The 114,683-nt window shown below is 42.4% G+C and carries 127 protein-coding genes, 1 tRNA gene, 2 pseudogenes, 2 riboswitches and 1 other annotated feature (2 of these 133 only partly in view); of the genes and pseudogenes, 95 read left to right on the forward strand and 35 right to left on the reverse strand.

Annotated features, from left to right (window positions below; genetic code table 11):
* The 7 genes from argJ to NYE38_RS05655 form a co-directional block, all read left to right on the forward strand.
* On the forward strand, positions 1-1,214 hold the 3' portion of the coding sequence (argJ, locus tag NYE38_RS05625; RefSeq protein WP_017417439.1) for a bifunctional ornithine acetyltransferase/N-acetylglutamate synthase. The gene continues 4 nt to the left of window position 1, outside the view; 1,214 of the gene's 1,218 nt are visible here — the last part of the coding sequence; its start codon lies off the left edge, out of view; it ends in the stop codon at positions 1,212-1,214.
* Between the two features lie 14 nt (positions 1,215-1,228).
* Positions 1,229-2,005, forward strand: coding sequence for an acetylglutamate kinase (gene argB, locus NYE38_RS05630; RefSeq protein WP_109566851.1), 777 nt, complete (start codon positions 1,229-1,231; stop codon positions 2,003-2,005).
* Positions 2,002-3,159 carry an acetylornithine transaminase gene (locus NYE38_RS05635; protein ID WP_285001906.1) on the forward strand — a complete coding sequence of 386 codons (1,158 nt, stop codon included), beginning with the start codon at positions 2,002-2,004 and terminating at the stop codon, positions 3,157-3,159. The genes argB and NYE38_RS05635 overlap by 4 nt, the downstream gene beginning before the upstream one ends.
* 70 nt (positions 3,160-3,229) lie before the next feature.
* Positions 3,230-4,288, forward strand: coding sequence for a carbamoyl phosphate synthase small subunit (locus NYE38_RS05640; RefSeq protein WP_285001907.1), 1,059 nt, complete (start codon positions 3,230-3,232; stop codon positions 4,286-4,288).
* On the forward strand, positions 4,281-7,376 hold the full coding sequence (locus NYE38_RS05645; RefSeq protein WP_285001908.1) for a carbamoyl phosphate synthase large subunit: 3,096 nt from the start codon (positions 4,281-4,283) through the stop codon (positions 7,374-7,376). The genes NYE38_RS05640 and NYE38_RS05645 overlap by 8 nt, the downstream gene beginning before the upstream one ends.
* Complete coding sequence (gene argF, locus NYE38_RS05650) at positions 7,364-8,335, forward strand: ornithine carbamoyltransferase (protein ID WP_340803054.1); 972 nt, start codon at positions 7,364-7,366, stop codon at positions 8,333-8,335. Before NYE38_RS05645 ends, argF begins: the two co-directional genes overlap by 13 nt.
* 74 nt (positions 8,336-8,409) lie before the next feature.
* Positions 8,410-8,589 (forward strand): YjzC family protein, encoded by a 180-nt coding sequence (locus tag NYE38_RS05655; RefSeq protein WP_003155070.1) that lies wholly within the window; start codon positions 8,410-8,412, stop codon positions 8,587-8,589.
* Between the two features lie 36 nt (positions 8,590-8,625).
* On the opposite strand, the gene NYE38_RS05660 is transcribed toward NYE38_RS05655, so the two are convergent.
* A complete protein-coding gene (locus NYE38_RS05660; protein ID WP_007409129.1) occupies positions 8,626-8,811 on the reverse strand; it encodes a YjzD family protein in 186 nt (61 codons plus the stop codon).
* A 260-nt stretch (positions 8,812-9,071) separates the two neighbouring features.
* Between NYE38_RS05660 and NYE38_RS05665 the strand changes: the two genes are divergently transcribed.
* The 4 genes from NYE38_RS05665 (at position 9,072) to NYE38_RS05680 (ending at position 11,703) form a co-directional block, all read left to right on the forward strand.
* Positions 9,072-9,806: a hypothetical protein gene (locus NYE38_RS05665; RefSeq protein ID WP_014417405.1), complete on the forward strand. Its 735-nt coding sequence runs from the start codon at positions 9,072-9,074 to the stop codon at positions 9,804-9,806.
* Between the two features lie 82 nt (positions 9,807-9,888).
* A complete protein-coding gene (locus NYE38_RS05670) occupies positions 9,889-10,455 on the forward strand; it encodes a hypothetical protein (RefSeq protein ID WP_340803053.1) in 567 nt (188 codons plus the stop codon).
* Positions 10,456-10,545: 90 nt separating this feature from the next.
* The gene (locus NYE38_RS05675; RefSeq protein ID WP_017417445.1) at positions 10,546-11,499 is read left to right on the forward strand and encodes a BMP family ABC transporter substrate-binding protein; all 954 of its coding nucleotides are present in this window, start codon (positions 10,546-10,548) and stop codon (positions 11,497-11,499) included.
* Between the two features lie 12 nt (positions 11,500-11,511).
* The gene (locus NYE38_RS05680) at positions 11,512-11,703 is read left to right on the forward strand and encodes a ComZ family protein (RefSeq protein ID WP_017417446.1); all 192 of its coding nucleotides are present in this window, start codon (positions 11,512-11,514) and stop codon (positions 11,701-11,703) included.
* Positions 11,704-11,731: 28 nt separating this feature from the next.
* On the opposite strand, the gene NYE38_RS05685 is transcribed toward NYE38_RS05680, so the two are convergent.
* Positions 11,732-11,950: a hypothetical protein gene (locus NYE38_RS05685; RefSeq protein ID WP_007409123.1), complete on the reverse strand. Its 219-nt coding sequence runs from the start codon at positions 11,948-11,950 to the stop codon at positions 11,732-11,734.
* 167 nt (positions 11,951-12,117) lie between these two features.
* Here NYE38_RS05685 and NYE38_RS05690 point away from each other — a divergent pair, with 167 nt between their 5' ends.
* The 9 genes from NYE38_RS05690 (at position 12,118) to NYE38_RS05730 (ending at position 21,892) form a co-directional block, all read left to right on the forward strand.
* Positions 12,118-13,056 carry a beta-ketoacyl-ACP synthase III gene (locus NYE38_RS05690; RefSeq protein ID WP_007409122.1) on the forward strand — a complete coding sequence of 313 codons (939 nt, stop codon included), beginning with the start codon at positions 12,118-12,120 and terminating at the stop codon, positions 13,054-13,056.
* A 22-nt stretch (positions 13,057-13,078) separates the two neighbouring features.
* Positions 13,079-14,317, forward strand: a complete 1,239-nt coding sequence (gene fabF / locus NYE38_RS05695; RefSeq protein ID WP_012117277.1) for a beta-ketoacyl-ACP synthase II — start codon at positions 13,079-13,081, stop codon at positions 14,315-14,317.
* A gap of 83 nt (positions 14,318-14,400) precedes the next feature.
* Entirely contained in the window at positions 14,401-15,186 is a 786-nt protein-coding gene (locus NYE38_RS05700; RefSeq protein WP_017417447.1) for a DUF2268 domain-containing protein, read from the forward strand.
* 173 nt (positions 15,187-15,359) lie between these two features.
* A complete protein-coding gene (locus NYE38_RS05705) occupies positions 15,360-16,346 on the forward strand; it encodes an ABC transporter ATP-binding protein (RefSeq protein ID WP_017417448.1) in 987 nt (328 codons plus the stop codon).
* Positions 16,343-17,332: a dipeptide ABC transporter ATP-binding protein gene (locus tag NYE38_RS05710; protein WP_014417412.1), complete on the forward strand. Its 990-nt coding sequence runs from the start codon at positions 16,343-16,345 to the stop codon at positions 17,330-17,332. The genes NYE38_RS05705 and NYE38_RS05710 overlap by 4 nt, the downstream gene beginning before the upstream one ends.
* 77 nt (positions 17,333-17,409) lie before the next feature.
* Positions 17,410-19,038: a peptide-binding protein gene (locus tag NYE38_RS05715; protein WP_015417208.1), complete on the forward strand. Its 1,629-nt coding sequence runs from the start codon at positions 17,410-17,412 to the stop codon at positions 19,036-19,038.
* A 66-nt stretch (positions 19,039-19,104) separates the two neighbouring features.
* Entirely contained in the window at positions 19,105-20,055 is a 951-nt protein-coding gene (locus NYE38_RS05720) for an ABC transporter permease (RefSeq protein WP_003155051.1), read from the forward strand.
* Between the two features lie 21 nt (positions 20,056-20,076).
* Positions 20,077-20,991, forward strand: coding sequence for an oligopeptide ABC transporter permease (gene opp4C, locus NYE38_RS05725; protein ID WP_017417449.1), 915 nt, complete (start codon positions 20,077-20,079; stop codon positions 20,989-20,991).
* Between the two features lie 148 nt (positions 20,992-21,139).
* On the forward strand, positions 21,140-21,892 hold the full coding sequence (locus NYE38_RS05730; RefSeq protein WP_007409116.1) for a YjbA family protein: 753 nt from the start codon (positions 21,140-21,142) through the stop codon (positions 21,890-21,892).
* Between the two features lie 32 nt (positions 21,893-21,924).
* Here the strand turns inward: NYE38_RS05730 and trpS are convergent, their stop codons facing one another.
* Positions 21,925-22,917, reverse strand: a complete 993-nt coding sequence (gene trpS, locus NYE38_RS05735; protein ID WP_129093694.1) for a tryptophan--tRNA ligase — start codon at positions 22,915-22,917, stop codon at positions 21,925-21,927.
* A 55-nt stretch (positions 22,918-22,972) separates the two neighbouring features.
* Positions 22,973-23,184 (reverse strand) — a binding site (T-box leader).
* Between the two features lie 476 nt (positions 23,185-23,660).
* Here trpS and NYE38_RS05740 point away from each other — a divergent pair.
* From NYE38_RS05740 to spx, 8 genes are all read left to right on the forward strand, one after another.
* Positions 23,661-25,295 (forward strand): peptide ABC transporter substrate-binding protein, encoded by a 1,635-nt coding sequence (locus NYE38_RS05740; protein WP_326116790.1) that lies wholly within the window; start codon positions 23,661-23,663, stop codon positions 25,293-25,295.
* Positions 25,296-25,401: 106 nt separating this feature from the next.
* Complete coding sequence (locus tag NYE38_RS05745) at positions 25,402-26,337, forward strand: ABC transporter permease (RefSeq protein ID WP_014417417.1); 936 nt, start codon at positions 25,402-25,404, stop codon at positions 26,335-26,337.
* A gap of 3 nt (positions 26,338-26,340) precedes the next feature.
* Positions 26,341-27,258, forward strand: coding sequence for an oligopeptide ABC transporter permease OppC (gene oppC, locus NYE38_RS05750; RefSeq protein WP_007409113.1), 918 nt, complete (start codon positions 26,341-26,343; stop codon positions 27,256-27,258).
* Positions 27,259-27,270: 12 nt separating this feature from the next.
* Positions 27,271-28,347 carry an ABC transporter ATP-binding protein gene (locus NYE38_RS05755; protein WP_003155039.1) on the forward strand — a complete coding sequence of 359 codons (1,077 nt, stop codon included), beginning with the start codon at positions 27,271-27,273 and terminating at the stop codon, positions 28,345-28,347.
* Complete coding sequence (gene oppF / locus NYE38_RS05760; protein ID WP_017417453.1) at positions 28,340-29,257, forward strand: oligopeptide ABC transporter ATP-binding protein OppF; 918 nt, start codon at positions 28,340-28,342, stop codon at positions 29,255-29,257. Before NYE38_RS05755 ends, oppF begins: the two co-directional genes overlap by 8 nt.
* Before the next feature lie 106 nt (positions 29,258-29,363).
* Complete coding sequence (locus NYE38_RS05765; RefSeq protein ID WP_128974056.1) at positions 29,364-30,551, forward strand: putative glycoside hydrolase; 1,188 nt, start codon at positions 29,364-29,366, stop codon at positions 30,549-30,551.
* Positions 30,552-30,668: 117 nt separating this feature from the next.
* On the forward strand, positions 30,669-31,247 hold the full coding sequence (locus tag NYE38_RS05770) for a GNAT family N-acetyltransferase (RefSeq protein WP_007409110.1): 579 nt from the start codon (positions 30,669-30,671) through the stop codon (positions 31,245-31,247).
* Between the two features lie 178 nt (positions 31,248-31,425).
* Positions 31,426-31,821, forward strand: a complete 396-nt coding sequence (gene spx, locus NYE38_RS05775; RefSeq protein ID WP_003155034.1) for a transcriptional regulator Spx — start codon at positions 31,426-31,428, stop codon at positions 31,819-31,821.
* A gap of 57 nt (positions 31,822-31,878) precedes the next feature.
* On the opposite strand, the gene NYE38_RS05780 is transcribed toward spx, so the two are convergent.
* Positions 31,879-32,535, reverse strand: a complete 657-nt coding sequence (locus NYE38_RS05780) for a TerC family protein (protein ID WP_014417421.1) — start codon at positions 32,533-32,535, stop codon at positions 31,879-31,881.
* Between the two features lie 275 nt (positions 32,536-32,810).
* Between NYE38_RS05780 and mecA the strand changes: the two genes are divergently transcribed.
* The 3 genes from mecA (at position 32,811) to pepF (ending at position 36,835) form a co-directional block, all read left to right on the forward strand.
* Positions 32,811-33,467 carry an adaptor protein MecA gene (gene mecA / locus NYE38_RS05785; protein WP_003155032.1) on the forward strand — a complete coding sequence of 219 codons (657 nt, stop codon included), beginning with the start codon at positions 32,811-32,813 and terminating at the stop codon, positions 33,465-33,467.
* Positions 33,468-33,617: 150 nt separating this feature from the next.
* Entirely contained in the window at positions 33,618-34,778 is a 1,161-nt protein-coding gene (locus NYE38_RS05790; protein WP_285001911.1) for a competence protein CoiA family protein, read from the forward strand.
* A gap of 227 nt (positions 34,779-35,005) precedes the next feature.
* A complete protein-coding gene (gene pepF / locus NYE38_RS05795; RefSeq protein ID WP_340803047.1) occupies positions 35,006-36,835 on the forward strand; it encodes an oligoendopeptidase F in 1,830 nt (609 codons plus the stop codon).
* Between the two features lie 37 nt (positions 36,836-36,872).
* Here the strand turns inward: pepF and NYE38_RS05800 are convergent, their stop codons facing one another.
* The 5 genes from NYE38_RS05800 to NYE38_RS05820 form a co-directional block, all read right to left on the reverse strand.
* Entirely contained in the window at positions 36,873-37,040 is a 168-nt protein-coding gene (locus NYE38_RS05800) for a hypothetical protein (protein WP_003155026.1), read from the reverse strand.
* Positions 37,041-37,325: 285 nt separating this feature from the next.
* Positions 37,326-38,228, reverse strand: coding sequence for a protease adaptor protein SpxH (gene spxH, locus NYE38_RS05805; protein WP_003155024.1), 903 nt, complete (start codon positions 38,226-38,228; stop codon positions 37,326-37,328).
* Positions 38,225-38,623, reverse strand: coding sequence for a thiol management oxidoreductase (locus NYE38_RS05810; protein ID WP_003155023.1), 399 nt, complete (start codon positions 38,621-38,623; stop codon positions 38,225-38,227). The genes spxH and NYE38_RS05810 overlap by 4 nt, the downstream gene beginning before the upstream one ends.
* A 228-nt stretch (positions 38,624-38,851) precedes the next feature.
* Complete coding sequence (locus tag NYE38_RS05815) at positions 38,852-39,538, reverse strand: lytic transglycosylase domain-containing protein (RefSeq protein WP_159354009.1); 687 nt, start codon at positions 39,536-39,538, stop codon at positions 38,852-38,854.
* 4 nt (positions 39,539-39,542) lie between these two features.
* The gene (locus tag NYE38_RS05820; protein ID WP_014417426.1) at positions 39,543-40,115 is read right to left on the reverse strand and encodes a CYTH domain-containing protein; all 573 of its coding nucleotides are present in this window, start codon (positions 40,113-40,115) and stop codon (positions 39,543-39,545) included.
* A 124-nt stretch (positions 40,116-40,239) separates the two neighbouring features.
* On the opposite strand from NYE38_RS05820, the gene NYE38_RS05825 reads away from it, so the two are divergent.
* Genes NYE38_RS05825 through NYE38_RS05840 form a run of 4 tightly spaced genes read left to right on the forward strand, consistent with a single transcriptional unit; the run spans position 40,240 to position 42,994 of the window.
* Positions 40,240-40,605 (forward strand): hypothetical protein, encoded by a 366-nt coding sequence (locus NYE38_RS05825; RefSeq protein WP_003155020.1) that lies wholly within the window; start codon positions 40,240-40,242, stop codon positions 40,603-40,605.
* 27 nt (positions 40,606-40,632) lie between these two features.
* Positions 40,633-41,268 carry a GTP diphosphokinase gene (gene yjbM / locus NYE38_RS05830; RefSeq protein WP_007610625.1) on the forward strand — a complete coding sequence of 212 codons (636 nt, stop codon included), beginning with the start codon at positions 40,633-40,635 and terminating at the stop codon, positions 41,266-41,268.
* A 17-nt stretch (positions 41,269-41,285) separates the two neighbouring features.
* Complete coding sequence (locus NYE38_RS05835; protein WP_003155018.1) at positions 41,286-42,086, forward strand: NAD kinase; 801 nt, start codon at positions 41,286-41,288, stop codon at positions 42,084-42,086.
* Between the two features lie 14 nt (positions 42,087-42,100).
* Complete coding sequence (locus NYE38_RS05840; protein WP_014417427.1) at positions 42,101-42,994, forward strand: RluA family pseudouridine synthase; 894 nt, start codon at positions 42,101-42,103, stop codon at positions 42,992-42,994.
* A 32-nt stretch (positions 42,995-43,026) separates the two neighbouring features.
* Here the strand turns inward: NYE38_RS05840 and prpE are convergent, their stop codons facing one another.
* On the reverse strand, positions 43,027-43,776 hold the full coding sequence (gene prpE / locus NYE38_RS05845) for a bis(5'-nucleosyl)-tetraphosphatase PrpE (protein ID WP_007409101.1): 750 nt from the start codon (positions 43,774-43,776) through the stop codon (positions 43,027-43,029).
* A 227-nt stretch (positions 43,777-44,003) separates the two neighbouring features.
* Between prpE and NYE38_RS05850 the strand changes: the two genes are divergently transcribed.
* The 10 genes from NYE38_RS05850 (at position 44,004) to NYE38_RS05895 (ending at position 52,915) form a co-directional block, all read left to right on the forward strand.
* Complete coding sequence (locus NYE38_RS05850; RefSeq protein ID WP_029973137.1) at positions 44,004-45,848, forward strand: monovalent cation:proton antiporter family protein; 1,845 nt, start codon at positions 44,004-44,006, stop codon at positions 45,846-45,848.
* 53 nt (positions 45,849-45,901) lie between these two features.
* Positions 45,902-46,010: riboswitch (TPP riboswitch) on the forward strand.
* 87 nt (positions 46,011-46,097) lie between these two features.
* The gene (gene tenA, locus NYE38_RS05855) at positions 46,098-46,805 is read left to right on the forward strand and encodes a thiaminase II (protein ID WP_015417218.1); all 708 of its coding nucleotides are present in this window, start codon (positions 46,098-46,100) and stop codon (positions 46,803-46,805) included.
* Positions 46,783-47,400, forward strand: coding sequence for a thiazole tautomerase TenI (gene tenI / locus NYE38_RS05860; RefSeq protein WP_014721002.1), 618 nt, complete (start codon positions 46,783-46,785; stop codon positions 47,398-47,400). The genes tenA and tenI overlap by 23 nt, the downstream gene beginning before the upstream one ends.
* Complete coding sequence (thiO, locus tag NYE38_RS05865; RefSeq protein WP_115940898.1) at positions 47,384-48,493, forward strand: glycine oxidase ThiO; 1,110 nt, start codon at positions 47,384-47,386, stop codon at positions 48,491-48,493. The genes tenI and thiO overlap by 17 nt, the downstream gene beginning before the upstream one ends.
* The gene (gene thiS, locus NYE38_RS05870; RefSeq protein WP_007409096.1) at positions 48,490-48,693 is read left to right on the forward strand and encodes a sulfur carrier protein ThiS; all 204 of its coding nucleotides are present in this window, start codon (positions 48,490-48,492) and stop codon (positions 48,691-48,693) included. Before thiO ends, thiS begins: the two co-directional genes overlap by 4 nt.
* Positions 48,690-49,460 (forward strand): thiazole synthase, encoded by a 771-nt coding sequence (thiG, locus tag NYE38_RS05875; RefSeq protein WP_007610655.1) that lies wholly within the window; start codon positions 48,690-48,692, stop codon positions 49,458-49,460. The genes thiS and thiG overlap by 4 nt, the downstream gene beginning before the upstream one ends.
* A complete protein-coding gene (gene thiF, locus NYE38_RS05880) occupies positions 49,457-50,467 on the forward strand; it encodes a thiazole biosynthesis adenylyltransferase ThiF (protein WP_095272975.1) in 1,011 nt (336 codons plus the stop codon). The genes thiG and thiF overlap by 4 nt, the downstream gene beginning before the upstream one ends.
* Before the next feature lie 22 nt (positions 50,468-50,489).
* Entirely contained in the window at positions 50,490-51,302 is an 813-nt protein-coding gene (gene thiD, locus NYE38_RS05885; RefSeq protein WP_285001912.1) for a bifunctional hydroxymethylpyrimidine kinase/phosphomethylpyrimidine kinase, read from the forward strand.
* 130 nt (positions 51,303-51,432) lie between these two features.
* A complete protein-coding gene (fabI, locus tag NYE38_RS05890) occupies positions 51,433-52,209 on the forward strand; it encodes an enoyl-ACP reductase FabI (RefSeq protein WP_003155001.1) in 777 nt (258 codons plus the stop codon).
* 97 nt (positions 52,210-52,306) lie between these two features.
* Positions 52,307-52,915, forward strand: a complete 609-nt coding sequence (locus NYE38_RS05895; RefSeq protein ID WP_276786778.1) for a CotO family spore coat protein — start codon at positions 52,307-52,309, stop codon at positions 52,913-52,915.
* Positions 52,916-52,973: 58 nt separating this feature from the next.
* Here the strand turns inward: NYE38_RS05895 and cotZ are convergent, their stop codons facing one another.
* The 5 genes from cotZ to NYE38_RS05920 form a co-directional block, all read right to left on the reverse strand.
* Positions 52,974-53,417 (reverse strand): spore coat protein CotZ, encoded by a 444-nt coding sequence (gene cotZ, locus NYE38_RS05900; RefSeq protein ID WP_003154997.1) that lies wholly within the window; start codon positions 53,415-53,417, stop codon positions 52,974-52,976.
* A gap of 145 nt (positions 53,418-53,562) precedes the next feature.
* Positions 53,563-54,045, reverse strand: coding sequence for a CotY/CotZ family spore coat protein (locus tag NYE38_RS05905; RefSeq protein WP_003154995.1), 483 nt, complete (start codon positions 54,043-54,045; stop codon positions 53,563-53,565).
* A gap of 150 nt (positions 54,046-54,195) precedes the next feature.
* The gene (locus NYE38_RS05910) at positions 54,196-54,696 is read right to left on the reverse strand and encodes a spore coat protein (RefSeq protein ID WP_015239583.1); all 501 of its coding nucleotides are present in this window, start codon (positions 54,694-54,696) and stop codon (positions 54,196-54,198) included.
* A 92-nt stretch (positions 54,697-54,788) separates the two neighbouring features.
* The gene (locus tag NYE38_RS05915) at positions 54,789-55,103 is read right to left on the reverse strand and encodes a spore coat protein (RefSeq protein ID WP_160182568.1); all 315 of its coding nucleotides are present in this window, start codon (positions 55,101-55,103) and stop codon (positions 54,789-54,791) included.
* Between the two features lie 37 nt (positions 55,104-55,140).
* The gene (locus NYE38_RS05920) at positions 55,141-55,527 is read right to left on the reverse strand and encodes a spore coat protein (RefSeq protein WP_003154992.1); all 387 of its coding nucleotides are present in this window, start codon (positions 55,525-55,527) and stop codon (positions 55,141-55,143) included.
* Positions 55,528-55,697: 170 nt separating this feature from the next.
* Between NYE38_RS05920 and NYE38_RS05925 the strand changes: the two genes are divergently transcribed.
* From NYE38_RS05925 to NYE38_RS05940, 4 genes are all read left to right on the forward strand, one after another.
* On the forward strand, positions 55,698-56,054 hold the full coding sequence (locus tag NYE38_RS05925) for a DUF1360 domain-containing protein (protein ID WP_015239585.1): 357 nt from the start codon (positions 55,698-55,700) through the stop codon (positions 56,052-56,054).
* Positions 56,055-56,341: 287 nt separating this feature from the next.
* On the forward strand, positions 56,342-56,539 hold the full coding sequence (locus NYE38_RS05930; protein WP_070081639.1) for a hypothetical protein: 198 nt from the start codon (positions 56,342-56,344) through the stop codon (positions 56,537-56,539).
* A 91-nt stretch (positions 56,540-56,630) separates the two neighbouring features.
* Positions 56,631-56,792, forward strand: a complete 162-nt coding sequence (locus tag NYE38_RS05935) for a YjcZ family sporulation protein (RefSeq protein ID WP_007610678.1) — start codon at positions 56,631-56,633, stop codon at positions 56,790-56,792.
* 166 nt (positions 56,793-56,958) lie between these two features.
* The gene (locus tag NYE38_RS05940; protein WP_003154986.1) at positions 56,959-57,213 is read left to right on the forward strand and encodes a stage VI sporulation protein F; all 255 of its coding nucleotides are present in this window, start codon (positions 56,959-56,961) and stop codon (positions 57,211-57,213) included.
* Positions 57,214-57,281: 68 nt separating this feature from the next.
* Here NYE38_RS05940 and NYE38_RS05945 read toward each other — a convergent pair whose 3' ends face one another.
* Complete coding sequence (locus NYE38_RS05945; RefSeq protein ID WP_063636843.1) at positions 57,282-59,567, reverse strand: ATP-dependent helicase; 2,286 nt, start codon at positions 59,565-59,567, stop codon at positions 57,282-57,284.
* Between the two features lie 120 nt (positions 59,568-59,687).
* Here NYE38_RS05945 and NYE38_RS05950 point away from each other — a divergent pair, with 120 nt between their 5' ends.
* Both NYE38_RS05950 and bla (NYE38_RS05955) read left to right on the forward strand, forming a co-directional pair.
* Positions 59,688-59,942, forward strand: coding sequence for a hypothetical protein (locus NYE38_RS05950; protein WP_063636842.1), 255 nt, complete (start codon positions 59,688-59,690; stop codon positions 59,940-59,942).
* A gap of 68 nt (positions 59,943-60,010) precedes the next feature.
* On the forward strand, positions 60,011-60,760 hold the full coding sequence (gene bla, locus NYE38_RS05955) for a subclass B1 metallo-beta-lactamase (protein ID WP_063636841.1): 750 nt from the start codon (positions 60,011-60,013) through the stop codon (positions 60,758-60,760).
* Between the two features lie 41 nt (positions 60,761-60,801).
* Here bla (NYE38_RS05955) and NYE38_RS05960 read toward each other — a convergent pair whose 3' ends face one another.
* The 6 genes from NYE38_RS05960 to NYE38_RS05985 all read right to left on the reverse strand — a co-directional run bounded on the left by NYE38_RS05960 (position 60,802) and on the right by NYE38_RS05985 (position 64,346).
* Positions 60,802-61,524 (reverse strand): ABC transporter permease, encoded by a 723-nt coding sequence (locus NYE38_RS05960; RefSeq protein WP_022553543.1) that lies wholly within the window; start codon positions 61,522-61,524, stop codon positions 60,802-60,804.
* On the reverse strand, positions 61,517-62,254 hold the full coding sequence (locus NYE38_RS05965) for an ABC transporter ATP-binding protein (RefSeq protein ID WP_340803038.1): 738 nt from the start codon (positions 62,252-62,254) through the stop codon (positions 61,517-61,519). Before NYE38_RS05965 ends, NYE38_RS05960 begins: the two co-directional genes overlap by 8 nt.
* Positions 62,255-62,488, reverse strand: coding sequence for an AbrB/MazE/SpoVT family DNA-binding domain-containing protein (locus NYE38_RS05970; RefSeq protein WP_007409078.1), 234 nt, complete (start codon positions 62,486-62,488; stop codon positions 62,255-62,257). It abuts the gene before it with no gap.
* Between the two features lie 158 nt (positions 62,489-62,646).
* A complete protein-coding gene (locus NYE38_RS05975) occupies positions 62,647-63,078 on the reverse strand; it encodes a GNAT family N-acetyltransferase (RefSeq protein WP_340803036.1) in 432 nt (143 codons plus the stop codon).
* A 4-nt stretch (positions 63,079-63,082) separates the two neighbouring features.
* On the reverse strand, positions 63,083-63,598 hold the full coding sequence (locus NYE38_RS05980; RefSeq protein ID WP_063636840.1) for a YjcG family protein: 516 nt from the start codon (positions 63,596-63,598) through the stop codon (positions 63,083-63,085).
* Between the two features lie 25 nt (positions 63,599-63,623).
* Positions 63,624-64,346, reverse strand: coding sequence for an esterase family protein (locus tag NYE38_RS05985; protein ID WP_007409075.1), 723 nt, complete (start codon positions 64,344-64,346; stop codon positions 63,624-63,626).
* Positions 64,347-64,520: 174 nt separating this feature from the next.
* Positions 64,521-64,646: riboswitch (SAM riboswitch) on the forward strand.
* 69 nt (positions 64,647-64,715) lie between these two features.
* On the opposite strand from NYE38_RS05985, the gene NYE38_RS05990 reads away from it, so the two are divergent.
* The 3 genes from NYE38_RS05990 (at position 64,716) to NYE38_RS06000 (ending at position 67,217) form a co-directional block, all read left to right on the forward strand.
* Complete coding sequence (locus tag NYE38_RS05990) at positions 64,716-65,837, forward strand: methionine biosynthesis PLP-dependent protein (protein WP_021495000.1); 1,122 nt, start codon at positions 64,716-64,718, stop codon at positions 65,835-65,837.
* The gene (gene metC / locus NYE38_RS05995; protein ID WP_021495001.1) at positions 65,830-67,005 is read left to right on the forward strand and encodes a cystathionine beta-lyase; all 1,176 of its coding nucleotides are present in this window, start codon (positions 65,830-65,832) and stop codon (positions 67,003-67,005) included. Before NYE38_RS05990 ends, metC begins: the two co-directional genes overlap by 8 nt.
* 139 nt (positions 67,006-67,144) lie before the next feature.
* Positions 67,145-67,217: transfer RNA gene (locus NYE38_RS06000), tRNA-Val, on the forward strand.
* 68 nt (positions 67,218-67,285) lie between these two features.
* On the opposite strand, the gene NYE38_RS06005 is transcribed toward NYE38_RS06000, so the two are convergent.
* Together NYE38_RS06005 and NYE38_RS06010 are read right to left on the reverse strand one after the other, a co-directional pair.
* Complete coding sequence (locus NYE38_RS06005; protein WP_017417527.1) at positions 67,286-68,416, reverse strand: site-specific integrase; 1,131 nt, start codon at positions 68,414-68,416, stop codon at positions 67,286-67,288.
* A 21-nt stretch (positions 68,417-68,437) separates the two neighbouring features.
* A complete protein-coding gene (locus NYE38_RS06010) occupies positions 68,438-69,100 on the reverse strand; it encodes a helix-turn-helix domain-containing protein (protein ID WP_017417528.1) in 663 nt (220 codons plus the stop codon).
* Between the two features lie 203 nt (positions 69,101-69,303).
* Here NYE38_RS06010 and NYE38_RS06015 point away from each other — a divergent pair, with 203 nt between their 5' ends.
* The 20 genes from NYE38_RS06015 (at position 69,304) to NYE38_RS06110 (ending at position 83,148) form a co-directional block, all read left to right on the forward strand.
* A complete protein-coding gene (locus NYE38_RS06015; RefSeq protein ID WP_017417529.1) occupies positions 69,304-69,528 on the forward strand; it encodes a helix-turn-helix domain-containing protein in 225 nt (74 codons plus the stop codon).
* A gap of 189 nt (positions 69,529-69,717) precedes the next feature.
* Positions 69,718-70,680 (forward strand): AimR family lysis-lysogeny pheromone receptor, encoded by a 963-nt coding sequence (locus tag NYE38_RS06020; protein ID WP_017417530.1) that lies wholly within the window; start codon positions 69,718-69,720, stop codon positions 70,678-70,680.
* A 36-nt stretch (positions 70,681-70,716) separates the two neighbouring features.
* Complete coding sequence (locus NYE38_RS06025) at positions 70,717-70,851, forward strand: lysogeny pheromone AimP family peptide (RefSeq protein ID WP_017417531.1); 135 nt, start codon at positions 70,717-70,719, stop codon at positions 70,849-70,851.
* 100 nt (positions 70,852-70,951) lie between these two features.
* A complete protein-coding gene (locus NYE38_RS06030) occupies positions 70,952-71,869 on the forward strand; it encodes a hypothetical protein (RefSeq protein ID WP_017417532.1) in 918 nt (305 codons plus the stop codon).
* Position 71,870: 1 nt separating this feature from the next.
* Positions 71,871-72,053, forward strand: coding sequence for a hypothetical protein (locus NYE38_RS06035; RefSeq protein WP_017417533.1), 183 nt, complete (start codon positions 71,871-71,873; stop codon positions 72,051-72,053).
* Between the two features lie 8 nt (positions 72,054-72,061).
* On the forward strand, positions 72,062-72,595 hold the full coding sequence (locus tag NYE38_RS06040) for a hypothetical protein (protein WP_223255053.1): 534 nt from the start codon (positions 72,062-72,064) through the stop codon (positions 72,593-72,595).
* Positions 72,592-73,104 carry a hypothetical protein gene (locus NYE38_RS06045; protein ID WP_017417535.1) on the forward strand — a complete coding sequence of 171 codons (513 nt, stop codon included), beginning with the start codon at positions 72,592-72,594 and terminating at the stop codon, positions 73,102-73,104. The genes NYE38_RS06040 and NYE38_RS06045 overlap by 4 nt, the downstream gene beginning before the upstream one ends.
* A gap of 9 nt (positions 73,105-73,113) precedes the next feature.
* Positions 73,114-74,169: a hypothetical protein gene (locus NYE38_RS06050; RefSeq protein WP_017417536.1), complete on the forward strand. Its 1,056-nt coding sequence runs from the start codon at positions 73,114-73,116 to the stop codon at positions 74,167-74,169.
* Between the two features lie 316 nt (positions 74,170-74,485).
* Positions 74,486-77,389, forward strand: a complete 2,904-nt coding sequence (locus tag NYE38_RS06055) for a hypothetical protein (protein WP_025649596.1) — start codon at positions 74,486-74,488, stop codon at positions 77,387-77,389.
* Between the two features lie 327 nt (positions 77,390-77,716).
* Positions 77,717-77,935: a helix-turn-helix transcriptional regulator gene (locus NYE38_RS06060; protein ID WP_014417453.1), complete on the forward strand. Its 219-nt coding sequence runs from the start codon at positions 77,717-77,719 to the stop codon at positions 77,933-77,935.
* A gap of 413 nt (positions 77,936-78,348) precedes the next feature.
* On the forward strand, positions 78,349-78,495 hold the full coding sequence (locus NYE38_RS06065; RefSeq protein ID WP_014417454.1) for a hypothetical protein: 147 nt from the start codon (positions 78,349-78,351) through the stop codon (positions 78,493-78,495).
* Between the two features lie 27 nt (positions 78,496-78,522).
* Positions 78,523-78,999, forward strand: coding sequence for a hypothetical protein (locus tag NYE38_RS06070; protein WP_017417539.1), 477 nt, complete (start codon positions 78,523-78,525; stop codon positions 78,997-78,999).
* Entirely contained in the window at positions 78,999-79,712 is a 714-nt protein-coding gene (locus tag NYE38_RS06075; protein WP_017417540.1) for a hypothetical protein, read from the forward strand. The genes NYE38_RS06070 and NYE38_RS06075 overlap by 1 nt, the downstream gene beginning before the upstream one ends.
* A 23-nt stretch (positions 79,713-79,735) precedes the next feature.
* Entirely contained in the window at positions 79,736-80,521 is a 786-nt protein-coding gene (locus NYE38_RS06080; protein WP_017417541.1) for a hypothetical protein, read from the forward strand.
* Between the two features lie 14 nt (positions 80,522-80,535).
* Entirely contained in the window at positions 80,536-81,117 is a 582-nt protein-coding gene (locus NYE38_RS06085) for a hypothetical protein (RefSeq protein ID WP_025649597.1), read from the forward strand.
* Entirely contained in the window at positions 81,117-81,344 is a 228-nt protein-coding gene (locus NYE38_RS06090; protein WP_014417458.1) for a hypothetical protein, read from the forward strand. The genes NYE38_RS06085 and NYE38_RS06090 overlap by 1 nt, the downstream gene beginning before the upstream one ends.
* A gap of 34 nt (positions 81,345-81,378) precedes the next feature.
* On the forward strand, positions 81,379-81,852 hold the full coding sequence (locus NYE38_RS06095) for a hypothetical protein (RefSeq protein WP_014417459.1): 474 nt from the start codon (positions 81,379-81,381) through the stop codon (positions 81,850-81,852).
* A gap of 203 nt (positions 81,853-82,055) precedes the next feature.
* On the forward strand, positions 82,056-82,205 hold the full coding sequence (locus NYE38_RS06100) for a hypothetical protein (protein WP_017417543.1): 150 nt from the start codon (positions 82,056-82,058) through the stop codon (positions 82,203-82,205).
* A 239-nt stretch (positions 82,206-82,444) separates the two neighbouring features.
* Positions 82,445-82,657, forward strand: a complete 213-nt coding sequence (locus tag NYE38_RS06105) for a helix-turn-helix domain-containing protein (RefSeq protein WP_014721012.1) — start codon at positions 82,445-82,447, stop codon at positions 82,655-82,657.
* An 83-nt stretch (positions 82,658-82,740) separates the two neighbouring features.
* A complete protein-coding gene (locus NYE38_RS06110) occupies positions 82,741-83,148 on the forward strand; it encodes a phBC6A51 family helix-turn-helix protein (protein ID WP_014417460.1) in 408 nt (135 codons plus the stop codon).
* A 16-nt stretch (positions 83,149-83,164) separates the two neighbouring features.
* Here NYE38_RS06110 and NYE38_RS06115 read toward each other — a convergent pair whose 3' ends face one another.
* On the reverse strand, positions 83,165-83,728 hold the full coding sequence (locus NYE38_RS06115) for a recombinase family protein (protein WP_014417461.1): 564 nt from the start codon (positions 83,726-83,728) through the stop codon (positions 83,165-83,167).
* Positions 83,729-84,215: 487 nt separating this feature from the next.
* On the opposite strand from NYE38_RS06115, the gene NYE38_RS06120 reads away from it, so the two are divergent.
* The 11 genes and pseudogenes from NYE38_RS06120 to NYE38_RS06170 all read left to right on the forward strand — a co-directional run bounded on the left by NYE38_RS06120 (position 84,216) and on the right by NYE38_RS06170 (position 98,656).
* Positions 84,216-85,838, forward strand: a complete 1,623-nt coding sequence (locus NYE38_RS06120) for a hypothetical protein (protein ID WP_223257570.1) — start codon at positions 84,216-84,218, stop codon at positions 85,836-85,838.
* A gap of 14 nt (positions 85,839-85,852) precedes the next feature.
* Positions 85,853-87,187: a phage portal protein gene (locus NYE38_RS06125; protein ID WP_014417463.1), complete on the forward strand. Its 1,335-nt coding sequence runs from the start codon at positions 85,853-85,855 to the stop codon at positions 87,185-87,187.
* Positions 87,188-87,294: 107 nt separating this feature from the next.
* Positions 87,295-87,894: a DUF4355 domain-containing protein gene (locus NYE38_RS06130; protein ID WP_014417464.1), complete on the forward strand. Its 600-nt coding sequence runs from the start codon at positions 87,295-87,297 to the stop codon at positions 87,892-87,894.
* Positions 87,895-87,922: 28 nt separating this feature from the next.
* Entirely contained in the window at positions 87,923-88,741 is an 819-nt protein-coding gene (locus NYE38_RS06135; RefSeq protein WP_014417465.1) for a hypothetical protein, read from the forward strand.
* A 61-nt stretch (positions 88,742-88,802) separates the two neighbouring features.
* Complete coding sequence (locus NYE38_RS06140) at positions 88,803-88,949, forward strand: hypothetical protein (RefSeq protein WP_014417466.1); 147 nt, start codon at positions 88,803-88,805, stop codon at positions 88,947-88,949.
* The gene (locus NYE38_RS06145; protein WP_025649600.1) at positions 88,949-89,266 is read left to right on the forward strand and encodes a head-tail connector protein; all 318 of its coding nucleotides are present in this window, start codon (positions 88,949-88,951) and stop codon (positions 89,264-89,266) included. The genes NYE38_RS06140 and NYE38_RS06145 overlap by 1 nt, the downstream gene beginning before the upstream one ends.
* Positions 89,267-89,276: 10 nt before the next feature.
* On the forward strand, positions 89,277-89,615 hold the full coding sequence (locus NYE38_RS06150) for a hypothetical protein (RefSeq protein ID WP_025649601.1): 339 nt from the start codon (positions 89,277-89,279) through the stop codon (positions 89,613-89,615).
* A gap of 77 nt (positions 89,616-89,692) precedes the next feature.
* Positions 89,693-96,557 (forward strand): annotated as a pseudogene (locus NYE38_RS06155) (phage tail tape measure protein).
* Positions 96,558-97,020: 463 nt separating this feature from the next.
* Positions 97,021-97,167 (forward strand): hypothetical protein, encoded by a 147-nt coding sequence (locus NYE38_RS06160; protein WP_154019386.1) that lies wholly within the window; start codon positions 97,021-97,023, stop codon positions 97,165-97,167.
* The gene (locus NYE38_RS06165) at positions 97,157-97,609 is read left to right on the forward strand and encodes a putative toxin-antitoxin system toxin component, PIN family (protein WP_340803015.1); all 453 of its coding nucleotides are present in this window, start codon (positions 97,157-97,159) and stop codon (positions 97,607-97,609) included. The genes NYE38_RS06160 and NYE38_RS06165 overlap by 11 nt, the downstream gene beginning before the upstream one ends.
* 315 nt (positions 97,610-97,924) lie before the next feature.
* Complete coding sequence (locus NYE38_RS06170) at positions 97,925-98,656, forward strand: hypothetical protein (RefSeq protein WP_014417468.1); 732 nt, start codon at positions 97,925-97,927, stop codon at positions 98,654-98,656.
* Between the two features lie 112 nt (positions 98,657-98,768).
* Here the strand turns inward: NYE38_RS06170 and NYE38_RS06175 are convergent, their stop codons facing one another.
* A complete protein-coding gene (locus tag NYE38_RS06175) occupies positions 98,769-99,134 on the reverse strand; it encodes a DUF1433 domain-containing protein (protein ID WP_014417469.1) in 366 nt (121 codons plus the stop codon).
* A 50-nt stretch (positions 99,135-99,184) separates the two neighbouring features.
* Between NYE38_RS06175 and NYE38_RS06180 the strand changes: the two genes are divergently transcribed.
* Positions 99,185-100,600, forward strand: coding sequence for a hypothetical protein (locus NYE38_RS06180; protein WP_014417470.1), 1,416 nt, complete (start codon positions 99,185-99,187; stop codon positions 100,598-100,600).
* A gap of 13 nt (positions 100,601-100,613) precedes the next feature.
* Positions 100,614-100,919 carry a hypothetical protein gene (locus NYE38_RS06185; protein WP_340803012.1) on the forward strand — a complete coding sequence of 102 codons (306 nt, stop codon included), beginning with the start codon at positions 100,614-100,616 and terminating at the stop codon, positions 100,917-100,919.
* A 55-nt stretch (positions 100,920-100,974) separates the two neighbouring features.
* On the opposite strand, the gene NYE38_RS06190 is transcribed toward NYE38_RS06185, so the two are convergent.
* Together NYE38_RS06190 and NYE38_RS06195 are read right to left on the reverse strand one after the other, a co-directional pair.
* Entirely contained in the window at positions 100,975-101,277 is a 303-nt protein-coding gene (locus NYE38_RS06190) for a hypothetical protein (protein WP_014417471.1), read from the reverse strand.
* A gap of 125 nt (positions 101,278-101,402) precedes the next feature.
* Positions 101,403-101,627, reverse strand: coding sequence for a helix-turn-helix domain-containing protein (locus NYE38_RS06195; RefSeq protein ID WP_017417546.1), 225 nt, complete (start codon positions 101,625-101,627; stop codon positions 101,403-101,405).
* A 184-nt stretch (positions 101,628-101,811) separates the two neighbouring features.
* Here NYE38_RS06195 and NYE38_RS06200 point away from each other — a divergent pair, with 184 nt between their 5' ends.
* Both NYE38_RS06200 and NYE38_RS06205 read left to right on the forward strand, forming a co-directional pair.
* On the forward strand, positions 101,812-102,123 hold the full coding sequence (locus tag NYE38_RS06200; protein WP_017417547.1) for a hypothetical protein: 312 nt from the start codon (positions 101,812-101,814) through the stop codon (positions 102,121-102,123).
* Between the two features lie 14 nt (positions 102,124-102,137).
* A complete protein-coding gene (locus NYE38_RS06205; protein WP_017417548.1) occupies positions 102,138-102,533 on the forward strand; it encodes a hypothetical protein in 396 nt (131 codons plus the stop codon).
* A 1,354-nt stretch (positions 102,534-103,887) separates the two neighbouring features.
* On the opposite strand, the gene NYE38_RS06210 is transcribed toward NYE38_RS06205, so the two are convergent.
* The 7 genes from NYE38_RS06210 to NYE38_RS06240 form a co-directional block, all read right to left on the reverse strand.
* Complete coding sequence (locus NYE38_RS06210) at positions 103,888-104,436, reverse strand: hypothetical protein (protein WP_017417550.1); 549 nt, start codon at positions 104,434-104,436, stop codon at positions 103,888-103,890.
* A gap of 60 nt (positions 104,437-104,496) precedes the next feature.
* Complete coding sequence (locus NYE38_RS06215; RefSeq protein ID WP_017417551.1) at positions 104,497-104,802, reverse strand: YjdJ family protein; 306 nt, start codon at positions 104,800-104,802, stop codon at positions 104,497-104,499.
* A 1,177-nt stretch (positions 104,803-105,979) separates the two neighbouring features.
* Positions 105,980-106,273, reverse strand: a complete 294-nt coding sequence (locus NYE38_RS06220; RefSeq protein ID WP_017417552.1) for a hypothetical protein — start codon at positions 106,271-106,273, stop codon at positions 105,980-105,982.
* Positions 106,274-106,754: 481 nt separating this feature from the next.
* On the reverse strand, positions 106,755-107,069 hold the full coding sequence (locus NYE38_RS06225; RefSeq protein ID WP_017417554.1) for a contact-dependent growth inhibition system immunity protein: 315 nt from the start codon (positions 107,067-107,069) through the stop codon (positions 106,755-106,757).
* A gap of 52 nt (positions 107,070-107,121) precedes the next feature.
* Positions 107,122-107,430: a hypothetical protein gene (locus NYE38_RS06230; protein ID WP_017417555.1), complete on the reverse strand. Its 309-nt coding sequence runs from the start codon at positions 107,428-107,430 to the stop codon at positions 107,122-107,124.
* A 33-nt stretch (positions 107,431-107,463) separates the two neighbouring features.
* Positions 107,464-107,856 carry a hypothetical protein gene (locus NYE38_RS06235; protein ID WP_014417478.1) on the reverse strand — a complete coding sequence of 131 codons (393 nt, stop codon included), beginning with the start codon at positions 107,854-107,856 and terminating at the stop codon, positions 107,464-107,466.
* A gap of 11 nt (positions 107,857-107,867) precedes the next feature.
* Positions 107,868-109,646: a T7SS effector LXG polymorphic toxin gene (locus NYE38_RS06240; RefSeq protein WP_025649605.1), complete on the reverse strand. Its 1,779-nt coding sequence runs from the start codon at positions 109,644-109,646 to the stop codon at positions 107,868-107,870.
* Between the two features lie 950 nt (positions 109,647-110,596).
* Between NYE38_RS06240 and NYE38_RS06245 the strand changes: the two genes are divergently transcribed.
* The 6 genes and pseudogenes from NYE38_RS06245 to bla (NYE38_RS06270) all read left to right on the forward strand — a co-directional run.
* Positions 110,597-111,340, forward strand: coding sequence for an alpha/beta hydrolase (locus NYE38_RS06245; protein WP_017417557.1), 744 nt, complete (start codon positions 110,597-110,599; stop codon positions 111,338-111,340).
* Between the two features lie 332 nt (positions 111,341-111,672).
* The gene (locus NYE38_RS06250; RefSeq protein WP_014417482.1) at positions 111,673-112,005 is read left to right on the forward strand and encodes an HIT domain-containing protein; all 333 of its coding nucleotides are present in this window, start codon (positions 111,673-111,675) and stop codon (positions 112,003-112,005) included.
* 77 nt (positions 112,006-112,082) lie between these two features.
* Positions 112,083-112,553, forward strand: a complete 471-nt coding sequence (locus NYE38_RS06255; RefSeq protein ID WP_017417559.1) for a hypothetical protein — start codon at positions 112,083-112,085, stop codon at positions 112,551-112,553.
* Positions 112,554-113,166: 613 nt separating this feature from the next.
* Complete coding sequence (locus tag NYE38_RS06260; protein ID WP_017417560.1) at positions 113,167-113,529, forward strand: hypothetical protein; 363 nt, start codon at positions 113,167-113,169, stop codon at positions 113,527-113,529.
* A gap of 232 nt (positions 113,530-113,761) precedes the next feature.
* Positions 113,762-113,830: pseudogene (locus NYE38_RS06265) on the forward strand (hypothetical protein); the annotation flags it as partial.
* A 132-nt stretch (positions 113,831-113,962) separates the two neighbouring features.
* Positions 113,963-114,683, forward strand: the 5' portion of a protein-coding gene (gene bla, locus NYE38_RS06270) for a class A beta-lactamase (protein WP_139068257.1). The gene runs 200 nt beyond the window's last position; the window shows 721 of its 921 coding nt (coding positions 1-721); it begins with the start codon at positions 113,963-113,965; its stop codon lies beyond the right edge, outside the window.

Consider the following 114,683-nt stretch of genomic DNA (forward strand, 5'->3'; position numbering starts at 1 on the left):
TTCAGCTGAGTGAGGAAATCACGAAAATAAAAGGCGGCGTATCCTCGCCGAAAGGGTTTGAGGCAAAGGGCGTGCACTGCGGTCTGCGCTATTCAAAAAAAGATCTCGGAGCGATTATCAGTGAAGCGCCTGCAGTCAGTGCAGCGGTATATACGCAGAGCCATTTTCAGGCAGCGCCGCTGAAAGTGACACAAGCCAGCTTGAAAAAAGAGGGTGTGCTTCAGGCGGTTATCGTCAACAGCGCGATTGCCAACGCCTGTACGGGAGACCAAGGATTAAAGGACGCCTATGAAATGCGGGACGGATTCGCGAGCCAGCTCGGCATTGAGCCGGAGCTTGTTGCGGTTTCGTCAACCGGGGTGATCGGCGAGCTTTTAGATATGAAAAAAATTCAAGCGGGCATTGAACAGCTCGGTCAAGCGCCGTCCGTGTCCGGAGCATTTGAAGAAGCCATTTTGACGACGGATACAGTGACGAAACAGACGTGTTATGAACTGGTGATCGGCGGAGACATCATCACGATCGGCGGAGCGGCGAAAGGCTCCGGCATGATCCACCCCAACATGGCGACAATGCTCGGCTTTGTCACAACGGACGCGGCCGTGGAAGAACAGGCGCTCAAAAACGCGCTCAGAGAGATTACGGATGTTTCATTTAACCAAATCACCGTTGACGGAGAAACATCGACGAATGACATGGTGCTTGTGATGGCGAACGGCTGCGCGGGGAATGATTGCCTGACGGAGCAGCATCCTGACTGGCCGGCTTTTAAAAAGGGATTAAAGCTTGTATGCGAAGACCTTGCCAAAGATATTGCCAGAGACGGTGAAGGAGCGACGAAATTAATTGAAGCCAGAGTCGAAGGCGCGAAAAATAACCTTGAGGCGAATATTATCGCCAAAAAAATCGTCGGCTCAAGCCTTGTGAAGACCGCCGTTTACGGCACAGACGCCAATTGGGGGCGCATCATCGGCGCAATCGGGCACAGTGCGGCAAGCGTAACGGCCGAACAAGTGGAAGTTTTTCTCGGCGGCCAGTGTCTGTTTAAAAACAACGAACCTCAGCCGTTTTCGGAAACTGATGCCAAGGAGTACTTATCAGGTGATGAGATTACGATTGCAGTCCGCCTGCAGGAAGGCTCCGGCAGCGGCCGGGCATGGGGCTGTGACTTAACCTATGATTATATCAAAATCAATGCGAGCTATCGCACATAACAAAGGGGAGCGGCATGAAGAAAACCATCGTTTTTAAGTGCGGCGGAAGCGTGATCCGCGAGTTATCCGCCGATTTTTTTCAAAATGTAAAAGAGCTTATGCAATCGGGCTGGACCATTGCCGTCGTGCATGGAGGCGGCCCGGACATTTCAAGAATGCTGAAAACATTGCAGATTGAAACGGAATTTGTCGATGGACAGCGGAAAACGACCAAACCGGTGCTGGAAACAGCGGAAATGGTCTTGTCAGGGACGATCAATAAATTTTTCGTAACCGAACTCGCGAAAAACGGGCTGAAAGCCGCGGGAATATCAGGAAAGGACGGCGGTCTCCTTCAAGCATCTTACCTTAATCAAGACAAATACGGAGAAGTCGGCGAAATACAAAATACAGATCCATTAATCATCCAAGCGTTAATGAAAGAAGGCATCATTCCCGTTATCGCTCCGCTTTCCATGACAAGTAATTTCGAAACGCTGAACGTCAACGCAGACGCCGCGGCATCGGCCGTCGCTTCAGCCTTACACGCCGACAAACTTTTATTTGTCACGGATGTCGAAGGAATTATGGACGGAGAGAACAGGCTGGATACTTTGACGCCGCAAGAGATTCAGGCCCTCATTGATGGCGGCGTGATTTCAGGAGGGATGATTCCGAAGGTAAACTCGGCATTATCGGCACTGAGTGAAGATGTCGAGGAAGTGATGATCGTAAACGGAAAAGGAGCGTTTTTCACCGATCAAGCCTTCCAAGGAACAAAAATCGTCAAAGAAAAGGAGAGCGTGTCATGAGCAGTCTATTTCAAACCTACAGCCGCTGGCCCATCGATATCAAAAAAGCGAAAGGGACAATCGCAGAGGATGAAAACGGAAAAACGTATCTTGATTTTATTCAGGGCATCGCCGTTTCCAATCTCGGCCATTGTCATGATGCGGTGACAGAAGCGGTGAAAGAACAGCTTGACAGCGTATGGCACGTTTCCAATCTGTTTGAAAATGATCTTCAGGAAAAAGCCGCGGCAAAGCTTGCCGAACATAGCGCGGGGGATCTCGTTTTCTTCTGCAACAGCGGGGCCGAAGCGAATGAAGGCGCCATTAAGCTTGCCCGTAAAGCAACGGGAAAGACAAAAATCGTAACATTTCATCAATCCTTTCACGGACGGACCTATGCGGGGATGGCCGCCACCGGACAAGACAAAATCAAGATCGGTTTCGGACCGATGCTTCAAGGCTTTCACTATCTTCCGTTTAATGATCCGTCGGCATTCAGCACGCTTTCAAAAGAGGATGATATCGCCGCCGTCATGCTTGAGACGGTGCAGGGAGAAGGGGGAGTCAATCCCGCCGATCCGGAATTCATCGAAGCCTTACAGACATTTTGCAAAGACAAACAGGCGCTGCTTATCGCAGACGAGATTCAAACCGGAATCGGCCGGACGGGCAAGGCATTCGGCTATGAGCACTTCGGCATCTCTCCGGACATCATCACTGCTGCGAAAGGGCTTGGAAACGGTTTTCCCGTCGGAGCCGTGATCGGCAAAAAGAAGCTTGGCGACGCCTTTACGCCGGGTACGCATGGTACGACTTTCGGCGGCAATAAGCTCGCCATGGCAGCTGTGAAAGCAACTTTGGACATTGTGTTTCAGCCGGACTTTCTTCAGGCGGCGGCAGACAAAGGCTCTTTTTTAAAAGCGCAGCTGAACCGTGAACTGACAGGGCCTTTTGTAAAAGAAATCCGCGGAAAAGGGTTATTAATCGGCATTGAATGCGCAGGTCCCGTGTCCGGCATCATCGGAGATCTGCAGGAACGCGGGCTTCTCGTGCTTCCGGCCGGACCGAATGTCATCAGGCTGCTGCCGCCGCTTACAGTTTCTGAAGAAGAAATGCTGTCGGCCGTCAGTATGCTGAAAGCAGCGATCGAAGCGCATTCGGCAGTGAAACGGTAATTTTTTTTTCGATATAAGAGTATAAAAATTCATATTTTTAATTAATTATTCATCAAGAGGTGGGCTTTAGATGAAAGGCTATTTAGTATTGGAAGACGGAACATCATTCGGCGGTGAACTTGAAAAAGAAGCCCGCTGTGTTGGCGAAGCTGTTTTTTTCACCGGCATGACGGGCTATCAGGAAGTGCTTACAGACCCGTCATATAAGGGTCAGATCGTCGTCTTTACGTATCCGCTGATCGGAAACTACGGAATTAATGAAAAAGACCTTGAAAGTAAGATTCCTCAAGTCAAAGCTGTTGCCGTCTATGAAGCGTGTGAACATTTTTCTCACCATGAAGCAGTCTCAAGCTTGAGAGAGTATTTAAATAAATGGAACATCCCGCTCTTAACCGAAGTGGACACACGGGCCGTCGTCAAAACCATCCGCTCCGGCGGCACGATGAACGCTGCCGTGTCAACAACAGGAGAAATTCCCGCAGCATCCGGAACACAAAACCCGGCGGAGCTGGCGCAGTCTGAAGACATCACTTCAATGGGGAACGGAGACCGGCATATTGCGCTGATTGATTTCGGTTATAAAAAATCAATCGCCTCGTCACTTGTAAAGCGCGGCTGTAAAGTAACGGTCATTCCGTATCAGCAGATGAACGCCGTTTATGACATTCAGCCTGACGGAATCGTGCTCTCAAACGGCCCGGGCGACCCGAAAGCGATTGCACCGTACATGAACCGGATTACATCTTTACTCAGTGATTTCCCCGCACTCGGCATTTGCCTCGGGCATCAGCTGATTGCCCTGGCTTTCGGAGGAAATACGTATAAGCTGCCGTTCGGCCACAGGGGTGCCAACCATCCCGTCATTGACCGGAAAACGAAACGGGTGTTTATGACAAGCCAGAACCACAGCTATGTCGTCGATGAAGCGTCAATTGACGAAAACGAACTATCGATCAGATTTCATCATGTCAATGATACATCAGTGGAAGGGCTCATTCATAAGCGCCTTCCCGTATTAAGCGTCCAGTTCCACCCTGAAGCTCACCCCGGACCGGCTGAGAGCGAGTGGATATTTGATGAATTTCTAGAGAAAGTGATACCAGCAAGGAGAGAAATCGCTCATGCCTAAAGATACAACCATTTCCAGCATATTAGTCATCGGCTCCGGCCCCATCATCATCGGCCAGGCGGCAGAATTTGATTATTCAGGAACGCAGGGCTGCATGGCTCTGAAAGAAGAAGGATACCGCGTTATTCTAGTCAATAACAACCCGGCAACGATTATGACGGATGAGGCGTTTGCCGATGAAATATATTTTGAACCGCTCACAACCGACAGCATCGAGGCCATTATCGAAAAAGAAAAACCCGACGGTCTGCTTGCCAATTTGGGCGGCCAGACGGCATTGAATTTAGCCGTTAAGCTTGAAGAAGCAGGCGTGCTGAAGAAGCATCACGTCAAGCTCTTAGGAACATCGGTGGAAACCATTCAAAAAGGCGAAGACCGGGAGCAGTTCCGCGCTCTGATGAAAGAGCTCGACCAGCCCGTTCCGGAAAGCGAAATCGTCGACAACGAAGAAGACGCCCTCCGCTTCGCTGAGTCTATCGGATTTCCGGTTATTCTGAGACCGGCGTACACGTTAGGCGGAAAGGGAGGCGGAATCGCGAAAACGAAAGAAGCGTTTCAGACGCTTATTAAACAGGCGCTGTTAGCAAGCCCGATCAGCCAATGCCTCGTCGAAAAAAGCATCGCCGGATTTAAAGAAATCGAATATGAGGTCATGCGCGACAGCAATCATACATGCATCACCGTCTGCAATATGGAAAACATCGATCCCGTCGGCGTGCATACAGGAGACTCTATCGTCGTCGCACCGTCCCAGACGTTAACGGATGAAGAATATCAGATGCTGCGTTCCGCAAGCCTGGCGATAATTTCGGCGCTGGATGTGGTCGGCGGCTGCAACATTCAATTTGCGCTGGATCCGTTCAGCAAACAGTACTATGTCATTGAAGTGAACCCGCGTGTCAGCCGTTCATCGGCCCTCGCGTCAAAAGCAACCGGCTACCCGATTGCCAAAATGGCGGCGAAACTTGCCGTCGGCTATACGCTCGACGAACTGAAAAATCCGCTGACGGGCTCTACTTATGCAAGCTTTGAACCGGCGCTTGATTATGTCATCGTCAAATTCCCGCGCTGGCCGTTTGATAAATTTAAACATGCCGACCGCACGCTCGGAACGAAGATGAAAGCGACGGGAGAGGTCATGGCGATCGAAAGAAATATGGAAGCGGCCATTCAAAAAGCGGCGGCCTCCCTTGAACTGAAAACGATCGGCACCCGCCTGCCTGAACTCGGCGGCTGTACGATCAATCAGCTGTGGGAATTAGCGGTAACGCCGGATGACCGGAGATTTTTCGTCGTCATGGAACTGTTAAGCCGCGGTGAAACGATAGAAGATATCCATGCCAAAACGAAAATTGACCCGTTTTTTCTCCATGTATTCCGAAATATCATCACATTGGAAAACAAGCTGATGGAAGAAGGGGATCATCTGTCTGTTCCGCTTTTAAAGCAGGCGAAGGTAAAAGGCTTCACGGATGTCATGATCGCATCTCTCACGGGAAAAACGGAAGAAGACATCCGTGCTCTCAGAAAGAAATCAGGCATCGTCCCGTCGTTTAAAATCGTAGATACATGCGCCGCTGAATTTGATGCCAAGACGAATTATTTCTACTCCACCTACCTTGGGGAAAGCGACGGAGATGTCAGCCGAAAAGAGAAAAAACGCGCTCTCATCATCGGCTCAGGCCCGATCCGCATCGGTCAGGGAGTGGAATTTGATTACAGCGCCGTCCACGGCGTCCTGACCCTGCAAAAGCTGGGGTATGAAACGATTATGATCAATAACAATCCGGAAACAGTAAGCACGGATTATGAAATCGCCGACCGGCTTTACTTTGAACCGCTGACGACAGAACATATTTTAAATGTGGCGGAACATGAAAACATTGATTTTGCCATCGTCCAGTTTGGGGGACAGACCGCGATCAATGCCGCTGAACCGCTGGAAAAAGCGGGCATTCCGCTGCTCGGAACATCCTTTGAAACCCTTGATGCGCTGGAGGATCGGGATCTGTTTTATCAGCTGCTTGATGATCTTGGCCTCAAACATGCCAAAGGCGAAACGGCTTATTCAAAAGAAGAAGCAACGGAAAAAGCAAGCCGGATCGGCTACCCCGTGCTGATCCGTCCGTCTTATGTCATCGGGGGCATGGGCATGATCATCGTTCATTCAGAAGCGCAAATGTCAGAGCTCCTGGAAAAAGAAGCGGGCATGCCGTACCCGATTTTGATCGATCAGTACATTACAGGAAAAGAATTGGAGATCGATCTGATTTCCGACGGACATGAAGTATTCGTGCCGACTTACACAGAGCACATTGAACGGGCCGGCGTCCATTCGGGCGACAGTTTTGCGATTCTTCCGGGGCCGTCTGTCACACCTGATATGCAGCGGAATATAAAAGAGGCCGCCGAAAAAATCGCGGTAAAACTGGCTTTTAAAGGCATTATGAACATTCAGTTTGTCATTGATGACAAAAGGGATATTCTCGTTCTTGAAGTGAATCCGCGGGCAAGCCGCACGGTTCCTGTCGTGTCTAAGGTGATGGGGGTGCCGATGATCCCGCTTGCCGCCAGATTGCTGGCCGGCGCTTCCCTTAAAGATATCAAGCCCGAGGTTCAAAATCAGCACGGAACTGCAGTGAAATTCCCGGTTTTTTCTTCTCACGCCATTCAGGATGTGGACGTAAAGCCCGGGCCGGAAATGAAGTCGACCGGAGAAGGCATGTGTGTCGCGTTTGACGCAGAAAGCGCACTGAAAAAAATCTACGCGCACGTCTGGGAGAAAAAAGGCAGCATCTATCTGGAAGGCTGTGATGCGGAATTGGAACGTCAGGCTCAAGAGGCGGGATTTACCGTATGCAAAGATGCGTTCCCGGCATGGGCAGAGCGAAAGGATAAAGCGGTCCATATTAATTTCAATCACTCTGAAGAAGCGCGTAAACAACGGATCGAAGTAATGACGCACGGTGTGACGGTCTTTACTGAACCGGAAACCGTAAAGGCATTTTTAGCAAGCGGCTCCGGCAAACCTCAGCCTGTATCGCTCAAAGATCTTTATCAAAAGGAAGTGGCATCATGCACACAATAAAAGCGGAACACACATTAACCCATTTGTACGGCAAAGATTTTCTTTCATTAAAAGATGACAGCCCGTCAGACATCAATGCGCTTCTGACAGAAGCTTCATTATTAAAACAACATCCGATACAGCCGATTTTCCAAGGGAAAACATTGGCGATGATTTTTGAAAAATCTTCAACCCGCACACGTGTGTCTTTTGAAGCGGGAATGGCCCAGCTCGGAGGAACGGGACTATTTCTTTCAAGCAGCGACCTGCAGCTTGGGCGGGGGGAGACGGTCGCGGATACGGCGAAGGTGCTGTCCGGCTTCGTTGATGCCATTATGATCCGCACCTTTGAGCATGAAAAAGTCGAAGAGCTTGCCGAGCATGCAGACATTCCCGTCATAAACGGGCTGACCGACCGGTATCACCCGTGTCAGGCACTCGCGGATCTGTTAACGATACAAGAAATAAAAGGAAAATTAAAAGGAGTAAAAGTCGCCTATATCGGTGACGGAAATAATGTAGCGCATTCACTTATGATCGGCTGCGCAAAAATGGGCTGTGACATTGCGGTTGCTTCGCCGAAAGGCTATGAAGTTGAGGAAGAGGCGGTAAATGCCGCAAAAGAAGCGGCGGCTGTTTCCGGAGCGAAAGTCACCCTTACCGAAAATCCGCAGGAAGCGGTGCAGGATGCAGACGTGATTTACTCCGACGTCTTCACGAGTATGGGGCAGGAGGAAGAGACGCAGCAGCGGCTGAACGTGTTTGCTCCGTATCAAGTCAACGCCTCACTCGTCAGTCTCGCCAAACCTGACTATACATTTTTGCATTGCCTGCCCGCGCATCGGGAGGAAGAGGTCACGTCCGAGATTATCGACGGCCCGAACTCTGCGGTATTCCAGCAGGCGGAAAACCGGCTTCACGCGCAAAAAGCGCTCCTGAAAGCTCTTCTTTACAAACAGGATGAACAAAAAAACCGCTGAATCTCATCAGCGGTTTTTGATATTTCTCCGCATACAAGCGCATACTACATAAAAAAGAAAAAGGAGGAAATGACGTGGGACAGCAGCATCAATTCCGCCCGGGACAAAAAGCGCCGAATAACGGTGTGTACGTTGAAATCGGCGAAACGGGAAGCATGGTCAAAAATCCGCAGAAAATCAAGCTCACAGTGGGAGAAATGTTCCCTGAAACTTCAAACCACAACAGATTGTGGACGTATCAACGAAAACCGTGAACACAAAAAAACCTGCTGAATAGCAGGTTTTTTTATTTAATGCTGGCTTGCATCCTGTTTGACAGGCATGATCTCCGCAAGAACAAAGACTAGCACCGCAATAACCACGGCAATAACGGATGATTGCTTGAAATTGTACGCCGCGCTGTTCATGGAGGCGACCAAATAACAGGCCATATGTGTTAAAAGGAACGTCCAAATAAAACCGATAATAAACCGCACGTTTCCACCTCGTCCTTCATTTTATTCTACGTTGTATCATACCATACATAAAGCGCGGGCGGAAGGTCATTTTCTCATCAAAAAGCGCGCCTGAACCTGACATTTGCCCGCCTGTCAGGCCGTCTGAAGGAAAATTCGGTTCCCGTGCTCGGGATAATAGCCAAAACATAGCAGCAAATAGGAGTTTATCCGATCCGTTTTCATTCTTCTTACATATGATAGCCAATAGAGAGATTAGGAGTAAAAGGAGGCGGGCAGGCATGGGGATAACGGAAAGATTCTTCCAATTCGGATCTGAGCTGAACGTCATCCATCTGCCGTATCGGCCGAACGGCTTCTGTATCTTTATTCTGGGGGACAGAACCCACTTTGTCAGCCGGGACTCAAGCTTTTGGCTCGAACATGAAGGGAGAAACCAGCTGTTAAATACGATGCTTGACAGAGGGTACACCATTTTCAACAGCAATTTATACGGACGGCATTGGGGTTCGGAAAAAGCCGTCCTTTACGCCAGACAGCTGATTCATTATGTGCTGAAACAAGAAACCCTCAATCCGAAAATACACTTGCTCGCAGAAGGCATGGGCGCCCTCATCGCCGATCAATTGCTGCAGTCTTCACCGGAGCATATCCGTTCAGCCGCAATGTTAGATCCTTGTCTTGATCTTCAAGCCCATTTTGAATCAGAGAAAGAAAATAAGTTTTTTTATAAGCAGTTTCTGAGGGAAACGGCACAAAGCTTCGGTGTTTCTGAAAAAGAGGCAAGCTCACTGAGCTATCAGACCATTACCGGCTGCCGCACCCGCGCGCCGGTACATATATGGCAAAGAACGACCGGAGCGCCGTACCCGTACACCCTGCATGCGAACGCGTATAAAGAAGCCCGGGAAAAGACCGGAAGCAAGACTGATATCACGTATCACCTGCTTGAGAACCCTGCGCGTATGTACAGAGCCATCTGCCGGTTTTTCCGCAGTCATGAAAAAGACCTGTAATGAATAGAATACAACAGCCATCTCTTTTCAGAGGGCTGTTTGGCTTGTGTGTGAATGAAAAACCGGAAAGGCGGCAGATGTGATGAAAACAGCGCTGATCATTGGAGCAGATGAATTTCTCGGCCTTTCATTGTGCGAACGGTTGATGGATGAGGGTGTGCATGTTGATGTCATTTTGGCAGAACCGGAGGACAAAACGAGGCAGCTGTATTTAGAAGAACGTTTAATGTGGCTCGCGAGAAACGGGCTTTTTCAAATAATAGATGAAATCGGTGAAAAGGAATACGATCGTATCTGCGTTCAATACGGGAGCGGGTGTCTGCCTGAAGAAAGGGCTGAGCCTTTATATTGGATTGTTTACAGTGAGGATCACGGAGAATGGGAAAAAAACGGTCAGCGGGATACGGCAAAAGCGATTATCCTTCCTCCCCTCTACGGTCCGTGGACGGAAGCAAAAGAAGATGGCGAAAGCAGGATCTATTTAGAAGACGCAGTCTGCGGGCTGATGAATCAGCTTGAGGCTGACGGTACAGAAGACGAAAACCAGATTATTACCCTGGAAATAAAAGAAAAAACACAAAAAACGGAAGCGGAAGAAAAAATTAAAGAGTGGAAAAGACAATTTTCATCAATATTCGACATTTTTTAAGAAATACCTTCCATGTTATGTGCATTACCGCTACAATAAACGTATATCAATTTATACATGTTATGAGTTTGAAAAGGGGTTGAACATGGCTTGATCACCAGGCTTGTCATGACCTTTTCTGTCCTCCTTTTATTGAGCGGATGCGCACAAACTCCGTTTAAAGGAAAAATTGAGAAGGTCGGAATGCTTTTTCCCGATACCATCAGTGACTTGGTATGGGGCACAAAAGGTTACAAAGGTTTATTAGCGATACAATCTGAATTTAACGTTGACGTTTATTATAAAGAAAATATCAGATCCGATGAAGATATTTTAAAAGCGATAGATGATTTTCATAAAAAAGGAGTCAATCTTTTATACGGGCACGGAAATGAATACGAGGAAATTTTCAATATGATCAGCAAGGATTATCCCGACATGGAATTCGTCGTCGCAAACGGAACGGCGAAAAGCGATAATGTCACAAGCGTTCATCTTATGGGAGAAGCAATGGGCTTTTTCGGGGGAATGACGGCCGCCCATATGTCAAAAAACAATGAGGTCGGCGTCATCGCCTCTTTTTTGTGGCAGCCTGAAGTAGACGGCTTTATCAAAGGAGCGAAATATGAAAAGCCTGATATCACCGTCAATACTGAATTTACGGACCACTGGGATAACGGCAATGAAGCGCTGCATCTTTACGAGAAGTTAAAAGCGGAAGGCACGGATGTTGTATATCTGGCCGGAGACGGGTATAATGTTCCTGTCATTCAGCAAATCAAAAAAGACGGGCTTTACGCCATCGGCTATGTCGCCGAGCAATCGAATCTCGGCAAAAACACGGTGCTGACAAGCACGGTGCAAAACGTAGATAAAGCCTATACATTAATTGCCGAGCAATATAATAAAGGTACGCTCAAGAGCGGAGATCACAACTTTGATTTCAGGGAAGGAGTCGTTGAAATGGGGACGTTCAGCCCTCTGGTGGACAAAGCATTTCAAGACAAAATCTCAGACCTTGTCAAAACGTATAACAGAACAAATGAACTGCCGTCAAATGAATAGAGGTGGATACACATGCAGCATGAAAAGTCTCTTGAATTTATGCAGATCGCGATGAAATACCTGCTGGAAGCAAAGGCGGAGCTTGAGAAATCCGGCATAGATCTGTCTATGGAAATGATTCAGCCGTTTATGGACCTGTTTACATCGGTCATGGCGGAAGCGTATGAGCTTGGCAGATCTGATGCCGGGGAGCTGAATAAATAAAGAGAGCCACTTTTCATGAAGTGGCTTTTCACATGATTTTTTTCTTTATAGCGGACACCATCGGCGCGAAGTCTTTAAATACGGGCTTTAATTGATCCAGAGAGTTCATGATGGACCCCAGCTGATTCATCACGTGGTTGTAATCGATCTCTTCTTCGTTTTCAGCCTGAGGCTGCTCCGGGTTTTCTTCCGGTTCTTTATCCCGGTCTCTGGAATCGCCGAACATCATTTTGGAGAAAATATCCATAGTGAAGCCTCCTTTCGTCTTCCTTTTATTCTATGAGGAGCAGCGTCCGATAGTTTAGACGAATATATTGCCAACAGAAAAAAAATAGGGTAGAATTAGTACCTGATACTAATAATTGATCATAACTAATTAGTTTTAAATTCATTATAAAAAAGGAGTCTTTTCCAATGAAAGCTGGAATTCTTGGCGTCGGCCGTTACATCCCGGAAAAAGTGCTGACAAATCATGATCTTGAACAAATGGTAGATACATCGGACGAGTGGATTCGTACGAGAACAGGTATAGAAGAAAGAAGAATCGCCGCGGAAGATATGTATTCATCCGGCATGGCCGCTGAGGCTGCGCAAAAAGCGCTTGATCAGGCCGGCATTTCCGCTGAGGAGCTTGATATGATCCTCGTGGCGACGGTTACTCCTGACCAGTCTTTCCCTACCGTTTCCTGTATGATACAAGAGAAGCTCGGGGCCAAAAAAGCGTGCGCGATGGATATCAGCGCCGCATGTGCGGGTTTTATGTACGGTATCGTAACCGCCAAACAATTCATTGAATCGCAAACATACAAACATGTCCTCGTGGTCGGCGTGGAAAAGCTCTCAAGCATTACCGACTGGGACGACCGCAATACGGCTGTGCTGTTCGGAGACGGAGCCGGAGCGGCGGTCATCGGACCGGTCAGCGACGACAGAGGCATACTGTCATTTGAGCTCGGAGCAGACGGTACAGGCGGTCAGCACTTGTACTTAGATGAAAAAGGGCATACAATCATGCATGGAAGAGAAGTATTCAAATTCGCCGTCCGGCAAATGGGTGAATCGAGTGTAAATGTCATTGAAAAAGCCGGCCTCTCCAAAGAGGACGTAGACTTTTTGATTCCGCATCAGGCAAACATCCGCATCATGGAAGCGGCACGGGAACGTTTGGAGCTTCCGGTTGAAAAGATGTCTAAAACAGTCCATAAATATGGAAACACATCCGCAGCATCCATTCCGATTTCATTAGTAGAGGAACTGGAAGCAGGCAAAATTAAAGACGGCGACGTCATCGTCATGGTCGGTTTCGGCGGAGGATTGACATGGGGCGCCATAGCAATACGCTGGGGACGATAAAAAAAGGTGAGGTGCACACAAGATGAGTAAAAAAAGAGTAGTCGTTACAGGGCTTGGAGCCCTGTCTCCGCTTGGAAACGACGCCGAAACAAGCTGGAAAAATGCAATCGGCGGCGTATCCGGAATCGGACCGATCACACGTGTGGAATCGGACGAGTATCCGGCGAAAGTAGCTGCTGAACTGAAAGATTTCAATATTGAAAATCACATGGATAAAAAAGAAGCGCGAAAAATGGACCGCTTCACGCAATACGCTGTCGTAGCCGCGAAAATGGCCGTTCAAGATGCCGGTCTGAACATCACAGACGAGATCGCGCCGAGAGTCGGCGTTTGGGTCGGGTCCGGAATCGGCGGTCTTGAAACGCTTGAATCCCAATTCGAAATCTTCCTGACAAAAGGGCCGAGACGGGTCAGCCCTTTCTTTGTTCCGATGATGATTCCTGATATGGCGACAGGCCAAATCTCAATCGCTCTCGGAGCAAAAGGAGTCAACTCCTGTACGGTGACGGCATGTGCGACGGGAACAAACTCTATCGGTGACGCGTTTAAAGTCATTCAGCGCGGCGATGCCGATGCGATGATTACGGGCGGAACGGAAGCGCCGCTGACAAGAATGTCATTTGCGGGCTTCAGCGCAAACAAAGCCCTTTCTACAAATCCTGATCCAAAAACGGCAAGCCGCCCGTTTGATAAAAACCGTGACGGCTTTGTCATGGGAGAAGGCGCGGGGATCGTCGTGCTTGAAGAGCTTGAGCATGCCCTTGCCCGCGGTGCGAAAATCTACGGGGAAATTGTCGGCTACGGCTCAACGGGTGATGCCTACCACATTACCGCGCCTGCCCAAGACGGGGAAGGCGGTGCGAGAGCGATGCAGGAAGCAATCAAAGATGCGGGCATCAAGCCTGAAGAAATTGATTACATCAACGCTCACGGCACAAGCACGTACTACAATGATAAATACGAGACAAAAGCCATTAAGACCGTTTTCGGTGATCATGCGTACAAGCTTGCCGTCAGTTCGACAAAATCAATGACGGGTCATTTGTTAGGCGCTGCCGGAGGAATTGAAGCAATCTTCTCCGTCATGGCCATTAAAGACGGCATTATCCCGCCGACGATTAACATCGAAACACCTGATGAAGAGTGTGATTTAGATTATGTACCGGACAAAGCGCGCGAGCAGGATGTCAACGTCGTTCTCAGCAACTCGCTCGGCTTCGGCGGACATAATGCCACTTTGATCTTTAAAAAATATCAATAATACAGTTTCTGACCGGCTGCCTGAAAAAGGTGGCCGGTTTTTTTGTGCGTGCATATGATAACAACAAGAGGAGGCGAACCGGTATGAGCGTCAAGCAGACATATCAATGGATGGAAAAGGCGGCATCCGTAAATGATCTGGCCCCGCATCTTTTGCCGCTTTTTTCAGGGGCCGATAAGAAAGAGTGGAAGCCGATACTCGGCATGCTGCAAAACCACGGCATGTTCCGCCATTTGAAGGATGGCGTTAGGACCAGTAAACGGCTGAAAGAAAAAGGATGCTACAGCCATATTCAAAAGGAGGAAGCCTATTTAAAGGAGAAGTGGAACGGGCCGGACGTGCCGATCGTAGTTTTGCCCGTCGATGAACGAAACCGGAAAATCCGTCAGGAATTCGGATCAAAATCCGGTCTGGCCTTTCGGGACAAAATGTTCCTCTTTCTATCGTCGGATAGTTCCAATTCAGCTGTATCCGCCCTTATGACACATGAATATAATCACGTCTGCCGGTTAGAACATGTGACAAAGGACGAAAAAGATGAGACATTTCTTGATACAATCATGATGGAGGGGCTGGCAGAATATGCTGTATATGAGCGGTTCGGCTCAAGTCTTACGGCGGAATGGACGTCCTACTATACGCCTGAGCAGCTTGATTTTCTGTTTGAAAAAAGAGTCAAGCCGAACCTCCGCTTAACGAGAGACAGCAGAATGTTTTCCCAGCTGTTATACGGAAAAGGATACTTCCCCTCAATGCTCGGCTATGCCGTCGGATTCAATATAGTAAAAAAATATTTAACCGACCACCAACAAACAGTAAAAGAAGCATTGGCCATTCCTTCAAAAACCTTTCTGGAGGCAACGCTTTAATAGATTAAAAGAATGGAAATTATTTAAGGATATTACATTTATCCTAAAAAATTCTTGCTTTTGTAATAATGATGTAATAATATACAACTATAAAATTTTTCGACTATTCTATATTTTGTGATAGCGAAACGTATGTTTCCCTCTGCTTCAGCGGAATGAGAAAGGGGCGTATCATGAGTACACTATTAGAAGTGAATAATTTAAAGACCTATTTTTTCAGAAAGAAACAGCCGATCCCCGCAGTCGACGGGGTTGATTTTCACATTAATAAAGGCGAAACCGTCGCTCTTGTAGGAGAATCCGGCTCGGGCAAAAGCATCACCTCGCTTTCTATTATGGGACTTGTCCAAGGCTCGGGCGGAAAAATTATGGACGGCTCGATTAAGCTTGAAGGCAGGGACCTGGCCTCCTTCACCGAAAACGAATATTGCAAAATCCGCGGAAATGACGTCTCTATGATCTTTCAGGAGCCCATGACTTCCCTGAATCCGGTGCTGACTATCGGCGAACAAATTACCGAAGTGCTTGAATACCATAAAAAAATGAATAAAAAAGAAGCGTCCAAAAAAGCCGTTGAGCTTCTGGAACTCGTCGGATTCTCCAGAGCGGAACAAGTGATGAAAGAATATCCGCACCGTCTTTCCGGAGGGATGAGACAGAGGGTGATGATCGCCATCGCGCTCAGCTGCAATCCGAAGCTTCTGATCGCTGATGAGCCGACGACGGCGCTTGATGTGACGATACAAGCCCAAGTATTGGAGCTGATGAAAGACCTCTGCAAAAAATTCGATACTTCCATTCTGCTGATCACTCACGATTTAGGTGTGGTTTCCGAAGCCGCCGACAGGGTGATCGTGATGTACTGCGGACAAGTCGTAGAGAGCGCGAGTGTGGAGGACTTATTTTTAAACCCTCTTCATCCGTATACCGAAGGGCTGTTAAACTCCATACCGGTGATAGATGGAGGGATTGATACATTAAAAGCGATCAAAGGCAGTGTCCCGACACCGGATAATCTTCCGGAAGGCTGCCGATTCGCCCCGAGGTGTTCAAAAGCGATGGACAAATGCAAAACAGGGCAGCCGGAGCTGATAACGCATGAAAGCGGCCGTTCTGTAAGATGTTTTTTATATGAGGAAGAGGGTGCCCAATCAAAATGACAGCTGCAGGCCAAGAAACGATTTTAGAGCTGAAAGACGTAAAAAAATATTTCCCGATCCGCTCCGGTTTTTTTCAAAGGAAAGTCGGTGATATAAAGGCTGTTGACGGTGTTTCTTTTTCACTGAAGCGCGGGGAGACGCTCGGCATCGTCGGTGAATCAGGATGCGGCAAATCAACGGCGGGAAGGACGATGATCCGTTTATACAAGCCGACAGACGGCCGGATTCTTTTTAAGGGGCAGGATATTTCCGGCTTATCTGAAGAAAAGCTGAGAAAAAGCGTCCGCAAAAACATCCAGATGGTCTTCCAAGATCCCTTCGCATCCCTTAACCCGAGGAAAACGCTGCGTTCCATTATTAAAGAACCGTTCCAGACTCACCATATGTACAGCATGAGCGAGCGGAACGAGCGAGTGGAGGAGCTGCTGGCGAAAGTCGGCCTTCATCCGAGCTTTGCAAACCGTTATCCGCACGAATTTTCCGGAGGGCAGCGCCAGCGGATCGGGATTGCGCGGGCTCTGACGTTGAATCCCGAGCTGATTATTGCGGATGAACCCGTTTCCGCGCTCGATGTCTCCATTCAGGCCCAGGTCATCAATCTGATGGAAGAACTGCAGGAAGAATTCAACCTGACCTATTTGTTTATTTCTCATGATTTGAGTGTTGTCCGCCATATCAGCGACAGAGTCGGCGTCATGTATCTGGGAAAAATGATGGAGCTGACTGAAAAACACGAGCTGTACGGCAATCCGCTTCACCCTTATACGCAGGCGCTTTTGTCTTCAGTGCCCGTCACGAGAAAAAAAGACGCCGTCAAGCGGGAACGAATCATCCTGAAAGGAGAACTGCCAAGCCCGGCAAACCCGCCGAAAGGCTGCGTGTTCCACACGCGGTGCCCGATGGCCAAACCGATCTGCAAGGAACAAATCCCGGCATTTGAAGAAGCCGCTCCCGGCCATTACGTCGCCTGCCATTTATATGCCTGAAATGACAAGCATCGAGAGGGGGTATGCCGGATTACATAACCAGTTTGCTGCATATATATCACAAAGGGGGAATTGATATGAAATTACGTAAAAGCGCACTGATGATGCTAAGTGTTTTTATGGCGCTCGCCATCTTCCTGTCAGCCTGCTCCGGTTCAAAATCCACAAGCACCGAATCCAAACCGGCAGGAAAACCGCAAAAAGGCGGAGATTTGGTTGTCGGGTCAACCGGGGAACCCACACTTTTTAATCCACTTTATTCTACCGATGTTGCAAGTTCTGATATTGAAGGAATGCTTTACAGCACATTATTGGAAACTGATGAGAAATTAAACGTCAAGCCGTCGCTGGCTGAAAAAGTAACAGAAGCTGACGGGGGATTAACGTATGATGTAAAACTGAAAAAAGGCGTTAAATTCCATGATGGAAAAGAGCTGACCGCCGATGATGTTGTTTTCACCTACAGCATCCCTCTTAACAAAGATTACAACGGTGAGCGTGGCTCGGGTTTTGAGTCCCTTAAATCCGTAACGAAAAAAGGAAAATATGAAATTCAGTTTAAAATGAAGAAAAAAGATGCCTATTTCTATAATGTCGTTCTCGACAGTTACGGCATTTTGCCTAAACATATATTGGGTAAGGTGCCGGTTGCAGATCTGGGAGAGAATGAATTTAACCGTAAAAATCCAATCGGTTCCGGTCCGTTTAAGTTTGTTGAGTGGAAAAAGGGCGAGTATGTCAAACTGGAAGCAAATGATGATTACTTTGGCGGCAGACCTTACCTTGATACAGTGACAGTAAAAACAATTCCTGATTCTAACGCGGCCGTGGCCCAGTTAAAAGCGGGGGACATTGATTTCTTCGTTGTGCCGGGCACAGATTTTGATACGGTTAAAACGTTTGGAAACGTGAAGGTCAAATCTGACCTTGGCTTAAACTACAGCTATATCGGCTGGAATGAGAAAAAAGAGATCTTTAAGGACAAAAAAGTGCGTCAGGCATTGACTTACGCTCTTGACAGGCAGGCAATGGTGGATCAAGTGCTGAACGGAGACGGTAAGGTAGCGGATGTTCCTGAGAGTCCGCTGTCATGGAATTATCCGAAGTCTAAAGTGCCGACATTTGATTATAATCCGAAAAAAGCAAAGCAGCTGCTAAAAGAAGCCGGATGGGAAGACCATGACGGTGACGGCTACCTTGATAAAGACGGGAAAAAATTCTCATTTGAAATTAAAACGAATCAAGGCAATAAAATTCGTGAAGATTTAGCTGTTGTCGTTCAGCAGCAATTAAAAGAAGTGGGAATCGAGGCTAAACCGCGAATTGTTGAATTCAGTGCGTTAATCGAACAGACAAGTGCCCCTAATTGGGATTATGACGCTCTTCTTCTCGGATGGAGTCTTGCAACGTTCCCGGATCAGTTCTCTATCTTCCATTCAAGCCAATCGAAAAACGGGCTGAATAATATCTGGTATAAAAACCCGAAAGTCGACAAGCTGCTTGAAGAAGCGAAGACAATTACAGACAGAAAAGAATACCAAAAGAAATATGAAGAGATATACAAATTGATTGCTGAAGATCAGCCGTACAGCTTCTTATTCTATTACAATTACCACAGAGCGATGCCGAATAATTTACAAGGCTATGTATTCCACCCTAAAAATGACTTGTACAATATTGAAAAATGGTGGCTGGATCAAAAATAGCAAAAGCCCTGGAGAGGGAAGGAGGTTCCTTTCCTCTCTTATCCTATTTAAAAAGGGGACAAGAACATGGTTACATATATTTTACGGCGAACATTAATGTCCTTGCCGATTCTCTTAGGCATTACAATTTTGTCGTTTGCCATCATGAAAGCAGCGCCGGGAGACCCGATGTCACTTATGATGGACCCTACAATCAGTCAAGCGGACAGGGCGAAATTCATTGAAAAATACGGGTTGAATGATCCGGAACCTGTTCAATATGTGAAATGGCTGGGGAATATGCTGCAAGGGGATTTCGGGACTTCTATCGTCAAGAAAGGCACTCCAGTTTCTGAACTTATCTTATCCCGCTTACCGAATACGATTGTGCTTATGCTTTTCTCAACCCTTGTCGCTCTTCTTATTTCTATTCCATTTGGTGTTCTGTCAGCGAAACGTCCTTATTCAAAATTGGATTACGGGATAACTGTTACTTCATTTTTAGGGCTTGCCATACCGAATTTTTGGTTCGGTTTGATTTTAATCATGGTTTTATCTGTAAATCTGGGGTGGTTTCCCACTGGCGGAGTAAGCACTTTAAATGCTGACTTTAACATATTTGACCGATTGCATCACTTGATTCTGCCTGCTTTTGTGCTCGCCACGGCAGACATGGCAGGGATAACGAGATACACAAGATCCAGTATGCTGGATGTGTTAAAACAGGATTATATACGAACGGCGCGTGCGAAAGGATTCCGAGATAATAAAGTGATTTTTAAACACGGTTTGAGAAACGGACTTCTTCCTGTCATCACTATTTTTGGTCTGATGATACCGTCATTTATCGGGGGAGCGGTAGTGGTAGAACAGATTTTCACTTGGCCGGGCCTCGGCAAATTGTTTATTGATTCAGCCTTTTCGCGGGATTATCCGGTTATCATGGCCATGACGGTCATTTCAGCTGTATTGGTTGTAGTGGGGAATTTAATTGCGGACATCTTATATGCGCTGGTTGATCCCCGCATTGAATATTAACAAAGAGAGGTGAGAGGTCAAATGTTACAGCCCAATACCGGCACACCCCCCAACGAAGTAAAATTAAAGGAAAATATTCAATCCAAACCGGAAACAATGACGAAGATTTTTTTCGAAAAGTTCTTTCAAAATAAACTAGCTGTAATCGGAGCCGTTATATTAACCATCATCATCTTGTCAGCCTTATTCGCTTCGGTAATCGCTCCTTACTCTCCGGAGAGTCAATCTCTTGTCAATCGTTTGAAGCCGCCGAGCTTAAAACATCTAATGGGAACTGATAAATTCGGAAGAGACATCTTTACGAGGGTTCTGTACGGGGCGCGCGTCTCCTTGCTTGTCGGATTCGCTTCTGTGATCGGCGCGATTACAATCGGGACAGTTGTCGGAGCCGTTGCCGGATATTTTAAAGGGATTGTCGATGCCGTTCTCATGAGAACCGTTGATATCGTATTATCCATACCTGATATATTTTTGCTTATTACACTTGTTACGATTTTTCAGCCCGGAATGGATAAATTAATTTTAATTTTCTCCCTTACAGGCTGGACAACAACGGCACGCCTTGTCCGGGGGGAATTTTTATCGCTTCGTTCCAGAGAGTTTGTATTAGCTGCAAAGACGATCGGTACAAAAAATCATCACATCATCTTTTCTCATATATTGCCGAATGCGCTCGGACCGATCATTGTCTCAGCGACATTAAAGGTGGGAACGGTTATTTTGGCGGAATCTACATTAAGTTATCTCGGTTTCGGGATTCAGCCGCCGATCGCAAGCTGGGGCAATATGCTTCAGGATGCACAGAACTTTACGATTATGATTCAGGCTTGGTGGTACCCGTTATTTCCGGGACTGTTCATTCTTCTTACCGTATTGTGCTTCAACTTTGTCGGAGACGGGCTGCGTGATGCGCTTGATCCGAAAAATGTGAAATGATCTCCCGGACGGAACGGGAGATTTTTTTTGTTGCAATGCAGTCGGAAATCCAGCTCCGTATTGCGGAAATCTCATATTAAAATGGAATAATTTATCTACCCCTTGCCTATACTGTGGACAACAGTTTTTGTAAAGTGAGGGGTCGAATATGTTATTTCTTCATGATGTATGGGTCAATTGGTTTGAAGGGGAAGAAAACGGCTACAATGTATGCCATTTTCACGAATGGCGGAAGGAAGACACGGTTGAACTTTTGGATCAGACGCCGTTGCTCAGAGTGCCGTCGGTATTATTTCATTACATAGAAAACGACTTATCAGAGCTTCCGAAAGAGCTGCTTGACCAAGTCCACCAAAAGTCATACGTGCGAAAAAATCATGAGCGGACAAAGCTGGAGTATTGTTTTGTCGTGACAGACGGGATCGGCATCATTGCCGTGGATACGATCGGGTATACCATTCCGGTCAGAAAGAGCCGCCTGATTCCGAGACAGGAGCAGCTTGTTTATGAAATGGTAAAGGATGTAGAACCGGAATCGTTTCAATTTGAGCCGGCGCAATTGGAGTCTTCAAAGGAATATCACATTTTGTCATTGGCGCCGGAGCACGTCAGAGGGCTGACGAGAAAAGAGCGGCAGATCAAGCAGCTGATGTTTATGGCGCTCGACCAGCTGAAAGGGTTGAAAAACCGTGCGGAAATTGTGTATTGGTACACGGAATGGAATCCGCATATGTATGAGCAGATCAAACGGATGAGCTTTGAAGAGATCTGGGACATGCTTTACAATGAAACAATTGAAGGCTGGTCAGATAAACATCTTGCGTTCTGTGAAAATTTGATTAAAGGGCAGCCGTTTTTCGAAAAGCTTTGGGAAATGGAGCAGGAATCAAAAGTGAACTAAAAAAGAGGCGGGGATTCTCCCGCCTCTTTTCTTTATCTTCTTTTCCGTCCGAGACCCATGGCGTTTTCCATTTTTTTCACCATTTTGCCGGCCGTTTTGTTTGCGCGCGCCGCTCCTTCGTCGAGAATGCGGTCAAGCTCGTCGCTCTCAATTAATTCACGGTAGCGCTCTTGGATCGGTGTCAATGCGCCGATAACGACTTCGGCTAAATCACTTTTGAATTCACCGTACCCTTTGCCTTCATATTTAGCCTCTAAATCTTCAATTGATGTGTTTCCTAAAATAGAATAGATCGTCAAAAGATTAGAAACGCCCGGTTTGTTTTCTTTATCATACTTTACAATGCCTTCAGAATCAGTCACGGCGCTCTTGATTTTCTTTTCGAGCTGCTTCGGCTCATCAAGCAGCGTGATGTATGCCTTTTGGTTCGGATCTGATTTGCTCATTTTTTTGAGCGGATCAGCCAGTGACATGATGCGCGCGCCTGATTCAGGAATTTTCACCTCAGGAATCGTGAAGATGTCATTATATTTTTTATTGAAGCGTTCCGCCAGGTTGCGGGTCAGTTCAAGGTGCTGTTTTTGGTCTTCTCCGACCGGAACAAGATCCGTTCCGTACAGTAAAATATCGCCGGCCATCAGCGGCGGATAGGTTAACAGTCCGGACACGACGGCTTCTTTGCCCTTTGACTTATCCTTAAATTGCGTCATCCGCTCAAGCTCGCCGATATATGCGATGCATTGGAGCATCCACCCCGCCTGGGCATGAGCGGGAACCTCCGACTGGATAAAGAGGGTCGCTTTCTCAGGATCGAGTCCGACGGCCACGTAAAGGGCCGCGAGATTGCGAATGTTCTTCCGCAGTTCAAGCCGATCCTGCGGAACCGTAATCGCATGCTGATCGACAATGCAGAAGTAGCCGTTGTAGTCATGCTGCAAGTCGACAAATTGCTTCATTGCGCCGATATAGTTGCCGAGGGTAACGGAACCGCTCGGCTGAATGCCTGAAAAAATCGTTTTCTTCATATTTCTTACCTCATTTCTTAAAACATAATAAAAAAAGCCCATTCTTCCCGTAGAAAAAAGGGACGAATGAACCGTGGTGCCACCCTGATTATTCCATTACAATGGAATCGCTCGAGACGTTGGTAACGGAGGCTGCTCCGGCTGGGCCTACTAACGTTCGGTCAGCTGCTCAGAAGTCCATTCCACATCGCCCGTTATCTGCTCCCAGCACCGCAGACTCTCTTCAAACGGATGAAAATGTGTACTACTCTTCATCATCGCAATCACAACAAATGTATTTGATTGATCTATTATAAATCAATTATAGCCAAATGTCATCAGAGGAATACAAGCTTATTTCCAGTTTGCTAAAGGGCTGGAAATCCTCAAAAAGAACTGAAAATGCTTAAATGATAACGTATATCAACATTTCGTATAACGAATATTATATGTAAAAAGCAATATGAACTGGAAATTGCAATAAAAAAATTTAGTTAGGTCATGCTTTAAACTATAGAAGTGTATCACCTTTTTGACAGAAAAACTGACCAAATTTAAATATTTTAAATTGAGAAAATAGTATTGCAATAAATTATTCATTTCATTATAATGAACTTGTTCACTCTATTGTTACAGCTTCTTTACATAAAATAATCAGAAAAGACGGAACACAATTAAAGTTTAGAAAAATATTAAGTTATTTTGTCTGATATTTCTGAGTATTTAGTAGTAAAGGCTGAAAAATTTGATTAGGGGGTTAGTGCATGAAAAAGCGTTGGTCTATTGTAGGTTTGATGCTTATCTTCTCGCTTGTATTAAGTGCGTGCGGCGGATTCAGCGGCGGATCAGGCGGCGGTAAAAAAGACACCAAAGGACAGACTTCACTTAATATCAATATTAAAACCGAGCCGTTCTCACTGCATCCGGGTTTAGCGAATGATTCCGTGTCAGGAGGCGTAATCCGACAGACTTTTGAAGGATTGACACGCGTAAACTCCAAAGGTGAGCCTGAAGAAGGAATGGCATCTAAAATTGAAACAAGCAAAGACGGAAAGACCTATACATTTACGATTCGTGACGGTGCGAAATGGTCTAACGGCGACCCTGTGACGGCGCAGGATTTTGAATATGCGTGGAAATGGGCGCTTGACCCGAACAACGAATCACAATACGCTTATCAGCTCTACTACATCAAAGGCGCTGAAGCTGCCAATACAGGAAAAGGCAAGATTGATGATGTAGGCGTAAAAGCCGTAAATGACAAAACATTAAAGGTTGAACTGAATAACCCGACACCTTATTTCACGCAATTAACTTCATTCTATACGTATATGCCGGTCAACAAGAAAATTGCGGAAAAACATAAAAACTGGAACACAAACGCAGGCGAAAATTACGTGTCAAACGGCCCGTTCAAAATGACGGCCTGGAAACACAGCGGTTCCATCACGCTCGAAAAGAACGATCAATATTGGGATAAAGACGCTGTGAAATTGAAGAAAATCAACATGGTGATGATTAACAATAACAACACCGAACTGAAAAAATTCCAGGCCGGTGAGCTTGACTGGGCAGGGATGCCGCTCGGCCAGCTTCCGACTGAATCTCTGCCGACATTGAAAAAAGACGGATCTCTTCACGTTGAACCGATCGCAGGCGTGTATTGGTACAAATTCAACACAGAAGTGAAACCGCTGAACAATGTGAACATCCGTAAAGCCCTTGCTTATGCGATCGACCGCTCGTCCATCGTGAAAAATGTAACGCAGGGCGAACAAATCCCGGCCATGGCTGCGGTGCCGCCGTCAATGAAGGGATTCGAGGATAACACAAAAGGTTATTTCAAAGACAATGACGTCAAATCAGCTAAAGAATTCTTGGATAAAGGACTGAAGGAATTAGGCGTCAAGAATGCCTCTGACCTCCCGGCGATCAAACTGTCCTTCAATACGGACGATGCGCATGCGAAAATGGCTCAGGCCGTACAGGAAATGTGGAAAAAGAACTTGGGCGTCAAAGTTGAGCTTGATAACTCCGAATGGAATGTGTACATCGACAAGCTGCACAGCCAGGATTACCAAATCGCGCGTATGGGCTGGCTCGCAGATTTCAACGATGCGATCAACTTCCTTGAAATGTTCCGAGATAAAGAAGGCGGAAACAATGATACGGGATGGGAAGATCCTGAGTTTAAAAAGCTGCTGAACCAATCTCAGCTTGAAACGGATCCGGATAAACGTATCGAAGAGCTGAAAAAAGCAGAAAAGATCTTTATTGACGCAATGCCGGTCGCGCCAGTTTATTTCTATACAGATCCTTGGGTACAGGATAAAAACCTCAAAAATGTGATTTTGACAGGAACAGGCGAAGTTTACTTCAGAAACGCTTCTTTTGAATAAAAGACGGTTCTGAGAACAAAAGACCCAAGGTATATGGGGAGGATGTCCCCATATACCTTTCTTACTGATTACGTATAAAATTGTAAAAAACATGGAGGTGTTCACCTTGCTGAAATATATCGGTAAACGATTCATTTACATGATCATCACATTGTTTGTGATTGTGACCGCCACATTCTTCTTAATGCAGGCAGCGCCGGGCGGACCATTTTCCGGCGAAAGAAAGCTGCCGCCTGAAATTGAGGCAAACTTAAACGAACACTATGGCCTGGACAAGCCTCTTTTCGTTCAATATGCCAGCTACTTAAAATCTGTGGCGATGTGGGACTTCGGACCTTCTTTTAAATATAAAGGCCAAAGTGTTAATGATTTAATCAATTCAGGCTTCCCCGTCTCTTTCACTCTCGGTGCAGAAGCTATTCTCCTCGCTTTAGCGTTCGGTGTGCTTTTCGGGGTGCTTGCTGCCCTGTACCATAATAAATGGCAGGATTATACCATTGCGATTTTAACGATCTTTGGGATCTCAGTTCCGAGCTTTATATTGGCGACGATTTTGCAATATATTTTCTCAATTAAATTAGAACTGTTCCCGGTCGCAGGGTGGGAATCCTGGGCATACACCTTTCTGCCCTCTATTGCGCTCGCTTCCATGCCGATGGCGTTCATTGCCAGACTCTCCCGTTCAAGCATGATTGAAGTGTTAAACAGCGATTACATACGGACTGCAAAAGCTAAAGGACTTTCCCGTCCGTCAGTCACCGTGCGCCATGCGTTGCGAAACGCGCTTTTGCCGGTCGTGACATATATGGGGCCGATGGCGGCATCCATTTTAACGGGAAGTTTCATCATTGAATCCATTTTCGGAATTCCCGGTTTAGGCGCGCATTTTGTAAACAGCATTACAAACCGTGATTATACGGTCATTATGGGAGTTACCGTGTTCTTCAGCGTGCTCCTGCTTTTATGCGTATTAATTGTAGACGTGCTGTACGGATTAATCGATCCGAGAATCAAGCTTTCCAAAGCAAAGAAAGGAGCCTAGACCATGCAGAACATTCCTAAAAACATGTTTGAACCAGCTTCAGCTAATGCCGGCGATGCCGAAAAAATAAATAAAAAAAGCCTTTCCCTCTGGAAAGACGCCATGCTCCGCTTCCGCAGCAATAAGCTTGCGATGGTCGGGTTCGTACTGATCGTTCTTATTATTCTGATGGCGATTTTTGCGCCTGTCTTTTCAAGGTATGATTATGCCACTACCAATCTATTAAATGCGGATAAAGCGCCGTCGAAAGATCATTGGTTCGGCACGGATGACCTTGGAAGGGATATATTCGTCCGGACATGGGTGGGCGCGCGGATTTCCATCTTTATCGGTGTCGCAGCTGCCGTGCTTGATTTATTAATCGGCGTAATCTGGGGCAGCATTTCCGGATTCCGCGGCGGACGCACAGATGAAGTGATGATGCGCATCGCCGACATTCTGTGGGCTGTTCCTTCATTATTAATGGTTATTTTGCTGATGGTTGTTCTGCCGAAAGGATTGCTGACCATTATCGTCGCCATGACGATCACGGGCTGGATCAATATGGCGAGAATCGTCCGCGGACAGGTGCTGCAATTAAAGAATCAGGAGTATGTGCTTGCTTCACAGACACTCGGCGCCAAAACCGGCCGGCTATTGTTTAAGCATATCGTCCCGAACGCGATGGGCTCTATCCTCGTAACGATGACACTGACGGTTCCGACGGCGATTTTTACAGAAGCGTTTTTAAGTTATTTGGGCCTCGGCGTACCTGCGCCGCTTGCGAGCTGGGGAACGATGGCCTCAGACGGATTGCCTGCATTAACCTATTACCCTTGGCGTCTGTTCTTCCCTGCCGGCTTTATCTGCCTGGCGATGTTCGGCTTTAACGTTGTCGGCGACGGGTTAAGAGACGCGCTGGATCCTAAGTTACGCAAATAAGGAGTGATATGAGTGACACGTTTGCTAGAAGTAAAAGACTTAGCCATTTCATTTAAAACATACGGCGGAGAGGTACAGGCAATCCGCGGCGTGAATTTCCATTTGAATAAAGGAGAGACGCTTGCGATCGTGGGGGAGTCGGGTTCCGGAAAAAGTGTGACCTCCCAAGCGATTATGAAGCTGATCCCGATGCCGCCGGGCTACTTTAAAAGAGGACAGATTCTTTTTGACGGACGCGATATCGTGCCGATGTCTGAAAAAGAAATGCAGGCCATCAGAGGAAAGGACATCGGAATGATTTTCCAAGACCCGATGACCTCTCTGAACCCGACGATGAGAGTCGGCAAACAAATTACGGAAGTGCTTTTCAAACATGAAAAAATCTCAAGTGAAGCGGCGAAAAAGCGCGCCATAGAGCTGCTTGATCTCGTCGGGATTCCGATGCCCGAAAAACGGATCGGCCAATTCCCCCATGAATTTTCAGGCGGGATGAGACAGCGTGTCGTCATCGCGATGGCGCTTGCGGCAAATCCGAAACTGTTAATTGCCGATGAACCGACAACAGCGCTTGATGTGACGATTCAGGCACAGATCCTTGAGCTGATGAAAGATCTGCAAAAGAAAATTGATACGTCTATCATTTTTATCACGCATGATCTTGGCGTTGTCGCCAATGTCGCCGACCGGGTCGCCGTCATGTACGCAGGTCAGGTCGTCGAATCGGGCACGGTGGATGAAATCTTTTATGATCCGCGCCATCCGTATACGTGGGGGCTGCTTGCCTCAATGCCCAGCCTGGACAGCACCGATCAGGAAAAACTGACGGCCATCCCGGGCACGCCGCCTGATCTGACGAATCCTCCGAAAGGGGATGCATTTGCGCTCCGCAGCTCATATGCGATGAAAATTGACTTTGAACAGGAACCGCCGATGTATAAAGTGTCTGATACGCATTTTGTGAAATCGTGGCTTCTGCATCCTGATGCGCCTAAGGTCGAGCCCCCTGAAGCGGTGAAGGCTAAAATCCGTCAGCTTCCGAATACGTATCAGCATCCTGTTTTAATGAAGGAAGGTGAAAAAAATGACTGAGAAACTTCTCGAAATCAAACATTTAAAACAGCATTTTTTCACGCAGAAAGGAACGGTAAAAGCCGTAGATGATTTGTCATTTGATATTTATAAAGGCGAAACGCTCGGCCTTGTCGGAGAATCGGGCTGCGGTAAATCAACGACGGGCCGCAGCATTATCCGGCTGTATGAGGCAACCGGCGGGGAAGTTCTCTTTAACGGGGAAAATGTCCACGGGAAAAAATCCCGCAAGAAGCTGCTGGAGTTTAACCGGAAAATGCAGATGATTTTCCAGGATCCGTACGCATCTTTAAATCCGAGAATGACAGTCGCCGACATTATTGCCGAGGGAATAGATATTCACCGCCTGGCAAAAACGAAAAAAGAGCGGATGCAGCGGGTTCACGAACTGCTGGAAACGGTCGGTTTAAATAAAGAGCACGCCAACCGCTACCCGCATGAATTTTCGGGCGGACAGCGCCAGCGTATCGGAATCGCCAGAGCGCTGGCGGTTGATCCGGAGTTTATTATCGCGGACGAACCGATTTCGGCGCTTGATGTCTCCATTCAGGCGCAAGTCGTCAATTTAATGAAAGAATTGCAGAAAGAAAAAGGGCTCACTTACCTGTTTATCGCTCATGATTTATCAATGGTCAAATACATCAGCGACCGCATCGGCGTCATGTATTTCGGAAAATTGGTGGAGCTTGCGCCGGCGGATGAGCTTTACGAAAACCCGCTTCATCCATATACGAAATCATTGCTGTCCGCTATCCCGCTCCCTGATCCGGACTATGAAAGAAATCGCATGCGAAAGAAATACGATCCGGCAGTTCATCAGCTCCAAGAAGGAGAAAAAATGGAATTCAGAGAAGTGAAACCGGGACATTTTGTCATGTGCACAGAAGCTGAATTTAAAACCTATCTATAAAAGTATCATCCTCCAAGACTCAGTCTTGGAGGATTTTTTTGCGCACATTCAAGTTTATTAAGCCTGCTCCCGTTTTTCTATAATGGAAAAAAAGGGGGAGATCAGTATGAAAACCATTTTGTGCGCCATTTGTGCGGGACTGTTTATCAGTGCAGCCGCTTATCCGGCCCACGCCGCTGTGAAAGAGGAGCAGCCGCTTGTAAAAATAGCGCTGGCTGAAAAAGAACTGCCGAAATCAAATGCACGGTTCGCTTATCCGTCAGGGCTGCAGTTTACACATCCTGATAAGGTGCGGGGCATTTACGTCACAGGGCATTCGGCGGGAGGAAGCAAATTCGGGGAGCTGACAGACTTTGTGGACAAAACGGAGCTCAATACAATGGTGATTGATGTCAAGGACGACAACGGAAACCTCACCTTTAAGCCGGACGGCCATTCTGAGTATGCCAAAATCGCCAAGCCGTACATCAAAGATCCAAAAAAGATGATGAAAAAGCTGGAGGAAAAAAAGATCTATCCAATCGCGCGTATTGTCGTATTTAAAGACAGCGAACTCGCGAACGAAAAGCCGGAGTGGTCTTTTAAAGAAAAAAACGGAAGTGTCTGGAAAAACGGCCGCGGCGAATCGTTCGTCAATCCGTTTATGAAAGAAGTATGGGATTACAATGTAAAGGTTGCAAAACAAGCCGTAAAGATGGGGTTTCAAGAAATTCAGTTTGATTATGTCCGTTTTCCTGAAGGATTTGAAAAACGTGATGACGAACTGACATACGGACACGGCGATTACGGGAAAACAGCAGACAGCAATGTGCAAAAACGCGTTCACGCCGTCACCGATTTTGTCGGTTATGCGAAGAAAAAACTCAAGCCGTACGGCGCGGATGTGTCGGTTGATATTTTCGGCTATTCTGCCACGCTACCGGAAGCGCCGGGGATCGGCCAGAATTTCAGCAAGATTTCAGAACAGGTCGATGTCATTTCATCCATGATTTATCCGAGCCATTGGACAAGCTATTTCGGCATTGATAAACCGGATCTTGAGCCTTACAATGTCGTCAAAGAATACGCGAAGGTGGAAAATAAAAAACTGTCTAAGCTGAAACACCCGCCTGTATCGCGTCCGTGGCTTCAGGACTTCACGGCATCATATCTCGGCAGCGGAAATTATCAAAAGTACGGAAAACGCCAGGTGGAAGACCAGGTTAAAGCGCTGCATGAGGAAGGAATTGACGAATTTTTATTGTGGGACGCGGCAAACCGTTATACCAAAAACGTCGATTACACACCATTTTAAAAAAATTGAAACCATGTTAAAGGATCACACGTCTTAATAGATGTAAGATTGTTTAAACAATCGGAAATGGGGTATATCTAAAAGTGTGAAGACAACGAACCCATAAGGAGCAAATGAATGAACTGGTACGAAAAGCTGAGTGAATATTTTCCGATTGAAGAAATGAAATCAAAAGCGCATATGGAAGCTCTGTTAAAGGAGCAAAGCGATGTTTATCATAAAGAAGAGGGGCAGTACCACGTGCTGATGTATGCGGAATTTGACTCTTTCATCTTTATTGATTACCTGTTTGTGTCAAAGAAATCCAGAGGACAAGGCCTCGGAAGCAAGCTGATCGGCAGGCTGAAAAAGAAAAACAAGCCGATTCTGCTTGAGGTGGAGCCTGTAGATGAGGATGACACGGATACACAGAAACGCTTGCGTTTTTATCAAAGAGAGCATTTCAAGCACGCGCAGTCAATCGGGTATCGGCGCCGGTCATTGGCTACGAATGAAGTGAACAAAATGGAGATTCTGTACTGGTCACCTAAGACGGAATCAGAAGAAGAAATGTTTGAAGCGATGAAACAGACATATGAAAACATTCACACTTATAAAGATGAAAAATGGTACGGAGAATCATACGAAAAAACGGATGAAGTTCTCAAAGTCATTGATGAGAAAAAACGAAAAAACATTTTCGATCAGCTGAGCTAATTGAGAATGGGGAAAAATCCGCCAGCCGTAAATTTGCCGGATTGACACATTTTTTTCTCAGGAGACTGTTCACACTTACTTTTTTATAGTATAATACCTATAAAGATTCCTTTTTTAAAGTCATTTCAATTTGAGAATACAAACATGTTCATCCTACTAATTAGAGGAGTGAAGATTAATGGTTACATTATACACATCACCTAGCTGTACGTCATGCAGAAAAGCAAGAGCTTGGCTTGAAGAGCACGAGATTCCGTTTGTAGAGAGAAACATTTTCTCCGAGCCGTTATCAATTGATGAGATCAAGCAGATTCTGCGTATGACTGAAGACGGTACGGATGAAATTATCTCTACCCGTTCTAAAGTATTCCAGAAACTGAACGTAAATGTTGAATCTATGCCGCTTCAAGACTTATATACTTTGATCAATGAGCATCCGGGACTGCTCCGCCGTCCGATCATCATTGATGAAAAACGTCTGCAAGTCGGCTATAACGAAGATGAAATCAGACGATTCCTGCCAAGAAAAGTGCGTTCTTTCCAATTAAGAGAAGCACAGCGTCTTGCCAACTGATATAAGCTTACGATAAGCATGGAAAAAGCCCAAAACCATTGCGGTTTGGGCTTTTTGTTATTTTTCAGTCTGCTGGTAAATCATACTGGCGAGGATAACAAAAACGACGGTCAAAATCGGCAGCATCATTTGTATAATGCCGTGTTCTGCCATGAAAAATGACAGCTTGCTGTCTCCGGCAATCATTTCACCGCCGGTAAATGCGAGAAGACCGCTCCCGGCGTACATCAATAAAGGCATTTTGTCCATGGCGGCATGAACGAGCTTGCTGCCCCAAATGATAATCGGCACCGAGATGAAGAGGCCGATCACTACAAGTGTCAGCTCACCGTGAGAAGCGCCGGCTACTGCGATGACATTGTCAAGCGACATAAAGATATCAGCCAGAACGATTGTGCGGATGGCTTTCCAAAGAGAAGAACTGCTTTTCACATGCTGCGCATCTTTCTTCTCAATCAGAAGCTGATAGCCGAGATACAATAAAAATACCCCGCCTGCGCATTGTAAAAAAGGAACATTCAATAAATAGACCGCAGCGCTCGTCAGAACGATTCTCAAGACGACTGCGATAAACGTTCCGAAGATGATCGCTTGCTGTCTTTGTTTATGAGCCAGATTCCGGCTGGCCATCGCGATGACGACGGCATTGTCACCGCCGAGAATAAGGTCAATCCCGATAATAAGCAGAAGGGACAGCAGGTAATCGTGCGGCATGGTAACACCTCGCTTATAGATCGATTGCTTGTACAGCTAATATATGAAGCAGTGCGCTATTTATGATGGGAACCGGGAGAAAGCCTGTTTTTCGGTGTGAAAATGCTTTTTTATTTCTTTTATAACTGTTTTATCATAAAATAGAAATATAAAGAATTTGCGCTGTCCTCTATAAGGTTAAGATGTGGACGGAATGGGTAAAGTGTAGTAAAGTACTATTCATCGGGAGCTTAGATGTCCCTTCAACATCTTATAAAGAAGGGAAGGTTGGCAAAATGGAAATAGAAAGAATTAATGAGCATACTGTAAAATTTTATATGTCTTATGGTGATATTGAAGATCGCGGTTTTGACAGAGAAGAAATCTGGTACAATCGCGAGCGCAGTGAAGAACTGTTCTGGGAAGTCATGGATGAAGTGCATGATGAAGAAGAATTCGCTGTCGAGGGTCCTCTTTGGATTCAGGTTCAGGCATTGGACAAAGGACTGGAAATAATCGTAACAAAAGCCCAGCTTTCCAAGGACGGACAAAAACTCGAACTGCCGATCCCGGAAGATAAAAAACAAGAGCCGGCAGATGAAAATCTCGATGCTTTACTTGATGATTTCCAGAAAGAAGAGCAGGCCGAGAGCCGGGAAGATAAGGAGCAAAAGCTTCAATTCACTTTGCGGTTCGATGATTTTGAGGATCTCATCTCGCTATCAAAATTGAATCTTAACGGAATCAAAACGACCCTGTATTCGTTTGAAGACCGATATTATTTATATGCAGATTTTTATGAGCAAACTGATGAAGAGGTTGAAAATCAGCTAAGCATCCTGTTGGAGTACGCGCACGAATCATCAGTCAGCATTCACCGTCTTGAAGAATACGGCAAATTGGTGATCGCTGATCATGCGTTATATACAATAAAAAAACACTTTGCATCATAACAAACCGATTTCTCTCAGCAGAAATCGGTTTTTTTTGTTCTGAATGACAGGATGAACGGCTGAAAACCGTATAACGGCTCTCATCCGCAAACAGGATTATATCTTCTTCCTGCTGAATACAACAAGATTCAGGAAAGGAGAAGATGCAACATGTTCAGTGCTGTGACTGCCGACGGAAGGCTCATTCAGCTGGCCGGAAGCTATTCAAAGGAAAAAGCGGCGGAGCTGAGAAAGAAACGCTGGTTCTGCCCTGTTTGCGAAAGTGAGCTTGATATCAAACTGGGCCGGGAGAAACTGCCGCACTTCGCTCATAAAAAAAGCAGGCTGTGTCCGGGGGAATCCGAACCCGAAAGCGAATACCATCTGGAAGGAAAAAGGCAGCTTTTTCTCTGGCTAAAGACACAAGGGTGCAGTGTCAGCCTGGAACCGTATCTGACTTCCGCTGGACAGCGGCCTGACTTGACGGCAGTAAGCGGAGAAGAGAGGCTGGCTTTTGAATTTCAATGTGCGAACCTTTCGGCGGACTCTTTAAAGAGCCGGACGGCAGGCCTGAAAAATGCCGGGTACCGGCCGGTCTGGATCATCGGGGCAAAACGGTTAAAACGGATGGCCGCGCAATTTTTCCGGCTTTCTGCTTTTCACTGGCAGTTCTTTGAAGTCAATTCATTTTCCTCCTTACTGTTTTACTGCCCCGACGCCCGCTCCTTTTACAGGCTGCATTCCATCACTCCGTTTTACACCGGCTATTCTTATGCCGGCTTAACCGCAATCCCTCTTCACAAAGCAAACCTGAAAGACATTTGTCATCCGGAAGGGCGGCACAGCGTCAGACTTCCCTCGTGGGGACGTGCCGTAGCCGGCTTCCGCAACAAAAGCGAGCGGTTTTTATCTGAAGATGCCGGTCTTATCCGGCGTCTTTTTTACGAAAGACATCAGGTTGCATTTCCATTTCTCCCATCTGAAGTGTTTATTCCCGTTTCAGCGGGCTTTGTTTTTGCAAGTCCCGTTTTTGTGTGGCAGGGCCATTTATACTTACGGATTGCGGAACTTTCTAAAAAAGGCGCGCCGATCCGATTATCCGGCATGGTTCATGATTTACGGCAAAAAATCAGGCGTAAGGAGATCCGGATGAGGTATGGTTCACAAGACAGCCTTATCGGAATGGCGGTAAAACAATATGCTGATTTCTTATGCTTGCAGGATTTTTTAAGGGAAATTGAGAATGAAGTATATATGCCCTCATCTCAACGGAAGCTCCCTCAAACGGCAGAAGAGCTGCGCCGGCGGGATCTGCTCTTTTTTGGGGAATGAGAATGCTTCATTTCGTTCACCCTAACGTCAAGGTGGTGGCGAATGTGAGGGGCGTACAAGCATTTTGTTTTCGTTTTTTCACTGTATTATTGGTATGCTCGGTCTTATATGCCGCATATGATTTGACAAAAGGCAGTGAAAAGCCGGAAGATAATCACAACACAAGTTTTTGGAGAAACAATCGTTTTTTCAATTGGCTTGAAGTAAAGAAAACGAGGGGGATCACCATGACTAAGGAAAATAAAGCAGCACAGCTGCCTGACAGAAGTGAAGTAAAGGCAGAGCATACATGGAGACTAGAGGATATTTTTCCTAGTGATGAGGCCTGGAATAAAGAATTTCAAGCAGTTAAAGAATTAATCCCGAATTTATCTTCTTTTAAAGGTACACTTGCTCAGTCGGCTGATAATTTATACGCGGCGCTTACGGCACAGGATGAAGTGACGAACCGCCTTGGGAAACTTTATGCATACGCGCATATGCGCTCAGACCAGGATACGGGAAATTCTTTCTACCAAGGGCTGAACGACAAAGCCGCAAGCCTGTATTCTCAGGCTGCAAGCGCGACTGCTTACATTGAACCGGAAATTCTGGCGATTCAGGAGGACAAGCTGCACCAGTTTATTCTCGAAAAAGAAGAGCTTAAGCTTTACTCCCATGCAATTGAAGAAATTACAAAACAGCGTCCGCACGTGCTGAGCGAACAAGAAGAGGCCCTGCTTGCGGAAGCCTCAGAAGCGCTGTCGTCGCCTTCCAATACATTCAGCGTTTTAAATAACGCCGATATTACATTTCCGTCGATTAAAGATGAAAACGGCAAGGAAACTCAAATCACACACGGCAACTTTATTAATTTTCTGGAAAGCAGCAATCGTGAAGTCCGCAAAAACGCATTTGAAGCTGTATATAAAACATACGGACAGTATAAAAACACGATGGCGACTACACTCAGCGGCACTGTGAAAAAAGATAATTTTTACGCCCGTGTGAAAAAATATAAATCAGCACGGGAAGCGGCTTTATCCAATAACAGCATCCCTGAAGAAGTTTACGATAACCTGATTAAAACGATCAATAAACATCTTCCGTTATTACACCGTTACATTGACCTGCGGAAAAAGGTGCTCGGCCTTGATGAAGTCCATATTTATGACCTGTACACACCGCTCGTAAAAGATTCGGGAATGAAGGTCACATATGAGGAAGCGAAAGATTATATGCTCAAAGGACTTGCTCCGCTGGGCGAGGAATACGCGTCTATTTTAAAAGAAGGACTTGAAAACCGCTGGGTCGATGTATACGAAAACAAAGGAAAACGCAGCGGTGCTTATTCGTCCGGTACATACGGCACGAATCCGTACATCTTGATGAACTGGCATGATAATGTCAATAATCTGTTTACGCTCGTTCACGAGTTCGGCCATTCCGTGCACAGCTACTATACGAGAAAATATCAGCCGTATCCATACGGTAACTACAGCATTTTTGTCGCTGAAGTCGCTTCAACGACTAATGAAGCGCTGCTCGGTGAATATATGCTGAACAGCTTAAAGGATGAAAAACAGCGTCTGTACCTGCTCAACCACATGCTTGAAGGGTTCAGAGGCACAGTGTTCAGACAGACGATGTTCGCTGAATTTGAGCATCTGATTCATACGAAAGCGCAGGAAGGCGAGCCGCTAACGCCTGAACTGCTGAACGAACTTTATTATGATTTGAATAAAAAGTATTTCGGTGACAACATGGTGATTGATAAAGAAATCAGTCTGGAATGGTCAAGAATTCCGCATTTCTATTACAATTATTATGTGTATCAATATGCAACAGGCTACAGTGCGGCCCAAGCGCTGAGCAGCCAGATCTTAAAAGAAGGCAAGCCTGCGGTGGAGCGCTATACCGAATTCTTAAAAGCGGGAAGCTCGGAATATCCGATCGACATACTGAAAAAAGCGGGAGTCGATATGACATCGCCTGAACCGATCGAGGCGGCCTGCAAAATGTTTGAAGAGAAGCTGAACGAAATGGAAGAGCTTCTTTCGAAAGTGAACCCTTCGTAATTCAAAAAAGCCTGTGCATAAGTTGCGCAGGCTTTTTCTAAAACCCTTTAAACGTTTTTCTGTGATTCAGCCGGTACAAGGCAAACAATATGGACAGAAACAGCAGGGGAGATGTAATGTAAATCGGCAGCATGTGCATCATGGCCAGCAGATTTAAAAAGAAGAAAAACACAATCATTCCGATGATCAATACGGTGCGGAGCATTGATTTCCCTCCTTGTTTTTCATTGATATATTCTATGAAAACAAGCAGTCAGTTATGTTTTGTGACAAAAATATGAACATTAATCTTATGGCTTGTCAAAACTCGACAAGATTTGATATGATAAGGATGTGAAATTGATCACAAACAAACATTACCCCTTTGTTTGACCGTGAAAAATTTCTCCCATCCCCTTTGTTGTCGTTAAGACATATGAAACCGCGCTTATCCCGGCGCGGTTTCTTTATTTGCACAAAAAAAGCCGGCTCCGTAAGGAATCAGCTTTTTTTAATGATCACAACAGGTGACATCCTCCTGGGTGCCGGCCAGAGACTTCCAAAACAGACCGTGCTTTGCTTCCACTCTGGCGACCTTTTTGGCGAATGCCAGTTTTTTCATTTCTTTTTCAACTTCTTCTAGACTCAAATCATAAACGAGTGCGATTTCTTTCGATGCGACAAACCGAAAATATTCAATGAAACATTCCAAAGGCGGCGTTTCAGAAGGCTTCGGTTCATCCCCGAGCATTTCGAATAAGATCTCTTCGTATACGTCATAAGAATAGTTGCCGGGAACCTTCAGCCCTTCATCATCATGCAGGCTGTTAAAGAACGTCAATGTCGGGTTGACGGTGACGTCCATTTCCGCCGCGATTTTCATATCGCACTGAAGCGCTTTTACCGCGCTTTGCGAATGGAGGTCGCGCTTGAATTCTTCAACATCCAATTTCGTCTTTTCGGCAATTTCTAAAAGAACGTCTTCATCTGTAATATTCTGCTTGGAGACAAACAGGCTTTCCTGCATGCTGCGGAGAAACAGAATGCCCGCTTTTCTTCCCTGCAGTTCAGCCGCTTTTAAAGCGAGTGCGGCAAGGTAGGGCGATGAAAGAGGCTGATCCTGCTCGAGCCAAAGGCTTCCGTCACAGGGCATCCCGGAACGGTTCGCAATTTTTTCCCAAGCTTCGGCAAGAAGGTGTTTTTTCCGTTTTTGCTTATTCAGCGATGTAATGCTCGCGGAAACAATGATCCGCAGCGTAAAAAAACGTCCGTATTTGATTTTTAATTTTTTTATGGCGGGCTCCAGCGACCAGCATTCAGGACATAAAGGGTCGACAAACATGTAAATTTCGAGCGGTTTTTTTGGATGTCCGTGGCAATGGGCGAAGTATTGCTCATGCTGATAATTCGTCAATATGATCGATCCTCCGCTTCTGACTGGTTTACCATATGCCTGGCCGTCAGTTCCAGACGCCCGTACAGAAATTCACGAATATCGCCCTCCAGCCCGACCTGATCCATCGCTTTGCTCATACAGCTTAGCCACGCATCAGCCCTCTCGTCCGTAATCGGAAAGGGGAGATGCCTTGCCCTGAGCATGGGATGTCCGTGCTCTTCAGTATAAAGAGGAGGTCCGCCCAAATACTGGGTTAAAAATTGCTTTTGTTTTCTGGCCGTTTCAGTCAAATCACTTGGAAATATCGGCTTCAGCAAGGGATGAGACGAGACACGCTCATAAAAAGTATCAACAAGTTGCGATAGAAGTTCCTCTCCAATCGCTTCATATGGTGCGTTAAACGATTGTCCCATGTTGACTACTCCTTTATATGGCTAATAGGAATCATAATTCCCATTGCGAATTTATCTTTCAGTTTTACTATCTTCAGTTACTGTATATTTTAGCAATAACATTTTATTTCTACAAACAAAGTGCCTTTCTGTCAGGCGCTTGTATTTCATATCATATCACATCGCCTTCATTCATGTGTAAGATTTCACTCCGCAAAAAAACCAGAGGGCGAAGGAAGCCTCTCTGGTTTACGCGTAATACTGTTTGGTTATGTTTTTGACATATTGCTGTGTTTCCTTAAACGGCGGAATGCCTCCGTACCGATCTACGTTGCCGGGGCCTGCGTTGTAGGCGGCTAACGCCAGAGATACATTTCCGTCGTATTTCGTGAGCATCTGCTTTAGGTACTTTGTGCCGCCCTCAGCGTTCTGGACGGGATCAAGCGGGTTTGACACCCCGAGTGATTCTGCCGTGGAAGGCATGAGCTGCATCAGTCCCATTGCCCCCGCACCGCTGACCGCTTTCGGATTAAAGCCGGATTCCTGTTTAATAACCGCGCGGATCAGCTTTTCGTCCACTCCGTATTTTTCGGCCGCTTTCTGAATGGCGCTGTCTATTGAAAAGTTTCCGGTGCTGATATCAGAAGCCGCATCCGGAGACTTTATGCCCGGGGAAGCGGTCTGTGAAGCAGCCGCGGAGCCGGATGAAACGGGAATTCTCGGTGAATATGAAGCGTGAGCGGTCCGCACACCGTTTAAAATTCCCAATTCCGGCTGCTGCCGGACGGCTGTGTCCGTATACTGGCTGAGCAGCGCGCTGAAATTTGCAAGCGGGCTTTCTGAAGATTGTCCGCCTGAAGCCGTGCTTGTATGAGAGATTGATTGCAGCGCCATTGATTGCAGCTGGAGAAGGGCCGCCCAATTCGTGATATTCACTGTGTCATTCCACCTTTTTTTGTTTCTGTTCATAAAAACGCTGTATTTTATTTTTCGTGATCCGCTCTGGGATGCCGAATTGCTTGAGCAATTGTTCAAACGCCCGTTTTCCTTCATCCCAGTCAGCAGCTTCGAATTCCAATTCAAAGTCTTCTTTCTCTAAATATCGGCTGTGATCTAAAATGATTAAGCCTTTTTCTGATTCTTTTTCCGCGCGTGCGGTCGACAGCGTCCCGAAATAGCAAATGTGTTCTGAGTTGATTCCGAGACCTTCCAGCTGACGTTTGACGGGGCCATCCGGAATCTTGAAGACGTCAAGATCAGGTGCCGCAAGCTCTTGGTGGGTTTCCAGCAGACCGACCGCGGCAGGCTCTTTTAACGTCAGAACGAACGCGCCGTCTTTTTCTCGGATGCGGAGTGCTGATTTTTTTTGTTTCAGGGAAAAATCTTTCGTGTCGAAATAATGATTGACCTGCTGTTTAAAATCATGTTCTTTCATGCAGAGTGCTTCACTCAGCTTCAGAAATTCTGATTTTGTCAGCAGGTTTTTGAATTCAATTTCTATTTCTTGGGTCATGACAGTCTTCCTTTCAGGACGAAAAATTGTATAATTCCCATTATCTCTTTAGAGGTTACGTTTATCAATATCGACCTTGATATGATAAAATAAATGCTGTACTTTGTTAAAAAAGGAGAACATTATGCAAAAGAGAATTGAAATCCAAAATGCATCATTAACAGAAGACGCGCTCCGCTTGAAGTGCGGAGAGGACTTAAGCGGAGCGGAACGCAAAGCCTCAGGTCAAATGCTTGTTGATTCCGATCACTTTGCTTTTGTATACATACTTGAATCAGCTGACTCTTTTGAATATGTCATTATAAAAGAACATATCTGGCCGGATCTGAAAGAAGCCTTAGACCAAAGAAAACCGGCGGTCCTTGAGGCCGGCGGAAAAACGGTTGAACTTTCAGGGCTGCATGAAGAACTCGATTATCTTCTTGAAAATATTAAAGATAATGCAAACTACGGAGATATGGAAGAAAAAGTGAAAAGCGTATTTCTTTAGAACAGGTTCGGAATTGGGGGATGTACGATGGATGACAAACAATGGGAGCAATTTCTAGCGCCATACCGCCAGGCTGTTGAAGAATTAAAGGTGAAGCTGAAAGGCGTCAGAACCCTTTATGAGTATGAAGATGACCACTCACCGATTGAGTTTGTGACAGGCCGCGTGAAGCCGGTGGCGAGCATACTTGAAAAAGCGAGACGAAAAAGCATACCGCTTCATCAGATTGAAACGATGCAGGATATCGCGGGGCTGCGTATTATGTGCCAATTCGTCGATGACATCCAGATCGTCAAAAATATGCTGTTTGCCAGAAAAGATTTTACCGTTGTCGATAAGCGGGATTATATAGCAGAGCATAAGGAAAGCGGATATCGGTCTTACCACCTTGTCGTTTTATATCCTTTACAAACAACGTCCGGAGAAAAGCACGTTCTTGTGGAAATACAGATTCGGACGCTTGCCATGAACTTTTGGGCAACCATTGAGCATTCACTGAATTACAAATACAGCGGGAACATTCCCGAAAAAGTAAAGCTGAGGCTGCAGCGGGCCTCAGAAGCCGCATCCCGGCTCGATGAAGAAATGTCAGAAATCCGCGGAGAAATCCAGGAAGCCCAAGCCGCGTTCTCGCGAAAGAAAAAAGCGGGAGACCACCAGTAGGAAAGGAGGGGAATGGCATGAAATTTGCCGTTTCTTCAAAAGGAGACGAGGTTTCAGATACACTGAAAAGCAAAATACAGGCGTATTTACTCGATTTTGATATGACCTTGGATGAAAAAGAGCCGGAAATCGTTATTTCCGTCGGCGGTGACGGAACGCTTCTTTACGCATTTCACAGGTACAGCGACCGTCTCGATAAAACGGCGTTTGTCGGAGTTCACACGGGGCATTTGGGTTTTTATGCCGATTGGGTTCCGCAGGAGATAGAAAAGCTCGTTCTGGCCATCGCCAAAACGCCGTATCATACCGTGGAGTATCCCCTTCTTGAGGTGATTGTCACTTATCATGATGAAGAGCGTGAGGAGCGGTATCTGGCTTTGAACGAATGTACGATCAAAAGCATAGAAGGCAGTCTCGTCGCTGACGTGGAAATTAAAGGCCAGCTGTTTGAAACGTTCAGGGGGGACGGTTTATGTCTGTCTACGCCTTCCGGAAGCACGGCTTATAATAAGGCGTTAGGCGGCGCAATCATCCACCCTTCCATCAGGGCGATTCAGCTTGCGGAAATGGCATCCATCAACAACAGAGTGTTCAGGACTGTCGGTTCGCCGCTTTTGCTTCCCGATCATCATAACTGTGTCATCAAACCGAGAAACGACGTCGACTTTCAAGTCACAATTGATCATTTAACCTTGCTGCATAAGGATGTCAAGTCCATTCTATGCCGTGTGGCAAATGAAAAAGTCAGATTTGCAAGATTCCGCCCTTTTCCGTTTTGGAAAAGGGTGCAGGACTCCTTTATCGGAAAAGGCGAATAGAAAGAGGAAACGGATTGGACAACTTTTTTATCCAAAAGAACATGACTGCCCGGGAAGCCGGCATGACGATAAAAGAATATACGGCGCAGCTCGGCATTTCAAAGCGGCTACTCGCTGACATTAAATTCGGCGGGGGAGACCTGCTTGTGAACGGAGAGCATGTAACCGTCCGCACCGTGTTAGCGGACGGAGACGTGCTTAAGATTGAATTTCCGAAGGAGCATGTGAGTGAAACGCTTTTGCCTGAGCCGGTTCCGCTTGATATTCTTTATGAAGATGACCATGTGCTTGTGGTCAATAAACAGCCGTATGTCTCCTCAATTCCATCAAGAGAACATCCGTCGGGAAGCATCGCTAACGGAGTGATCAGCCACTACCGAAAAAGCGGCGTGCCATCAACGGTTCATCTTGTCACCCGCCTTGACAGGGATACATCGGGGGCGATGCTGATCGCCAAACATCGGCTTTCCCATTCTCTTTTGTCAGCAGCGCAGAAGAAGGGGCTTGTCAGCAGGCGGTATCTCGCTGTCGTACACGGCATCATGCCGCAGAAGGAAGGAACGGTGGACGCGCCCATCGGAAGAAAACACGACAGTATTATTGAGCGGATGGTAACGCCGGAGGGACAACGAGCGGTGACGCATTTTCAAACGGAAAAAGCGGGACATGCGTTTACGCTTGCAGCCCTGCGGCTGGAAACGGGGCGGACGCATCAAATCCGGGTGCACATGAGCTACCTCGGCCATCCGTTAGTCGGTGATACACTGTACGGCGGAAAAAATGAGGGAATTGCGCGGCAGGCTCTTCACAGTGAGCGGCTTTCATTCGTACACCCCATGACCGGAGAAACGCTCGTTTTTCACGCCCCGGTGCCTGACGATATGAAAACATTAATTGAACACATGTAAAGCCCGAACCGTGTGCCGGTTTCGGGCTTTTTTCATGCCTGCCTGCCGTGATCCTCGCGAAATCGTGAAGCATCATACGGCATTGAGCTTTCCACAGAGACGGTTTCGTGCTCGGGAAAACGAAAGCCTGTCAGTTGATTGCCGAAGACGCAGCCTGTGTCAATGTTGATTGTACGGTTGACGATCCGGGGGCGTTTTACCGGGGTATGGCCGTAAACAATCCATGCCTTGCCTTCGTAAGCGGCGGCCCAGTCTCTTCTGACGGGTCTGCCGTCGGGATACGTTTCACCCGTGATATCGCCGTACAGAACAAATTCTTTTACCTTACGCGAGTATTTACCGATATCGTCAGCTTTTATGCCGGCGTGGGCGACAACGAGATCGCCATTATGTAAAATGTCATAAAGCGGCGCTGACTCATATAATCGGATGAATTGTCTGGAGACTTCCGTTCTGTCGGCGGGAGACAGCTCTTTCAGTTCGGCTGCCGTCGTTTCCAGTCCGTGCATCACTTTTACGGGGTTTCCTTTTAAGTAACGATACAGTTTGTTGCAATGATTTCCCGGGACATAACGGACGGCTCCTTTTTCATATGCTTTTGCCACAAAACGCATCACTTCTACGGATTTTGGGCCTCTGTCCGTTAAATCCCCCGCAAAGACAAGCGTCCTGCCTTCAGAATGAACGGGCGTTCCGTCTTTCACTTCATATCCGAGCTTTTGCATTAACGCGATCATTTCGTCATAACATCCGTGTATATCGCTGATGATGTCATAAGCCATTCGTGTCAGCCTCCTTATTAACGGTTTTTTATTTATTATGGGGCTAATTCCTATACCTAATTACGCTGTTTTGGTACAAATTAAAAAAGAATTAAAGAAATAAAGCCTTATCACTTTTTTTTCGCGTTCAGCCTTGTTAGAATATGCGTTATGTTTTTAAAAAAAAGTAAGGTTTCGCCCGCTTTAAGCGGGCTTTTATAGCCCTTGTTTTAAGGAGGTATTTACGAATGGAACACACATCAGTCGCATCTTTAGTCGTCGTTCTGATCGTCGCTTTTTTGACGCCGCTCCTTTTACATCGGTTTAAGCTCAGCATCCCCGTCGTCGTCGCGGAGATCATCATGGGGCTTATTATCGGAAAAAGCGGCCTGAATCTTGTCGTTCAGGGAGACACGTGGCTGGAGACGCTGTCGGTTCTCGGCTTTATCTTTTTAATGTTTTTAAGCGGATTGGAAATTGATTTTTCTTCATTTGAGAAAGGGAAGAAAAAACAATTCCTTCCGAATGGCAAGGAAGCGCCCAACACGTTTTCTGCCGCACTGATTATCTTTTTCGGCATCTTTATTTTATCATTGCTGCTGTCCTATGCCTTTGTATTAGCCGGTTTTATACAAAACGCATTTTTAATGACGCTTATTATTTCGACGATATCACTCGGCGTGGTGGTCCCGACTTTAAAGGAAGAACGGATCATGAACTCCAATATCGGCCAGATCATCCTGCTTGTCGCCGTTATCGCGGACTTGGCTACGATGATTCTGCTCGCTTTTTTCTCTTCTCTTTACGGAGAAGACAGCGGAAATATGTGGCTTCTGTTGATTCTTTTTGCCGCGGGGGTCGTGCTGTATTTCTTCGGCAGGATCTTTAAACACCGTTCATTTGTGCAGTCGATGTCTAAAGGCACCGTGCAGATCGGCACGCGGGCCATTTTCACACTGATTATCGTGCTTGTCGCTTTATCGGAATCTCTCGGGGCGGAAAATATTCTCGGCGCGTTTTTGGCAGGCGTTCTGGTATCGCTTCTGTCTCCGAATAAAGAAATGGTGGAACAGCTGGATTCATTCGGCTACGGGTTTTTAATTCCGATCTTTTTCGTCATGGTCGGGGTGAAATTGGACATTTGGACACTTTTCCAAGATCCGAAAACAGTAACGATGATTCCGCTGCTTCTGCTTGCGCTGTTTATCAGCAAAATGTTCCCGGTGTTTTATTTAAAGAAATGGTATGACAAAAGAACCGTGTTTGCTTCGGGCTTTTTGCTGACGTCCACGCTGTCGCTTGTTATCGCGGCGGCTACGATCGGAGAAAGGCTCCACATTATCAGCGCCAATATGTCCGGCGCGCTGACTTTAGTTGCGGTTATTGCCAGCATCATCACGCCGATCGGCTTTAAGAAATTATACAAACGGCAAAGCGCGCCGCAGGAAAAAAAGCGCATTACATTTATCGGCGCCAACCAAATGACACTTCCGGTTACGCTGGAATTGCCTGAGGAGGAATATGAAGTACGGGTCGTCCATGTGTATCAGGAAAATGCCGGGGAAACGCTTGCGGAATCGGTTTTTTCGGTTGACACGATTTCTGATTACGAGCCCGGTACGCTTGAGTCGCACGGTATTTTCAAAACGGATATTCTTGTCGTGGCGACGGGAAATGAAGATGTGAACGCCGAAATCGCCTTAATAGCGAAAGAGAAAGGGACTGAGCGTATCATCGCAAGCGTCGGCTCGGTTGAGCATGAAACAAAACTGAAAGAAGAGGGCATCAGTATTTTTTCTATCCTTCTGTCTACAAAGACGCTCTTGCGCGCATTAATTGAGGCGCCGGGCGTGATGAGCCTCCTGACGAATGAGGAGTCTTCGTTATATCAGATCAATCTGGAAAACCCGGCGTATAACGGCATCATTCTGCGGGAATTTCCGCTGATGGGCGATGTGATTTTCGTCCGGATTTTCAGAGGTGTGGACAGCATCGTTCCGCACGGAGACACGCGGCTGAAAACAGGAGACCGTCTCATCGTTACGGGCTCGCGCAACTACGTGTCGGAACTGAGAAAAATCCTTGAAGCTTGACCAAATTGCAATTCGTGATAATATAGAAGGCATAACAATTAAATCATTAATCGTATGACCACTAGGGGTGTCCTTCATAAGGGCTGAGATAAAAGTGAGACTTTTAGACCCTCATAACTTGAACAGGTTCAGACCTGCGTAGGGAAGTGGAGCGGTATTTTTTTGGGGTTCCTTTTATCCATTTAAATTCCAAACCACTTTTCCGATGCGGGAAAGTGGTTTTTTTATTTTATCAGGGGGGAAGACATGATGACATTTTCTGAAGAATGCAGACAGGCGGCTGCCGAATGGTGGGACGGAAGTTTTGTTCATCCGTTTGTAACGGGAATCGGTGACGGAAGCCTGCCGATAGACCGTTTCAGCTATTACGTGCTGCAAGATTCCTACTATTTGACGCATTTTGCAAAAGTTCAGGCGTTCGGCGCCGCATATGCCGAAGACTTGTTTACGACGGGCAGGATGGCGGGCCACGCTCAAGGGACATATGAAGCGGAAATGGCGCTGCACCGCGAGTTTACGGAGCTTTTAGGGATTACGGAAGAAGAGCGTGCGGCATTTAAACCGGCACCGACCGCCTATTCTTATACGTCTCATATGTACAGATCGGTGATGAGCGGCAATTTTGGAGAAATATTAGCTGCGCTTCTGCCCTGTTATTGGCTTTATTATGAAGTCGGCGAACACTTAAAAGAGTGCAAACCGGAGCATCCGATTTATGAAAAATGGATCGGTACATACGGCGGAGACTGGTTCAGACAGCAAGTCGAAGAACAGATCAGCCGTTTTGACGAGATTGCTGAAAACAGCACAGAGGACATCCGCGCGAAAATGAAAGAGAATTTTGTGATTTCAAGCTATTATGAATATCAATTTTGGGGAATGGCCTATCAAAAAGAAGGCTGGTCCGAGAAGGGCGGAAAAGAGGTGGAATCCTTTGGAGCTGCACGCGGTAACTGATAATCGCAAACCCGTTGCCGAGCTTGCCGAGGATATTCTTTCGATTCAGCGCGAAGTAAGCTTTATCCATATCCGTGAGCGGGATAAAACAGCGGGAGAGATCATGCAGCTTTTGTCCCTTTTGAAAAAGGGCGGTGCGGATAAGGACAAATTGATTATCAATGACAGGGCGGATATCGCGCTTTTTGCCAACATACACCGTGTTCAGCTTCCGTCCCGCAGCTTTTCCGTAAAGCAGGTGCGAAGCAGATTTCCCCATCTTCATATCGGACGTTCGGTTCATTCGCTGAAAGAAGCCATCCAAGCTGAAAAGGAAGATGCGGATTATGTGGTGTTCGGCCATGTATTTGAAACCGAATGTAAACAAGGACTTGAAGCAAGAGGCATCAGCCTGCTTTCAGAGATCAAACGCACGCTTTCCATCCCCGTCATCGCAATCGGCGGAATGACAATGCAGACGATCGGACACACAAAGCAGGCGAAACCGGACGGAATTGCAGTCATGTCAGGTATTTTCTCAGCTGAAAATCCTGAGGAGGCGGCAAAACGGTATGCACGCGCGGTAAGGGAGGCCGATTATGAAGAAGCACTATGATACAGCGGTGATCGGCGGCGGAATTATCGGGTGCGCCATTTCTTATGAGCTGGCGAAGACGCAGCAGAACGTTGTCTTGTTTGAAGCCGGAGAAGTCGGCCGAAAAACGACAAGCGCTGCCGCGGGAATGCTGGGCGCTCATGCGGAATGTGAAAACCGGGATGCGTTTTTTGATTTTGCCATGCACAGTCAAAGGCTGTATGAAGCGGCGGGGCAAGAGCTTGAGGAAGCTTGCGGCATTGACATCAGGCGCCATAACGGCGGAATGCTTAAACTGGCGTATACCGAAGAAGATATCGCCCGTCTACGGAAGATGGATGATCTGCCTTCCGTCACCTGGCTTTCAGCGGAAGATGCCCTTGAAAAAGAGCCTTACGCTTCAAAAGACATTCTCGGCGCAAGTTTTATAAAAGACGATGTCCATGTCGAACCGTACTATGTCTGCAAAGCGTATGCAAAAGGAGCGCGGCGCTATGGCGCTGACATATATGAGCATACACAAGTCACCTCCGTAAAACGGGTGAACGGAGAATATTGCATCACAACATCCGGCGGGGATGTCTATGCTGACAAAGTCGCAGTTGCAAGCGGTATATGGAGCGGCCGGTTTTTCAGCCAGCTCGGCTTGGGACAGCCTTTTTTTCCTGTGAAGGGAGAATGCCTTTCCGTGTGGAATGACGATACCCCGCTGACCAAAACCCTTTACCATGATCATTGTTATGTCGTCCCGAGAAAAAGCGGCCGGCTTGTCATCGGCGCCACGATGAAACAGGGCGACTGGAGCGATACGCCTGACATCGGAGGAATTGAGGCCGTCATTGCAAAAGCGAAAACAATGCTTCCCGCCATCGAACATATGAAAATAGACCGGTTTTGGGCGGGTCTCAGGCCGGGAACAAGAGACGGAAAGCCGTTTATCGGGCGGCATCCTGAAGACAGCGGCATCATCTTCGCCGCCGGCCATTTTCGGAACGGCATCCTGTTGGCGCCGGCAACGGCTGAAATGGTGCGGGATATGATCCTGGAAAGACAGATTAAACAGGAATGGGAAGAAGCGTTTCGAATTGATCGCAAGGAGGCTGTTCATATATGATCCTTCAGCTGAACGGAAAACAAATTGATTGGAATCGAAATGAGGGGACGGTTCAGGATTTGCTTGAATCGTACCAGCTTGATCAAAGAATCGTAGTTGTGGAGAGAAATAAAGAAATCATTGAAAAAAAGAATTATGAAAATACAAGTTTGTGTGACCGCGATGTCATAGAAATTGTCCATTTTGTAGGAGGCGGATGAGGATGTTAACAATAGGCGGAAAACAGTTTCAGTCAAGATTGCTGTTAGGAACGGGAAAATATCCGAGTTTTGAGATTCAGAAAGAGGCGGTGGCTGTCTCGGAATCAGATATTTTAACCTTTGCGGTGCGGCGGATGAACATCTTTGAAGAGTCTCAGCCTAACTTTCTCGAACAGCTTGATTTGTCTAAATATACGCTTCTGCCGAATACGGCCGGCGCCGCAACGGCTGAAGAGGCGGTCCGAATCGCAAGGCTTGCCAAAGCTTCAGGGCTTTGTGACATGATAAAAGTAGAAGTCATCGGATGCAGCCGGTCACTTTTGCCTGATCCGGTTGAAACGCTGAAAGCATCAGAACAGCTGCTCGAAGAGGGATTTATCGTGCTTCCGTATACGTCAGACGATGTCGTGCTCGCAAGACGTCTTGAGGAGCTCGGAGTGCATGCCATTATGCCGGGCGCTTCTCCGATCGGTTCCGGTCAGGGAATTTTAAATCCGCTGAATCTTTCCTTTATCATTGAACAGGCGAAGGTGCCGGTCATTGTCGATGCCGGCGTCGGATCTTCAAAAGACGCCGCCTACGCGATGGAGCTCGGGGCTGACGGCGTGCTGTTAAATACCGCTGTGTCAGGCGCTGATGATCCGGTCAAGATGGCCAGGGCGATGAAGCTTGCCGTAGAAGCGGGCCGCCTTTCTTATGAAGCCGGGAGAATTCCGGTGAAAGATTACGGAACTGCAAGCAGTCCGCGAGACGGTCTTCCGGTATGACGGACAGATATTCCAGACAGGAGCTGTTTCAGCCGATCGGTCCCTCAGGCCAAGAGAAGCTCCGGTCGTCTCATGCCGTGATTATCGGCGCGGGTGCGCTTGGGACGGCAAGTGCGGAGATGCTTGTCAGAGCAGGGGTCGGGAAGGTAACGATCGCTGACAGAGATTATGTGGAGTGGAGTAATCTCCAGCGCCAGCAGCTTTATACCGAAGACGATGTCAGACAGGAAATGCCGAAAGCCGCGGCGGCTGAAAAACGGCTTCGATCCATAAATAGTGATGTAGAGGTCGAGGGATTTGTCATGGATGTCACTGCGGAAAACGCACCCGGATTGATTCGTGACGCCTCCCTCATCGTGGATGCCGCCGACAACTTTGAAACGAGGCTGATTGTGAATGATGCGGCTGTGCAGAAAGGGATTCCCTTTCTGTACGGCGCCTGTGTCGGCAGCTACGGGCTCTCTTTTACCGTCATTCCCGGTGTCACGCCGTGCCTTCATTGTCTGCTTGAGACATTGCCTTTAGGCGGTATGACATGCGATACGGCAGGAATCATCAGCCCGGCTGCATTGCAGACGGCCGTTTTTCAGGCAGCAGATGCGCTGAAGCTGTTAACGGGCGGATCTATCGAGCATGTTCTCCGTTCCTTTGATTTATGGAAAAATGAACGGTCAGAAATAAACGTCGCCTGTCTTAAGTCGGCTGATTGCCCAAGCTGCGGCACAAACGATTATCCGTTTTTATCCTATGAAAATCAGACAAAAGCGGCGGTTCTGTGCGGGCGGAACACGGTGCAGATCAGAACGGGGATCTCCGAACAGTTTGATCTGCAAAAACTTGCGGGACAGCTCAGACGGACAGGGCTTGATGTTTCAGCCAACCCGTATTTAATTTCGTTTTGCACAGACAAGTTCAAGATGGTTCTGTTTCGTGACGGCAGAGCATTAATACACGGCACAAGTGATATCAGCAGAGCGAAATCTTTTTATCATAAATGGATCGGATAATGCGAAAGGAGAGAAGAACATCATGAGCATATGCAAAGCATTGACGATTGCCGGATCAGATTCAGGAGGCGGCGCCGGTATACAGGCGGATCTCAAAACCTTTCAGGAGCTCGGCGTTTTCGGGATGTCAGCCATTACAGCGGTAACCGCCCAGAACACTTTGGGCGTTCACGGCATTTATCCGCTCACCCGGGAAGCGCTGGGCAGCCAGATTGACGCGGTGGCGGAAGATTTGCGGCCTGACGCTGTAAAAATGGGAATGCTGTGGAGCGCGGAAATGATTGCGGAAATTGCGAAAAAAACGGATCAGTACGGGCTTGATCATGTCATCACCGACCCCGTCATGATTGCCAAAGGAGGCGCTTCCCTGCTGCGTGAGGAATCTCAGGCCGCGTTAAAAGAGCTGTTAATTCCGCGCAGCTATGCGGTGACGCCGAATGTTCCGGAAGCTGAGGTATTGACGGGAATGGAAATCCGAACGTTTGAGGACCGGAAAAAAGCGGCCGAATGCCTTTGCAAGCTTGGTGCAAAGCATGTCATCATAAAAGGCGGACACCAGCCTGAACAGGGGAGGATCGTTGATTTATTATTTGACGGTTCGTCTTTTACCCAAATCAGCCACGCTTATATTGACACCAAACACACCCACGGAACAGGCTGCACGTTCGCAGCCGCGCTGACGGCGGAAACGGCAAAGGGGAAAAACATTCAGACCGCGTTTGAGACAGCCGTCAATTTTGTGCGGGAAGCCGTGGAACATACGCTCGGCATCGGAGCGGGACACGGCCCGACCAATCATTTTGCCTTTAAAAGGAACAGTCTGCAGACGAGATAAAAAAGAGACCGCTTCAACATCTGCGGTCTTTTTCCCATGCTTTCAATCTGGACAAGGTTATGATATGATAAAAATTAAGATCAGGTACTAAAACTATGTCTTTAAGACGATTACAGGAGGCTTTATACATATGAATTTCTCACTTGAAGGCCGCAACATCGTTGTGATGGGCGTTGCCAATAAACGCAGTATCGCATGGGGAATCGCCCGTTCGCTGCATGAAGCCGGAGCGCGCCTCATTTTCACTTACGCGGGAGAGCGCTTGGAAAAATCAGTTCATGACCTTGCGGCTACATTAGAAAGAAATGATTCCATCATCCTTCCGTGTGATGTGACAAATGACGCTGAGATTGAAACTTGCTTTGCGAGCATTAAAGAGCAGGTCGGCGTGATTCACGGCATCGCGCACTGCATCGCGTTCGCAAACAAAGAAGAGCTTGTCGGAGAATATTTAAATACGAACCGCGAAGGATTCCTGCTTGCGCATAACATCAGTTCTTACTCACTGACAGCGGTCGCAAAAGCGGCGCGTCCGATTATGACTGAAGGCGGAAGCATCGTTACACTCACTTACCTCGGCGGAGAGCGCGTCGTTTCAAACTATAACGTAATGGGTGTGGCAAAAGCGTCTCTTGATGCGAGCGTCAGATATTTAGCCGCTGACCTAGGAAAAGAAAACATCCGCGTCAACAGCATTTCAGCAGGACCGATCCGTACGCTGTCTGCAAAAGGAATCAGTGATTTCAACTCTATCCTGAAAGAAATTGAAGAGCGCGCGCCGCTGCGCCGCACGACAACACCTGAAGAAGTGGGCGACACGGCTGCATTCTTGTTCAGTGACCTGTCAAGAGGCATCACGGGCGAAAATCTTCACGTTGATTCAGGATTCCATATTACCGCACGTTAAATAACAAGCAGTCCCTTTCAGGGATTGCTTTTTTCTTTCTTCTGATTTTAATCATTCCGTCATATAAATAAAACATGACAGAATCGGAGGGATGAAGATGTCAAAACAAAACAGAAACGCGGAAAAAAAACCGCTCATGTATATTGTTCAGGCGGATTATTCAGACACGCAATCATCAATGCAGGACATATTAATCAAAAAAAGGAAAGCACCTCAGCCGCCGGAAGAAGAGCCGATGCATGGAAAGCGGGAGGAAGAATGTCAAACTCAGCCTGAAGGAGCAGTGGCTGTCGAACCAGAAAAACAAGTGCCTGAACAGCACAGCCGCGCAGAAGAAGCCGTTCAAGAAGTTCCGGCGCAAGCGGAGCAGGACACTGCCAAGCCTGACGCCGCTAAAAAAGAGCCTGATACCGCTGAAAAAGAGCCTGAAGCGGTTCACAATGCCGCCCCAGAGGAAAAGGTTCCGCCAAAGCGCGTGAAAAAGCCGATGAGCAGAATGTCCATTCTTGAAAAAATTGATTTCTTAACGAAGCTGCCGCATAATATGCCGCGGACCCTTTGTCTGATAGAAGCCAACGGGAAAACCTACAGAGGCGTAATCGTCGGCAGAAAAAATAATGCGATCTTCCTGCGGACGACAAGCAACGGAGCGCCGGCAGAACTCGCAATAGACGATATTACCTCGCTGCATCCGCTTGGATTTTAACCATACAAAAAGCTGCCTGAATTCTTTCATCCGGCAGCTTATTTTTATGCTTTTTGATTTAAGAATGTGTGCGGTTGATCAGTCTCGGGTTCAGGCAATTGATGGCGCAGAAGCTATGGAGATCGACTTCAACGCAATAGTTTGTTTTTTCTAAACGGAATACATCGCAGAGAGAGTCTTTATCTGTAAAATCAAGAATGTGCTTATGCTCGTCAAAAGCAATAAGCAGGCTTAATGTGGCACAGCCGTCACAGACCCTTTCAACTCTGAAAAAAACGGTGTTAAAACACGGTCCGTTATCCAGCTCGCCGACATTTCCGAATGCGGTAAACGGTGATGATTTAGAAGTGAAAAGCACAAACGGCACTGTATCGCCTAATGAAAAACCCGGCGATAAAAGGTTGGAATAGCATCCGGCCGGGCAATCTTCCTCGACCGCATTTTGCAGGTCTTCAATATTTTCTACCGCTTCACGCACACAGTATGTTGTATGCTTGCTCATAATATCCCTCCTGACTTCACGTTTTATATACCGGATTAAACGATATCGGAGAGTCAGCCGCCCGGAAGTCCGGGCGGGCTGATGATTGCATCTGTAATAGAAGGTTGGAAGGGGATTCTTCTTTAGGAAAGATGCGAATCAATGACTATCCGTGATGCTTTTTCTCTTTGTGCGGCTCAGGCCGGTCAACAAGCTCCGGTGAAAGGCATTGAATGGCGCTGAAGCAGCTCAGATCAACTTCAATGCAAAAATCTGTTTTTTCTAAACCGAAGAAATCCGGGTCACAAGGATGGCAGACGCTGAGGGTGTCGCCGTGCACATCTACGGGGCGCAATACTGAAAGCGTTGCGCAGCAATCACAAACTCTTTCTGCCCGGAAGAAAATAGACTCGAAGCACTGGCTGTCATCCGCAAAGCCTCCGACGTTCCCGAATGTGGAGAACAAACCGCCTTTTTTATCAAACAAGAGAAACGGGATGGTATCTTTACCGGTAACCGTCGGGCTTAACAGATTGGTATAGCATCCAGTCGGGCATTGTTCTTCAACAGCCTCTTGTTCTGCTAAAATCTTCTCGACTGCATCGCATACACAACTTTCATCTCGGCCATGGTGTTTTCCGCAGCTCATGGATTTCAGCTCCTTCTTTTAGGGTATTTGACTTTTGTCTTTAACAACATATGTACGCGAGCCTCACTTGGTGTGGGTGAACGTCTATATATTCATCATATGCGGAGAAAATAAGAAAAAGCAGAGCATTTTTAGCTCTGCTTTTTCTTTTTAGAGGACAAGGGTGATGACTAAGACGGCAATCAGTAAATTTGTCGCTGTTGAGATCAACACTGCGATATCGGCATCTACTGTTGTCACGTTTACGCCGCGGGAGTTTTCGATGAGCAGTTTTTGACGGTTGATTTGTTTGTTAGCTGTTAGCTGCAGTAAGTCTTGTGCGACCAATTCAGCGATGACTCCGTCAGCGATTGAAGTGAGAGTGGCCGTTACGACTGCTGCATTAATCGCTGTCATGACTGAAGCGACTGCTTGAACGTCTGTTGACGTTACGTTAATATCACAAGAGTCTCTGATAATAATCGCTTCTTCAGAAACTTGTTTGTTGATATTCGCTTGAGCAAGGTCTTGGTCAAGGAAGGCATTATCTTCGCCAAATCCATGTCCGTTACAGCAAACATTACATCTTCTGCCTTCTTTTTCTTCTTTTTCTTCTCGCGGATGTTCGCATTCAGGATCAAGTGCAACCCAAGAGTATGGTCTGCTTTCCATATCTATTCCTCCTTTTCTTTTACTATTATTAAATGAGCCGGCCCCTTACTTTGACTCAGGCATCTATCCTGATAAAAATCACTATTTTTTAGTTATTGACCGGGATTTTGGCGTCTTTGCCGGAGCTGTTCGATTAATTGTTCTCTGCGGGTTTGCGGATTGGTCTGCTGATCTTGCGCTTTTTCCTGCTCTTTTTTCTGTTTCTGGCTTTCAAGAAAAGCTTCTGTTTTTGCCTGCATGTCTTTGACTAATGCGATCAGCATTTCTTTTTCTTCATCAGGTATTTCCCGCATTTTATCTTTTGTCACGCCGTGTTTTTTGAAGACATTGCTGACAAGCACCTTTAAAAGCGGATCCACTTCTGGTAGATTTTCGAGTTCTTTTTTAAATTTTTCGTTATCTGCCATTTGTTCTCACCTCTATTTAAATATTTGAAAAGAAAGGTTAAAGGATGTCTAGTTCAGCAAAAAGTATATTTAATAATTGAAACAAAATTTGTACAAAGGCCATAATATCGTCTGCAGTCAGTGTGATTTTAATATTGCGGCTGTTCAGGACTTGAATGACGGTCCTCTTTTTTATTTGGCAATCATCCAGGATCAGCAGTTCGGTTGCTATTTGGTCGGCTGTGTCTTCATCTGCGATCGCGAGCTGTGTCGCGAGGATAATCGCCGTAGTAACTGAGGCTTGTATAGAAAGAGCGGCCGTTATATGTGTTGTATCTATTGTGACATTTTCGCAATCAATCACTTCGATCGTCTGCTCGAATTCGTTGGATAATTGTTCGTATATTTGCGGTTGCAGTGTTTCGACTTTTTCTTCAAACGACATAACCTTCACTCCTTTCTCATTCATACTTTATATAATGCAAATGAAACGCCGAGCGGAATAAGAAAAACAACTAAACCGCACCTATTTTTTTACCGGACAAGGTGCGATTCATGAAGATCAGGGTTTTCGCATATGTATAAAGAGGTCAAGTTTTGAAAAGGAGTGAACAGGTGGTTATCAATTGGCTTTCATTTATTCTGTTATCGTTTGCCGTTTTCCGGCTGGCCAGGCTTTTCGTATTTGACACCATTATGGCGCCGCTTCGGAGCCTTTTTCACGAGGAAAAAACAGAAACCGCACCCGACGGCACGACAGAAACCTACATTGTCATAAAAGGAAAAGGCATCAGGGCATTTATCGGTGAACTTCTCAGCTGCTACTGGTGTACGGGCGTGTGGTGTGCCGCCTTTTTAATTGCGGTCCAGATTGTGGTACCCGAGGCTGCGCAATGGCTGATTTTGCTGTTAGCCATAGCCGGCGCGGCCGGGATCATTGAAGCTGCGGTTTCTCGTCTTCTGCAGGAATAAGGCGGTTCCACCAGCAACTTACCGTCACTTTCGGCATAAACTGGCATATATGACATAAGGAAAGGAAGGATCACCATGAATCAATCAAGCAAACCTTCCCAACACTCTCCATACAAATCAACTGTGCATCAGCCTTACGAAAAAAAAATTAAGAAAAAAGGCTGCGGCTGCGGCCAAAAGAAAAAACCGAAATAGCCGTTTTCTAAAAAACCGGAGCTTCCGGTTTTTTTTGTTTTATGCCGAACGCCTGCCTCTGTCCGGCATAGATCATAGGAGGAGGGGATGTTATGAATATATTTGAATCATTCATAAACGGTAAATACCGCCGGCACAATCAAAATCAGCGGGAGCATGACAACTATATCTTATCTATTGAAAAACAGCTGTCTGAGTTTGATGAAGCGGGATCGCGCTTTGAGGAATGGATAGATGTGTTTGCCGCCGAAACAGAAGCGAAATTGAAGAAAAATGAGCATTCTCACTAAAATGAATGAAATCCGCACCGGCCCTATGCATTTATCCAAGCCAAACAAGTCGGCTCACATAGAGTATAGAGAGTAAAGGAGGTGCTTAGATATGGGATTCGGATATGGCGGATTCGGCGGCGGCTACGGCGGTTATGGCGGCTGCGGCGGATACGGAGGCGGCTATGTCGGAGGGGGATACGGCTCAACATTTGTTCTTGTTGTCGTATTGTTCATCCTTCTGATCATTGTCGGTGCATCCTTTTTTGGCTAAACCTTAGCAAGACCTTGGATAAGCGCGGGACCGTTCAGTCCCGTGCTTCCCTGATGTATGAAGGAGTATAGAGACGGGGCACTCGGAATTTTTTCCTTGTCTTACGGGCACATGTTCCGCTCTTTATTCATACAATATCGTATTACTCCACAAAAGGAGGCACACCATGGATAATCAATTTTTCAAAAATATTGAGAAGAAAACAGGCGTCAGCATGAAGGATGTCATGAACCTTGCAGGATCATTGCAAAATGCCAATTTCAAAGATGAAAACACGGTGAGAGGCGTCATTCAGAAGGTGTCCCAGCTGGCTAACAAGCGTGTTCCGAAAGAATTGGAAGACAAAATCGTTCAATCGATTACAAGCGGTAAAGAGAAACTTGATTTTGGCACCATTTCTAAAATGCTGAACAATAAATAGGCGTCAGCCGGCCTTGCTAAAAAGGCCTTTTTATGTGAGAAGAACCCGGCAGTGATCTGCCGGGTTCTTTATATCCTGAGTGCGCTCCGTCTGTCCGTCCGAAGAAGGGGCTCGAGAAATCTTGAACTGCGCGCTGTTTTTCCCCGCCTGTATGCGGGACAAGATACATATAAATGCTGCATGGCCCTTGTCATTGCGACATACAGAAGCCGTCTTTCTTCTTCGAGCGGAGCGGGATCGCCCTGTCTCGCCGTCTCAAGCGCGAAGTCATGGGGGATCGAGCCGTCAGCCGCGCCTAAAATATAGACCGTATTGAATTCAAGACCTTTAGAGCGGTGAATGGTCAGCAGTTCGACGCCGTTTTCATCGGTTTTCAGATTCTCAGCGGCGCGCATATGATCGACATGCGCAAGAAAATCGGGAATGGTTTTGAATTTTTTGGCGGCCACTTTGACATCCCTGAGATCATCAGAGCCTTTTTCCAGTTTGTTCCCCTCATTGCCCCGTTTTTTTAAATACTCGGAAAAACCCATTTTGCTTTCTGCAAAGGTGATGGCTTCAACCGGCTTCATTGTCCGGATGCTTGCGAAAAACGGAACGATCTGCTTGATCTTCCCTATTTGAAAAGGCTTCAGGTCAGGCAGTTTCGTCAGTGCCTTAACCATCGTGCAATCTTCCGTGATTGACAGCGCCTTTAACGTTTGCAGGGCGGATTGCTTTAAAAATAAGGCGGGCAGCAGGTCTTTCACCGCATCCGGATCATCTTCATTCTGACTCGCATATAAGTAGGCGAGGATCTGGCGTACGATTCTGCGGCTGTAGAACGTCTGCACACCCCTGTCGGCATGATAAGGAATCGATGATTGGTGCAGTCTTTCATAAATGGCCCGTCCGGCGCTGTTTGTCCGGTAAAGCACGGCAAAATCGTCAGGACTCTCCCCGTTTTGAATTTTCTCTTTCATATCCGAAACGATCATGGTCGCTTCTTCTTCTTCATCGTAAGGATAAAACAGCACGGGATTGTGAACGCCGTCTTTGACGGCAGAAAGTGTTTTTTCATACCGTTTTTTATTTTTCTTTACGACGGCATGAGCGCTTGAGACGATCGGATGCGGCGATCGGTAATTTGCCGTTAAATAAATGGTCTTTGCTGCCGGATAATCCTTTTGAAAATCTAAAATGAAAGACGGGCTGCTGCCGCGGAATGCATAAATGGATTGGTCGTCATCACCCACGCAGCACAGGTTATTCTCAGGGCTTGCGATCATTTGCATAATGTTGTACTGGACAGGATTGATATCTTGAAACTCATCAATCAAAATATGAGAAAATCTGTTTTGGTACTGTGCGAGAATATCAGGCCGGCTTTGAAACAGTTCATAACAGCCTTGGGCCATGTCATCAAAATCAAATTGCCGTTTTTCCCGCTTTTGCCGTTCGTAATGTTCGTAGAGCCTGTACACTTTTTTCTCCCAGTCGTCCGCAAGCGGAATGGTCTCATGGGGGAGATATGTGTTTTTCCAGCAGCCGATAAGCTGAAGCGCCTGGTCGACGGGAAACTCTTTTTCATCCAAATTTTCTTCATAGAGCGCCTTTTTCACATATTGCTCTTTTTGCCACTCCATTTTTAAAAGCTGGCTGCCGTTCCATTTTGAAGAATCATAATGATAGAGTATTTTATAGAAAAAGCTGTGGAATGTTCCGGTCACGAGACGGGAGACTTTTCCGGCTGCCAGCCCGTACTCATTCGCCATCCGCTCTTTCATTTCGGCGACGGCTTTTGTCGTAAAGGTTACAAGCAGCATATTCTCAGGTGAAATGCCGAGGTGTTCAATCATATGGGCGGCGCGGGCTGTCAGCACCCTTGTTTTTCCGCTTCCCGCTCCGGCGAGCACCAACAGGGGGCCGTCCGTTTCAGTAACTGCCGTCATCTGTTCGCGATTCAGGCCGATGCCGGGGAACAAAGATGTGTCAGCCGCCTCGGATGTTGGTGAAAACGGTTCGGCCGCAGGCACTTTTTTCGGGCTTTTCCATTCTGAGACGATCGGTTTCGGATTCTCTGAAATCGCTTTTCCTTTCGGCAGGCGGAACATGCCGGCTTCCTTATACTCTTCTTTTTCTTTCTCCGCTTGCGGTTCCTCGGCCGCGCATGCTTTTTCACAGGCGGTGAAGTCTCCCTTTTGCCGGTGATAAAATGCCGGCTGCTCTAAAATCGAAAGCCGCATCAAGACGGGCTGGTCACAATGTGCGCAAAAAATATTTCCTTTCTGAGCTTCTTCAAAAAGGAATTGGTAATGTTCTCTAGAATATGTATGTAAATGAATCGTTCGGTTATTCATTCGGGCGCATTTCAAAAAGGGGTCCTCCCATTAAAAGGTGTTCATCCATTTGATAGACAAAGAATATCATAACAAAAGAACCGCGTTTCAAAAAGTAAGATTAAGGGAAATGAAAAGCGAAGGGGAGGGGTACATATGATTTATGCAGGACGGATTCAAAACCAGCAGTATTCTCAATACGCAAACCGGGCAGCGGGTTATAAGCCTGATTACGCCGGCATTACGAAAGCGGCCGCCCTCGCCAATGACAGGTTGTACAGAGAGGTGGAGCGCCGCCAGGAAAACACCGCAGCCGCAGAAAAGAAAGTACTTGAGGAAAAACGTAAGCGCTCTCTTTCCCGTCTGCCGCAAATCATGGGAAAAGGCCGGTTGATAAATCAATACGTGTGAAAAAGCCCGGATATATCCGGGTTTTTTTGGGTCGTAAATATGAAAGATGCGGAAAGGAATGATTCAATTTGAGAAAGCTTTCATTATTAATTCCGGGGTTATTTCTATTCGGCCTCTTTACTGCCGGAATGAAACCGGCACACGCGGCGGAGGGCTCCGCAGCAAAAGATGTCACTCTCACACAGCTGGCGCCGCATGTCTGGATGCATACAAGCACCGGTACGGCAGACGGAAGTCCCGTCCCTGCGAACGGATTGCTTCTTGAGACTTCCAAAGGAATCGTACTGATTGATACTCCGTGGAATGACAGTCTCACAGAGCAATTAATGACACAAATAAAAAAGCGGTTTCCCGGCAAAAAGATGACCGATGCCGTTGTGACACACGCTCATGACGATCGTATCGGCGGGCTGAACACACTGTACAAATACGGTGTAAAGGTGCACAGCACGAAGCTGACCGCCGACTTCGCCCGACAGCAGGGATATGACCGGCCGCTCGGAGATTTGAAAAACGTGACAAAGCTGCAGTTTGGCGATATGAAAATTGAAACGTTTTATCCGGGAAAAGGGCATACGGAAGACAATATGACCGTCTGGCTGCCTGAGGATAAGCTTTTATTCGGCGGTTGCTTAATCAAGGCTTTAGAAACAAAGGAAATCGTGCCTACTCCGGGCTTTTATCCGGACCAGTGGCCGCGCGCCGTCCGCAAAGTCATGAAAAGATATCAGGACATCAGCATTGTCGTCCCGGGCCATGGCAGTCCGGGGGATGACCGTCTGCTGCCGCATACGATAAGCCTTCTGAAAGAAACGTAATAAAGAAGACCGGCGCTCCCATTACGGAGTGCCGGCTTTTTTTATTTCTTCCTGATTTTCATAAAACTGAGGAAAGCAAGTGCAAGCGCCAAAACGGTATATCCCGCTATCGGCCAAATATGCTGATGAAATGAAGAATAATCTCCGGATATGACTTCCTGGGCCAGCTCGATCGAGTGAATAAACGGTAAGGCATAAGCGATATGTTTGAATGTGTCACCGAGCAGGCTCACCTCCATCCAAGCCCCGCCCAGAAATTGCACGAGTGTAATATAAATCGTTCCGATACCTGAAATTTGTTTGTCCGTAAACACAGCCCCTAAACATAAACCGAAGAAAACGGACATCATCGCAATCGGCAGCAAGACAGCGATACCTGCGAGAAGATTCATCCACTCGGCGGATAAACCGGCAGCCGCTGCTGCGATAAAACAAATGACGATTTGTAAAATGGCTAACGGCAGCATCGGCATTGCGTAACCGATGACATAATCGGCTGTTTTTAAAGGGGAAGCAAACAAACGGGTCAAAAGGGCGGTCTGTTTGTCTTTTGCGATCAGCAATGCAGAGAACATCGTAAGGAAAGCAAAACCGAAAACAATGAGTCCGGGTGCTAAGTGCTGAATTTTAAAGGTATCAAGCGGCGCATTTTTTTCAATCGCCGTAAACAGAAACAATAGAATAACAGGCAGTGCGATTCCAAGGATAATAGACAGGGGGTCACGAAAAATTTCTTTGCGGTTGCGAATGGCGAAATCAAGCATAAAGACCCGCCTCCCCGTCACAAATCGCTAAAAAGGCATCTTCAAATGTGGCTGAATGAGTTTGCATTTTCAGAGCCTCCGCCGTGCCCAGTGCTTTTAAAGTCCCATTTTCTAAAATGCAAATACGATCTGCCAGGGCTTCAGCCTCTTCTAAATAGTGTGTCGTTAATATAATCGTCATGTCTCCCTTTAATACCTCAAGATTTTTCCACAACTCGCGGCGTGAACGGACGTCCAGTCCTAATGTCGGTTCATCTAAGAAATAAATATCCGGCTTGGTGATCATTCCCATTGCGATGCTGAGGCGGCGCTGCATTCCTCCTGATAATGTTTTTGTTTTTGCTCTTTCTTTCTCTTTTAATTGAAACAATTCGAGCATCTCATCCGTTCTTTTTTTTGCTTCTTTTTTCGGAATTCCGTAGACTCCGGCTATAAACTCTAAGTTTTCCCGTACGGTTAGATGAGGAGCGATGGCTGTTTCCTGCGGGGACATATTCAATTTCGGTTTTATTTTATCCAAATCAGTCAAAATACTGTGTCCAAGCACTGATGCATCACCGTCATCCGGAGAAAGAAGTCCGCAAAGCATACTGATTAATGTCGTTTTTCCGGCTCCGTTCTCACCGAGTAAAGCGAAAAATTCCCCTTTCTCAACTGAGAACTTAAGACGGTCAACGGCGGCGGTTTCTTTATAATGTTTCGTTAATTGCTTCAGCTCAATCGCATGCATTTACTCATCCTCGCTATCTTCATCGATTTGCTTAGCGTTTAAAATATCTTTTGCAAACTCGAAAAAGAGTTCTTGTTTAACAAGTGCGATACCTTGCTGGTCATCCCCAAGCATAAGCAGAGAATCCCCCGGATTTATATCGAAAACATCTCTTGCTTCTTTAGGAATGACAATCTGTCCTTTTGTGCCCACTTTAACAGTCCCGAATATATGCTTTCCTTTTGGTGCCGTCATGTTTATCCCTCCGAAATATGAATTGTATTTTTTGTATGAATTGTAATACTTCGTATACTAAACATACATTAACCTTCCATAAAATGCAATAAAATTCATGAAATAGTATTATTTTCATAAAAAAAGCACTCCTGCTATAAACAGGAGTGCTTTTGATTTTATCGTTTGTGTTCCTTTACCATTTCCAGATGGGGGATGCCCGCATCTGGAAATTCTTCGCCGGATGTAACGCGGTATCCTTGTTTTTCGTAAAACGGAACCGCCTGCGTCTGCGCATGTAAGAGAAAGCTGTCGGCGCCCTTGGCTGCCGCCGCTTTTTCAAGCGCCTGCATAATGACGGCTCCGACGCCTAAAGAACGATGGCTTTTCATCACGCAGATGCGTTCTAATTTTCCATGCCCGTCTTTTATGCGCCATCTGCCGGCTCCGACCGGCTGGCCGCCGTCATATATGACTATATGTTCTGACGTGTCCTCGAATTGATCAATCTCTTCTTCTTCCGGAACGTGCTGTTCTTTAACAAAGACCTCTTTTCTGACGAAAAAAGCGTCGTTTAGCTGTTTTTCAGTTTTTGCGATGATGGATTCCAAGCAGTTATTCTCCTCCGCCTAATAAAAATGTTTCGTACACAGTCCATGAGCCGTTATCCAGCTGATAGAGCAGGTGAAAACGGTCGATGACTTCTTCGTGGGAAATGTCCTGCATTTTCAGCTGTCCGAGTACGTCGGAATGTTCATCTGACGACAGCTTCTGGCCGACCGTGACATGCGGAACGAAGCTGTATTCCGGCTCGCCGGATAATGTTCCTGAGTAGCATTTCTCACTCAGAGATTTTAATTCCTCCGTCGGTTCTGCTTTCATATATATCACATTATTCACAGGAGAAAACGAGCTGTATTTTGTGATTTTCAGAACGAGCGGATGCGACTCTTTCGCCGTCTGTCTCAGCTGTGATACGACCTGCTCGATTTCCTGTTCTGTCGCTTCAAACGGATCTCTTACCGTCAGATGCGGCGGAATGAGCGCGTAGCTCGGGTCGTAGCGTTTCCGGTACGAATTTGCGAGATCCTGTAATTTTTTTGATGGAAATAAAACAATACCGTATTTCATGAAAGTTCCCTCCTTAAATGAATGGTTACAGCATTTTTTTCAGCGCCGGCGTGATGAGCGGCTGCCAGTAGGTCCATTTATGATCCCCGTCGAAGGTTTCATACGTGTATTCGGACTGTTTGCTTTCTAGCAGCTGTTTGAGCTCTTCGTTCGGCGCGGTGAAATCAAGAACCTGGCCGTCCGTCGTGTGAACGCCGGTTTCTTTTTCTCCGATTTGATGATAAACGGAAATCTGTTTGAGATCCTCCGACTGCCGGACGGCATCCAGCACGTGCCCGTCAACATACGGAGACTGCATGATGACGTTTCCAAACATGTTCGGATAGTCAATCGCCGTCATGAGCGAAACGGTTCCGCCGAGGGAATCCCCGATCATGGTGCGGCCGTATCCGACTTGATAAGTCGGGTATTCTTTGTCGATAAAAGGAACGAGCTCATTGGCGATAAACCGCTTATATGAGGCGAACTTAGAGCCTTCTGGATGGTATGTGTTTCTTCGCTCCCGCACATTTTTATAAGGGACGCCGATAATGATGCAGCGGTCAATTTCCCCTTTTGACATAAGCTCTTCCGCCTGCCGCCCGATTCTCCCTAATCTGAAATAATCATGGCCGTCCTGAGCGATGACCGTATGATATTTATACAGGGGGGAGAAGGTGGCGGGCAGGTAGACCAAAACGGTCATTTCCTCTTCAAGCTCATGGGAGAAAAGTTTTTTCTCATGAATGATTCCGTTTTTCGATGCCACTTCGCATTCCTCCAGGCCGCTTCTTGTCTTGATGGTTTTTTCCTATTGTACCATGAATTATTAGAAATTTCTTTTTTCAGGTGCACTTCTTGCGAGAGTTCAGATAAATAAAAAGTTGTTGAAATCCATTTTATTGTGCGTTAATATAGAACAATCAGAAAATACAAAACAATATTCTTATCACGAGAGGTGGAGGGACTGGCCCTTTGAAACCTCAGCAACCGGTTTGCTTTGCCGCGGGAAGGCAAAGTGCCAAGGTGCTAAATCCAGCAAGCGATTCACATGCTTGGAAGATAAGAGGAAGAGAAAAGCTCCTTCTTCTTATGAAGAGGGGGCTTTTTTATTTTTGAAAAAGGATGGTGCTTACTGATGACGCAGCATGTTGATACAAAATTAGCCCAAATCGGAAATAGAAGCGAAGAAGCAACGGGAACGGTCAGTCCGCCGATTTATCTGTCCACCGCTTACCGCCATAGAGGAATAGGAGAATCTACAGGTTTTGATTACGTGCGCACGAAAAACCCGACACGCCAGCTCGTCGAAGATGCCATCGCCGTGTTGGAAAACGGTGCGAGAGGATTTGCCTTCAGCTCGGGAATGGCAGCCATTCAAACCATTATGGCTTTATTTAAAAGCGGGGATGAATTGATTGTATCCTCCGATTTATACGGAGGTACGTACCGTTTGTTTGAAAACGAATGGAGAAAATACGGCTTAAGCTTTATTTACGATGATTTCAGCGATGAAGACTGTTTACGCTCCAAAATAACGGAGAACACGAAAGCGGTATTTGTTGAAACACCGACAAACCCGTTAATGCAGGAGGCGGACATTGAAAAAATCGCCAGGATTACGAAAGAAGCCGGCCTGCTTTTAATTGTGGATAATACGTTTTATACCCCGGTGCTACAGCGCCCGCTTGAACTGGGAGCGGACATCGTCATTCACAGCGCCACAAAATATTTAGCGGGGCACAATGATCTCCTTGCCGGTCTGGCTGTCGTTAAGGATGAAGAGCTCGGCGAGATCATGTTTAATCACCAAAATGCGATCGGAGCGGTTCTTTCGCCGTTTGATTCGTGGCTTTTAATGAGAGGGATGAAAACACTCGCACTCAGAATGCGCCGTCATGAAGAAAACGCCCGTGAACTTGCAGAATTTTTAGAACAGGAAGAAGAAATCGCCGACGTGTTATATCCCGGAAAAGGCGGGATGCTGTCTTTCCGGCTGCAAAAAGAGGAATGGGTCAATCCGTTTTTAAAGGCGCTGAAAACGATCTGTTTCGCAGAAAGTCTCGGCGGGGTGGAAAGCTTTATTACATACCCCGCGACACAGACGCACATGGATATTCCGGAAGACATCCGTATCGCAAACGGTGTCTGCAACCGTCTGCTGCGTTTTTCAGTGGGCATTGAACATGCAGAAGATTTGAAGCGGGATGTCAAGCAGGCATTACAGCAAGTAAAAGAGGGGGCCGTATCATATGAGTAATCACAATTGGACGCTGGAAACCCAGCTTGTGCACAATCCATTTAAAACAGACGGAGCCACCGGAGCCGTCAGCGTGCCGATCCAGCATGCTTCCACATTCCATCAGTCTTCATTTGAAGAATTCGGGACATATGACTACAGCCGCTCAGGCACACCGACAAGAACAGCGCTTGAAGAAACGATCGCAGGTCTTGAAGGCGGAACGAGAGGTTTTGCTTTCAGCTCCGGTATGGCGGCGATTTCGACGGCATTTCTGCTCTTATCCCAAGGCGACCATGTCCTCGTCACGGAGGATGTGTACGGCGGAACATTCCGCATGGTGACTGAGGTTCTCTCCCGTTTCGGGATCGAACATACCTTTGTCGATATGACGGATATCAACGAAGTGGCGCGGAATATCCAGCCGAACACAAAGGTCATTTATATGGAGACACCGTCAAATCCTACACTTGGAATTACTGATATTAAAGCGGTTGTCCAGCTTGCAAAAGAAAACGGCTGTCTGACCTTTCTGGATAATACATTCATGACACCTGCACTGCAGCGTCCGCTTGATCTCGGCGTTGATATTGTGCTTCACAGCGCAACAAAATTCCTGAGCGGACACAGTGATGTGCTGTCAGGCCTTGCCGCCGTAAAAGATGAAGAGCTCGGCAATCAGCTGTATAAGCTGCAAAACTCGTTCGGCGCCGTCCTTGGCGTGCAAGATTGCTGGCTCGTGCTGCGCGGCTTAAAAACATTGCAGGTCAGACTGGAAAAAGCGAGCCGGACGGCTGAGCGGCTGGCTGCCTATTTTGACGGGCATCCCGCCGTCAAAAACGTTTACTATCCCGGCCTTGCCGGACACCCGGGAGCCGATACCCATAAACGTCAAGCGAGCGGAGCGGGCGCCGTCCTGTCCTTTGAATTGGAAAGCAAAGAAGCCGTCAAAAAGCTGGTCGAAAACGTATCGCTTCCGGTATTTGCCGTCAGCCTCGGCGCCGTCGAGTCCATTCTCTCATACCCTGCAGCCATGTCGCATGCCGCCATGCCGAAAGCAGAGAGGGAGAAACGCGGCATCACAGACGGCCTTCTGCGCCTGAGCGTCGGAGTCGAAAACGCCGAAGATTTAGAACGGGACTTCGAACAGGCATTGAAAAAAATAACCCCCGCCCAAGTGAGATCATAAACGAAAAGGGCGCCGTCAATTTTGCGACGCGCCCTTTTTTTTATTTTAGATAAAAAAAGTGTTGACGAATGAGAAATCAGGATATATAATTATAAATGTCAGAGAGACAACAACATACCCAGCAACACATACATATCATGATTCCGTAGCTCAGCTGGGAGAGCGCTACCTTGACAGGGTAGAGGTCGCTGGTTCGAGCCCAGTCGGAATCATCAAGGGTTTCAGCGTGTTGGACACTTACTCGTGTCACACTGGAGTCACAAAAAAGAGGAGTCACAATTTAATGTGATTCCTCTTTTTGTTTGCCTTGTAAGATGCCACTGATAAATGTGGAAGCATCCTTCTGCATGTTTGGCATTAAATGTGAATAGGTGTTAAGTGTAACCTGGATATCTTTATGTCCTAACCTTTCTTGAACAACTTTAGGATGAAACTTTGTTAACAGTAAGGATGCATGAGAGTGTCTAAGGTTATGGAATGGGATATCAGGTAAATCAAGCTGCTTTAAATAAGCTTTGAACTGTCTTAAAAGGTTTCTTGGATTGATTGCATTCCCTGTATCTGTACATACAACTAAATCTCGGTCTGTATAGAGCCCTCCGCATAAGTTCTTCTCTTTCAGTACACGGCTTCGTTGTTTCTTCAGTATATGGATATCATGTTCTGATAAGTCGATGGTGCGTGTGCTTGTCGATGATTTTCCACCGTATTTTGTTTGGCCGCCAGAGTGTTCTAATGTTTGAACAATTCTCAAAACACCATTATTGAAGTCTATATCCTTAAAACGTAAACCTAAAATTTCACCTTGTCTAAGCCCGAAAGAAATCGCTAACCAAAATGCGATATAGTAACGACTGTTTTTAGTGTGATCCAGGAATAAAGACATCTGTTCCGCTGACCAAACTTCAACTTCTTTACGCTTAACTGATGGCTTCCTAACTTTTTCAACTGGGTTCTTTTTAATAAACTCATCTTGGACAGCTGTTTTCATTACATTGTTGAGTACGTGATATATCTTCTTTATTGTGGCAGCTGATAAGCCGGCATTAACTAACCTTGTTATAAATGCTTGTACCTTTTGAGTTGTTATATCGCTTAGTTTCATGCTTCCAAAGGCGGGGAGTATATGATTTTTCAAATTATAATGATAAACCTTTAGAGTTTGGTTGCTTACATCTGGAGTTTTGATGTTAAGCCAATACTCAACCAATTCCTTGAAGGTTGAATCATTATCTTTAAGAAGATCCCCAGAGTGATATAACTGGAGATCTTCTCTTAATGCTTCTTCTGCATCTTTCTTTAACTTGAACCCACTTCGTTTACGCTGCTTCCGTCTGCCGTTCTCGTCTTTCCCTATATCAAACACATAGTACCAATTGCCGTTTCTCTTATCTTTTTTTACTGATGCCATTAATCGTTCTCCTTTTTATTTTTACCAGCTAGGGCGCTCTCCCCACCCGGTATTGCTTTTTTCGTAACCTTCTTTTAATGCACTGATAACATGTTCCTTAGCGTCTTTATTGAACTTTGTTATATCTTTACGGAATAAAGAAACTAGAAATCGGAAGTTATCAGGGGAATCTCCCATTGATAACATCAGCTTATGAAGATTTTCGATGACTGTGCCGAATTCACTAGGATTTATCGTATAGTACCAATCAAGGTCGTTTTTAATCTCATTTATTTTTTTATTTATCATTTCATCATAGCTTGCATGTTGCTCTTGGATTCGTATAGCTTCAGCTTGTTCAAGTAAGTGTTTTTGGTACTCAGGATCATTCATTAACTCAATTTCCCGTTCGATCCAGGCTTCTTCTGCTGCCTTTTCAGCTGCTATTTTTTCAGGAGACTTAAAACCAAGAGCTTCTAAGTACATTTCTAAATTCTCTTCTGCGATTCCGAGCTTTCTAAATAGTTCTAATAATGTGTTGTAATCCGGATTCTTGTTGTGTCCATTTTCAATTTGACTAATGTACGCTCCGGACTTACCTAACGATTTTGATAGCTCTTGAGAATTGATCTTCTTTTTCTTCCTATAGTATTTGACCACTGATCCTAACTTGTTTTCTTCATCAATCTTAATATTATTATCCATGATTATAATGTCACCTCAAAAATAATCATAACATATGGTGAATAAAAAGAATATATTTATTATTTTCTTATGGATTACGATAAAACTTTAATAAAAATAAAAAAACTTTCATGAAAAGTATTGAAATATTAATGAGTGTGGTTTATGATTGGATTAACCCGAAAAGGAAAGGGTTAAACAGGAAACAGAAGAGAGGTGGACGGATGAACCAAGAGGAACTAAACCAAGAGCAACTGGAAGAAATCTTCAAAAAGGTTGCGCTTGATGTTCAAGATATTCGCAAAATTACTGGGGCTGGAAGAGATACAGCATATGCCCTTTGTAAGAGTGGGAAATTTCACGCAGTGCGGGTAGGGAAAAACAGAATCAAAGTACCAACAGAAGGTTTCAAAAAATGGTGGTACGGTGAGCAACAAATCGCTCAATAGGACATAACAGCAACACCGCAATACATAATCGCAATACATAACTTGTTCCATAAAACTGGAGGATGAACTATAATGAGATCATATGTTCTGTGTGAACTAAAAGAGATCCTATATTCAGATTCGGGTTAGTGGTGACATCGCCACTGTCTGTTGCTCTGAATTAGTGACACACTACAGGGGGTTATTCGGATGATAGCAAAAGAGAGAGAAGCTAAGAAACCAGAAGTAGATGCAAAGGTACGTCTTGAAATGTCAGATATTAATGAACAGTATGAACAAACTGACGCATTAATTGATCAATTAATCAACAGTAGCTGTTCGATTGAACGTGAATGGGCAGCAATGTATCAGATCAAACGTAAGCAAGACAGAGGCGAAATAAACGCACATCAGGCGCTTAAAGCAATTGGGAAGCTTGATCCCAAGTCTCAAGAAATGCGTGTATTCACTTACATAATTCCGTTGTATTACTACCTTAGAATGGCTGAATACTCAAATCTTGCAGAAATGTCGACAGTTGTTGATCTTGATTTTATTGAAAACAATGAACAGATTAAAAGCTCCTTTTATAACCGTCTGATGGCTTTGTTGGGCGCTTCAGCATTCAGTCAGAATAAAATGACTCAAGCTCGTTTTTATTGCTCATACGGCATTAATGTAACGAATATTGATAGGCTTGTCGCTTATAGCTATCTAACTTTGGGTAACACTTATTTGCTTGATGATTATGAAAAAGCAAAAGAATATTACCTGGCCGGTTTAAAACATACTGAGAATAACCCCTTGGCAAAATTACAGCTAACTAGAAGCCTTTGTTTCTTGGAAAACCATTGGAATCAAGAGAACTTTTGGCTAAACCCTGATTCAAATGAAGTTACAGATATCCAAGAAATTGCACATTATCACATCAAAAAAAACAACTTGCAACAGGCTAAAGAAATATTGGAGAACTTAGAGCAGCAACCGAATATTCATAATGACTTTGGCATTCATTTTTATCTAAAAGGACTAGCTTATGAAGATAAGAGATTCTTTTATGAGTCTATAAAACACTTTAAGCTGTCCGGCGATCTATACAGCGTACGCTTACCTTTGGATAAATTAAGGGAAATGGGTGAGGACGAGCAGATTTTGGATTTACTTGCCCTTTAAATCGCGCGATATCACTTGAAAGGAGGTGAAAACTATATGAAAAAAGTATTTATCGGTCTTACTATCGTAGCTTCATTGGCTGTTGGTTTCGTTGCAGGTCAACAAACAACTATTCATAGCGCATCAGGGGAAGGAACATTCCATGTAGCAGGTTTTGGACGTGGTGCGTAAGCATTACATATCCATTTGAAGGGGTGAGCGATTCGTTCACTCCTTCTCATTACATATTTTTAGGATAAAAATAAAATAAGTGAATAAAAGGAGAAATGTTATGACAAACGAATTATCAACAGAGTTCAAATATGATTTAGTCGATCAATCAACAGCTGAATTTCTGAAACAGAAAGAATTCAACATGCGTGAGATTGTAGGCAAGGCTTATACCGAGCTAGGAAGAGAGCTGAAGGAAGCGCAAGAAATGCTCGCTATGAATGGGTACGGGTGTTTTGAGGAATGGTGTATGTCTATAGGAATTAATAGAAAGGCAGTTAATAGGTTAATACAACGATATGAATTGATTGTGACAAATTGTCACAATCAAGAATTAATAGAAGACCTACCTGTTTCTCTAACATATGAAATAGCTAAACCTTCATCAGAATCAACAGAGTCAAAGAAACAAGCTAAGGAAGCAGTCCTAAAAGGTGAAGTCAAGACATTAAAGGAATACAAAGAGCTTGAAGCTAAGTTGAGGAAAGCTGAAGAGGATAATAAGAATCTTAGTTATGAATTAAGCCAAGAAAAGAAGAACAGGACAGTTGTTGAAAAAGTCATTGATAACACTGACTACAAACAAATAGACACATTAAAAAAAGAATTAGAGTACAAAAATAAAAAATATGAAAACTTATCAAAACAAAAAATGATCTTAGAGCAACAACTTGAAAGCAGTGATGTGAAAGTAAAAGAATACGAGGAGCTAACAAACAAATTAAAGGCCGTAACAAGAGAACAGGATGATCTAGGGAGACAAGTTGAGGCCACTTCAGAGCTTTCTGAAATGGTTTGGGAGATTGAAAAACTACTAAAAGGTAGTTTAGCGCCTGTAAAGTATGCAAAGGCCATTAGGAATATGAGTGACAATCAAATTATAATGAACAATCTTGATTCTGTAATCGGGCATGTGGAATCCTGGTGCAAAGAAATGAGAAAAATTACGAATAAAAATAATATTATTGAGGTGGTTTAATGTGACGGAAGATATTTTTGATCTACAGGATGAGCTTAAAGAGGCTGAAATAAATTTAAAAGCTGTTGAAGAAAAACTAGTAGACCATGACATTCTAGTTCTGAGACGTGAGGAATTAAAGGAACAAATCACCGAAGTAAAACGGTTGATCTCTAATCATCCTGACAATAAAGGGGAGAGATGAGCGCTCTGATGAATTCGCATAAGAAACACCTTGAAGAAAAACAATGTTCCCTCAAGGTTTTGCAAAAACAAATTGATGAGGTATATGAATTAGAGCCAAGAAATGCACTCGAACTCGAACGAAAAAAGGTTGTATTGAAACGAGAAATTGAAGACTTAAAACAATTGATTAAAGGTGAAAACAGAACTGTATTAGACATTGTTATCAGTGGAATGCTTGATGGACAATACTACGAACATATGAAAAAAGTTTCTGGCTATACTGTGGATTACATAATTGATGACTGTATAGTCATGGAATATGTAGAAGAAACAATTACAAATGACTACTGGGAAAGAGTTAAGGCTATTAAGAATGAACTATGGAACAATATCCTAGAAGAGTCGCCATACTTGGAGAGTAGAGAAATTGATGAGCATGTATTTTATATTCCAGTGAGAAAGGGATATGAGGGTGAAGGGATAAGAAAATTTATTAGTGTTTTTCAAAATCTAATTGGCAATGAGATTACTCTAATATTCAAAAAGGAGAGTAATAGATGACAGCAAGAAGAAGTGTGCGTATCGACTTAGCAGCATCAGCAAACGGATTTAAACGGATCAGAGAAGATAAGTCGCTTTATTATAACCAAAAACATAATGCAATACTTAGCACGAATGGTCACATAGCAGAGGTTATTAGTCCTCAACCATATGATTCAGTGGTTATTGGGCTGCCTTACATATTGCGTGATGGTGTTTGCAAGAAAGTTACATACAGAAAATCAACGGAAAATTTAAAAAATGACATAAGAATAATGCTTGAGAACCTGGATAAATTCTCATCTAACGGTTTTCATCAAATGACTGTTACAGAACGATTTGATACCGGTTTAATCAAGCTATCTTCTTCATATTGTCCGGAAGCTTACGCTGATATATCGAAGTTTAACGGTAGGAATGTGGAGAGTGGGGAGCAACTGTGGTGCAAACTTGAAACAAATGAAAACAGAGCGCCGATTGTTACAGCTATTGAAAACAGTAAGCCGTCAGAATACTTGAATTTAATTTAAAAGGAGAGAATGCTTATAAAAATTGAGGTTTTAACATCAGGAAAAACGTTCAAGAATTATAAAGTGCTTTGCAGAGAACTTGGGCTAGAAGTAAAACGTTCAGGGGATAGTCGAAAAGCGCAGTTTAAAGAACTAGAACGGTACTGTACATATAGCAAAGTTGGTCATTCCATAATTATAGAGGAAGTCTTTGAGCAGCCTCTTCAAAAAATGAAACGGCAGGGGAATAACACTGTTTATAGTGAACTGTTACAGCTCCTTATATTGGATATGCTTGCCCAAAGCAAGAATGGAAACATGTCTATAAGTAAAGGACGATTAATAAAATCAGTGAGCTTGGTTAATCAAAATTATAAGTATTGCTTTGAAAAAAGAAAGTCTCTAGCTAGATATGCAAACACGGATACAGAAATTGTGAAAGATTTTTACGATAGTAGCAATAATAGCTTCAAGAAAGCGGTTGTACAAGCCCTAAACAAGTTAGTTGAGAAAAGGCTAATCATGTATGACGTTATTACTAAGGTTTGTGAAAAGGGGAAATTCAGACCACGTAAAGCGTCCTCGGCCGAGAAGAAAATGATTATGGCATGCGAGAAAAAAGTGCTTGATGAGCTTGGTTATAAAGAATTAAGTCATGTGCGTGTATCAAGGCACTGGAATGAATTTAAACGGAGATCGGAGACTCTATTAAAAGAATGTAGCAATCTCAAATATTACTTTGCTGCTTATGACATCACCGCAAATGATAAATACATTGAAAATGAGTGTGAGGAGCTCATTGGTTTTCTGTTGAAAGAAATTGAGCGGGTTGACTATAAGGAGAAACTGAATCATACAGCTTGTTCAAAGTTATTGAAAAATGCGGAAGGTAGACACAAAAAGTCGTATTCAATATTTAGAGAAAACAATTATAGAATCAGTGAAAATTACATTCGTGACTTCAAAAAGCTAATTGACCTCCTTATAAATGAGGACGCTGAGAGTATAAGCGATGAAATTGAACAGATGGAAGCCCAAGATGATCTATCCTATGATATAGCGCAGTCTTTGCCAAGTGGTCTATAAAAAGTAACGGTTTAAACTTCCTATAGTATAAACAAGAAACACAATAGGAACATTAAACCGTCAAATTTTTGAGTTTAAGTATTACATAGAAAAAAGAGTGTGAAACACCAGTCTGAAGGGGGTTTGGGGGATGGTTGGCTGTAAGGTTAATAATTTGGAGCGTAGCGAGGGATTATTAACCTAAAGCATCCCCCAAGTGTTCTTTGATCATTTGAAATTAAGAAGAGCCTAGATGTACAAAGTAAACTTTGTCCATCTTCTCATCATGATTAACAAGTTAATCATTCTTCGGAATAAACAATTGGAGGATTACTTATTGAAAAATGAAAATTTAACTAAATCAGTGTTCGTGTACTCTTTAGATTCATCTGCTTTTTATAATGATAAAGAAGAAAAATTAAATCAAGATTTGCTTCAACTTCGCCTTTATAAAAAGTTTTTGCAGAAGTTGGCTAAAAAAGTGGCAAAAATGAATGATTCAAATGTATCCGATATTCATTTAAATCTAACTGGTAAGCTCTTTGAGGAAGAAAGAAGCTTTAAGGAATTGGAACAATCGCTAATTACATATATCAAGAAAAAAGGTGAAAGTGAGTCCAGGCTTTCGAATGATATTGATGAGCTAATGGCCTGCAAATACAACAAAGCGAAAATCAACCGTCTTAAAAAAATTACTAACTGTTGGATTAACGAAAAGAAAGATGAATTAATTGAAGAGCAACAAAGTTTCAAAGGGACAAGAACCCTTAGAGGTGATTCGCTTAAAACAAAAGATGGAGAAGTTAGATCACAAAGGGTTATTTCTTTATTTGATTCAGTGCTAATTAGAACACTTGGATTGGACTACGATCAGATCACTGAGGAGATTATGATAGTTGAATCCTTTTACCATAACGTTTTTAGAAGCTTGGTTCAGAATGGTTATTATTTTAATAATGAAAAATACGTTTACTATGCTTCATCAGCAGGACAAATTAGACAAAAGAAGGGTGTATTCATCAAAGAAAAGACGTATCTGAAGAAGAAAAACACTCTGATGTGTGGGCTTAGTGAAGAGGTAATTAATTCTAAGGGCGGCATGAGCATTAACAAATGGATCGCTTACCTTGCCTTATCAAATAGCGCCAGTACATTATGGGAAGGGTTTAATATTGATGAGTGTATAGTTGTAAATGATTTTGAGACGGATGTGTCCACTGAGGTTGATTACATAAACGATGAAACATACGAAATTAAAAGAGAGTACAAGTCTATTCCAATAAATCATACGGATGGCTGTGGAATGATTCTCCCTGAGCTTTCGGAGAGTGCATTCATGTTTAGAGCCCCTTTTATGAAAGGAATGTTAGTCCCATTTCCATTTGATGAGTATTCTAAATTATGCCGGAAGACCAAAATTAAAGATATATACGGCAAGGAATGGGATATTGTTAAAGACGGTATTAAAATTATCCTAACGAAGAGTCAGTTTAAGCTCTGGAAACATTATGATTCATGGGATGATTACAAATCCAAATTTAAGAAGTATGAGTGTCAGGCAGCCAAGCTGAATGAAGAAGAGGATGAATTTAAAAACAGTGAACTTAATTATCAAATGATCCAGACACTAACCGACACGACAGATGAAGAATTAGATAAGCTTTCAGAAAACACAGTGAAGAGGATCCAAACGCTTTACAAAGATAAAGAATCAATGCTTGAGGTTATTGGAGCCGTTGAAAGCAATGCCCATAAAAATAACTTTCAGAAAGCTCATTTGATTTATCCTGAGTTGCTTAATGATAACCATTCAAAGGAGATTATTAAGAAGAATAAAAAGCGTTTGGTGAAGGAAGCAAAAGCAGGAAAAATTCTGCTAGAAGGCTCTCATTATACTTTTATTATTCCAGATTTGTATGCTGCTTGCGGTTATTGGTTTTGCGGTGATTCTGATCCAAAGGTTTTGCTAAATGACGGAGAGGTTAGTTGTAAGCTTTTTAATAATCAGCAAAAATTAGATGTGTTGAGGCCTCCTCATCTATCTAGGGAGCATGGCATTAGGATCAACAAGTTAAATGATGATCTTAAAGACTGGTTCATTACGAAAGGCGTGTATACGTCCACTAAAGATGCCTTGTCAAGACTTCTGCAGTTTGATGTGGACGGAGATAAAGCACTTTTAGTTAGCGACAGCACTTTTGTTGAGATAGCAGAAAGAAATATGAAAAATGATGATATCGTTCCTCTTTATTATGAAATGAAGACAGCAGAAAACCAAGAAATCAATAACGAGAACATCTATAAAAGCTTGGAACTGGCTTTCGAGGTAAATATTGGTGAATATAGCAATAACATAACCAAGGTGTGGAATAGTGATAAGGTTGATTTAGACGTGATCAAATGGCTTACAATGGAAAATAACTTTGAGATTGATTATGCCAAGACCTTATACAAACCAACCCGTCCTGAACATGTTAGTCAAAGAATTAATGGTTTCCTGAAAGGGACTTATAACAGGAAAGTTCCTCACTTCTTTATTTACGCAAAAGACAAGAAAAGAAAGAACGTCAGATCAAGAAATGATTCTGTAGTTAATCGGTTGGGTGAAAAAATACCGAATAACAGGGTGAACTTTAAGAGGCTGGCGGGAGAATTTGATTACACAAAACTGAAGAATGAGAATGCTACTCTTGGGCTTGATCAAGAGGTATTGACACGATTTAATGAACTCTACAAGTTGTATTCGAAGCAGCAACAGGAATTAGGTACAAAGGGAATTCTCCTGCAAATAAAAGATGAATTACTCAAAGATTATAGCAAAAAAAAGGTTGAAGATACAATGATTGTGACAGTCTATACAATGCTTGATCGTAATAAGCACTGGAAGGCCAAACAACAGAAAAAACAAAATGTTTCTCGTCAAGAAGCAGAATGGCATGTAACAAAAGAGATCAGAGAAACCTTGCTGAGTATTAGAGACAGCAGTTACATAACAGATATATTGGTGGAGTATCTATTCAATACTAAATGCTCTAAGCATAAGGATACACTATACAATTGTTTTGGGTATAACATTGTAAGGAATTTGAAAAAGAACATTCGCAGAGCTATTAAATGTGTTGATTGTGAGCGGGAAATCGAAAAGGGAACTAGGTGTGATAAGTGTCAAAAGGATAGGGAAAGAGAGTTAAATAAGCTGAGAAAACGAAAAGAACGTAAAAATAAAAAATGTCACGCTTAAATTACAAGAAAATAAATGAAGATGGATAAGCCCTTGATATACAAGGGTTTTTCCAGTTGTATAGTGATATCTATAATCTTCTTCTAGGGAAGAAAAAAGAAGTATTGATTTATGGATAATTATTTATACGGTTCCGTTATTATAATTTATCACAAAAATCCATACTATGCAATTTCGACCCAAACATTGTTTAATTCAACTTTGGACATCTATAGTCTTTTGGTTATTCCTCCTAAATAATCAAAGAATGCTGATCACTATGATCAGCCCCCCTTATTTTAGATAATTATTTCAAATAAAAATTTATTGATGGAAGGAGGACTATAAGTGGAAATTGATAGACATAAGCTATGGCTAGATATTCGCAAAAGAAGGTTAACTCAAACGGAAATTGCGAAAGAATGCGGTTGTGCTCAGTCAAAAATCAGCTCCTTTTTGAATTATGATTCAGATATGTCACCTGAGCTTATTCAAAGAATGAAAGACTTTGTCTACTCTAAGCCTGAGTATGAAAACGGAAAGCGTAGAGTAATCAAAGTGATCTAATTCTTTGTCGTTACTACATTAAACAGCATTGCGGAAACAATGTTGAAGAGATGTACAAGCCGACTCCAGCGACGTTAAATAAATGGTTTCGGGGTTTCATTAGTTTTACTCCTTTGATTTTATTTTTATTCTTATTCCGAGCCATTTTGGTTCGGGGTTTCTCCTTTTGACATGACTATGTGCGGGGCATCCTCAGTGCCCCCGTAATCGTGTTTAAATGAGAAAAAACAATTGGAGGAATAATAAAATGAAAGAAAATAAGGTTACTGATACGAAAATCCTCAAGTCAGGATATTACTGTAAGAAATGCGATTTGTTTTTTGAGAATACATGGGATATGGAATGCTACTGTCAAGGCGAAGGATGGTATAGAGCTAGTAAAGCGATTTTGATGTTAGAGAAGGTGCTCGGTAATGGAAAATAAAAAAGAACAACCAAGATGGGGCGAGCCAAATGAGAAGTTTCAAGAGTTGGTTAAAAATATTGATCCAGAAGTATTAAGAAAAGCGAATGAAAAAATAAAAGAGATGGCCAATGGTAAGCCTCTTTATAGATTTTAATTAAACATTTAGGAAGGAGGTGATGATATGAGCAAATTAGCAAATGACTTAATAGGCATTTTCAAGCTCGTTTCAAGAGACAGTGAGTTAATGAATCTTGCTTATTATAAAGAGTTGAGTAATCCAGCTAATATAGATGTGCAGCAAAGAGATGATTTTGATGACATCCTCAAAGGAATTATTGTTAGAGCTCCTAAATCTAACGATTTAAAAGAAGATGATCCTCAATGTCGGATCTGCATGTACTTTGGTAACGGCTATACTACACACAATAAGCGTATTACTTCCCAGGATGTAATGATTGACGTATACACCCATATTGATCATTTTGAAGACAATGATCCTAGAAGTCTCAAGATCATAGACCGGCTAATTGATATTGTTTACGATAAAAATGTTGCTGGTGTGGGTAAGGTTGCTAATATCAATAGAATGTTGATAGCTAATCCCCCTGATGGATACCTCGGCTATAAACTCATCTTTTCCTTTGGAGCTCCACAATAATGGAATATTCAAAGGACTTCTTTATTTTAGGTACTCCTATTTCAACAGATATAGGAGAGTGCCACTTCATTAGACTTAAAGATTATCCTCAGTTCGTAAATGATCTCTCTCAAATGGTTAAATCAAAATCTGAAATAATAGCTGAATTTCAAGAAAACAATAAATTTGGTCAATTGGATAGCTTGATCAATGATTTTAACGCTTCAACTTTGTTGGACATAGTTAATGTGATGGATCAGTTAAGAGCCTCTTACCAAAGAGTGTTTGCGAAGGTGTTTAATAACCCTGATGCATTCCAAGCTGTAGACGAGAAGAACTTTTACGATATCCGCAAGTTAATTCTTGATATGCATTGTTTAAAAGAAAAAAAGGTTAGCAAAAACTCTGAACTTGAAAAATTCAACAAGAAAAGTAGAGCGTTGAAACAGTCTGAGAACAATTATGATTTCTCCGATATTGTTAGTTGTGTTGTTCAATTTACTGGGTATTCATCCGCTGAAGTTCTTGAATTAACGCTTCCCCAACTTCACTCTCATTTTTTCAGAGGCGCTGCTTTTTTAAATAGCTCTGCTGCGATTGTACTCTCTACTGTAAGTCCGGAAGCTGCCAAAAACATTGGTTCTTGGAGTCAACATATAGATTTATTTGAAGAAGAGAAAAATTACATAACTAAGAAAGAAGCAAGAAACTTAGAGAAATTATTCTCAAATTAAAAAACAAGGTGGAATTTTAATAAATGAGTAAAAAGACAGTAATTCATGATGTATGTAACGTTGTTATGAAAAGAAAATCTGACGGGAAAGTTATTGCAACTGCTGAAGCACAAACAACTAGCCTGTCTCAAAGTATCCAGGAAGACTATTTAAAAGGCGGATGGGGAAACCAAAACCTTTATCAAATTAAGTCCGACAAGAATATTACAGGAACAATCAAAAATGCTTTCTTCAGCTTGGATTGGTTGGCCATGCAACAAGGAGTCAAGGTTGAAAATGGGACGGTGCAAGTATGGGAGGATGAGACGCTTACTGTTGAGACAGATGGAAAAGTAACTCTTAGCAAGACTCCAGTTGATGCAGTTTCTTTCGAGAATAGCGAAGGAGAGTCTTATCTTATGGAAACTGAATCCACAGAAGGTCAACTCCCTACAACTTTTGCAAAAGAGGGTGCGAAAGTTAAAGCACGATATAAAATTGATGCTGAAGGTGAAATTGTTGAAATTAAGGCTGATACATTCTCTGAAGCTTATGAGATGGAATATCACACTTTAGAGTACGATCCAGAAACTGAAACAATCCATAGTGATCTTTATATTCAGTTCGATAAAATCTCTCCTTCTGGTGAAGCAGAGCTAAACTTTGAAGCCGGCAACGCAATTACACCTGAAATCAAATTCACAGCGCTTGCAGTTGATAATTCTCTTGGGCGTTTCATTCGGGTTAAACGTAAAGCAGACGGATCAAAAGGTGAGAAACCTACTGAGTCTCCAAAGCAAAGCGTTGATCTTGGCGGCGCAAGTGCATAAGGGAGGCGTTGAAGATTCCTTTCTTAAATAAAGATGGAACTACGCTTACCTCTGCAAAAGATGATGGTACTGGCAACCCTATAACGCCTGTATCAATTGAAAATTCAACTATTCCATTAGAGGTTGATCTTAAAACTGATCAGCCTCTTGATGTTAATGTTGCAAACAAATCATCTATTCCAGTTCTTGTGAGAAACACAGTTCCTATTAAAACTCAGATCCAAAAGTCATACGAGGAATCTGTGTTAACAGATAATGATACTGTGGCAGTTGGTGCAACAAAATCGTACACATTAGATCTTGTTGAGAATTTAGGAGTGTTTAGAACTTATGGCGTTGCTCTGTATACAACACAGACTGACAGCGCAAATAGCAAAGTTACAGTTAGTGCTTATTCAGTACCGAAGAGCATTCCTTTTTATTCATCAACATCAGCAAGTGACAGCACAACTTTAATCAGTAATGCTGCATTTGTTTCAAACTATCCAATTCAAAAACAGTTGCCCTTCATTTGTCCAAAATTGCTATTGACAGTTAAGGCATCTGGAACAGTTGATATTACTGGTTTTAAAATGATTGTTTGGGGGATGGAATAATGACTTTTCATGATGTATGCGGAAAGTTTAAAAAGGTTGATGGTATTGAAGATGCATATTTACTGCTTTCAGAGGAGGACAATTATTACATAAGCCTGAGTGATTTTGAAAAGCTCTTTGAAGAGGATTTTGACGAAGAGCATCCATATGAATCACTTTCAGCAGCTTCTGATAATTCTCCAGCCTGGAAAGACATTTGGGACGATATTTGGACGGAAGACCTTTAATAAGGTCTTCTTTATTTTTAAAAGGAGGAATTAAATGAAATCGAAAAAATTAAGCGTATCAGGTGTAAAGACACTATCAAAAAGTGTTGATAAGAAACAAAAGGTTCAGATAAATGATGAGTATCATGTATACATCTATCCTCAGTTCGGTATGTTCAAGTTACAAAAGATGTTTGAGAATTTTGTGAAATCTCTATTAGAAGCTGAAGAGCAAGGTATTGACTTGAGTAAGATCAGCATGAATGATTGGTTAAGTTTTAATGTCGTGAAGGAGTTCAGTGACTTGGATATCCCTGATGATACTAAGAAACAGTTTGAGTTTTATTACGAGTTAATGAACACTGATCTCCTTTATCCAATCTTTAATAAGTTTCCTATAGAATCACTTGAAAAAATAAACATCATAGCTAATAGACTTCGATCCAATTTTGAAAAATTAGGATCTGCTAAGTCTGAAGAGTTTGAACAGATGATTATTAATACAGTAGCTGAACTAGAAGAAAAATAAAAAATAACCATTCAATTTAATCAAAGTCGATTCGCGAACGACTATAAATGTATAAACAAGGACAGAAAACAACATGCAGGATATATTAGCACCCTCCTTCCATGCTAGAAAAAAGTGATAAATAAGGATAAAAATAAAATAAATAGATTGACGATAGTAAACGTAAGTGTTATAATTAAGTTAAGAAAGGAGGGGAAATGAGTATGGAAAAGTTAGAGCTTATCCTTCGGGACTTGGCTTGGGTGGTTGCAATCCTAGCAGGAATAACAACCATGATCAAGAACATCAAGGACTTGAAGGCAAGCAAAAACAAAAAACGACGTTCTCCCGCCAAGAAGAAACGTCGCTCATAAGCTAGAGGGGATTTATTCCCCTTCTCTTATTATTATAACACTTTTCATTCCATACTCAAAACACATGAAAAAATTGGTTGATGTCACAACAATATTCTTTTTTATTCTGTTCATTATGCTGTTTTCGAATTTTGATTATGCTCATCTTAGCACCTTAGATATACTAACAATGGTATTAGCGTTAATCTGGTTGGTAGTTACTATCATAAACATTATCCTTAAGTGGAGGAACCTTAGAAATGACTAAGATTGTTTTTGACAGCATTGATGACTTAAAAGATTTTATAGCAAAAGAAATTTTAACTACATCTGAAGCGATTGAGATCATCGGCTGTAGTCGTCAAAACTTAAAACAGTTGGTCGATCGTGAAACATTAGTACCCATTAAAACAACAAGTCGGGATCGTTTATTTTTAAGAGAAGATATTGAAAGTTATAAAAGGAAAAGGTAAAGGCATCCGCAGCAACGGGTGCTTTTTTATTTGTGTTATGGTCACAAGAGAAATGTAAAAAATAAAGTAGGTGTAAAGCAATTATGCTGAACGAAAAAAAGATAAAAGCTATTGGATTAATTGCTGAAGGAAACCTCAGTATGACTGAAATAGCAAAGGAAGTTGGCGTTAGTCGAAATGCTCTGTATCTATGGAGAAAGGATAAAGAATATCAGCAGGAGCTAGACAAAGAGATACAAAATTTCAAACTTTTAGCGCAACAAGAAAGAAACGCAAGGGCCAAGAACTGGTTTAAAAAATTAGAATACATCGCCATGGATGATGACCAAAAGACTAAGGATCAGATAGATGCGCTTAAAACATTACTTGCTTACTCTGAGGGAACTCCAACGTCTAAGGTTGAAATCACTGAGACAAAGGCAAATGAAGTGGATAAAGAAACAATTGAAGATGAGATTAAGATGTGGAAACAATCAAAAGAAGACAAATAAAAAGCCCTCTCCTATGTCATTTAGAAGGGGCTTGTAACTTCTTCTTAGCTCTTATTAGAGTGCTTTTACTGATACCTGTAATATCCTCAACTTGTTTGTATGAATGATCGTTAAGTAACTCTAAGGCGTGTTGTATTTGCTTCTTCGAATACTTGTTAGGTCTACCCTCTCGGAAGTCTTCACGTTGCTTTGCAATGGCTTTTCCTTCCTGAGTACGTTCGACAATCATATCTCTTTCAAACTCTGCAAACCCACTCATAATGGTTAATATTAGCCTTCCTGTTGGTGTGTCTTCAACTAAACCCATGTTTAATACATGAACCTTCACACCCTTTGAAAACAATTCCTTGACTGTATTAATTGCATCTACAGTTGATCTTGCAAAGCGGTCTAGCTTAGTAACAACCAAAGTATCTCCTTCTTCAAGCTTTGATAAAACCTCTTTGAATTTAGGGCGATCAGCTTTAGTACCTGTGAATTTTTCTGAATAGATCACATCGCATCCTTGGTTCTCTAATGTGGCTATCTGTGATTCCAAATCCTGTGAAACTGTACTTACACGAGCATATCCATATTTCATAATAAAGCACTCCTTTTGTGTATCTATTTATGGAACTAAGTTATGACACCTCTTGATACCTTAATTCTACAGGGTTCAAAGGATGGTGTCAATACTTTTAAGATATGACACCGATGAAGATATGAAACATGCTTAAATTTGTATGTAAGATAAGAAATTGCAGGCTGATTTAAGCATGTTTAAAGGGGCTGTGTGAAGAGTTAATGAGTTAGATACCAATAGTATTCAAGCTCATTAAAGTTGCTTAGGATGGCTCACAGTAAGGCATACCCCCCACCATTCTGTTTTTAAAAATGCTGTCTTATCCGATAGCAGGGTACAAATTTTTTGTAGTATTTTTCAAATTTCCGAGGTGATAAAAATAAGTGAGCAAATAAATATCAACACGTCAGAGAATAGACGTTTTCTATATGAATATTTAGTTAAACAAGCAGTTAAAGAGCATGATCTATCTGAATCAGATGCTGAAGAGTTTGCAGCGCATTTAATGAAAAAACGATCAGATGATTTATTTACATATCATGGTTTGGCTTGGGAACTAGGGCAGAAAAACCTTGAGTTCTTTTGTCTATTCTTCCTTCAAGACACATTTAGAGCACCTGGTACATCTGAAATAGCTCCTATTCATAAGCAAATATGGGAAGACATTGAGAATATGCTCCTACATAACACACATGATAAGCAAGTGTACGTCCTTCCTAGGGGTACTGGTAAGAGTGCATTCGCAAACTTGCCTACTGTAGCTTTTTCAGTTGCTAATAAGCTAAGAATTTTTACGCTTGTTTGTTCCTCTACAGGTGAGCTTGCGGATAAATTCATAAAACAGATCAAGGAAGTATTTGTTGACAACATCTATCTCCAATCTTGTTATGGAAAGCTTTTGGATCCATCTAATAAAAAATATATTTGCAACTCCTCTCAGCTGGAGTTTACAAATGGAACTATGGTTGAAAGTATCAGTAGTAAAACTGATATGAGAGGAAGGAAACACCCTGACAATACAAGGATTGAATTAGCTATCCTAGACGATTATCAAAATAATGATGACTGCGCTACAGATGCAAACAGAGAGAAAAAATGGAGACGTTTTGCAACTGATGTTAACTTTGCACTACAAAAGCCTGTATATGATAAAGATGGAAAGTTAATCAGGCAGGGTGGAATCATGGTAGGATGTGGGACAATTCAGCACCCAGAATGCTTTTATAGCAGGTTACTTAAATTGCCAACTTGGAGATCACGAAAAGAAAAAGGCATACTCGTTGATGACATTGATGAAATGTTCAGCTCTGGATTGTGGGCTGAATTTAAAGAAATCCTTTCAGATTCCAAAAATGAGAACAGGCTTCTTCATGCAAAGGAATTTTATTATCAACATGAGGATGAAATGAAATTCCCTATTCTATGGGAGAGTTATTGGAATCCTTTAGACATGGCACTTGCTTATTATGAAGACCCTGTGGCATACAACCAAGAGGTACAAGGTTTAATTACCTCAACAGGACAAAAGAAATTCAAAACAATTATCACTGAGTCTGCTGAAAAGATTGAGAGCCATGACTTTACAAAAACAATGCTGTCTATTGATCCAGCTGGGACAAGAAATAAACAAAAGAAGAAAAAGGACTATTATGCTTTTGTAGTTGGAAGTGTGTCAGACATGAATATCAAGTATGTTCGTAAAGGTACAGTGTTTAAGGGTGAGTATGAGGATTATATGGATTATACTCTCAAGCTCCTTAAAGAATATCCTGATATCAGTTTTGTAAACATTGAGAAAAACGTTTATAACGGTGCGGATGTTATTCAGCTTCAAGAGTTAGTAAGGAATGACCCCCAATTAAAAGGCAGAAAAATTGAGTGGCTCAATAATGCTGTAACCAAAAATAAGGATGACAGAATCAATACCATTGTTGGTGATGTCAATATGGGAAGAATTATCTTTAATGAAGAGGATGAGGAAGCGATACAGCAACTTAGAGATTTTGCTGGTGCGGATTTCTCAGCATACGATGACTTCCCTGATGCAGTAGCTGAATGGTCTAAAAGGATAAATGAAGTTGAAGTAATTAAAAATATCTCGTCAATTCCAAGGAATTGGCTTTTTTAGATTGAGGTGAATTTATGAAAAATGAACAATTGATAACTAAAATGCTTGACCACCTAAGATTAAATCAAGGGCATCATGAAAAGTTAAAGCGATATTACTTAGGTGATCACGATATTTTGCATAGTAAAACAGCAAAAGATCCTCTTAAAGCAGACATGAGAGCTTATTTTAATTATTGCCGCAAGATGGTTCAGAATAGCGTGGGCTATTTGTTAGGTAAGCCGGTTAATTATGGATCAAAAACAGAGAATAAAGAGTTTATTAGCAACATTGATTATTACTTTAGCAATTGGGAACATGCCCATAATATCAAGTTGAAAATTGAGGCATCCATTCATGGGTATGCTTATGAAGCGAATTACATAAACAGTGAGGGTGATTTTGAGTGTGCTGCATATTCACCACTTGAAATGATCGTTCTTCATGATGGGACAATTGAAAATAAAGTTTCGATGGCCATTAGGAAATACAAAGTTCAATTTGATGAGACTGAGTATGTAGAAGTGTGGGACGATACGTTTTATAGCAACTATAAATTGAGTGGTGGGAAGTTGTTGCTCTTAGAGCAAAAACGACACAGATTCTCTAGATGCCCTGTTAGAGAGCTCAAGAACAACGATATTAAAAAATCTACATTTGAGGACATTATCAAGATTATTGACATGTACAATGCTATACATGCCAATGCGGCCAATGAACTTGTTGATCATAGAAATTCTTATTTAGTTTTCACAAACTGCAGCGTTGAATTTGAAGACGCCAAAAAGATGAAAGAAAACGGCATCATTATACTCCCTCATGAAAAAGCGGAGGTAAAGTGGCTTACTAAAGACTTACATGGAACCTTTGTGAAAGATATGCTTAAACAATGGCAAGATGAAATGTATATACAAAGTAATCAAGTAAACCTCAATGAAAACTTCCAAAGCAATACCTCAGGTGTATCCATCCGTTTAAAACTTCAAGAGTTAGAAAACCAATCAGCTATTGCAGAATCCCACTTTGAAAAAGTTCTTAAGGACAGACTAAAGTTCTTTTGTGAATTTCTATCTCTCAAGAAACAAGCCGAATTTGATTATAAAGATGTCAATGTAGCATTCACTCGAAATGTACCGGTAGATGAAGTTGCTATCGCTCAGATGGTATCAACTTTGAGCGGGTTAGTTCCCCATGAAGATCTCCTTTCAAGGCTGCCTTTCATTCAAAATCCTTCTGCTTCAATGCAAAAGTTAATCAAACAGCATGAGACGGTGAAGTTGCACAGCGCCAATAATATGAACACAACAGCAGTACCTAAACAGGACATTTCTGATGAAGAGGATCAAGAACGCCTCTCAAATGGACTGTAAAACAATATGGGAATCTTGTAAAAGGTCAGGGCAAGATATGTGTAAATGTGGGTTAATTACACAAATACAACACTCTATGGCGTGTACATAGAGGGTTAGGAGGAAATATGGATTTAAAAACTGTTAAAGAATTTTTAGAGCAAAACAAAGAAAAGGAAGAAGTTAAATCATATTTAGAAGAACTGTCTGCCGTATCTGCTGATAAGGTGTCAGGGTTTTTAGATACTGATGAAGGCAAGAAAATTTTGCAGCCACGATTAGATGAACATTTCTCAAAGAGTCTTAATACGTGGAAAACCAATAATCTGCAGAAACATGTTGATGAAAAGGTTAAAGAGTTATACCCAGAAAAAGATCCACTGGAATTAAAAGTAGCTAATTTAGAAAAGCAATTGGCCATGAAAGAAATGCGCTCTTTTGCAATGGATAAAGCGCATAAAGAGGGATTACCTTTAGAATTAGTGGATCTTGTAATGGGTGAAGATCAGGAGAAGACTAGTTCTAATTTAGATCTTTTAAAAGGCGTGTTTTCCCAACATATTGAGAATAAAACACAAGAAAGATTAAAAGCCGATGGCATTGATCCTAAAGGTTCACAAGAACCACCGAAGACATTCACAATGGAGCAACTTAAGAACATGTCTGAAGAAGAATATATTAAAAATCAAGAAGCGGTTGACGCTTATCTTAATAGTCAATCCAACTAATTTAATTACATAAGGATAAGGTGATAATATGTCAGTTCAAAATTTCATTCCAACAGTATGGTCAACAAAATTAAATCAAGCTTATGATAAAGCGATGGTATACGGTAATCTCGTAAATAGTGATTATCAAGGCGATGTGAGTTACGGGAATACAGTTAAAATCAATACTTTTGGTGAAATCACAATCGGTGATTACGGTAAAAATGGTGTAGGGGATCCTCAGGAGCTTGATTCTAGTCAAACAGAATTACTTATTGATCAGAAAAAATTCTTCAATTTTAAAGTTGAAGATGTGGATGCTGCTCAAGCTAATATCAATTTGCTAAATGGCGCAATGAATCGTGCTGCATATGGATTAGCAGATACTGCAGATCGGTTTATTGCAAATCTATATACTGAAGTAGATTCTAAAAATGTAATGGGCTCAGATACAGACCCAATTCAATTAACCAAACTAGATACTTATGATATTTTGGTCGATTTAAACACCAAACTTTCAGAAGCAAATGTTCCTAAATCTGAACGTTATGCGGTAGTACCAGAATTTGCTTATGGGTTACTGCAAAAAGATGACCGGTTTACAAAATTCCAAGAAATTCTTTTAAATGGATACATCGGTAACGTTGGTGGGCTACAAATCTATACATCTAATAACGTTCCTGTAATTGATGGTAAGTATAAGATTATGGCTGGTCATAGATCGGCAATTACCTTTGCGTCTCAGCTTAACAAATTGGAAGCGTACCGCCCAGAGAAATACTTTGCTGATGCTATTAAAGGCCTCCAAGTATATGGCGCAAAAGTTATTAAACCAACTGGAATTGCGGTCTTAACTGCATCTAAATAATAAAAATTGAGGGCGGAGGCTAATATCTCTGCCCTTTTTTATCTTAATAAGGAGGAATTAAATGTTTGTATTAAATAAAAAAACAGGGCTCACTTGGAATGTTGAAGGTGAGTTATTAGAAAGGCTTTTAAAGTCGCCAAATTATGAAATTGTTGAATCAAAAGAAAAACCAGTAAGAAAACCTCGGCCAAAGAAGGGTTCAGAATAATGGATAAAACAATAACCCTAAAAATCCTCTTAGATATTGATCGAGACGATACCAGCAATGATGAAATATTGAGCCTGTACTTATTAAGTGCAGAAAATTTTATAAAGAACTATTGTGACGTTGAAAGCGTTCCAAGTGAGTTGGATATTGTGCATTTACATATCGCTGTTTTTCAGTATCGTCAAAATGGGTTTGAAGCTGTTACTGCTGAGAAGATAGGTAACATTAGTCAGACTTTTAAGAGCTCAATGCCAAACCATATTATCGAAGAATTAGATAAATTCATTAGAAATACAAAATACGTGAAGTTTTTTTAAGGTGACAATAATGAAATACAAAGACCTTTATTATTTAATTCAGGTTAAAAGGGTGAAGACAGGCAAAAAGACTGATTGGGGAACAGACATATATGAGGATCAAGAAACTCTAGTTCCATACAAATGTTCTTTTCAGCCTTATGTTGAATCAATTAGTTCTCCAACTGCGGTAGGAAGAATAACTGACATAACCAATATGATCTTCTGCCCGCCTAATGAAAAGCTAGAGAAAGGCGTTAAAGTCGTTCATAAAGGAAAAGAATACGAGGTTCTTTACCCACCCAGAGACTGGGGAAGACATTATGAGGTGTTCGTTAACTATATAGGCGCACACAAGTCCACTAAGTAAACAAACGAAGTGCTTTAAATTTTGAGGCACTTCTTTTTTTTATTTGTAGAAAAATTACTAAGGAAGTGAAAGAACAAGTGTCTCAAAATTTAAAAATTGTATTAACTCCTGTGGCTGACACATCAACTAAGACAGTTCAGCAATTAAATAAAGATATATCCACACTTCAAAATAAAATCAATCCATTGAATCTCAAAGTAAGCTTTGACGACAAAGTTCTTAGAACGCTTGAGAGGTTTTCAAATGCTTTTAAGCAAAGTGAAGAGGCGTTAAAACACCTTAATCAGACAGTCAAAGAAAATATTACTGAGACTAAAAATGCAGATGGTTCTATCACTAGGCTTACACAGCAGTATAAGCGGAGTGGTGAAATCCATGAGAAAACTCGGACAATCATAGACAACTCAACAAAGAGTTTGGAACGGGAATCAAAAGCAGCAAGTAAGCTCGTACAGCAAATGGAGCGTCTTGGCCAAGCTCAAAAGAAAGTAACGAAACAAGATGCAACTGGTCGTGTCACTGGAACAGTGACTAAATATAGAGATGAGTTTAAAGATGTTACCCATAGCACAGATAGACACGGGGCAACTTTAGCTGTTAAAACCACAGAAAACTTTGACCAGCAACAAAAGGCAATAGATAAACTAAACCAAAAATTAGAGCAGCTTAGACAAAAAGGCCAACTATCCTCAACAGTCCTCAATAGACTATCCAGTTCAATTAACGCCGCAAGAACAACCTCTCAAATAGATCAGATCGCTAACAGAATGAAACGCTTGGATGACTCTGCAGCATTAAAAGCTAGAACTAAAGAGTTAGAACATCAATTAAGCCTGTATCAGAGACAAGCTAAATTAAATGTTAAATCTTTGACGGATAGGTATGGAACATCTATCAGTCCTGAGAACTCCAGAGCATTGCAAAACTATATTAATTCTGTGAATCAGCTCAATGTAAAGACACCAAATATTACTAGGCAGATGCAAAGTCTTAGTATGCAGTTTAGAGAGATTCAATCTAATGCAAGCTCATCTTCAAGACAAGTATCTAGTTTTGGTGAGAAATTAAAACAAGCTTTTACAGGAATGCCTGCTTACATGCTAGCCGGTTCTGCTTTATTTGGTGGGGTTACTGCTCTTAAATCAATAGTTTCTCAGGTTGTTGAAATTGATACGCTCATGACAAACATTCGTCGTGTAATGGATGCACCAGACTACAAATTTAATGAGCTTCTTCAAACGTCCATTGAATTAGGGGATTCCCTATCAAATAAAATCTCAGATATTCTTCAAATGACTGGTGATTTTGGACGTATGGGTTTTGATGAAAGTGAACTCTCCACTTTAACAAAAACTGCACAAGTCCTTCAGAACGTCTCCGATTTGACCCCAGATGACACTGTAAATACATTAACTGCCGCAATGCTGAATTTCAATATCGCCGCCAACGATTCTATCTCAATCGCAGATAAGCTTAATGAAGTCGATAACAACTATGCTGTAACTACAATGGATCTGGCTAACAGTATTAGAAAAGCAGGTTCAACAGCTTCAACATTTGGTGTTGAATTGAATGATTTAATTGGATACACCACTGCCATCGCAAGTACCACTCGTGAATCTGGGAATGTGGTTGGTAACTCATTAAAGACGATTTTTGCACGTATCGGGAATAACGAAAGCTCAATTAAAGCTTTAGACCAGATCGGAATTTCTGTAAAGACTGCTGGTGGAGAAGCTAAGTCAGCAAGCGAGCTGATTAATGAGGTAGCAGCCAAATGGGATACGTTAACTGATGCCCAAAAACAAAATACCTCTATTGGCGTTGCAAACATCCATCAATTGTCTCGATTTAATGCCTTAATGAACAACTTTTCCATATCACAAAACGCAGCCACCACTGCGGCTAATTCCACAGGGAGTGCCTGGAGCGAGCAACAGAAATACGCAGATAGCTTACAAGCAAGATTAAATAAACTTCAAAATAAGTTCACTGAATTAGCTGTAGCTTCAGGAGATGCATTTATAAGTGATGGTTTAATTAATGCTGTATCTGTAGTTGGGGATCTTCTGAAAGCTGTCACTTCAGCTGTAAAGGGTATCGGATTCCTTCCAATTGCTTTTATGACAGCAAACTTTGCTTTAGTTGGCTTTAATAAGAATATGCGTCTGCTTCAAACAGCAATGATTTTTGGGGCGAATTCTTTAACTGAAGCCCAAAGAGCAACAATTGGGATAGAAGCGGGAATGACAAGAGCTACAATTGCTACAAGGTCATTTACTGTTGCTTGGAGAGGTATGTTGGCATCTACAGTAGTAGGTGTTGCCTTTGCTGGTATAGGTTTTGCTTTAGAAAAAATAATTACAGCATTCGCTGATGCAAAGAAAGCAAAAGAAGACTTTGAACAAAATCAGCAAACCAATGTTGAAGCAATTACAACCAACAAAGACTCGACAGACAAATTGATCAAACAGTATAAGGAGCTTCAAAAAGCTAAAGATTCCAGAACCCTTACTTCTGATGAAGAACAGGAATACCTTCAGGTTACACAACAATTAGCACAATCGTTTCCGGCTTTAATTAAAGGCTATGATTCTCAAGGTAATGCAATTCTAAAGAGTAATAAGGCTTTAGAAGAGGCTATTAAGAATACCAAAGAATATCTTGAGCTCAAAAAGACAGAGACAAAAGACGGTGCTAAAAAGACGTTCGAAGACGCTTCAAAAGGAATCGAAAAGTCTAAGGAAGAACTGAAGCAGTATGAGAAGATGGCCAAGGAATATTCAAAAGGAAAGAATTTCTGGTCTTTCTTTGAAAGTCCTTTTTCAGATGAAAATGATTATAAGTTGGAAGCTGATAAAGCACAGCTGAATATAAATCGGGTACAAAAGGATATCTCTAGCGGTAATGCAAAAGTTAGGGACAGCGTACTATCCATTGCCGAAGCTTACAGTAAAATTGATATTAGTAATACGTTAAAGGCAAGTATCAATGACATTGTAGGTAAACTCACTTTAAAAGATAATTTGAATCCTGATGATCTCGATAAATTCTCTTCAGCACTGGGTAAACTCCAAGAGAAAATGCAATCAGCGTTGAATTCAAATGATGAAAAAGCATTTGATAACGCAAAAAAAGACCTGCAAACCCTTTTAGAGACCTATGCTGACTCTGGTTCATCAATTGATGTCTTTAAGTTGAGCTTTGATAAGGCACAAAAGAACATTAAAGATGGCGACAAAGCCGTTTCTTCTGTTAAATCAGAAGTTGGTGATTTAGGTGAAACACTTGCTGAGGCAGGTAATGAAGCTGAAGATTTTAGTCAAAAACTAAAAAAAGCGCTTGATACAAATGATATCAATCAGATTAAGGATCTTATTAAAGAACTCTCAGAAGGAATAAAATTTGGCTCTGTTCAAGATATCCTTAATGGAGATGTTTTTAATAACACCAAAGAACAAGTTGCGCCTTTAAATGAGCTTTTAGAAAAGATGGCTGAAGGAAAGAGCATTTCTGCCAATGAAGCTAATGCTCTAATCCAAAAAGATAAAGAATTAGCCAAAGCAATAAGTTATGAAAATGGTGTTATAAAGGTTAACCGAGATGAAGTAATTCGTCAGCGAAAAGTTAAACTTGATGCGTATGATGACATGGTTCGATATAGCAATCACCTAATGAAAACCGAGGTTAACAACGCTATTAAGACCTTAAACGCTGATACGTTAAGGATTGACAGCCTTAGAAAGCTACGAAGAGAGCGTAAACTTGATATATCCGAAGCAGAATTGTCTCAGCTCGAAGTTAAATCAATTAATAATGTAGCTGATGCGAAGAAAGAATTACATAAGATTGAAGAAAAAATGTTGCAACCTGGTGGATTTTCTAACAGCCAAATCTCTGCAATGGATAGCGTTAGAGCTGCTCTTAAATCCTACATCTCAGCATCTGAAGAAGCTACATCTACTCAGGAAACAAACAAACAAGCGTTAATTGAATCTGGAACTTCCCTTGAAAAATGGACAGACGAGCAAGAGAAAGCTAATGAAGAAACCAAAACATCTACTTATGTAACTGATAAGTATAAAGAGGCTTTAGAAAAGGTATCATCTGTAATTGACGAACAAAACAAGAAGTTAAACGACTATGCAAAATGGTCTCAAAAATACAGAAATAACCTAAAGAAAGAAATCAAAGAACTCCAACAAAAGAAAAAGCTTATGCAGGAGCAAGCCAAACTCCTCAAGGATCAAATTAAGTCAGGGAACATTACACAATACGGTATTGTTACCTCTTCCCTTTCCTCTGGATCATCTTCCGGTGGTTCTTATTCTTCCGGTGGCGGGTCTTACTCCGGTAAATACTCCAGCTACATTAATTCTGCCGCAAGCAAATACGGTGTTGATCCAGCTCTAATTGCAGCTGTAATCCAACAAGAATCAGGATTCAATGCAAGAGCTCGTTCTGGAGCCGGAGCTGCTGGTTTGATGCAGCTGATGCCATCCACAGCTAAGAGTTTAGGTGTAAACAATGTTTATGATCCTTATCAGAGCATTATGGGTGGCACGAAATATTTAGCCCAACAACTAAGCAAATTTGGTGGCAATGTAGAGAAAGCACTTGCTGCTTATAACGCAGGGCCTGGTAATGTAATTAAATATGGTGGAGTCCCTCCCTTCAAAGAAACACAGAATTATGTTCAGAAGATCATGTCAAATTACACCAAGTCAATGACTTCTGCTAATTCCTCTATTGCAAGCTACTACACGAAGAACAGTGCGTTTAGAATAAGTTCTAAGTATGGTGCACAAGATGGCGCTTACCGATCAACTCCACATAAAGGTATCGACTTCGCAGCAAAAGCTGGAACCGCAATTAAATCGGTTCAGAGTGGAAAAGTCCAAATTGCTGGTTATAGTAAAACTGCCGGTAACTGGGTTGTCATTCAGCAGGATGATGGAAAAGTTGCTAAGTATATGCATATGCTTGATACCCCTTCTGTTAAAGCCGGTCAAACTGTTAAAGCTGGACAGACCATCGGTAAAGTTGGCAGTACGGGTAATTCAACAGGAAATCACCTTCATCTTCAAATTGAGGAAAACGGAAAGACGGTTGACCCTGAGAAGTATTTAAAAGGTGTCGGTACATCTATTTCAGATGCATCTCAAGCTGAAGCAGAACGACAGCAAGCAATAGCGCAAGCTAAATCCGACCTCCTCTCCCTCCAAGGTGATATCAGTTCTGTTGGAGAACAAATAGAAGAGCTTCAATACGAAATTGTGCAGTCAAAGCTTGATGAGTTTGATAAGCGTATTGGTGATTTTGATTTAGCAATTGCCAAGAACCAAGCCTTAGCAAGTCATTATCTGTCAGACAGTAAACAGTTTAGAAAGTATACTGCAGAACAGAAAAAAGCAATGACTGAACAGCAAAAGATTCAGAGTCAAAAGGTTTCATGGATACAAAAAGAAATTTCAGCCAATAAAAATTTGAATTCTGCCCAAAAAGCTCAACTTAAAGAAGAGCTGAAGCAAGCTAAAATAGACCTTATCAACTTTCAAGAGCAAGTAAGGGAATTGCAAGGGCAAATAGTTCAATCTAAAGTAGATGAAACTTTAAAGTCAATACAAAAATCATCAAACAAGACTGAATCCAAGATCAAAGACGTTGACAATAAAATATCAATGACTGAAAAAGACAAGGATTAGTCAGCAAGTCAAATTAGTACAGCAACAACAGGCTGAGGCCAAAAAATACATCAAGCAATTAGAGGAACAGAAAAAAGCAGCAAAGGGATTTCCGGAAATACAAGAGCAGATTACGAATGAGATCGAAAATTGGAAAGATAAGCAGAAAGATTTTAATCTGGAGCTTTATAACACCAAGAAGTCGATCAAGGACATCTATAAATCCCTTGCTGATGAAGTTGTCTCCATCTACAAAGAGATGTACGAAAAGATGCGTGATATTGAATTAAAAGCGCATCAAAAAGCTACGCAAGACTTGATTGATGAGATTGATAAAACTGATGATGAAGCTAAATACCAAAAAGAGCTCAAAGAAAAGAATCAGGCTATTCAGGAAACCAAAGATAAACTAAACAAACTATCCCTTAATGACTCTGATGAAGCAAAATCACAGGTTAGAGACTTGGAAAAGCAACTACAAGAACAGCAAGAAGCATTAGATGAATTTCTTAAAGATCGTAGCAATACGAAACGTAAGGAAGCACTTCAAGACCAACTTGAAAAAGATCAGGATGCCATAAATGACAAGTATGATAACCTGACAAATGATGAGAGAGAGTTCAAGAAAATTGAAGACAAACTCATGAACGGTAAAATCACTGACATCTCCAAGCAGCTTAATGAATTCTCTAAATTCATTAACAGCAATATGGAGTCCATCGGTAAGAGTATTTCTAATAACCTGATTGACAAGCTTAAAGAAGCTTCTAATGCCTTAAATACCGTTGTCAAAGGCAATACCACCGGTCAAAAGGTTGCTAGGTTTAAAACTGGAGGGCATGTAGGTAAGCTACCAGCGGCGGGTGCTCTCGCAGTAGTGGATAGCGGAGAACTCATCTTAAATGAGTCAGACACCAAAAACATGCTTAAAGCAGTAGACACTGTACGTGAATTGTCGGAAAAAGATTTAAATGGTGCCCCTTCTGCAAAGCCTGATTTAAGTAAGTATAAAGATTTCCTTAGTGATGTTTCGTTTGCTGGTGGTAAGTTTGGAATACCAAGTTTAAGTGCGAACGTTAAAACAAACGTTCCAGATTCTCTTGTTAGCAACAAAACAGAGACTTCTACAGTAAACAACGACTTTAACTTTACAGTAACCATTAAAGAAACTGGGAATCCTCAGAAAGCTGTTGATTTAATGTACAAGCAATTTACAAATGGCCTCAAAAACAAGGGGTTAAATTTCAACAACTCATGAGCCAGTATACATGCTGGCTCTATATAAAGCAGGAAACGCAACTGTTAAAAATTATGTAAAGCTCGAATTTTCAATTACAGAAGTCAGCAATGCAAAAGAGACAGCGAATATGGTGTTCAAGTAAATCACAAATAGTCCGAAAAAAAGGACTTAATTTTAATATTGGGTAACAGTGGTGTACTTCCAGTTCATTTTTCGAGTGGGAAGTACACCCTTTTTTGTCAAGCCATACTTTTGCCACTTATAAGTGAGGGTTTAAGAGCTTTTTGGAGCATTAACTGCATAAAACAAGCATAAGATAGCAAAAATAGGGGAAAAGGGTACTGAGAAGTGGAAAAAACTTGTTTATGATGCCTGATTGTATTACACTTATTGTACATTCACCGAACGCACAATGTGATTGTATAATAAGCAATCATTTTTGTGAGGTGTTTAGATGGATCGGAAAAAGGAGGATGAGAATATGGCTATTAATCATATGACAATTCCTAAAACTCAATCTGAGGCAATGAAGAACATTAGGCGTATTATGCAAAATAAGATGAAGGAAAATCGAATTTCTTACCAACAAGTAGTGAGATCTATCGAAGATGCGAAGAATGGGAGATAAAATTGTAGCAGATACATGCGTTTTTATAGAGAGTATATTTGGTGCTGAAGGAAATGATAGCGAAATATTTTTTGCAAGCCTTGAGCATAACGATGCAAGGCTTGTTTTTTCGAGAGAAATTATTGGTGAATTAATGTATTTTTTAAAAAAGAAGTGTAATGACTTTTCTCTATCGGAAGAAGAAACTAAAGAAGTGTTGGATAATATAACTGCAATGTTCCAACTGGGCAAATCTGTGAACACTAAGTTTATGAGAGTTAAAGTTCCAAGAGTAAAAGATCCTGAAGACCAAATGTTCGTAATAGCTGCGTATGCTGCTGATGCGTCACATTTAGTAACTTTAGATAAAAAAAGCGGAATGTTAGATTTGAAGCATGTCCCTTTTATTTGTTGCACACCCGGTGAATATACTAATAATAATGATGAGCAGATTATCTCTTGAAAGTTCTACATAACACAGAAGAAGACTACCGAACTGGATCGATGGTCTTTTTGTGTTTTATGAAACTGCTAAGTGTGATCCACCTATAAGTATGCAGTTATGGTATGAAGTTATAGTTGAAATGTAATGACAAGCCTCCCTGGTAATTTAACATACAGAATTATTAAACGAACTTGGGTTTATAACAGGCTTACATCTGGGAAGCATATAGGCATGTACAATAAACAGGCGTATCCTTATTGGATACGTCTTTTTTTTGTTGGAATAGCGAGTGAAATAACCGATAATAAGTAAAGATGGGAAGGGGAGGTTAATTTGTCAAAAAAGAAGATCATACTTCTAATATCAACACTTAGTGTTGTGGTAGTTGGTATTATTCTAGCTATAACAATTCCGATGTACATAAACAGATTGGACACCAGTAATTTAGACACAATTGCTGAGAAAGTGGGAAATGATAAGGGAGTTAAGAAAAACTTTAATCAGGTGTGGATGTCTAAAACCGATAAATCTAATGATAAAGTATATGACTTAGTTTTAGCAGCCAAGCCATCTTTCACCCAGTTATCGGATAAAGAAAAGTTACTTACAGTGGGTGAAGTAATGGAAATTACGCAGAAAAACTCCAACTTGAATAAAATAGACTGTGGGAAAGACAAGGTTTGTTCGATAGCTCATATTTTTGTTCACCCGGATAAACACGATAAGGTACTTAGATATGAAGTTGATTATGATCCATTAAATACCCCTGAAGAAAACACTTTACTAATAAAAGATCGTGTAGATGATAATCCTGAATCAACTGGTTTCCAAAGAAGAGAAGTTACATACAGCGAAAATGATGATGAACAGTCTGAAGATGAAGAATATCAGGAAAAGAAAATTGCTATTGGCATGACCAAGCAGGAAGTTATCCAACTTAAAGATTGGGGCAGGCCTATGTCTATTCATAAGACAACGACAGCATCAGGAATAAACGAACAATGGGTTTACGGCAGCAGATACCTATATTTCGATAATGGAGTATTAACAACAATACAAGAATAAAACAGCTCTATCCTTAACCGGATAGGGCTTTTTCTTTCGGACATTTGAGCCTAATCTAAACATAGACCACACAATAAATAAACCCCTCACAAATAACTGTGAAGGGGTTTATTTAATACTCACATACTTTATCTTCGCACTCAGGCTTCTCGGTTGCATCCACAGTGAAAGATATGACTTTGTCATTACCTTTATCATAGATTCCCCATATTTCTTTTTTCTTATTTCCATTAAGGTAACCGTTGATTTCAATACCGCCCATTGGATTAATCTCATAATCATCAGTGTAATCAATTTGTTCAATATCTTTATAGTTTGTTTTAATAAAGTCAGTCATTCTTTTTTTAGCCAAAGAGTACAACTCTTCCTTTTGCTGAGTTTCTTGGGCTTCCATTTTTTTGTCGTGTTGTTCCTTCATAAATATCCCTCCAAGTGTTATAATAACCAGAGCTATAAGGATAATTATGTATTTTTTCATAAAACCATCCTTTCTGTCTTACATTTTACATGAGTGAAGGGGTATTGTACATGAATACAAAGACTGACATACCTAATTTATCAGATGAAGACTATTTTTCTCTTAGTCAAAATACATACAGTGAAAAGAAAATGAAAAAAGCCTATGAGAATAAGACACCACTTGTAAATGATTCAAAAAAGGCTTTTTACGTAGATAAAATCAAAAAAGATCCAGATACAGGGCTAGATGTATACGTCTTTGTTCAAGCCAAGAAAAAAGAAGGTAAATGGGTAAAACCAAAAGAACCAGAAAATGTTGTTGTAGGTTTTCAAGGAACAAACCAGGAACAAATTAAAGCTGACGTTATAAGTGCAGATGGCGGCAACGTAGTAATGGGTAAAGACCCGAAAAAGAAAGTCCAATACATAATGAAAAAAGATGCATCTGAAAACTCTAAAGCTATTGCCAAGTATAACGGCAGTATGGAACAAGCAATGATGATTAAGAGCGGAGAATACAAAATTGTCACTAAGACATCTCAATTTGATCAAGGTGATAAGATTGTTGCCAATGAAGTGAAAAAGTATGCTGGCACTAACACAGTGATTTCGACAACAGGTCACTCACTTGGAGGGGCAGATGCGGAATACGCTGGTGTAAACAATAGCGTTTACAGTGTAGCTTTTAACAACCCTTCCATTGTTAAGCTGCATGATGATGAAACACAAAAGAAAATCAGAAATGGCGAATTTGATTTGTATCATAAAGCAATCATTAATCCTGATGATATGGTGGGTTCAGGTTGGTTTTTAGAATACGACAGACACAACGGAACAACGATATACACGAAAGACCCAAGCATCGCACGTCAAGATCGCGCTAACCGGCTCAATACATCTTTGGGCATTACTGGTATTTTAGGAAGTCTTATTACTTCATTCTATGGCCAAGCATTCGCTAAAAATCCTGATACTCATAGTATGATTGACGCTAACTTTAAATTTGATAAGAATGGTAATATCCAGAGTGTCGATGGCAGCAACGGTGTTTATAACCAGAATATCGAATCGTTCTCATCTTATTCAGGTATGAATGGGCAAACCATTAAAGTGGATGCTAAGTATGCAAAAGAACTGGCTAAACGATTACAGGCAGCTATCGAAGACTTAAAAACAAAGAAACAAGCAATTGAACGATTCCCTCATGATCACAGCAAAATGGTTTATGACGTAAAATCTATTTGCGGAAAGAGATTAGGAGAATTTAAGGATCTAGATCCAAGCGATGTTGATAAAGCTGTATTGTTTCACGCACCTTATGTGAAAGATGGGGCAACATTTTATGACTCAGAAGAACATTATCAGACTGAGGCTTCTCTTCATTATTTAATTAGAGATTTAGAGGATATTAGTGAGTTCATTGTTAAAATGGCTGAAGATCTAAAAGATAAGGATGATGAATTAGCAAGCTGGTTACGGTTGTAAGGGGGGATTTAAATTGCCATATGGAGTTAATATGGATGCAGATGAGTTTTACAGACGGTTACAACAGAATGAGGAATTAAAAAAAATTGTGGGTTCAAGTTTAAAATCTCATTGTCAGAGCCTAAAAGAAGACATAAATAACGCATCAGACTTTTCTTCAGCACAACAGGTTATAGCTGAAGTGTATATTGCTTTACTCTCTTCATTTGAAGGTAAAGCTAAAGAAGCATTAGTACAAAGGCTTAATGAAAATGCAACAATGCTTACCAATGCCACTGAGAACAGAAGTGCTTTTCTGAGAAGTATTAAGACTAAATAGTTAAAATAACCCCTTCACAAATTGTGAGGGGCTTTTTTATTGTCATTTGTGGCAATCAGTTTTTCAATCGACTTTCAACATCAAATAATCGCTTATTCAATAGCTCTGTTTTATTATCTACGTTCTGTATGTGTTTAAGGTGAGCCGTAATATCTTTTGGCTGGTTCTCTTCAAGGCGGTCTAACTTAACATTAATCTGATTGAATTCCTTCTTTGTATCTTCTCTGAATTCATTCATTTCCTCTTTAAATTCGTGCATCTCTTTTTTAAATGACTTCAAATCAGAAGCCACGCCATCAATTTTGTTATCAATTTTCTTAATCTCATCTAATATCGCTTGAAGCATGTTGTTTTCCATCCCGTTCACCTCTCCGTACAGTATAACAGCAATCGCAATACTTTTGATTGTCCACATTATGGACAATCGAATATTTCAATGGTTTTGTTTAACGAATTTGAAAAAAATAAAAGCAATACTTTTGCTTAAGACTCTGTATCTTCAACCTCAATTAATTCAACAACATCGTGTAAGTCACACTCAAGATATTCACAAATCTTTATTATTGCTGAAAGGGACACAGGCTCACCTTTAGACATTTTAGCCAAAGTTGCAGATGAAACGTCTACATGGCTTCTAAGGTCAACTTTTTTTAAATCCTTTTTGATAAGAGTAATCTCCATTGGTTTATAACTTGGTCTTAATTTCATAAAGCACCTCAAACGTCCATTTTCTTAATTATAACATATTATTTGTCAATCTGTTTATTTTTAGAACATTTTCTTCAATAAACGCTTGACTTTGTTTTTTAATAGAACTATACTATGTTTAGAAACAAAACAATAAATTAATAAAAGAAACAAATAATCAAATTAATAAACTGAAGGTGAAAAAATGAAACACATAATTATCCGTAGAAGTGATTTGGGTGACTTTCCAGCAATGTTGTTTTACAAGCATTTCGCCGTTTCTGGCGAAGATGGTCAAGTACATTTGTATCAAGTTCTTAAAAGGAAGGATGGGAAATACGACAGCATCCATTCAGTTTTCTTGGCCGAAGACATCAAATACAAAAACCTCAGAAGCTTAACAAATGCAGTAATTGATAAGTTGCTCAGCACACGATTATGGGATGCTCTCATTGACAATAGGGAGCTTGTTACACCGGAAGGCTATCAGATTCTTGATAAAAACAAAACTTACTAAAGGGGATAACGACAATGCAAATTAACCGTCACACTGTAGGAACTAATGTAGCAAGCTTAGGAGCAATCACAAACGAAGAGCGTATCGAGGAAATGACGAATCATTTCAATTACTTCAGAGGGAAGATGTTCGAAGAAGAAAACAACTTCATTGAAACATACGACGATGGAAAGCCTAAAAAGCGTTTCAAAATCTTCACAGATATGACAATACCTGTTTGTGTTGAACTTGATGCGGAGGATGAACAAGATGCAATTGAAGCGTTAGAACAGACAGGAGAAATGGGCGTTGATTTCCCTCATATCATGTTGGATATGGGGGGAGGTAAAACAGTTATCCCAACTGTCACAAACAATGTGTTTTACATAGATGAAGATTCATATGCAGAAGAAGTGGAAGACCATGAATAAAACAGAATTACATAATGAACGTTTCTGTCAGGTTGTATTTGGGGGATTGATCGTAGTTGTACCAGCTTTAAGCATATTGTGCATAGCGTGGTTTGGATGATTAGGAAGAGTGTCACCAGCACTCTCCTAATCTGATGGGTTAGTACACTCCCATTGTATTTAAACATAACAATTTAATCAAGGGGATAACTGAAATGAAAAACACATATACCACTTATGAATTTAAAGCATATGATAGGCGAAATAAATTGCTAAAAGAAAGGTTTACATGCAATTACAAAGATCATCTTTATTCAATCATAGAGTGGATTATCAAGAAATGTCCTACCGTTGATGTGATTGAATGTATGGTATCTGAAGTCAGTGAGCTTGCTTTCTGTAAGAGTGAGTATGTCGATATCTTCACGGTGTGGAAAGCAGACGATTGAATAGACAGTGAGGACGGGGAGAGGTATTCCCTGTCCTCTGCAGACCCTGTATTACTACAATCGGATTATTATCAAGGGGGTAGCGTTTTGCGAGCCCCTTAAAACTGAATACAGTCAGTCTATGCTCCTGAATTAAGGTGTTGTCTTTAGTGATGCCTTTTTTCGAAGGCTCCAATATGGCGCCATCGCCACAAGTGGCAACGAAAGAGACTGCCGTGGAATGCTCTAACACACGTAAAACTTGACAGGGTAGTGACTCAGCCGACGCAAAAAATGAGGATAGGATGCCTTCTGTGTTTCCCTATTTACACATGCATCTGAAAGGCGAAAGCTGCCATTAAGTGCTGACGAAGGAAGGGTGTATCGTTTCTGACGATGCAGGACAAGCCACAAGTATCAGGGCTCAGATTAGAGCTTTGAGAACCTGTTAGGGACACTTGACACAGTAGGCTTGTTTGGGGAATAACCAACGGCAAATAGGGTGAACACACGGATACCACAAGTGGATATACAATCAAGTTTCAGTCGCCTGCCTGAGTTTGTTTATTTTTTTTACAAGCAAATTCAGGCAGACAACTTGTCCAGCCGTTGTCCACAGTCTCAACCAATCAAGCAAAAAATTAAAAGAAAAGTCAAGACAAATAACAAAAGTTTTGACGATGAATGGAGGTTAAAGCGATTGAAAGTGACTGTAACCAAAAAGGAGCATGAGGACTTAGAAATGTTTCTCAAGATGATGGGAGATAAGACGTTAACAATATCCCAACGAAGACAGGCGAGAATACGGTACAATATGATCTACAACTGAGCGAAAAGAAGAACGCTGCTGAATGAGTATAAGGGGAGTTTGTGAGTTTTTAAAAATAATAATCTTAGCCAATAAAAGAAGAAGCAAGTATAACCTGCTTCTTCTCAACCACTTTAATTTAGTTAACATTGTATTCAAGAGTTCCATTGTTTACAGTGATTTTTCCAGAATTGGCGGCACTCACTAGTTTAAAAGTGTATGAACTTCCTTTTTTTCTAAGTGATCTCCAATCAAATGGAACCCACCCAGATGCATTCTTAGCTACACCTTTACCAATGTAAGTTTTTTTATTAGAAGCATACATTCTTACTTCAAATTGTTTAGGTCTATTATTTAATTCTATAGACATAGCACCAGGGTTTTTGAAGGCGTATCCACCTTTTACCCAAATATAGTTTGAGAAAGTCGTCTTACCGAAATCATAATACGAAACACCTTTTTTGGATGCAGCCAATGAAAAGAATTTTGTAGAAGGTGTGCTTGTAGCTTGCTTTTCTTCCGTATAGCTCTCTACACTTACAAGTTTATTGTTTGCATCATAATACTCTACTTGAGCTGAAGCTGGGGTGTTAGTTCCTTTTGATTCTTCTGCACTAGCAGAAATAGGGGTTAGAGAGCCAAAAATCAACAAACCGACAAAGAAAGTTAAAAATAAAGCTTTTTTCAATGTTTTTACCTCCATATGTAGTTATTACGAGGAAATTATACCACATATGTCATATATTATCTATTTGTTTTTCAATGTTTTTAATAGGAAGAAGAGTGATATCAGAACATAAATAAATGAACATATCATTAAAGTGGTAACCACTGGATAGTGTTTAGCAGAGTAAATGAAAAAATCTAATTGAGAAATTTGATCTGGGCTGGTGATTTTATCAACCCCATTAAATAGTTTGGAGAACTTAGCTGTATAGTTCCACTCGAATATATCTGAAGCAAGTTCACTTCCTTGATACCAATTCACAGCAATTAAAGATAGAAAGATCAGAAAAGACAATCCAAGTTGAACAACTAAAAGTATTTTCTTCAAATTTAATGCCTCCAAATCATAACAATTTGTTTTCTATGTTGAAAAGAGAATAGAATTCATTACTTAAAGTCTTGTATACTAATTGATTAACATCCAGAGAAAACCAAGCATTATTTTACCACAATAAAGAATAATAAACAATTTTTAAGGTGTCAAAAGAATCGAAGTAATCTTTCAAACCATAGAGCAAACGGACAAATTGTCTCCTGGATATATTTTAGAAAACGGAAAAGTCCGTTCTCTAAATTTCCGATGAGTAAGTATAGAGCTCGTTCATAATGTGAACGACTAAACAGTATCGTTTGATTGTGCCAAATTGGCACGAACTAATTCAAAACTCAATATGATCAGGCAAAATTTGCGTGATCAACTCTAAAATGATTTTCGGAAATTCCGAAAGGCCAATGCGATCTTGTTACAAATTGTAATAAGAGACAAACTGAGATGCTTGAAGACCTGCCAGTATCTCTAACATATGAAATAGCGGGCTGGAGTCGCATTTCACGACGTCAGAAGCTGGATAGATGTTTTGCCCAGTCAGATATGCCGTCGCAAAATTGCGCTCTCTTTCAAACCTAACTCAATTTGATTTGGGTCAATGCTTTAATCCAAAGTTGGATTTAACGATTTCTTTTACATACCCTCAAGGTGAAGGTATGTTGATGTACACTCCTATAATTCTGAGGGCATGGATGGAGTCCTGTTTTGTTACTCCATAACACATTGTGCTGCGGGTCTTTTTGTGTCACCACGGAGTCACACAAACATTTTAAACTACTTAGAAACAACAAATATCAATCAGGAAACTAAATCCCATGAAGCTTGATATGACAAGGGTTTAGGCGATTTTTTAGGATTGTTAAAGATTATTCAGAATACGTGTCTCGTCCTTGACAGGGTAGAGGTCGCTGGTTCGAGCCCAGTCGGAATCATAGCCGAAACCCTTGCGCAGCAAGGGTTTTTTATTTTTTATTGAAACAGCTCTAGAGGCTTACATTATTCCAGTAAGAAGGGCAAGGAAATGGCATTGATTGCTATTATGCACTGAAAACCAAAAATTCGTCAGACCGTTCCTAATGAGTTCTCCAGATAGTAACTGCGGATCGAAAACAAAGTGAAACTTGAAGCGGTATTAAAGTAATAAAAAGGTCCCTTGAATTTCAAGGGACCTAAAGTTTCAATCATCACTCTTATACCTTTGGGGGATCTTGTCTCTCCAGTCGAGTATAAGTTTTTTGTATTTTACTGTCTCCATGGAGCTTCTATCGTTTTCATTTTCTGTATAAAGGTGTTCTATGACTGTTTGATCTTCTTTTATATATGCAATGGTTGTATTTAGTTGAATCTCATATTCTTCAGAAGAACCATCCAATACATCTTGAATCATTTTCAAGTATTCATCAGCTTCATCTACCGAAACAATGTCTTCAATGAAATCAGAAAAGTATTCTAACTCTGCAGGGAGAACCACTCGTAAGTATCCTAAATGGTCTCTTTTACATTCAAATAATATTCCATAATAAATTCAATCATTCCCTTGGTTTTTTATATAAAGGATATGCAGTAGCTATTGAGCCATCTTTATTAATATACATCTCTACATCTAATACAGCCGATATGGTTTAGCGACTTTTTGTTCATCAGAGAGAAGGTAAAAATCCCATAAAATGTGATTGGGAGAATATAAATTAAGTCCTTTATATAAATCTCTTGGAAGAGAAGATATTAGTAGCATGTTAGCATTATTAAGTCCATTATTATGGGTTTTTTTATTACACTCTTTTTCTGCAGTTTATACCACTTCAATTTATCTTTCATCAAAAATGCGGTCGATCGATTCAGTCCATGTATGGTTTGAAGACATACGGCATTTACGGACTAAAAACGAAAGCGAAGATAGAAGTGAAATTGAAATTAATAAAAGAAGCCCTTCTTAAAAAAGGGCTCTTTTTCTAACTATGTTGTTTAAGGTGCTTTTTAATTTGTTCAGTGACTTGCTTAAGCCATTCTAATGGAGTTATATCATCTTCAGGATCATCTTCAGGAAAGTATATGCCATCCGCTGCTTCCTCTATAAATTCATTCTTGTCTTCTTCTGAATAATCACTATTTACAAACTCAGTTAGTGCTATTAAATCTCTTTCTTTTAGTTTTTGTGATGCTTCATTTAAATATTTATCAAGTGCATTTGCCGGAGACTCTATTCCTTGGTGGAAATGTCCACCGAGAAATCTAAATACAGGATCAGAAACTTTAATTTCAATCATTACTTATCACCACCAAGAAATGAACTTCAAATCTGAGAAATGGTGCGTATCGTTATTCTATATAACTTTCTGCTATATCAATATCGTTTGTCATTTCTAAGTCAGGGCACTTTTCATCTAATTTTTTTAAACAATTAATAAGTTCTTTACTGTGCAAACTTTCAGCTAAATCTTCAAATACCTCACTGACCCAATATAAATCTGCTTTATTACAATTTTCTAGATAGCTGATTGTATTTTCTTCGTTTTCTGAAAGCACTTCAATTATTTCATCCCAACTTTTTTGAATGCCATAGTCATCATTAAGATTAAGTTTTTTTCTTTTAATTAATATATCTTTCATTTTTTTCTCTAAATTCATATTGATTCTCTTAACTAAGAAGGGCTAATATTTTCATATTGCTTTTCCTATTGTTACATCTCCATCATGGAAAAATTCAATAACATAACCAGATTCGCTGAACATGAAGGTATCTGAACCTACAGCAGTTACATCATCAATTACGTTTAAGGCGTTGTCTAAGCTGGTTTTTACAGCTGGATAATCACCGTAAGCCCAAAGGAGAATAACAGTTTTATTATCTATTTTATTCTCAACTAACCATTCATCAATATCTTCAGCGTAATCAATAGATCTGTGATAAGTTACTTCATCCCATTTAATTCTTCCCCATGATGTGAAGGGGAAACTTTCGCCAAGATGCTCATGATATTTACGTGTCTCAGAAATAGTGAGGACTTCTTTGTTATCTCCAAGAGCTTCTAGACATTCTTCGTATAAGGTCATATTAACACTTCCTATTTATTTAAATGTTTTAAAAGGGATTTATAAGTATCTTCGTTTCCGTTAAAAGGTATATAATATTTCTTTGCCTTATCTCCTTTTCCATTTCTATAATCCTCAACATTTATATGAGGTCCCTTTTCGGGATCATAATCTAATCTCCAAAGGACTTTATTATCTTCAGACATTCGGCCAGTAACTTTACCAAAGCCTGCGCTTTTAGATAAAGTACCTATAAAAGGCTTTGAATCTATTCCTAAATCACCAATTAGATTTAGCGCCTCATTTCTAGCTTGTTCATATGTGTCTACCTTTGGAAGCGCAACTTCTCTTGATTTTTTGGAAAGGCCTTTTTTAACTGCCTTGTTTTTTGATGACTTACCATTGATTGATTTAAAGAGTACCCTATCTTTAGTGGAATCGGCTATTCCTTTTAGGAGTGGTGTATTTTTTACGTTAATAGTATGCTCAGCATCTTGAAGGATTCCTTCTAATGCAGGAGTATACCGATTGACAGGAGATTTGTAAAACTGTTTTACAGACTTTCCGCCTTTCTTAATTGTGCCGCCAACTTTAGCAAGATCTTTTGAGCCTGTTGAGACAGAGGACTTTCCGCCTTTCAATAACAGAAGACTTCCGCCCAGGTAAGTAACATAGTGCATCCGTGTATATGCATCCCCGTGAATCATCTTTTTATCCCAATCATCCTTCAATGTGTCAACCATACTTTGAAAGACACCTAGATAGTCATATTCCAGAACAGTATCCAGAACTTTTTGAGGATCTTTGTTTAAGTTGTCAATTGTCCAACCGATATTCCGTCCGAGTTGAAGTGCTCCTTCACCGGTATCCTTGGCAAGATCGTATACACCAACAAGCAGACCTTTGGCGCCATCACCTATGATTTGCAATGCTTCTTTTCCGTTATCCATGAAAGCTTTACGCTGTTCCAGAAATGAAACAAATTCAAGCTGTTCAGGGGTGAGATTCTCATAGCCAACCTTTTTGGCGATTTCTAAGTATTCATCCGGGTCGGTTACGCCATCAGCCAGCTTTTTCTTCAGATCCTTGATTTCACGCTCTTTCGCTTCTTCCTTTTTAATCGTCAAATAGGCATCCGAATGTCTTGCGATATCGCCTTTTTTCTTATGTATGTCGCTTTCACGGTACGCCTTAGCGTTGTAGTGAAGCGGCGTGGCACCTTTTCCTTTGCCCGTGGCGTTTTGAAGTTTCTGGAAGTCAGCTTGGATGAACTGTTCGTTCGCTTCGGTTTCTGCGTATTCTTTCGTTAGATCGTGATCAAGTTTGCCGAGTTTATGTATCGTTTCGCTTCTTTTTTTGTCAGCTGAAGAAAGCTTCTGATCTGTGCTTTCGGTTGAAAACAATTCGAGCGAGATGATGCCTTCGATCTCTCCGAGGATGGACCCCATGTCCTTTTTCTGCTCTTCCATAATCGCCTTTGATTTACTAAGGGCGTGGGTGAGCTCGTGCTCCAGAAATGATTCCTCCACATGCGAATTGGAAAGTCCGGCGTCTTCGACCTTGCCGGGAAGGCTTGTGAGAAATGCGATTTTCATATCGATCAGATCAAGCCAGCTGTCTGTGACGCCGGCGTGGTCCTTGAAAAACGCTTTGATATTGTCAGCGCCCCGGCCTGAGAAGTCGCTGTCACCGAGATCAGCCATGCCTTGAAAGGCTTTTTTTAGATTGACCATTTGGTTGCGGAGTTCTTTGTATTCGTTTGCGCGTTGTTTGGCGGCAGCGAGGAGGGTGGTTGCTTCGAAAACTTTCATGACCATATCCTTTCATTCGAAATACTTCAACAAGATTTTCATGGAGGAATGAGGAATAAGGTCAATGTACTATCTAAAATGGTAAAATGAATCATTTGACCCACTTCTTTGTCCTTGTAATTATGTGATTAAGCATTTGAGAAGAGAGCTTATGGATGAGAAACCGGAGTGTAGGGAATTACTCGGCAGCGTTTGAATTAAGTGAATTGGAAAGATTAAGCCGGTTAAAAAGGCTGGAACATATTTTTAGATAATGAATTGTAGTGTGTAAAAGATGAAAATGGCGTAATTCAAGATGCAGGTGAGTTATTAACCGGAATTGATATATTAACGGAAAATAATGTATAATGTACCAGGCAGCTTTGAACTCATTGAAGGTGATGAACATGAAGAAATGGAAAGTTTTTATAAGATAAATCCTGACTGAAGAGACTTAATTGAATGAAAATTAACATAAGTCTATTTACCCTGTTCTTTTTAGGAGGAAGGTATGTAAATATTAACAATAATTGAAATCGCATTAGTGGCAACTGTATTAGGTTTATTTGCATGGACTTTTAAAAAAGAGAAAAATACTGATGAAGATGTATTCAATTATGCTAGATATATGATTTATTTGCTTGTAGCTGAAGTTGCATTGTATGTCGTGTTTCAGATGGTTTAAGTTTAAACACGTTTTTACTCTAACAAAGAGAGATGTGAACAATGATAAATATCTTAACTAATATCTTAAAAAATGACAGATTAGATGAATACCCATTATTACATAGAGAGTCCCGATTTCTGGGGTAGTATATAGTGTTCTAAGTGATGATAAGGGCTTAAAAGAAGTATATTTAGAGAAGAAGAGTTTATTGGAATGAGATGGATGGCATTTGACTAAAAAAATCAGAGACAGAATGCCCCGTTTTAACATATAAATCTAATGATTAAACACTGGAGGTTTTTGTATGAATAAAATTACCAATACTGGCAAAATGCAAGATATTGGTGGTATTAAGCTCTATTACGAATTTTTTGAAAGGCAAAATGAAAACATTACAGTCATATTTGAATCAGGGTACGGATGCCCTTCTGCTTCTTGGGACCCTATAAAAGGTGAAATTTCAAAATTTGCGCAATTTTTCATCTACGATAGAGCAGGTTTAGGAAAAAGTGAAAAAGACGATAGACGAAAAGACAGCAAGCAGTCTGTTGAAAATCTTCGTACCCTTTTACAAAATGCGAATATTAAACCACCATATATGCTCGTAGGGCATTCATTTGGAGGAGCAAATGTAAGATTATATGCTTGTACATATCCAGAAGAAGTAGCAGCGGTTATTCTCTTAGATTCCTGCCATGAAGATCAAAACAAAATTATGCCACCACTATTCAGTGAAGAAACAAGATCTCTTTACCTTAATCAATTTTCGGTAGAAGGTTCTTTAAGTGAAATTCAAGATAGTTTTGAACAAATAGACAAATGCACATCATTAGGAGATATCCCACTTATAGTTGTCAGCGCTGGTTTACAGTCTTATCATACAACTGAATCCTTCGCTGCGTGGAATCTATTTCAAAGAGACTTTCTGCGTTTATCAACAAATAGCAAACATATTGTTGTGAAGAATGCATCACACGGTCTACATGTTGATCAACCCCAGATTATTGTTGACATTATTAAAGATACATTGAAAGAGATACAAAAATAAGTTTAGTTAAAAGCAGTAGATGAGGGCAGTCTTGTATTGGTTAGAATAGGTAGCAATCCTTAAACACCGTATCAAAAGCGGCTGGATTGCACGGAATGGAAAATTCTATAAAGCAATATATTTAGACGTATCGAAATAATTTCTTAGAGGAGAAAGCTTATGAATTTACTTAATTGGACTTACATTATATCTACAATTATAGGAGCTGATGGGTTCATAAGTTTATTGTGGTTCTCTTATTTTAATGATAAAGGTGAAAAATAAAGCAGAGCATTGGGTTAAATTTGTATATTGACTATGAAGATCAACGCTAAAAAGTAAGGGGGGGATTAATGATGACAGAAGATTTTTATTGCGATGAAGTATTAAGCGGAAAAACAAAAGTAAATAAAGTTTTAGAAACCGAGAATGTATTGGCGTATCATCATACAAGACCTTTTTGGCCGGTGCATATTGTTGCTATTCCTAAAAAACATATCTCTTCTTTAATCACTTTGGAAGAAGACGACAATGAACTTTTACTCGAGTTGCTGGGTGTGATTAAAAAGGTTGCAGCGAAGGTGACAAAAGAAAGTGGTTCTTGCAGGGTGCTTACAAACTTAGGAGATTATCAGGATTCAAAGCATCTGCATTGGCATATAGCTTCAGGAGATCCATTGAGATAAAAGAATCCTTTTAAAGTGAAAATAAATTCCAAAGAAACTCCAAGGAGCAGTAAATAGCCAAAAATTGAGGATATAAAATGAAATTGTATAATGAATTTATAAATATAGCTAAAACTCTTAATAAAGAGTTAGACATTACTCCATTATTATATGGCTCTTTAGGTCTTGAAAAGGTAACTGGGTTGAACTTTTCACCAGAAGATATTGACATCCTTATTCCTTTAATATTTTTAGAGGAACAGTGGGAAAAACTTAAAAAAATTATGGAACTGCAAGGATATAAATTGGTTGATTTACATGAGCATGAATTTAGGAAAACTAATACTAAAATAGGCATTGCTTACATTGAGGATTTAAAACCATTTGCAGATGTAGACTATCATAACCTAGGGGTTTTTGAAGATGACGGAGCGAAATATCATTTGCTGACTATTGATGATTACCTCAAGGTTTATAATATGTCTTTATTAGATGGATATAGAAGAACAAAGAAGAGTAATAAAGATCAAAGTAAAATTAACATATTGAATAAACTGATACAGTATTAATTAAATATTTGTACATTAACATGGCGGCAAAACCATCACCTCTTCAATCCATTTTTGCATCTCTTCGTTTGGAGTTCAATAAAGAAATATCGGCCGCATACTTAAGACCCCCCTCACCATTAACTTTGAGGGGGTCTATTTTATTTATCTTATTAATTTGAAATATGCGTTGACCAGCAATTCATATTCAGAAAGATCAATTGTTTTTAGATTCACCGTTCTTTTTGTTCTCGGCAATCTTTTTGTCGACTAAATCACTTTGTTCAGGTTGAATCGGTTGTTAGAACATCATGTGATGCACCTCCTTTACAAAGCATACACACATATGAGAGGGCTGAAATTCACCCGTATGAATTGGGATACGGCGGCCCAAACGGCTTTTCGCATGGAACCAACATGCGGCAACTGGTCAACAGCTTTAGAAACTTCATCTTAACAGGGAAGTGCGGCAAGCATTGGGAATATAAAGGAATATAGGCTTACAGCTATGAAGGATTTATGAATATCCGTCAGATGGCGGTGTCGTGACAGTTTGAATGCGGGTGTATGGAACTTCCCATTCATCCGGAGTTATGTCAGGGGACGAAAAGACTTTTATGGAGGAGGAAGCGGAATGATTGAATTTACACGGCCATCATCTATGAAGAAAACATGCACGATGCACCCGGAAAAGGAATCTGTCAGATCGGTTTCGTTTACTGATTTTAACGGCAATTCTGTAACAGTAACCCTTTGTCAAATGTGTCTGGCTGAATTAAAAATGAAAGCCGCGGCTGAATACAGGAGCATGACCGAGGAGCGGGCCAAACAGAATCGTTTCAAGATTGGTGATCATGTGTATTTAGAGCATTTGGGAATAGTCAGCGAGATAAAAAACATGGAAGGCGTTCAAGTGGCAAACAGGACAGACGCAGACGGAGTCCGGAAGGCTACCCCTAAGGAAATCGCAGAATACAAAAAACAGGGGAAGCAATGACGGTGAAAAAATTATTCAGTCAATCATTTATCAGTTGTGTTACTTATGGGAGCGGCGGCCGTTGCGCCGCCTGCTTCCGCGGCTTGGTCCAGATGGCAAAATGAATTCGGGTAGAGCGGCCGGGTGTTTTACGAATGCCGCGACATACACGGCCGGCGTATACAAGAAGCACAGCGGCGGCGGGCTGAATGATACGAATCTGGTGCCGCAGGGCGGCTCCGGCAAGAAACCAAACGCTGTATCACACGGGTTTTTCTCGAAATATCTGCCGGAAGAAACACTATCCATTGAAGAGATTCAGGGGTGTTTTCAATTAAATTTTCAGCTGATTTCCTAACTGTCATGGACAACATCTCACAGGAAATATATTGACTTTCATCCTGTTTGTAATGTTAATTAGAAGATGTATACAAAATCATTTTAATGAGGAGGCCTGAATGTGAAAAATAAAGCGGGAATACAAGTTGGAATATGCATTGGACTTTTATGTTTAAGCTTTACCGGTTTCAATCCTTTATTCGGCTCAGCGCATGCTGAAGCGAAGTCTATAGAAGACACAAAAATGACAAGCTGTATAACGAATCAGAAATTTGTTCAGCTTGAGAAAAAATTTGATGCCAGGCTTGGGGTTTATGCGATTGATACAGGTTCAAACAAGACAATTGCTTATCGGCCGAATGAACGGTTTGCTTACGCATCAACCTATAAAGTTCTGGCCGCAGCTGCTGTTCTGAAGAAAAGCTCAAATGAAAAACTTAATGCCATCATCCGCTACAGCAAAGACGATTTAGTTACATATTCTCCAATCACAGAAAAACACCTGGATACAGGCATGAGCCTGAAAGAAATCTCAGAAGCCGCTGTCCGTTACAGCGATAATACCGCCGGGAACCTATTGCTGCAGCAGCTTGGCGGCCCTAAAGGTTTTGAAAAGTCATTGAAACAGATCGGGGATCATGTAACGAAAGCTGATCGGTTCGAGACGGATCTAAACTCGGCGATTCCCGGGGATCGTCGTGACACAAGCACCGCAAAAGCACTGGCAACTGATCTTAAGACTTTCGCTTTGGGTAACACTCTAACGACTGACAAGCGCACGATCTTAACGGATTGGATGCGGGGCAACGCTACCGGCGACGAACTGATTCGGGCAG

The organism is Bacillus sp. EU63 (genome assembly GCF_038592915.1).
GTDB classification, from domain to species: Bacteria; Bacillota; Bacilli; order Bacillales; family Bacillaceae; genus Bacillus; species Bacillus velezensis.

Bases quoted from the DNA above. Each gene is read 5' to 3' on its own strand.
- argB (WP_109566851.1), top strand. From the start codon at position 1,229: ATGAAGAAAACCATCGTTTTTAAGTGCGGCGGAAGCGTGATCCGCGAG.
- NYE38_RS05635 (WP_285001906.1), top strand. From the start codon at position 2,002: ATGAGCAGTCTATTTCAAACCTACAGCCGCTGGCCCATCGATATCAAA.
- NYE38_RS05640 (WP_285001907.1), top strand. From the start codon at position 3,230: ATGAAAGGCTATTTAGTATTGGAAGACGGAACATCATTCGGCGGTGAA.
- NYE38_RS05645 (WP_285001908.1), top strand. From the start codon at position 4,281: ATGCCTAAAGATACAACCATTTCCAGCATATTAGTCATCGGCTCCGGC.
- argF (WP_340803054.1), top strand. From the start codon at position 7,364: ATGCACACAATAAAAGCGGAACACACATTAACCCATTTGTACGGCAAA.
- NYE38_RS05665 (WP_014417405.1), top strand. From the start codon at position 9,072: ATGGGGATAACGGAAAGATTCTTCCAATTCGGATCTGAGCTGAACGTC.
- NYE38_RS05670 (WP_340803053.1), top strand. From the start codon at position 9,889: ATGAAAACAGCGCTGATCATTGGAGCAGATGAATTTCTCGGCCTTTCA.
- NYE38_RS05680 (WP_017417446.1), top strand. From the start codon at position 11,512: ATGCAGCATGAAAAGTCTCTTGAATTTATGCAGATCGCGATGAAATAC.
- NYE38_RS05685 (WP_007409123.1), bottom strand. From the start codon at position 11,950: ATGGATATTTTCTCCAAAATGATGTTCGGCGATTCCAGAGACCGGGAT.
- NYE38_RS05690 (WP_007409122.1), top strand. From the start codon at position 12,118: ATGAAAGCTGGAATTCTTGGCGTCGGCCGTTACATCCCGGAAAAAGTG.
- fabF (WP_012117277.1), top strand. From the start codon at position 13,079: ATGAGTAAAAAAAGAGTAGTCGTTACAGGGCTTGGAGCCCTGTCTCCG.
- NYE38_RS05700 (WP_017417447.1), top strand. From the start codon at position 14,401: ATGAGCGTCAAGCAGACATATCAATGGATGGAAAAGGCGGCATCCGTA.
- NYE38_RS05705 (WP_017417448.1), top strand. From the start codon at position 15,360: ATGAGTACACTATTAGAAGTGAATAATTTAAAGACCTATTTTTTCAGA.
- NYE38_RS05710 (WP_014417412.1), top strand. From the start codon at position 16,343: ATGACAGCTGCAGGCCAAGAAACGATTTTAGAGCTGAAAGACGTAAAA.
- NYE38_RS05715 (WP_015417208.1), top strand. From the start codon at position 17,410: ATGAAATTACGTAAAAGCGCACTGATGATGCTAAGTGTTTTTATGGCG.
- NYE38_RS05720 (WP_003155051.1), top strand. From the start codon at position 19,105: ATGGTTACATATATTTTACGGCGAACATTAATGTCCTTGCCGATTCTC.
- opp4C (WP_017417449.1), top strand. From the start codon at position 20,077: ATGTTACAGCCCAATACCGGCACACCCCCCAACGAAGTAAAATTAAAG.
- NYE38_RS05730 (WP_007409116.1), top strand. From the start codon at position 21,140: ATGTTATTTCTTCATGATGTATGGGTCAATTGGTTTGAAGGGGAAGAA.
- trpS (WP_129093694.1), bottom strand. From the start codon at position 22,917: ATGAAGAAAACGATTTTTTCAGGCATTCAGCCGAGCGGTTCCGTTACC.
- NYE38_RS05740 (WP_326116790.1), top strand. From the start codon at position 23,661: ATGAAAAAGCGTTGGTCTATTGTAGGTTTGATGCTTATCTTCTCGCTT.
- oppC (WP_007409113.1), top strand. From the start codon at position 26,341: ATGCAGAACATTCCTAAAAACATGTTTGAACCAGCTTCAGCTAATGCC.
- oppF (WP_017417453.1), top strand. From the start codon at position 28,340: ATGACTGAGAAACTTCTCGAAATCAAACATTTAAAACAGCATTTTTTC.
- NYE38_RS05765 (WP_128974056.1), top strand. From the start codon at position 29,364: ATGAAAACCATTTTGTGCGCCATTTGTGCGGGACTGTTTATCAGTGCA.
- NYE38_RS05770 (WP_007409110.1), top strand. From the start codon at position 30,669: ATGAACTGGTACGAAAAGCTGAGTGAATATTTTCCGATTGAAGAAATG.
- spx (WP_003155034.1), top strand. From the start codon at position 31,426: ATGGTTACATTATACACATCACCTAGCTGTACGTCATGCAGAAAAGCA.
- NYE38_RS05780 (WP_014417421.1), bottom strand. From the start codon at position 32,535: ATGCCGCACGATTACCTGCTGTCCCTTCTGCTTATTATCGGGATTGAC.
- mecA (WP_003155032.1), top strand. From the start codon at position 32,811: ATGGAAATAGAAAGAATTAATGAGCATACTGTAAAATTTTATATGTCT.
- NYE38_RS05790 (WP_285001911.1), top strand. From the start codon at position 33,618: ATGTTCAGTGCTGTGACTGCCGACGGAAGGCTCATTCAGCTGGCCGGA.
- pepF (WP_340803047.1), top strand. From the start codon at position 35,006: ATGACTAAGGAAAATAAAGCAGCACAGCTGCCTGACAGAAGTGAAGTA.
- NYE38_RS05800 (WP_003155026.1), bottom strand. From the start codon at position 37,040: ATGCTCCGCACCGTATTGATCATCGGAATGATTGTGTTTTTCTTCTTT.
- NYE38_RS05810 (WP_003155023.1), bottom strand. From the start codon at position 38,623: ATGGGACAATCGTTTAACGCACCATATGAAGCGATTGGAGAGGAACTT.
- NYE38_RS05820 (WP_014417426.1), bottom strand. From the start codon at position 40,115: ATGACCCAAGAAATAGAAATTGAATTCAAAAACCTGCTGACAAAATCA.
- NYE38_RS05825 (WP_003155020.1), top strand. From the start codon at position 40,240: ATGCAAAAGAGAATTGAAATCCAAAATGCATCATTAACAGAAGACGCG.
- yjbM (WP_007610625.1), top strand. From the start codon at position 40,633: ATGGATGACAAACAATGGGAGCAATTTCTAGCGCCATACCGCCAGGCT.
- NYE38_RS05835 (WP_003155018.1), top strand. From the start codon at position 41,286: ATGAAATTTGCCGTTTCTTCAAAAGGAGACGAGGTTTCAGATACACTG.
- prpE (WP_007409101.1), bottom strand. From the start codon at position 43,776: ATGGCTTATGACATCATCAGCGATATACACGGATGTTATGACGAAATG.
- NYE38_RS05850 (WP_029973137.1), top strand. From the start codon at position 44,004: ATGGAACACACATCAGTCGCATCTTTAGTCGTCGTTCTGATCGTCGCT.
- tenA (WP_015417218.1), top strand. From the start codon at position 46,098: ATGACATTTTCTGAAGAATGCAGACAGGCGGCTGCCGAATGGTGGGAC.
- thiO (WP_115940898.1), top strand. From the start codon at position 47,384: ATGAAGAAGCACTATGATACAGCGGTGATCGGCGGCGGAATTATCGGG.
- thiS (WP_007409096.1), top strand. From the start codon at position 48,490: ATGATCCTTCAGCTGAACGGAAAACAAATTGATTGGAATCGAAATGAG.
- thiG (WP_007610655.1), top strand. From the start codon at position 48,690: ATGAGGATGTTAACAATAGGCGGAAAACAGTTTCAGTCAAGATTGCTG.
- thiF (WP_095272975.1), top strand. From the start codon at position 49,457: ATGACGGACAGATATTCCAGACAGGAGCTGTTTCAGCCGATCGGTCCC.
- thiD (WP_285001912.1), top strand. From the start codon at position 50,490: ATGAGCATATGCAAAGCATTGACGATTGCCGGATCAGATTCAGGAGGC.
- fabI (WP_003155001.1), top strand. From the start codon at position 51,433: ATGAATTTCTCACTTGAAGGCCGCAACATCGTTGTGATGGGCGTTGCC.
- NYE38_RS05895 (WP_276786778.1), top strand. From the start codon at position 52,307: ATGTCAAAACAAAACAGAAACGCGGAAAAAAAACCGCTCATGTATATT.
- cotZ (WP_003154997.1), bottom strand. From the start codon at position 53,417: ATGAGCAAGCATACAACATACTGTGTGCGTGAAGCGGTAGAAAATATT.
- NYE38_RS05905 (WP_003154995.1), bottom strand. From the start codon at position 54,045: ATGAGCTGCGGAAAACACCATGGCCGAGATGAAAGTTGTGTATGCGAT.
- NYE38_RS05910 (WP_015239583.1), bottom strand. From the start codon at position 54,696: ATGGAAAGCAGACCATACTCTTGGGTTGCACTTGATCCTGAATGCGAA.
- NYE38_RS05915 (WP_160182568.1), bottom strand. From the start codon at position 55,103: ATGGCAGATAACGAAAAATTTAAAAAAGAACTCGAAAATCTACCAGAA.
- NYE38_RS05920 (WP_003154992.1), bottom strand. From the start codon at position 55,527: ATGTCGTTTGAAGAAAAAGTCGAAACACTGCAACCGCAAATATACGAA.
- NYE38_RS05930 (WP_070081639.1), top strand. From the start codon at position 56,342: ATGAATATATTTGAATCATTCATAAACGGTAAATACCGCCGGCACAAT.
- NYE38_RS05935 (WP_007610678.1), top strand. From the start codon at position 56,631: ATGGGATTCGGATATGGCGGATTCGGCGGCGGCTACGGCGGTTATGGC.
- NYE38_RS05940 (WP_003154986.1), top strand. From the start codon at position 56,959: ATGGATAATCAATTTTTCAAAAATATTGAGAAGAAAACAGGCGTCAGC.
- NYE38_RS05950 (WP_063636842.1), top strand. From the start codon at position 59,688: ATGATTTATGCAGGACGGATTCAAAACCAGCAGTATTCTCAATACGCA.
- NYE38_RS05960 (WP_022553543.1), bottom strand. From the start codon at position 61,524: ATGCTTGATTTCGCCATTCGCAACCGCAAAGAAATTTTTCGTGACCCC.
- NYE38_RS05965 (WP_340803038.1), bottom strand. From the start codon at position 62,254: ATGCATGCGATTGAGCTGAAGCAATTAACGAAACATTATAAAGAAACC.
- NYE38_RS05970 (WP_007409078.1), bottom strand. From the start codon at position 62,488: ATGACGGCACCAAAAGGAAAGCATATATTCGGGACTGTTAAAGTGGGC.
- NYE38_RS05980 (WP_063636840.1), bottom strand. From the start codon at position 63,598: ATGAAATACGGTATTGTTTTATTTCCATCAAAAAAATTACAGGATCTC.
- NYE38_RS05990 (WP_021495000.1), top strand. From the start codon at position 64,716: ATGACGCAGCATGTTGATACAAAATTAGCCCAAATCGGAAATAGAAGC.
- metC (WP_021495001.1), top strand. From the start codon at position 65,830: ATGAGTAATCACAATTGGACGCTGGAAACCCAGCTTGTGCACAATCCA.
- NYE38_RS06005 (WP_017417527.1), bottom strand. From the start codon at position 68,416: ATGGCATCAGTAAAAAAAGATAAGAGAAACGGCAATTGGTACTATGTG.
- NYE38_RS06010 (WP_017417528.1), bottom strand. From the start codon at position 69,100: ATGGATAATAATATTAAGATTGATGAAGAAAACAAGTTAGGATCAGTG.
- NYE38_RS06015 (WP_017417529.1), top strand. From the start codon at position 69,304: ATGAACCAAGAGGAACTAAACCAAGAGCAACTGGAAGAAATCTTCAAA.
- NYE38_RS06020 (WP_017417530.1), top strand. From the start codon at position 69,718: ATGATAGCAAAAGAGAGAGAAGCTAAGAAACCAGAAGTAGATGCAAAG.
- NYE38_RS06025 (WP_017417531.1), top strand. From the start codon at position 70,717: ATGAAAAAAGTATTTATCGGTCTTACTATCGTAGCTTCATTGGCTGTT.
- NYE38_RS06030 (WP_017417532.1), top strand. From the start codon at position 70,952: ATGACAAACGAATTATCAACAGAGTTCAAATATGATTTAGTCGATCAA.
- NYE38_RS06040 (WP_223255053.1), top strand. From the start codon at position 72,062: ATGAATTCGCATAAGAAACACCTTGAAGAAAAACAATGTTCCCTCAAG.
- NYE38_RS06045 (WP_017417535.1), top strand. From the start codon at position 72,592: ATGACAGCAAGAAGAAGTGTGCGTATCGACTTAGCAGCATCAGCAAAC.
- NYE38_RS06050 (WP_017417536.1), top strand. From the start codon at position 73,114: ATGCTTATAAAAATTGAGGTTTTAACATCAGGAAAAACGTTCAAGAAT.
- NYE38_RS06065 (WP_014417454.1), top strand. From the start codon at position 78,349: ATGGAAAATAAAAAAGAACAACCAAGATGGGGCGAGCCAAATGAGAAG.
- NYE38_RS06070 (WP_017417539.1), top strand. From the start codon at position 78,523: ATGAGCAAATTAGCAAATGACTTAATAGGCATTTTCAAGCTCGTTTCA.
- NYE38_RS06075 (WP_017417540.1), top strand. From the start codon at position 78,999: ATGGAATATTCAAAGGACTTCTTTATTTTAGGTACTCCTATTTCAACA.
- NYE38_RS06080 (WP_017417541.1), top strand. From the start codon at position 79,736: ATGAGTAAAAAGACAGTAATTCATGATGTATGTAACGTTGTTATGAAA.
- NYE38_RS06090 (WP_014417458.1), top strand. From the start codon at position 81,117: ATGACTTTTCATGATGTATGCGGAAAGTTTAAAAAGGTTGATGGTATT.
- NYE38_RS06095 (WP_014417459.1), top strand. From the start codon at position 81,379: ATGAAATCGAAAAAATTAAGCGTATCAGGTGTAAAGACACTATCAAAA.
- NYE38_RS06100 (WP_017417543.1), top strand. From the start codon at position 82,056: ATGGAAAAGTTAGAGCTTATCCTTCGGGACTTGGCTTGGGTGGTTGCA.
- NYE38_RS06105 (WP_014721012.1), top strand. From the start codon at position 82,445: ATGACTAAGATTGTTTTTGACAGCATTGATGACTTAAAAGATTTTATA.
- NYE38_RS06110 (WP_014417460.1), top strand. From the start codon at position 82,741: ATGCTGAACGAAAAAAAGATAAAAGCTATTGGATTAATTGCTGAAGGA.
- NYE38_RS06115 (WP_014417461.1), bottom strand. From the start codon at position 83,728: ATGAAATATGGATATGCTCGTGTAAGTACAGTTTCACAGGATTTGGAA.
- NYE38_RS06120 (WP_223257570.1), top strand. From the start codon at position 84,216: ATGAAAAAACGATCAGATGATTTATTTACATATCATGGTTTGGCTTGG.
- NYE38_RS06125 (WP_014417463.1), top strand. From the start codon at position 85,853: ATGAAAAATGAACAATTGATAACTAAAATGCTTGACCACCTAAGATTA.
- NYE38_RS06130 (WP_014417464.1), top strand. From the start codon at position 87,295: ATGGATTTAAAAACTGTTAAAGAATTTTTAGAGCAAAACAAAGAAAAG.
- NYE38_RS06135 (WP_014417465.1), top strand. From the start codon at position 87,923: ATGTCAGTTCAAAATTTCATTCCAACAGTATGGTCAACAAAATTAAAT.
- NYE38_RS06140 (WP_014417466.1), top strand. From the start codon at position 88,803: ATGTTTGTATTAAATAAAAAAACAGGGCTCACTTGGAATGTTGAAGGT.
- NYE38_RS06145 (WP_025649600.1), top strand. From the start codon at position 88,949: ATGGATAAAACAATAACCCTAAAAATCCTCTTAGATATTGATCGAGAC.
- NYE38_RS06150 (WP_025649601.1), top strand. From the start codon at position 89,277: ATGAAATACAAAGACCTTTATTATTTAATTCAGGTTAAAAGGGTGAAG.
- NYE38_RS06160 (WP_154019386.1), top strand. From the start codon at position 97,021: ATGGCTATTAATCATATGACAATTCCTAAAACTCAATCTGAGGCAATG.
- NYE38_RS06165 (WP_340803015.1), top strand. From the start codon at position 97,157: ATGGGAGATAAAATTGTAGCAGATACATGCGTTTTTATAGAGAGTATA.
- NYE38_RS06175 (WP_014417469.1), bottom strand. From the start codon at position 99,134: ATGAAAAAATACATAATTATCCTTATAGCTCTGGTTATTATAACACTT.
- NYE38_RS06180 (WP_014417470.1), top strand. From the start codon at position 99,185: ATGAATACAAAGACTGACATACCTAATTTATCAGATGAAGACTATTTT.
- NYE38_RS06190 (WP_014417471.1), bottom strand. From the start codon at position 101,277: ATGGAAAACAACATGCTTCAAGCGATATTAGATGAGATTAAGAAAATT.
- NYE38_RS06195 (WP_017417546.1), bottom strand. From the start codon at position 101,627: ATGAAATTAAGACCAAGTTATAAACCAATGGAGATTACTCTTATCAAA.
- NYE38_RS06200 (WP_017417547.1), top strand. From the start codon at position 101,812: ATGAAACACATAATTATCCGTAGAAGTGATTTGGGTGACTTTCCAGCA.
- NYE38_RS06205 (WP_017417548.1), top strand. From the start codon at position 102,138: ATGCAAATTAACCGTCACACTGTAGGAACTAATGTAGCAAGCTTAGGA.
- NYE38_RS06225 (WP_017417554.1), bottom strand. From the start codon at position 107,069: ATGATTGAAATTAAAGTTTCTGATCCTGTATTTAGATTTCTCGGTGGA.
- NYE38_RS06230 (WP_017417555.1), bottom strand. From the start codon at position 107,430: ATGAATTTAGAGAAAAAAATGAAAGATATATTAATTAAAAGAAAAAAA.
- NYE38_RS06235 (WP_014417478.1), bottom strand. From the start codon at position 107,856: ATGACCTTATACGAAGAATGTCTAGAAGCTCTTGGAGATAACAAAGAA.
- NYE38_RS06240 (WP_025649605.1), bottom strand. From the start codon at position 109,646: ATGAAAGTTTTCGAAGCAACCACCCTCCTCGCTGCCGCCAAACAACGC.
- NYE38_RS06245 (WP_017417557.1), top strand. From the start codon at position 110,597: ATGAATAAAATTACCAATACTGGCAAAATGCAAGATATTGGTGGTATT.
- NYE38_RS06250 (WP_014417482.1), top strand. From the start codon at position 111,673: ATGATGACAGAAGATTTTTATTGCGATGAAGTATTAAGCGGAAAAACA.
- NYE38_RS06255 (WP_017417559.1), top strand. From the start codon at position 112,083: ATGAAATTGTATAATGAATTTATAAATATAGCTAAAACTCTTAATAAA.
- NYE38_RS06260 (WP_017417560.1), top strand. From the start codon at position 113,167: ATGATTGAATTTACACGGCCATCATCTATGAAGAAAACATGCACGATG.